The sequence below is a fragment of the Vagococcus allomyrinae genome, from assembly GCF_017829975.1.
Taxonomy (GTDB): domain Bacteria; phylum Bacillota; class Bacilli; order Lactobacillales; family Vagococcaceae; genus Vagococcus_D; species Vagococcus_D allomyrinae.
Window position 1 is genome coordinate 82,913 of record NZ_JAEEGA010000007.1, and the last position, 115,343, is coordinate 198,255.

Sequence of the window (115,343 nt, forward strand, 5' to 3'; positions counted from 1 at the left end):
TCCCATCAATTTTCCTCCTCTTAGCGCAATTAATTGCCAGCTGACTATCAAAGCAAGTCATTCTGTTATCATCTATTTTAACTTATTTTGATGGTTTAGCAAAGTAATTAAACAAGTTCATCTGGATAACGATTCTCTAATTTTTTTTGGTGAGCAATCAATAATTCTTCAAGTGATATGTCGTAGTTACTAGCTAAAATAAGAATATTTCCCAGTACATCACCTAGTTCTTCTTTTAATTCTTCTTTCAGACACTCAACAGACTTGGTAATCTCGTCTGAACGATCGCGACCGATTTCTAAAGCTCTGACGGCTCTCGCTACCTCCCCTGTTTCTTCAGCTAAAAAACCGATCCGAATAAAGGGATTAAGCTCTTTCCACCCCCTAGCTTTATAATAAGTGTCTAACCAAATTTGAAACTCACTCATACTCACCGTAACACTCCTTTCAATTCAAATAACAACTAGATAACTCCAATGGGCTTGAATAAAACCACTTTAATATGATACTATATATTGTGTCGGAGGTAAACAACCGACTACATATTGTGTTAAAAAGGAGTTATTACCTAATGATAAAAAATGTTGCGGTTTATTGTGGTTCAAGTACTGGAAAAAAGCCTGATTATACTAAAGCGGCCGTCGCTCTTGGAAAATGGTTAGTTGATCATGAGTATGGTTTAGTCTATGGCGGTGCTAGTTTGGGATTAATGGGCACTGTTGCCGATACTGTATTAGCTGGTAAAGGCTATGTTTGCGGTGTTATGCCAGAAATACTTGCCGATCGAGAAATAGCTAAACCAGCTATTAGCGAATTTATCACAGTACCTAACATGCATGCTCGTAAACAGTTGATGATGGATAAGGCTGACGGTTTTATCGCGCTTCCAGGAGGTTGTGGTACGATGGAAGAAATTTTTGAAGTCATCACTTGGTCTCAAATAGGGGCTCATCAAAAGCCTTTCGCTTTTTATAATGTGGCAGGCTATTATAATCATTTGATTGATTTTTTTAATGTGATGGAAGACGAGGGCTTTACTAATCCAAAACATCGCCAAGATATTTTGATAAGTCACTCATTAGCTGAGATACATGAGCATTTTAGCCACTATCAAAGCCCTGGACCAAAAGAGTATTAGAATTCACTTCAACTTATTGTTACTAACAATCTTTCGTGGTAAAATGATTGCTAGTCTTAGTATGAGGAGTTATTATTATATGAAAATTGCACTAATGGTGATCATTGGGTATTTATTGGGATCTATTCCCTCTGGCGTCTGGATTGGCAAAGTATTTTTCAAAAAAGATGTAAGAGATTTCGGAAGTGGTAATTCTGGAACAACTAACACATTTAGGGTTCTTGGCAAAAAAGCAGGTATTGCTGTCTTGCTAATGGATATCTTAAAAGGGACATTAGCAACATCCTTACCTCTTTTTTTTGACAGTTCCATTAACCCCCTTTGGATCGGGTTAAGTGCCGTCATGGGGCATACTTTCCCACTTTTCGCTAAATTTAAAGGTGGCAAAGCTGTGGCAACAAGCGCTGGTATGTTGTTAGGCTACAACCCTTTATTTTTCCTCTTTTCAGCAACTATTTTCGTTATAACATTGTTACTGACAAGCATGGTAAGTCTTGCTAGTATGATCAGTGCCGTATTAATCACTTTATCTACGATCATTCTGCCATTTGTTTGGCCCGCTATTTTGCCAGAGTTCAATTGGCTATTAACACTAATTGCTTGTGGCTTAACTGTTTTTATTTTTATTCGTCACAAAGAAAATATTGTACGCATTAAAAATGGAACGGAAAATCGGGTGCCTTTCGGCCTCAATAAAGCGAAGAAATAGACCATTATTCAGAAGAACACAAGCGACATCGTGAGCGATTTCACTTGTGTTTTTTTGCGTTGTATCAGCAATTCAATAAAAAAAAACAAGATTATGAGAACATTTTAATAATATTCATGTTATACTATTTAAGTAACTATTTTTCAAAAAGTGAAAGTGGGTTTAATAATATGATAATTGGAATACCAAAAGAAGTGAAAAATAATGAAAACCGAGTCGGTATGACTCCTGACGGTGTAGCGTCTTTTGTTGCCAATGGACACGAAGTCCGAGTGGAAACAAATGCTGGTGCTGGTTCAGGATTTTCCGATTACGACTACGAACAAGCAGGCGCTTCAATCTGCGCAGCAGCTACCGCTGTTTGGGCAGCTGAAATGGTCATCAAAGTCAAAGAACCTTTAGTTGAAGAATACCACCACCTTAGAGATGGTTTAATCTTATATACATACTTACATCTAGCCCCTGCTAAAGAGTTAACTCAGCAATTATTAGCCAGCGGTACGACAGGTGTCGCTTACGAAACCATTCAATTGCCAGATCGAAGTTTGCCATTGTTAGTCCCTATGAGTGAGATTGCGGGAAGGATGTCAGTTCAAGTCGGAGCGGAATTTTTAGAAAAGACAAAAGGGGGTAAAGGCATTCTATTATCTGGAATCCCTGGTGTGAATCGAGGCAATGTGGTCATTATCGGTGGTGGTAACGTTGGAGCAAATGCCGCTAAGATCGCATGTGGATTTGGTGCAAGTGTGACAATTCTCGATGTTAATCAACAACGTTTAGCTGAACTAGACATTCAGTTTGGTAATCAAATTCAAACCCTTGTATCAAATCCTCATACCATAGCAGAGGCAGTTAAAACCGCTGATCTAGTTATTGGAACCGTCTTAATCCCAGGAGCAAAAGCCCCTACTCTCGTGACTGAAGAAATGATCATGTCCATGGAAGAAGGCTCAGTGATCGTTGACGTCGCCATTGATCAAGGTGGTATATTCGAAACAATTGATAAAATTACGACTCATGATGACCCAGTTTACATTAAACATGGAGTTCTCCATTACGCTGTTGCAAACATGCCTGGTGCTGTCGCTAAAACAGCTACTATTGGTTTAACAAACGTCACCCTACCTTATGCCCTTACGATTGCGAATAAAGGTCTAGAAAAAGCTCTCAATCAAGATGAAGCTTTGCAAAAAGGGGTTAATACTTACCAAAAGCAGTTAACCAATAAAGCTGTGGCTCACTCTCAGGGCGTCGATTATACAGAATTACTTACGTTAATTTAATATTTGCACGCTAGCTAGTCTGACGACAAACACCCCCTGTCACTATTTTATTGACAGGGGGTGTTTGCTTTAAATAATTAAGAAATTTCTATTTGATACACCTGATGAAATTGTTCGCCAACATCTAATTGGTTAATGCCTAATTTTTCGACTAAATCCCCAGTTGATTGGACCGTATCAGCAATCCCACACCAAGGTTCAATACAAACAAACGGAGCTTCCTTTGGATAAGGACTCCAAATCCCAACAAATGGCATGTCATCATAAGAGACTGTAACGCTATGAGAAGTTTTTTCTGACTTAATGCTATAACTATTTGGTCCTACAGTTTCGTAAATTAGCGCATCATTCTTAAAAAGTTCTCTGGTAAGTAGAATATCTGTATTGGTTTGACCTAAGGTTTTATTTTCGTTATCCACATAAGCACCAGCTAAAGGCAAACTCAATCTGGATTTACGAGGCGAAAATTGTAAGAAATAGTCATCAAATCGCCCTTCTCCATCAATGGGAACATTAAATGCAGGATGACCACCAATCGAAAAGAACATCTCAGATTCGCCGATATTACGAACGCCATAGCCACACTTTAAACGGCTGTCCTTCAATTCATACGTTAAAATCAATTCGAATTCAAATGGATATATCTTCAGTGTTTCCGCATTACTTTTTAGGAAGAATGAGAGACATGTTTGACTTTCCTGCTTCGCCACAAAGCGTTGATCACGAGCAAATCCGTGTTGCCCCATGTGATAAGTCTTTCCCTGATAGCTGTACTGGTCGTCTTTTAATCGGCCAACAAAAGGAAATAGAACTGGCGAACGACGCCCCCAAAACTCTGCATTCCCTTGCCATAAATACTCAATGCCAGTTTCCTTTGCCACTAAACTTTGTAATTCACCACCCAGTTCACTAAAACTTGCTCTTAACACGTCGTTCTCAATTACCCATGCCATAGCTAATTATCTCCTTTTAAACAGTTTCTTTTTCTAATTCTTGCTTGAACTGTCTATTAATTATTTTAATATAAGTCCCTTTCATCCCTAATGAACGAGACTCGATAATCCCTGCAGACTCAAGTTTACGCAAGGCGTTAACAATAACCGAGCGCGTAATGCCAATACTATCTGCTATATTGGAAGCGGTCAAGCGACCTTCATCCCCTTCAAGTTCTTTAAAAATAGCTTTTACCGCTTTAAGCTCACTATAAGACAACGTACTAATCGCCATTTGCACGGCGGTTGAACTACGAATAGCATCTTCAATTCCGCGAGAGACTTGATACAACATCTGCATACCAACCACTGTACCTCCATATTCTGCTAAAACCAAGTCTTCTTCGGTAAAAATCTCTTCTAAGCGACCTAAAATAATAGTTCCTAATCGCTCACCAGCGCCATAAATAGGCACAATCGTTGACAATGCATTAGGAAAAAGCTCTTGCAACTCAACTGGGAAAGCCGTCATAGGGTTAGTAATCCCCACATTCGCTTCTGTCATTTGCAGTTGAAGGACATTACTAGTATAGTCTTTGGGGAATTTTAATATTTCCAACATGTTCTTAACTCGATCATTATTAATATCATGTAAGACATTATAACCCAAAACACTACCGTCTGTATTGATAATATACGTATTAGAATCCATGGTTGTCCCTAAAACTTTTGCCATTTCATTATAAGGAAACGACACACGATCGCTAAAGGTGTTTTTTTGTTGCAACAACTGATTAATGTCCCTTGTTTTCTCTAACAAACTTGCCATTTTTTAGCCTCCTAAGTTTTTTTACAAAATAAAACGACTTAAATCCTGATCTTTAATAATATGCCCGAGTTTTTCATCAACATAATTTTCTGTAATCATTATTTCACCCATCTGCATATCAGGGGATTCAAATAATAAGTCTTCTAGTAATTTCTCGAGAATAGTGTGCAAGCGACGGGCTCCAATATTATCCGTCTCACTATTGACACTATAGGCAATATCAGCGATCCGCTGAATCGCTTCAATTGTAAATGTCACATCAATATTTTCAGTTGCGAGTAGCGCGATGTACTGCTTGATAATCGCATTGGTTGGTTCTGTTAAAATTCTGACAAAGTCTTCCGCTGACAAATCGTCTAGCTCCACACGAATCGGGAAGCGCCCTTGCAACTCCGGAATTAAATCACTCGGCTTACTTAAATGAAAAGCACCTGAGGCGATAAATAAAATATGGTCGGTCTGGATTACCCCATATTTGGTTGTAACCGATGAGCCTTCAACGATAGGTAAAATATCTCGTTGAACCCCCTCACGTGAAACTTCTCCTGACTGTTGCGACTTAGAGGTGATCTTATCAAACTCATCAATAAAGATAATGCCGTTATTTTCAGCTAACTTAATTGCCTCACTGTATAAATCGCCCTTGTTGACTAATTTTTCAGATTCCTCACGAATTAGGATCTCACGAGCCTCTTCGACTGTGACTGTTCGTTTAATCTGTTTTTTTGGAGTTAAGGCGCCAAGGGTATCGCCTAGATCAATCCCCATTTGTTCCAATCCATTGTTCATGGCTGGCATCGCCTTTTTAGGTTCATCCATTTCAATGGTCACTTCACGATTTTCCAAATTCCCTTTAGCTAGCTCTTCAGCAATCGTTCGTCGATTGGCACGAATAGTATCGGTCACTTCTTCTTTTTCTTCTTGTGGGTTTTGCATGGCATTCATCATTTGCGTCATCATATCAAATTGATTAGCAGCTTTTTTCTGCTCCTTTTTGATACCGGGTACTAATAATTTAACTAAACGACTTTCCGCTTGCTTTTTGGCTTGCATATACACTTTACTATATTGCTCTTTCTCAACAATACTCAAGCTAGACTCAACTAAATCACGAACCATCGACTCCACATCGCGGCCGACATAACCAACTTCAGTGAACTTTGTCGCTTCAACTTTTACAAAAGGCGCTTGAATAATTTTAGCTAGACGACGAGCAATTTCCGTTTTACCAACACCCGTAGGGCCAATCATTAACATATTTTTAGGGGTAACTTCTTGTTGCATTTCTTCATCCAATAACATCCGACGATAACGATTTCGCAAAGCAACTGCAACTGCTTTTTTAGCCATTCCTTGGCCGATGATATATTCATCTAAATCTTTGACAATCTCTCTTGGTGTTTTATTCATTTGATTCATAATAGACTCCTCTACAATTCTTCCACAATAATATTGTGGTTAGTAAATACACAAATGTCACCGGCAACATGTAACGCTTCACGAGCAATGTCCCCTGCAGACAACTCTTCTCTACCATGTTTTTTCATGGCACGCGCTGCTGCCAAGGCGTAATTACCACCTGAACCAATTGCTAATATGCCATCATCGGGTGCAATAACTTCACCTGTCCCAGAAACGATTAACATCTCTTTATCATTCATGACAATTAACATGGCTTCCAATTTTTGCATCATTTTATCACTGCGCCACTCCATTGCTAATTCAACAGCTGCACGCATTAAATTCCCTTTATATTCACTTAATTTAGCTTCAAACTTACCTTCTAGATTAAAAGCATCTGCGACACTCCCAGCAAATCCAACCACAACTTGATCGTTGTATATCCGTCGAACTTTTTTGGCAGTTCCTTTCATTACCACTGATTCGCCCATTGTAACTTGACCATCGCCAGCCATTGCGAATTTTCCATCTTTTTCAACAGCACAAATTGTTGTTGAGTGAAATGTTGTATAACCCATTTGTGTACCTCCTAATAATTATCTATTTTTTAATTGCGACAAACATTATGCTCGCGGGTGAAAATTCCGATAGTTCTTCTGAAGACTTTCCTTTGTCACATGTGCGTAAATTTGCGTTGATGACAAACTAACATGACCTAACAACTCTTGCACCGTCCGCATATCTGCACCGTTATTTAATAAATGAGTAGCGAAGGTATGGCGCAACATGTGAGGATGAATATCAGCCGTTAAACTACTCTTTTTTATGATCTGCTTTAAAACATATTGGATACCAGTTGCCGTAATTTGTTCGCCATGATGATTAACAAACACATAGTGATGGCTCTTTTGATGTTTTTCCATCAAAACGCTACGCCCGCTTTCAAAATAATCCAGTAATGCTTCGCCAGCAAACGAACCGAAAGGAACATATCGTTCCTTATTCCCTTTGCCATGTATTAACAAAACATTAGTTTCAAAATCAACATCTGCCAATTGAATGTTTGCACATTCGCTCACGCGAATCCCCGTACCATAAAGAATTTCCAACAGCGCTTGATTCCGATAGTCCAAAGGAGAATAACCTTGAGCAGCTTGAAAAAGAACTTCAATCTCTTTTTCATAAAAAAAGCGAGGCAACCGTAATTTCTTTTTTCGCATCTGGACATAAGAAAAAGGATTTTCTTTTACCACTTGCTGCTTAAGTAAATATTGATAAAAAGAACGAAGACTTGAAATTTTGCGACTAACCGAATTTCGGCTATAATTTTTATCGTAAAGAAAAGCCAAATAAATACGAATATCTTGATGATTCACATTTAAATATCGATCATCCCCAGTTTTTTTCAAAAAATCAAAAAAATCATTAATATCATCACGGTAAGCTTCCTGAGTCTTTAGTGAATAATGTCGCTCCACTACCAGATAATCAATGAACTCTTTAAACCAATCTCTTTCCAACATAAAAACTCCCCCACTTTTCTTCACATGGTTAATGTATCACAATGAAAAAACGAATACAAATAAATTGTCAGAATTTAATCAATTTTTTCAAAATTGAACACACTTTAATCACATATTAGTCGAAATATTAGCAAAAAAATCAAAAATAGCGTATTCATTTGTTAACTCTGGCTTACAAAACTGTCACTGTCTATCTCACTATTATTTTGATAAACTATTGTTAATAATTAAATCGATGATAGTTGATTTTGACTGAATTACAATTAACAATAAGTATCCCATACCGAGTACCAAAAATGTCGCCAAGGCTCCCTGCCTCACATATGAATGATCCCGATATCATGCTAACTTCCCAAGAACTTCTCAGATATGCTAATTAGATTTCTTCTAAAGGAGTGAACCAACATGAACGCAATTTTATCTTTACCATTACTTTTTTTAGGAACCATTACAATTTTTTTACTAATAACCTACCTGTTTAAGTTATTAGAAGGCATAAAAAAAGAGACACCAATAAAATAGCTGTCTATACAAAGAAATAACACTAAATGCCTTATTATTAAAATTTATATAACTTAGCAACGTGAACAAAAAAGCTCAGCACAAAGGATGAGCGGCTGGCAAGCAATTTAACGAGTTGCCAGTATGCCTTAACGAGCACTCGGGTAGTCTGCAAACTACTTTTAATCTTTCAATTATCGATGATTAGCTAGTTTCGCAAGTCATGGATAACGTTAAACCATTCACAATGAAGTTTAGTCTCTGGCTGAAGCGACTCGCCTAACAGGGTCATTTGGTGGCCGTAATAAGCTTGATGAATTTCCAACCAACGCTCAAAAGTACCGTCCCCTTCTTCTTTAGCAAATTGCGGTGTAATAGACGCGAAGGAGCACGTTTCAGTTTTTGTTATCTGAAGAAATGCCAAACACTCTTTATTGCCTCCCATCAACAAGTAGCAATCACCCACTTCACTCACCTTGCGATTGCGATAATCATTAAATGGAACTAAGGATGAAGTTGCTGTCTTTTCACCTGTCATAACCAGATTCGCTAAATCATTCGCCATCTCTTTTGTATTACCAAATTGTAATAAGGTAAAATCCAGTGGTAGAGACTTGTCACTAGTTGCACGAAAATCTTCCCATAAGTCAATCACATCCGTCACCTTTTATTTCCTCCTAACAAAACAGAACTTGTCTGCCTAATTTGCCCTCAAATTAACATGATTTTGCTTTATTTTTTTTGTTTTTATTGTTAATTAGCATTTTCATAAATGCGATGATATCTGTTATTACAAAAGAAACAAACATATAACCTAATAACAGATAGAGGTGATAGGTGGCTTCTGTCTGAGTGACATTCTGATCCCAGATATTTTGAATAGCAAAAAAGATCAGACTCCCAACTATTAAAAAAATTCCAAACACTCTGTTAGTCAGCTTCCAAATTCTTCTGCCAAAATAGTAAAAGCTCAACCCTTTGTATCCAAAAGAACATGGCCTTGCAAATGCCCTAAAACAAAAATATATCCCACTCACTAGCATGACTAGCACAAACGCATTGACAATAACCGCCATGTTTTCCCTCCTAAATATCCTAAACTGAGTTTTCAGTAGTCTGTTTGATTACTCCTGATATCATCATTTTATTATAAATGAAAACTAATGATCATTTTCGTCATTTTTTTCATTTCTTTCTGCAAAATTTGAGATTCTGCTCGACTGACCGTTGAATAAACACTATTATTATCTAGTTTAGCTTTTTCTATGAAGATATGCAACAAAATTTTAACGAACTTAAAACGAACTGTTATTTAACTTCTTCTTTCACTTCCCTAAACGTATGTATATGCCTTCTTGAGACCTTTTCTCTGCTGATTCATTAAGTTTTTTAATTTCTAATGATACGGTACTACCTTTAACAATTGTGTTATTATCGAACAGAATTAAGGGATCGATAATTCGTCTTTTTAGCCGTTGAAAAAGAAGGTGGTTTGTCTCTCCTTCCATTAAAATTGGCGGCACTTCCAGCTGGCAAAATAACTGATTTAAATATGGGTCGAAGGTACTTTTTAACCGCTCCAAGAGTTGCTGATCATCAAGCAGAAGATCCGTACTATGAATGAAATCATTCCGTAAGCTATACTGAATAATTTTTGCCATTCGGTCGGCGCTAAAGATATTTAGTGGAGCATAGAAAAAATCAATGACCACTTGATAATACTTTCGAACAAACCACTCCCCTTGTTCCTGAGACTTGACAACAATTTTCCCCGTTTCAATTGTTAAACATTTAATAAATGCCCTAATTTCCTCAAGAGTATTATTAAAATAATGGAAAGAGTCTCGCAACGTATAATCGATTCGATCTGCACATAAATCTGGTAAGTCCTGTTCCAACAACGGCCATTGCTCATCATTTGTCAAAATGTCACGCCAGTTAAATCCGTAAGTCCCTAAAATATCTGGGATATCCGATTGTGTCAACAGTCCATGGCGAATTAGCTCATGATAGTTTTCTTCTTTATTCTCCAAAGCCACATCAACCACATGTGAAAAAGCGGTATGAGAAACATCGTGTAATAAACCGGCAATTTGTTCTGGCAAGCTACCACCCAATTGCCGAATGACCAACATTACACCGATCGAATGCTCATATCTTGTGACATTCCAGTGAGGATTCACTAAGTAACTAGCTCCTGCTTGATGGACTTTTTTTAAACGCTGCACAGCCTCAGACTCTATTAAACTCATCAAAACTGGCTCTAACTCAAATTCTCCATAGATTGGATCTACTATCATGTTATCTTCCCCTTTTCAGTAATGTCTTTTCAGTTTACCCGAACACACATTCTAATTCAAGTGGTTACACATCTTTTGACGTTAGTTTCACGAAATTAATTGGGACCATAAGAAAAGCTAAACGAGGCGTTGCCATTGACGTTATTACTTTACTTCGTCCTTCAAAGCTTAATGTTAAGCTGCCTCGTGAAGCTAAATCCAAACTACAATATAGAGAACGTTTTATACTTTCTTAAAGAACAAAAAAGTTGCTCAAAAAGAACAACTTACCCATCCTTTAAATTCAGTTGAAACCCACTAATCTGATAATCGGCTTCAGAGAAATCGCCTAAATAATGACAATTTTGCTGTTGATAAAAGGTTTTAAGTTTTTCATTACCAGACCAACAATCTAAATAAACTGACAATCCAGCAATCACACCAGCCTCTTCACAAAATCGTAAAATAGTTGTACCAAAACTCATCCCCTGATAATCAGGTAGCACAGCAATGCGTGACAAGTATAAGGCTTTGCGTGTAACACCTAAGCTTTCGATCTGCTGCTGAGTGCCAAGAAAAAAAGTGCCTACAACCTCTTCTCCAACTTTAACTAAGTAAACATTATGTAACCCGATTTCTTTTTTTACGCTTGCTGGCTGCCATGGGTATCGCCATTGGCGTATGCCCATTTCTAATAAATCCAAAGTAACCCGATTTAATATCGACGTAACTAAATCGATATCTGCAATTTTTGCCAAAATGATCTTTACCGCCATTCATCTCGTCCTCTCACTCATTCTCCGAGATCTATCTTACCTTAAACCACTTGGTCTGACAAGCTTTCTTTTCTGAGGTATAATAAAGCAAATAACTCTAAAGGATGTTACGATGGACTATTACCGATTTAAATCACTGAAAGCTTATTGCCCTAAATGTTCTCGCAAGCTTGAGCTCCTCTTCCCAGAAGAAGAAAACACTGGCGAAGGTTTTTATATCTGTTTCAAATGCCGAACAATCAGCCAATTTGGTGTCGGAGCTTTAACCAGCAAAAATAGCTTAGCTGCTTTTAAAACGCCAGAACGCAAAAAGCAAATTAATCAAGTTCTCGATTCATTACCAGCCAATTTTCAATATAAAGCAAAAGGCAGCCAACTGAGGTTGACTGGCGAATCATACACTCGCCAGTGGTTAAGTATTCGAGAATACCGAATTAATTTTGATAGCGAACCTCCATCTGCCAGTCTTGATTTAAGAGTCGACCTTAGCGGTTGCAAATGGTGTGGAGAGGCCGTGACAAAATCAAGACGCTCCTTTTGTTCAGATCGTTGCTCGCGCTCTTACACAAAAGCCACCTTTCGCAATCGCACCATAGCTGCGCTCCCTTATAGAATTGCTTGTCGAGATCGTTTCTTTTGCCGTGCGACAGGACAAGATTTGGCTATAACGAACAAACACGGTATCAGAATCCCAGCTAGCAACGGCCAACTAGACGTTCACCATTTAATACTCGTCTCCCAAGGAGGCAGTGATCATGAAAGCAATCTAATCACCTTAACTCGAGACGTTCATCATGATTATCATCGTAAGGTTTCCTATGCAACAGAAATCATTGATGAGATAAGAGACCAACAATTGGCTTTACACCAAAAAGAAATGACTACTTAGTGATTTCTTTTTACATAATAAAGAACCAAAATCGCCGGTAAAGCCCAAGCGACATTCAGCCCAAGTGTCGTTAAGGTTAGGAGAGGGCTAATCAGAGCTGAGCCAGTAAAAATACTCATGCAAATAGCTAAGACTAACTTAATAAGATGCCCATAATACGGCCAGAGCAAAATCGGTTGGCCTCGTAGCAAGGCTTGATGATTCTGAAAAAAGGTTATAATCAAAACCAATCCTACAACAAGCATCACCATCATATACAACTGATAAAAAGGGTTAGTTAAAATGGTCATAGATTTCTCCACGGTTTTGATAATCGCTGGATCTGTGACATTTACTAGCGATGGATTGCTCATATCGACCTTTGTCTCTGGCTTAAGAATCGCAGGAATTTCCACAATGCTCATGACACCATTAACACTCCCAAAAACTAATAAAACCATATTCCAAAATGTTGCTTTTTTAAAGGATTGCCTCACCATCTTTACTTTATCTCCTTTCCTTGATTAGCAAAGCCCCTCATCAGACAATAGACTAATGAGGGGCTTACCTTAAGCTGTTAGAGGGAACTCAAAACATCAACGGTTGCAGCTAAAGCTCGTTCGGATATAGCCGTATATCGTTCTTTTTTATCACGAATCCGCTCCGGCATCTCTGGAAAAATCCCAAAATTAGCGTTCATCGGTTGGAAATGTTTGCCCGCTGTATGGGTGATATAATAAGCCATACTACCTACCGCTGTTTCCCGCGGGAATATGATAGGAGCTTCGCCTTTGGCTAATTTAGCTGCATTAATACCAGCTACCATGCCGCTTGCGGCGCTTTCCACATACCCCTCAACCCCAGTCATTTGACCAGCAAAGAATAAATCATCTCGCTTACGAGATTGATAAGTTGGTTCTAAAAGCTCCGGTGAATTCATAAATGTGTTGCGATGCATAACACCATAACGAACAATTTCAGCATTTTCCAAACCTGGAATCATCTGAATAATCCGTTTTTGTTCGCCCCACTTCAAATGTGTTTGAAAGCCAACGATATTATAAAGCGAAGCGGCCGCATCATCTTGTCTCAGCTGAATGACGGCATGGGGACGCTTATCAGTTTTAGGATCCTCCAAACCAACCGGCTTTAACGGACCAAACAACATCGTTTTCTCACCACGATTTGCCATCACTTCGATTGGCATACAACCTTCGAAAAACTTTTCTTTTTCAAATTCTTTTAAAGGCGCAACTTCCGCATTGATTAATTCGTTACGAAAAGCGGTAAACTCTTCTTCATTCATCGGACAGTTTAAATAAGCGGGCTCACCTTTGTCATAACGAGATTTCAAGTAGACTTTGTCCATATCGATTGACGCTTTGTCAATAATAGGGGCAGCCGCATCATAAAAATACAACCCGTCTGAATTGGTGAATTCAGCAATCTCTCCTGCTAAAACTTCAGCTGTTAACGGACCTGTTGCGATAATTGTAATCCCTTCAGGAATGGCTGTCACTTCTTCGTCAATAACAGTAATATTAGGATGATGGCGAATTTTATCCGTAATCGTTTGAGAAAAGGTATCCCGATCGACCGCTAAAGCGCCACCAGCAGGCACAGCCGTTTCGTCAGCAGAATGGATGATGATCGAGTTAAAACGTCGCATTTCCTCTTTTAAGAGGCCTACAGCGTTAGTTATGTTATTTGCTCGCAACGAATTAGAACAAACGAGCTCAGCAAAGTTTGCTGTATGATGAGCTGGTGATTTTTTTAGTTTGCGCATCTCAAAAAGATTTACTTTTACACCAGCCTCAGCTGCTTGCCAAGCAGCTTCACTCCCAGCTAAACCAGCACCTATTACATTTACTTCTGTCATGTTGTCAGTCTCCTCTAATCAAGAATACGACAGCTCATAATCAGGGCTGTCGTATTCAGTCTATTGTCTGTTACGCTTGATACATTGATTGCCACTATTAACCAATCTTCTTTTTAAAATAACCTTATCAGCAAACAGAAGCTCTCACTATTTCTAGCGATCAATACCCATTATTGTCATCTAGCATGGATCTGTTCACTGGATGTTAATGGTCTTTTTATTTCTGGACATCTTCTTTATAATCACAATCACTACAGATGATTTGCTTACCACCCTTAACTTTTTTCTCCACTAAGTAATGGTCACATTTTGGACAATTGCGGGCGATCGGTTTATCCCACGAGGTAAACTCACAATCAGGATAACGACTACAGCCATAAAACAAGCGGTTTTTCTTCGATTTACGCTCAATGACTTCCCCTTCTTTACAAGTCGGGCATTTAACGCCAATCTCTTTGACAATCGCCATGGTATTACGGCAGTCTGGAAAGTTACTACAAGCATAAAATTTTCCATAACGACCTAGCTTAATAACCATCGGATTGCCACATAACTCACAGTCAAAGCCTGCAGGCTCATCCTTAATCTGAATTTTTTCCATGTTCTCTTCAGCTTTTTCCAATTCAACTGCAAATGGTTTATAGAACCGGTCAACCACTTTAACCCATTCTTCCTGTTCCTCAGCAATCTTATCTAAATCCTGTTCCATGGATGCCGTGAAATTAACATCGACAATTTGTGGGAAAAACTCGACGATTAAACCATTGACTATTTCTCCCAACTCTGTCGGTTCAAATCGCTTACTGACTAATTTAACATAATAACGTCGTTGAATCGTCTCTAAAGTTGGTGCGTATGTCGAAGGCCGGCCAACACCATTTTCTTCAAGTGTTTTGATTAAGGTCGCTTCACTAAAACGAGCAGGAGGCTGAGTGAAATGTTGTTTAGGTTCAAGGTCGACTGCTTTAACAACCTCTCCCTCTTCTAAATCAGGTAAAATATTTTCTTTCTCCTCTTTCCCCTCATCATTTCCTTCTACGTAAACTTTCATAAATCCATGAAATTTAATTTTAGAGCCATTGGCAACAAACATTACGCCATTTTGAACTAGGTTTACACGCATCGTATCCAAGACCGCAGGTGTCATCAAACTCGCAACAACCCGTGACCAAATCAAGCTATACAACTTCATCTGATCCTTGTCTAAGCGATCCTTCAAAGATTCTGGTGTTCGCATAATACTTGAAGGTCTAATTGCCTCATGGGCATCCTGAGCCCCTTTTTCACTACTGGCCGTCTTTTTAACTCCCACTGAGTACTCTTTGCCATAGGTGTTTTCAATATACTCTGCTGCCTCAGTTTTACAGACATCTGACAAGCGAGTGGAATCAGTACGCATATAAGTGATTAAGCCGACAGTCCCTTCTTTGCCCAGATTAATCCCCTCATACAATTGTTGAGCAACCATCATGGTTTTCCGTGTCCGGAAATTTAATTTACGAGCAGCTTCCTGTTGCAAACTACTTGTCGTAAAAGGTTTCGCTGGATTACGTTTTCGTTCCTTTTTGGTAATTTTCTCAATTGTATAATCCTTTGTTTTTAAACGTTTCGTAACCTCTTTAACATCAGCAGCGTTGCTAAGTTTGGTTTTTTTACCGTCGATTCCATAAAAGCCAGCTTTAAACTTTTTACGTTTCTTTAAAAAGTTACCATTAATGCTCCAGTATTCTTCAGGTTCAAAAGCATTGATTTCAGCTTCTCGTTCCATAATAATTTTTAGTGCAACTGACTGAACTCGCCCAGCACTCAAGCCTTTTTTAACTTTTTTCCAGAGAATGGGACTAATCGAGTAGCCGACCAAACGATCCAAAATTCGACGAGCTTGTTGAGCGTCAACCAAGTCCACATTGATTGAACGAGGTTCTTTAAATGCCGCCTTCACTGCGTCCTTTGTAATTTCATTAAAGACCACTCGATTCTTGTCCGCTAAATCCAAATCAAGTAAGTGAGCTAAATGCCAAGCAATAGCTTCCCCTTCTCTATCCGGGTCACTTGCGAGGTAAACTTTTTCAGCTTTTTTTGCGTATTTCTTTAACTCTTTGATAACTGGTCCTTTACCGCGAATGGAAATATAATGAGGCTCGTAGTTATTTTCAACATCCACGCCCATCTTACTTTTAGGCAGATCCCTAATATGCCCAACACTGGCCACTACTTTATAGTTCCTTCCCAGATACTTTTCAATTGTTTTCGCTTTGGCTGGTGACTCTACGATCACTAGATATTTATATGCCATGTAGTTCATTACCACCTTTTTCAATAAACTCTTCTTATTTAACTATGGAAACAAATTATTCATTAACCGAATCGTTTCAATCTTATGTCATATCACACAGGTTTGTCAACATTTGTTCCTTAATTAACAAAAAATTCATGATTAAAGAGATAATTCTTCTAAAATATCTCGGCTGTTGATCACACATTTAGCCCCTTGTTGAATTAGCTCCAAACAGCCAATGGAGTGGCCATCAAGAACACTTCCAGGTACCGCAAAAACATCTCTACCAGATTCAAGAGCCAATTGAGCCGTGATTAAGCTACCACTTTTTTGTTTTGCTTCTATTATAATGGTCCCTCGTGTTAACCCGGCAATAATTCGGTTACGAGCTGGAAAATGATAAGGGAGTGGTGCGACGCCTGCTGGATACTCGCTTAAGACAAGTTGCCGTTCCGCCATATACTGTTGTAAACGACTGTTTTCTTGCGGATAAACCACATCCAGCCCAGTGCCAATGACGCCAATAGTGTTACCCTGGTGGCGAATGGCAGCTTGGTGAGCACTGGTGTCAATCCCCTTAGCCAACCCACTAACAATCACATACTTCTCAACTAACTCTGGCATAAAATTACTGACAACTTGCTTACCGTAAGCACTAGCCGTACGGGAACCCACCATGGCTAAGGCTGGTTTTTTTAACAAATTCAAATCACCATGATAAAAAAGCGCCACCGGCGGGTTGTAAATTTCTTTTAAGTAGACAGGGTAATTCTCCGACAAGATCGTTAAAAATCCACCCCGTTGATAGTCTTGCCACAATTGACTATGTCTGCTTTGAGACAACTCAAAGGAAGCTAAAAAATCACTGCGGAAATTAGCTTTAACTTGAGCGATTGTTAACCACTCTCTACCAGTCCTTTTTTGCCAATCTGAGTCCAATGCGTAAGAAATTACTTTTAAAAGCCCTTTGTTGCCAATTCCCTGAACATGTTTCATACAATAAATAAAAAAATCAAGCTCATCCATAAAAAACCTCCTTTTAGTATCTATCATATAGATACGCTAAAAGGAAGTTTTTCATTTTAGGCAAAAAAATACTTCACTGGTGCAAAGGTTTTCCGATGGATTGGGCACGGACCTAATTCATCTAAACCAGCCAGATGCTCCTTAGTACCATAACCAGCGTTGTTTTCAAAACCATACCCAGGATATTGCTCGCCATATTCCTTCATCAGTCGATCACGAGTAACTTTGGCAACAATACTGGCTGCGGCGATTGATACGCTTTTAGCATCTCCTTTGATGATACTTTCCTGGGCGATCGGGACAGCTTCCAGTTTCATGGCATCTAATAACAAGTAATCCGGTGTGAATGACAATTTCTCAATCGCTTCTTTCATCGCCAATTTCGTCGCTTGATAGATATTAATCTGATCAATAGTTTGCTCATCGACGATCCCAATTCCAACTGCCACGGCTGTTTCACATATTTGAGTAAATAAAAAATCTCTTTTTTTCTCAGATAGTTTTTTTGAATCATTCACTTCTAACATTTCACAATTATTAGGTAAAATAACAGCTGCGGCAATTACCGGGCCTGCTAAAGGACCTCGTCCCACCTCATCTATGCCGGCAATTACTTGATAACCTTGTTGCAAGGCACGCCGTTCAAATTCTCTGAGCATCTCCGCCTCTTGCCGCATAGCTTCAACTCTTGCCAATCGTTTATGAAATGTGGCCAAAAGCGAAACAACGCCTTTACGCGAATCTTGCTCTAAAGCCAAAATATAAGGATCGTCGACTTGATGAATCTGCGCCAACTTCCCTTTAATCTCAGTAATTGATGCTGGTTTAGTCATCGTTAGCCACTCCCATCTCATCGTAACGATCAAGGGTAAAGCGGCCGAGCATACCGTCTCTCAGCTCGCGAATAATCATCTGGCTGGCGCGTTCATAATCATCTTGAAAGCCACGTTTTTTAGCTATTAAAAGGAGTTGGTCAACATCCGATAAAGCCGCTTCTGTCTCATTAAATTGATACCGACTAGCTAGCTCGATTGGATAATATTGATTAAAAAAACGCAAGCCATACAAAGCCAAATCGTCCATATGAAGTAAGTCGTCTTTAATCGCACCAGTCAAAGCCAATTTGCGACCTATTTCTTGATCTTCAAATTTAGGCCACAATATTCCAGGAGTATCTAACAGTTCTAAATCCTTGCCAGCCTTTAGCCATTGTTGTCCTTTAGTTACACCAGGCCGATTGCCTGTTTTCGCGACGTTTTTTTTGATTAAGCGATTCATCAAAGTAGACTTGCCAACATTGGGAATACCAATAACCATCGCACGCACGGCTTGTGGTTTCATGCCTTTTGATAATTGTCGGGCAATCTTCTCCTGTAGCACATCCTTACAAGCAGGCACAATGTTATTAATCCCACGGCCTTCATTTGAATTAAGAATCAAACAACGATGTCCTTTTTTTTCAAAATAATGTTGCCACTTTTGAGTTTCTCGACCATCTGCCAAATCAGCCTTATTCAACAAAACCAAACGAGGTTTCTGTTGAATAATTTCATCCATCATTGGATTACGACTTGAAATCGGCAAACGGGCATCCACTAACTCTAAAACGATGTCAACATACCTTAGTTTTTCTGTTACCTCTCGACGGGCTTTCGCCATATGCCCTGGGAACCATTGAATTGTCATTTCATACACTCCATATCTTCTATCTAATCAACCCAAAATCATGCAATGGGTAGTATACCATACGTGCTTTCCCAATAATTTGAGAACTTGGAATTTCGCCAAAAGATCGACTATCCTTACTTAAACGACGATTATCACCTAAAACAAAATAAGAATCTTTTGGTATTTCTTTTTGAGACAGTATTTCAGCTGTATCAAAATTAGTTGTATATTGATTACTGCTTCGTTTTATTTTAGCTTGGCCAAGAAAATCTTCTTCAACACGCTTCCCATTCACTAATAATTCATCGTCAACATACTGGATGTGTTCACCTGGCATACCAATGACACGTTTGATATAGGTATTGCCATCAGACAACTTAAAGATGATCACATCAAAGCGTTTAATCTGTGAAAACTTCTCATAGACAATTTGATCGTTTTGCCTTAGGGTTTTAGCCATTGAATTACCTTCAACCTTCATGGGAATGAAGACAAAACCTCGAATTAAGAAAACTAGAACACCAGCAAGGACGATCATTTTCAGCCAATACAATGTGACTTCGATTATTCGTTCTCTCATCTGCCACTCCCATCCTTTAACAGTTTCATTGTTACTACTTTCCTTTTTTCACTTCTTCTAGCGCTTTTTCATACGGTAAATCTTTTGCTGTTATCTTAGCAATCAATTTCAATTCAATTGCAGAAGCAGTCGCTTCATCAACAATCCCTGTTACTGATAGTTTTTCAGATTCCTGAACTTTCTTTACCGCAGCAATGGTGTCAACCGTATACGTGTCAGAATCAGCCGTGACAGAATCATCAATCCCACTTAACACCAAATTCAAATTTTGAATAGCAGTTCCTTTAGCGCCTTCTTCGTAAGTTTCATTACGATCAATGGATTTAGATTCATAGAAAGCTGGCAATTCAACTTTAACGCTTGGTTCGAATCCTTTTTCATGGATCCATTCACCTTTTGGCGTCAGCCACTTACTAGTTGTCAATTTCAAATCCGTGTTATTTTCAAGAGAGTTTACCGTTTGAACAGTTCCTTTGCCAAACGTTTTACTACCAACAACCGGAATCTTAGCTGATTCATTTAAAGCAGCTGCAAAGATTTCTGACGCACTAGCACTGCTTCCATTAACCAACACAACTGTCGGTTCTTTAATTTTAAAACCACCGTCTAATTCCTTACCAGCCACCAGTTCTTGCTTGTTTTCATCCTTGTCTTCGAAACTGACAATGGTTTTACCATTTTTTAAAAACATGCTGGCCATTGTCGCTACCTGATCCAATAAACCGCCAGGATTATTACGTACATCGACTATAAAAGAAGTTGCGCCTTCTTTTCGCAAGGACTCTATTGCTTCTTTAAATTCATCCGCTGTATGCTTAGTAAAGCTTTTTACAATAATATTACCAACAGTTTTATCCGTTTCGTCTAAAGTTCCTTTAACAGTTTCCAACGCAATTTCATCTCTGGTTAGAGTGACATCAAAACTTTCGTCTCCCCTTAAAATCGTCAATGTCACATCAGTTCCTTTTTTACCTTTAATCGTCTCCACTACTTCGTCTAAAGAACGGCCTTTGGTCTCTTTGCCATCCACTTTTGTTACAATGTCCCCTATTTTCAAGTCAGCATTTTCAGCAGGAGAATTTTTCATTGGCTTTTCAGCAATAACAGGTTGCTCATTTTCCAAACTCATCGTTGCACCAATGCCTTCAAAACTACCATCTATTGTCGCATTTAAGCTGTCAGCGTCATCGCCGCTAAAATAGTCAGAATACGGGTCATCCAAAGCCGTTGTCATTCCTTTAATGGCACCATCAATCAACGCTTTTTTATCAATATCCCCAACGTAATCGGAGACAATCGTTTCATAGGTACTGTTGATCTTTTCTAGGTCAGAGGAATGAGGATAACGATTGACTTCCCTTAACTCGGCCCGCTCATGTTTGATTTCATTTAATTGATAGGCACCTCCGCCAGCAATAATAGCTACGCAAATCAGAGAAATAATATGTCGACTATAAGGAATCCCGTTGTTATGTTTGTTATTCACCAGTTCACACTCTTTCCATCATATATTAAGCTCATATACAGATATCTAATAAATAATTGATATCCACTCAAAACTACTTTCTTCATTCTACCATAAAATCACTAAATTTCCCGTTAAAAACCCGATATCTTCCCAATAAAATCACAATTTAGCTCTAAATAAACCAGCCTTTCCCCATATTTGGAATAACGCCCAAAAAAGCCAGGAAGAAAATCTTCCTGACTGAATTGATTTTTTAGGTTAGGCTAAAACACTAGCTGCGCCACTAAAAATCATTCCGTGACGTGGATCAATTGTCACAAGTGTATTATTCGCGATAACGGTAGTCGCGTCTTTAGCTCCAACAATAACCGGAATCCCTTTGGCAATTCCTACAACAGCCGCATGAGAAGTTAACCCACCATCTTCAACAACTAAAGCGCCGGCTAAATCAATCGCTGGCATATAGTCTTTATCCGTAGTCTTAACCACTAAGACACAGCCTTCAACAGCAAATTTATTGGCTTCTTCAGCTGAATTAGCAACAACTGATGTTCCGATAAATGAATCGCGACCAATCCCTTGACCAGACAATAACTTAGAACCAATTAATTGAATTTTCATCAAATTAGTTGTGCCACGTTCGCCAACTGGAACACCAGCAGTGATTAAGATTAACTCGCCTTCTTTAGCAAAGCCTGAATCTTTGGCAATTTCAGTTGCCACATTAAACATATCATCTGTGGACTCAGGTTTGCCTGTAACTGTTGGGAAAACTCCCCATGTTAGGGCTAGTCCACGTGCTTTACGTTCACTGAATGTCAAAGCTACGATATGAGATTTTGGACGATATTTAGAGATCATTTTAGCTGTATGACCAGATTCAGTCGCAGCAACGATTGTTTTAATCCCTAAGTTACGGGCTGTATGACCGACAGATTGCCCAATTGCTTCTGTCATATCAGTTTTGCTGTATTTTTTAAGAGCAAAAGCATCTTGGTCTACAAGGGCTTCTTCCGTACGTTCAGCAATACTTGTCATCGTTTTTACGGCTTCTACTGGGTAATCGCCAGCAGCTGTTTCACCTGATAACATAATAGCATCTGTACCATCATAGATAGCGTTTGCCACGTCGCTAGCTTCAGCACGAGTTGGACGAGGATTTTTTTGCATAGAATCAAGCATTTGTGTCGCAGTAATAACTGGTTTACCAAGTTCATTACATTTTTTAATCATTAATTTTTGAGCGATTGGCACTTCCTCAGTTGGAATTTCTACACCTAAATCACCACGAGCAACCATCAAACCATCTGATACACGTAGAATTTCATCTAGTTTATCAACACCTTCTTGGTTTTCAATTTTAGAAATAATTTGAATATGAGTCGCATCATTTTTTTCCAAAATATCAGTAATTTCTAGAACATCGCTTGCGCGACGGACGAAACTAGCTGCGATAAAGTCAACATCTTGGGCAATTCCAAACTCGATATCAGCCGCATCTTTCTCAGTAATACCAGGCAAGTTAATAGAAGCGCCAGGAACGTTAACCCCTTTTTTACTGCCTAATAAGCCTTCATTTTGTGCAACCGTGACTAATTCATTGGCACCTTTATCAATTTCCACTACTTCTAAATCAATTAACCCGTCATCTAGTAAAATATGAGTGCCCACTTCAACATCGTTGATTAAGTCTTCATAAGAAACAGAGAACTTTTCAGGAGTTCCTTCTACTTGGCTCATGGCAATACGAACTGTAGAACCTTTAGCAATTGTAATTTTTTGACCGCCAGCCATGTCGTGGGTCCGGATCTCAGGACCTTTAGTATCAAGCAGAATCGCTACACGGTGACCGGAAATTTTTGACGCTTCGCGAATATTTTTGATGCGGTTGCCATGTTCTTCAAAATCTCCATGAGAGAAGTTCAAACGACAGACGTTCATTCCCGCATTCATCAAATCTACTAGCATTTCGACAGTCTCACTAGCTGGTCCAATTGTACATACAATTTTCGTTTTTTTCATTAATAAAACGCTCCTATATTCAAATTATTTAATAACAAAGTAAGGTATTACTAGAAAGAAATTTCTTGATTCAACGTATATAAGGATAGATCAGGATGGTGTTTGCCGTTTTCTAACGTGTCAACAATATCGGTTGCAACAATTTCATTATCGCGAATGCCGATACATAAGCCACCTTTGTTTTCTTTTAACAATTCAACAGCCTTCCAACCAAACTTACTAGCTAAAACACGATCGCGTGCAGATGGTGAACCACCACGAACCACATGGCCTAACACAGACACCCGTGCATGAAAATCACCATATTCAGCTAACTTATCAGCAAAATCATTACCGCCCATAACGCCCTCAGCTAACACAATTAAACAATGTTTTTTGCCACGGTCACGGCCTTCTTTGATTTTCTTAGCTACTGACGCCATGTCAAACTCATGTTCAGGAATAATGATGTCATCAGCACCACCAGCCACACCAGCCCAAAGCGCGATGTCACCAGCATTACGACCCATGACTTCAATAATAAATGTCCGAACATGTGATGTTGCAGTGTCGCGAATTCTATCAATTGATTCTAACACCGTATTAATAGCCGTATCAAAACCGATTGTAAAATCAGTTCCCGGGATATCATTGTCGATCGTTCCTGGAATCCCAACAGCCGGGAAACCGTGTTTAGTTAATGCCATGGCACCATGATAAGAACCATCACCACCGATGACAACTAAGCCTTCAATACCGAATTTCTTTAACTGTTCAATTCCTTTTAATTGCCCTTCAACTGTAGCAAACTCGGGATAACGTGCAGAATACAAGAAGGTTCCTCCACGTTGTACTTTGTCACCAACATCGGCAATTTCTAATTTGCGGATATCTCCAGCTACTAGGCCGGCAAATCCGTAGTTAATGCCATAGACTTCTAATCCATCGTAAATTGCTTTACGAGTAACTGCTCTGATGGCCGCGTTCATTCCTGGGGCGTCCCCACCGCTGGTTAAAATAGCGATACGTTTCATTCAACTTTCACCTCAATAATTATTTTGAAACTGCTTTAGAAAAGACGGTTAAATGTATATAATACTTAAACCTCGAATTCATTCTACCATTTTTTAAATGAAAAGTCTTTGTAAAACAGAAAAAATCATGAAAAAACATGAAAACACGCAGATAAAACCTCTATCACCTAAAAATAATATTTTTTTCATCCACTAAACAGGATAACTCATTTTTTAGTTCAGCAGTCTCTTTTACCCAAAATTCGTCAGATAAGGCAATTTTTTGGGCACTTTGTTCGTCAAAAACAATCACAGGATTATTACCAGCGTATTTTTTTAAAATCTCTTTGATCTGTTTCAAAACCTCGCGTGTTTCTTGTCCATTACTTATTTTTAAATAACAAATCTTTGAACCAATTGACTCTTTAAATGATTCTGCTAAAACAACTGTCTCGCCAATAATTTGCAACGCCTGATTATAACTACTCCTCTCCACCTTCCCTTCAACCAAATAAACTTTATTTTCATATAAGTCATTCCCAATTTTGCGATACGCTTGCGGGAATATCGTCACCGAAATCTCTGCGGTGGAATCATTTCCCTCAATAAAGGCCATTTGTTCCCCTTTTTTCGTGCGAATCACGCGAATTTGGCGACTGTAGACTAAAATGCTACTACGCTTGCCGATCTCCACTTGATCGATTGAGCGCGCATTTTTTACAATTCGCAAGGCCTGGTATTCATCCACAGGATGGCCCGACAAATAAGTGCCTAAGTATTTCTCTTCCTGATCCAACTTTTCTTCGATCGAATAATCTGCTACAGTCTCCTTCTTCAAACTTAAAATAGACAATAAATCAAGACTACCGCCACTGAAAAGAATATTTTTGATCATCCCTTCTAGATCAACCACTAATTGTTTGCGATTGCCATGAAGCGAGTCAAAGGCTCCGATGTAAATTAATGGTAAGATATTGTCTTCCTTTAACCATTTTCGGTCAATTCGCAATAAAAAATTATCCAGTGATTTATACGGACCATCAGCTCTTCTAACATCTAACACATTTCGAATAAAATCTTTGCGAATCCCTTTTAGCGAGCTAAAACCAAATAAAATTGCTTTTTTTTCCAGAAAGAAACTATAGCGACTTTGATTAATATCTGGCCCTTTAACTGTTAAGCCAAAACGCTTGGCTTCAGTGATATATTCCTTAATTTTTCCTAGATTATGTCTGACTGAGTGAAGCAAAGAGGCAAAAAATGGTGCAGGATAATGAGCCTTTAGATAGGCCATTTGATAAGCTATAAAAGAATAGGCCATGGCGTGGGATCGATTAAATCCATAATTAGCAAAACGCTCAATGTAATCATAGACTTGATTTGCGACCTCTTCTGAGTATCCCTGAGCGAGAGACCCCTCGACGAAATGTCGGCGTTGCTCATCAAGAACCGCTTTCTCTTTTTTACTAATTGCACGACGTAAAATATCCGCTTCTCCGTAACTAAAGCCAGCCATCTTGGAAACAACTTGCATAATCTGCTCCTGGTAAACAATCACCCCATAGGTAACATCGAGAATTTCTTTCAGATTAGGGTGAGGGTAATCAACTGGTACTTCTCCTTTTTTCCGCGAGATAAACAAATCGATATTATCCATCGGACCAGGCCGATACAACGCATTGACCGCAGCCACGTCTTCAATAGAAGTTGGCCCTAATTTTCGTAAAACATTTTTAATACCCGTCGACTCAAACTGAAAAATTCCCACCGTTTGGGCCTTACGAAAAATATCCAAGGTCTTCTTATCATTCATTGGCAAGTCTTTCAATATAATATCTTCTTGATAAACGCGTTTAATCTGTTGAATGGTATCATCTAAAATTGACAAATTTCGCAAGCCCAAAAAGTCCATCTTCAACAAACCAATAGCTTCCACATCACCCATTGTAAATTGGGTTAATGGGATTTGATTAGAGCCCAATTGTAGAGCGACCAAACCTGTTAAATCCTGATCACTAATCACCACGCCAGCCGCATGAGTTGATACATGCCGTGGCAATCCCTCAATTTTAACTGCAACTTCAAAGATCAATTTATTACGCTCACTATCTTCTACCAATTGTTGCAACTTGTGGGATTGCTTAAAGGCCTCAACTAACGTAATTTTCAAAACACTAGGAACAGCGTTGGACCACTGATTGGCTTCATTTTGAGATAAACCAAATACGCGGCAGACGTCTCGAAGAGCCATTTTAGCTGCCATGGTCCCAAAAGTAGCAATCTGAGCCACTTGATGATGGCCATATTTTTGACTAACATAATGCAATACTTCATCACGACGATTATCTGGAATATCCAAATCGATATCAGGCATTGTGTAGCGTTCTTTATTGAGAAATCGCTCAAACAATAAATCATATTCGATTGGATCTACTTCTGTAATACCTGTTACGAAAGAAACAAGTGAACCTGCGGCAGAACCGCGCCCCGGTCCCATGACTATTTTTTGTTCTGCCGCAAATTTCATAACATCCCATATAATTAAAAAATAATCGTCAAATCCCATATCGCTTATGGTAGACAGTTCAAGTTCCAAGCGATCCGTATAACGACCATCGGGATTCTTAACACGTTGAGGCAAATTTTCTTGGCAAATCTTGCGTAAATAGCTTGCGGCCGTTTCACCCTTAGGTACATCAAAATGCGGCAATAACGTCTGATGAAAACGCATCTCGAACTGACAAAGGGCCGCAACTTTTTGGGTGTTTTCTAATGCGCTAATTAACTGATTTTCCTGATATTTCTCTTTTAAATCCATCGCAGTTGACAAAAAATAATGACCAGCTTGCTGAATGTGCTCTGGTCCAATACGGGTTCCTTCGTCAATATGCTTCAAAACCTTTAAAGAAAAATCGTCACTTGGATTTAAATAACGGACATCTTGAAGAGCAACTGCCTTAAGGTGATGACTTGTTAAAACTTCTAGCCAATGTTGTTTACGCGGTTCTTCATAGAGAGACACCCCACCAAACAAACTCCCTTGATCAACTTGTTGTTTCAATCTGACAATCGCCTCATTAAGTTGCTCTGTTCGCTGTTCGCGATATAATGTGGCAATGGTCGATAGTTCATCAGGAATTATCACGACTAAGTCATGTAAATACGCTTCAAATTGACTGTAATAAAACGGTTCCGTTGCTTCTAACTCCATTTTAGCAGTGGAAATTTTTAATAAATTTTGATACCCCTGCTGATTCTTGGCCAAGAAGATCAAGCGAACGTCTTGATCTTCTTGAACAGATTCACGGTATTCTATCGTTAAACCAATTAACGGTTTTATTTCATATTTTTGACAAGCCCGATAAAACTCAGCAACACCTGACATCACATTTAAATCGGTAATTGCAAGAGAGGTAAACCCACGTTCTTTGGCAGCTTTCACAAGCTCATCAATGCGAATGGTACTCGCCAACAACGAATAGGCCGTTGTTACTTGTAATTGGGCAATCTCCATGTCACTTCCCCCTCAATCTGTTCTCTAGAGTATATTATAACACGAAAAGCAGCTTTCGTAATTTTTTAAGGATAACAATTTCCAGTAAACTTCTTATTTGATTTACTTAGCAAATATCATCTTCAACATTGGCACTCCTTCAAGAAACTTCCTCGAAAAACTTTACTTTCACTCAATTCTAAATTGTGTTAGAATATGTTAGTGAAGAGAGGTGTTACATTATGCGTTATGTCATAATTTTGGCATGGTCATTGATCTTAGGTCAAATTGTTGCTTATCTTGGTGCGGCTTTAAACCACGGTTTATATAATTTCCCTCAAGCTGTCATAGGCTCTGTCGTCATTGCACTTTTTGTGATTATCATTGGGGAAGTTTCTCAACCGAGTAAAGATACCTCAAATAATTAACTAAAACGTAAGTCTTCTTACGCTAAACTGCCCTTTTTTGAGAAGGGGCAGTTTTTTTTGAAAAAAAATCAGAGTCTGCGACATAAGCCAGACTCTGATTTTTCACAGATACTATTTAATAAATATGCTCCAAAAATCCGCTAGAGAGCGGAACAAACCAATTTTTAGTTAAAATCAATTTTTTTGCCGATAGTTCCCTTAAAATTAAGCAATGAAATTCCGATGTTCACAAGGATAAAACAAGAGGTACCAATAAAAACACCACCATATCCAAAGCCAGCTGCAACAGTCGAACCAATCATCGGTCCAAGTACTTGACCAAAATTTTGTGCCATTTGATTGAAGCTGAAAATCCGACTAACTCCCTCACGCGGCGTAATCCGACTAATTAAAGAATTAATCGATGGCATCAACGCCCCCGTTGAAAATCCCATCATAAAACGCAAAACGCCTAATTGAAAAGGCGTTTTAACAAAGGCCATAGGGAATATACACAATAAGAAAAAGACCAGTCCGCCAATCAACACATTCTGATTGCCAATTTTATCGCCGAGCTTCCCTAACAGTGGTGAGGAGATAAATGCCGAAACCCCTGCAACTGAAACAATCAAGCCGCTAACAAACAAGATATTCCCGCTAGCTCCACCTAATTGACGGATATACAATGTCAAGATTGGGCTGATACTGGTTATCCCAATTTGTAAAATAAGCGTTGTGATAAACAAACCAAAGAGCATAGTCGGATTTTTTATCTTACTAAAAATTTCTTTTGTTGAAATAACATTTTTCTTCTCAACAGGAATAAATTCTTCCTTTACAAAAAAGATGGTTAATACGGTATTGATTAGCAGAACGGTCCCCGTTATGAGAAAAACATTTTTAATCCCAAAAGCCCCTGCTAAAGCACCACCCATTAAAGGTCCAATTAAATTCCCTGCCACTGTCCCAGTAGCCAAAGTGCCCAAAGCCCAGCCGTTTCGCTCTTGAGGAACTTGTGACGCAATCATTGCCGTAGCATTTGGAATGTAGCCTGATAAAACCCCTGTTAAAAACCTCATCACCAAAAGCCATTCAACATTTGGCACAAAAGCCAGTGCTCCCATGGAAATAGTCATTCCTGCAGCAGCTCGAACCATCATCAACTTCCGCCCTTTTCTGTCAGCTAAATTCCCCCAAATAGGGGCTACGATAGCTGCTGCAAAAGCTGTCACACTGATGGACAGACCTGCATAAAACTCGATCTTATTTGCTGGGGCTCCCAAAGTCTCTATGTAGACAGGGATAAACGGCATAACTAAACTAAAACTCGCACCTGTAAAAAAACAACCTATCCAAGCAATGTATAAATTTCGTTTCCAATCGACTCGCATTTAATCTCTCCAGTATTTTTCTTTCATCACAATCACGTGATCAAAATTAGTTACTTATTCAAGTATACACCTTATCTGGTAACATAATGAAAGAGATAATGGAAAATAAGCAATTTCACTAAATTTATTAATGTTACCCAAAAAAATTGTCACTATGACAAGTCTTACGAAAATGGTGACGGTTCACGCGGATAAACTCAGCCCGAAAAAACATTTTCTTCCTGACTTTTGCAGCAAGCAATAATCAAAAACTTGTTAGTAATCACTTTTCGATTACTAACAAGTTTAACAATCCTTATACAATTATCTTCCAAAACGATCAAAATTCACCTTAAACTCATTAAAATGTTTTAGCGACTGCTCAGCTTCACTGTTAAACCCGCTGTTTACTAGGACAGCCACATATCTATCGATTTTGTCTTTCGAAGACGAGTAGTCGCGCTTAACATAATAATAGTAAGCTGAACACAAGTCAATACTTAACCCATAATATAAAAATTCTTTCCTCCTAGGCAAGGACTGAACCTTGACAAACCATTTGTTCGCTTCTTGATATTCACCAATATCATAACAATGGATAATATAATTGCTCAGCAAATTAGTCATTCTTTCAATGTAATTAGGATATTCCTGATACTTCCTCAAAGAATTGTAACAACTCTTCATCAATAATTGCTTTATCTTTTGATCGAAAATAAAATAACATGACGTAAAAATATTCATTTCATCTAAGGTCCATGACTCTTTTTTGAGTAAATAATCTTGTAAATAAAGAACTTCTTGATGGTTCAAATGGTTTTGATAGTCATCAGCAGAATAAGCTTGATACACCAGTAGGATATTAGCTAAGTATGCTACCACACGTTCAAACACTACTTTGCTTGCCCTATACTGCTGGTATATCTCTTCCAATTGCCGCTTATTATTTGCATTGGCCGCTTTTGCAAACTCGATCCAGATCGTTTTCTCTTTTTTCCCTTGATACCCACGATGAATAAAATGAAATTCTTCTTGTGACACATTTAACGCTTCCAGAACTGTTAAAAATGTATCATACTGAAGCATTACCTCGCCTTTTTCAAAACGTATGGCAAAGCTTTTTGCAACAACTCCCTCGTAAATCTCTTTTTGCAAAAAACCTTTATCTTGTCTTAATTTTCTAACGGTAACGCCATAACTTTCCATAACCCCACCTCTTTTTCTACTATAACTTAATAATACCAAATAAAATGTCGTTTGTATAATAGAAGTCTTCCAAAAAGGACTTTATTTATCCATTATTTATTTATTCCTCTGTACCACTCAAAATCAAAGTCAATCGCGACTACATCAAGAATTCGAGAGTCCTATATCCAGTACTTTTATGTAGACTAACTTTTTTTGAAGCAAGTTACCACATGATCATTGACGAGACCGGCCGCTTGTAAAAAAGAATAAATAGTGGTCGGTCCCAAAAATTTAAATCCTCTCTTTTTTAAGTCCTTGCTTATTGTTGTTGACAAATCTGATGTGGATGGCACTTGAGAAATATCAGCCCACTGATTATCTATTTGTTGATGAGCGACATACGACCATATAAAATTATCAAAACTACCATACTCTTTTTGAATCGCCAAATACCGTTGCGCATTTGAAATGGTGGCAGCAATTTTAAGTTTGTGTCGGATAACGCCTGGATTATTTAAAAGTTCCTCAATTTTTTTCTGATCATATGAAGCGACTATGGTCGGATTAAATTGATCATAAGCATCATTTAAAGTTTGTCTTTTAGCAAGAATCGTTGACCAACTTAAGCCTGCTTGCATGCTCTCTAGTACTAACAGCTCAAATAGGACCAAATCATCATGTTTGGGCACCCCCCATTCTTCATCGTGATAAACCTGTTCCAAAGGACTACTATTAGCCCAACTACACCTCTTTTTGCACATTGCTATTCCCTCATTTCTTCTCAATTTCGTTACTGCTTAATTTAAATAATATCACAAGTCATTATGAAAGAAAATAAAAAAGCGAACATTCATTCGCTTTCCGTTTTACAGCAGACTGCTAGTCTCTTCAATAAGAAAACAGTCGTTTTAAGTGATCATCCGAATTATGGCTTTCAGTATAATATTTGGCTTGGGCAGTAAATAACTCGTAATATTTCCCTGATTTAAGCCCCATTAAACTGTCATGGTTCCCATCTTGAACCACTCTTCCTTCATCAAAAACAATAATTCTTTGACTAAAACGGGCGCTACTCATACGATGAGAAATATAGATAGCCGTTTTATCCTCTATTAATTCATCAAAGCGTTTATAGATGTCATATTCGGCCACGGGATCCAATGCACTAGTCGGTTCATCCAATATGACAAAAGGTGCATCTTTATACCAAGCCCTGGCAATGGCAATTTTTTGTGCTTCTCCACCTGAAACTTCGATCCCACGTTCATCCAAATGCTTGGTTAAAACTGTATCAGTCCCCTGTGGCATTAAGCCAACTTGTTCTCTAATACCGGCTATTTCCAATGCTTTTTCAACCCGTTGATCATCCGGCGACAAATTAGTTGAGACGTTTTCGGCTACACTAAAAGAAAATAGTTTGAAGTCTTGAAAAACGACGGCCAATAGTCGCTGATACTCGCTACGGTCATATTTTGCTAAATCAATCCCATTAAGCGTGATATATCCTTTTGTTGGTTCATACAATCTGCATAATAACTTAATAAAGGTTGTTTTGCCTGAGCCATTCCGACCAACAACTGATACTCTCTCCCCGACCTTCAACCTGAGTGAAAAATCTTTAAGCACCCAAAGAGATGTTCTCGGATATTTGAAACTAACATCATGAAATTCAAGTTCATATTCATTGTCGTCCCGTTTTTCAACAGGTAGCGTTCCTCTTTTTAGAGGAGCATCATCATACAAAAAGTCATAGTAATATTGAATATAGGTAACAATGGTATTACCTACACTAATAGCTTTAAAAAAGTCCAGTAACACCGCCAATAACTGTTGCAAGTACCCTGCATATAAAATAACCGAGCCAATAGCAATCGCACCAACAAATGCTTTTAATCCCACGATAACATATAGTAACGCCGTCACAGTACTCGCTAAAAATAAGACCGTTCCTGTATAGCTAAAATCCTTTCCCTCCATTTTATAAAATAAGGCCATTGATTTAATATTAGATTGGTTTACCTTCTTGAGAAACATCTTTGTCCCTTGATACAATCTAAAGGTCATCCCGTTTTGATAATGACCTACAGTATGATGAAAATAAGTAAACTCTCGGTTAATCTCAACTATTTCATTAAATTGCTCAAACTTTGCCAAATTAGCTTGTTTAAATAAGCAGACACTGATGATCACCGGTAACATGATTACGCCTAAAATTAGCACTAAGAACCACCAAGAATTCACCCAGGTCATGCTCGTCATAATTCTTCCCTTTGCTGTCGATAAGCTGACTAAAGCCACTCCCGACACCACTAGAGCCACTAATAATTGAAATGAACTTGTCAACGTCTGGTTGATGAAAGACGCAATCCCCCCATTATAGTTTGTCCCCTCCGCAGCTTTTTGATAATTTTCCCGCATTTTCGGATCTTCTAAATTTGCATAATCAATCGTTAATAATCGTTTGGTAACCTGTTCATCCAACAACATGCCTAATTGACTTTGGGCATCATCACGCTTTTTTTGTAAATAATGAGACGAGACATTCAAGAGATATGTCAATATGACGAATAAGATCACTTTTAAGAGCAATTGATTGCTTTGACTTCCTTCCGTCAAGTCATTGACGATCGACCCTAAAAACCAAAAATCCAAATAAGGAATAAAGGTAATCGATAGGGCGTATAAAAAAGAATACAGTAACGTAATAGGATGGATTTCCCAGACTAAGTGGATTACTTTCAGATACTTCTCAGCTAACCCATTGGACTGTTCTTGACTCATCTTAGACCACCTCCTTTTGATAATAATGACTTTGAACGTTATAAATTTCAGCATATTTTCCCGATAAAGCCATTAATTGATCATGACTGCCTTCCTCAATAATTTTACCATCAGACAGAAACAGAATTTTTTGACAAAATCGAGTAGAAGCTAATCGATGAGAAATAAAAATTGATGTTTTGTGATTTGCCAACTCATTGTACTTCTCATATAACTCACTTTCAGCGATCGCATCTAAGGCGGCTGTTGGTTCATCTAAGATAAGGATCGGCGCATCTTTATAGAGAGCTCGAGCTATCATTAACTTTTGAGTTTCCCCACCAGATAGTTCCAAGCCATCCTCCCTAAGATATTGCTTCATTTGAGTGAGAATCCCTTCCGGTAGAGACTTAATTTTTGCTGCAATCCCCGCCTCTTCTAGACAATGATTAAGTTTGCTAGTATCATAGTCATCCGTCATCGTTACATTAGCGGCAACATCAAAAGCAAAGATCAACGATTCTTGAAAAACTGGGGCAACAAGTTGGTAAAATAGTTCGATGGGAATCGTTTTGATGTCGATCCCATTAACAAATATGTTTCCTGAAGTTGGTTGTAATAAACCACTTATCAATTTTACAATGGTTGATTTTCCAGCGCCATTGACGCCGACTAGCGCCACATTCTCTCCATTATTTATCGTAAAAGAAAGGTTTTTAATTGTATAATCACTTGCCCCACTGTAAATAAAGCTGACATTTTCAAAACGGATTGAAAGAGAACTCGCCCCATCTAAACCTTGACTATCAGGCTTACTTCCTGGTTCTAATCTTAACAACTGGCTCTTAAGTTCAGTAAAATGCCTAATATCATTCAACCCTTGATTAGCTTTCAAAACTAAATGACTGTGTTCAGCAATTTTACTAACATAATCTGTAACACTATTTAAAACAGTAAAAAACAACGTGAACTGAGGCAGTGTCAAACTGCCTTTGATTATGGACGAAACTAGTAACATATAGGCCACCAAGTTACGGAAAAAGACGCCGGTATCTTGAATAAATTGACTAATAAAGACTGTTTTTGATTCCTTTTTAGTCCACCCTAAACGCTCATCATTCGCCTTTTCAATATGTTTGTCGTACCAAGTATTCATTTCATATAACCTAATATCTTTACCATTTTCAATAGCATAGGCATTCTTCTTTAAATAATGCCGTTTTGCATCAATTTTTCCCCAATCATCTTTATGTTCTTCACGAAATGTTCTGACCCGTTTTAATGACATGAAACTGATGATGGTTGTGCCAATTATTAGAACAAATAATAGTGGGTGAAAAAAAGACAAGGTCATCCCAAATAATATGAAACTTACTGTGACTTCTACTAAGTAGTAAGACTGTGTGGCAAAAGCCTCGCCAGCAGAACTGTTTTGATCAATTCCTTCTACCTCTGCAATGTGCTTTATTTCTCTAACTTTGGCATTTTCCATCAGTTGATAATCCATCGTTAAAGATTTTTCAAACAACACGAGTTGAAGATTGGTTCGCACGCCTAAAGCGAATAACAAAATTTTAGTTTCAATGTATTGCCGCAATGTGTTGATCAGTGCCAGACCAAGTCCCATTGACGCGACGATGACGATCGTTCGGTTAAGTGACACTTGGTTAATCAAGAGATCAACCAAGGTCGCAGGCAACAAAACCGTTAATAATGATTGCCCCGCTTTCAAGATAATCCCCAAAAGACTAACGAAATAGTACTGGGGGTATTCATGCCAGACGCGTTTAAAATACCATTTGATATTATCCCTTAATCGATAATGTCTTTTTTCCATATTACTCACCTCACTTCAAAGTATAGCTTATTGACAAAAAAATAACCGCGTTAGACATCAACGGTTATTTATCGTTCACTAATGGTCATCAGGGGTAAAATAATCTCTGTCACAAATACTTCTTCTTCAAATTGTCGGTTGATCAAGCCGTCATACTTGGACACGAGTTGATCAATCCGCCTAATTCCCAACCCTCGCTTATCACTTTTAGTGCTTGTGTAAGAGTTGTCAATTGTTTGATTCAATGGTCGGCTATTGGTCACCGAAATATATAGTTGTTGCTTTAAAATTGAAATATACACCCTTAACATCCGTTTGTCAGGATTCTCAATTTCCTCGTTAGCTTCAATTGCATTATCTAATATATTTCCTAAAATCACACATAAATCAATATCGTTGATCAGTGGTTGTTTGCCCACAAATACTTTAACAGTCGTTCTGATATCCCGATCTGTTGCAATGGATAGTTTACTGTTAACAATGGCATCTAACATACTATTTCCAGATTTAACAATTTGGTCAACCTCTAAAAGCTTATCTTCTAGCTTCGCCAAATAGTTGGCAATATCGACTAACTTCCCCTCTTCAAGATATACCTTCATAGCCTGTAAATGATTATGATAATCATGTCGCCAGCCACGTATGTTTTGATACAAACTATCCACTTCTCCAATATAATTCGCCATAATCTGATCCAAAGAACGTGCAAAAATCATATCAGTTTCTTGAAAGAGATAGCGCAACAATTGATCAATAATCAGAATTAAAAGAAATGTCATTAACAAACTGATATCGGCTAACCAAATTGAGTTTGCAGTCATAAATAAAAATAGCAGCACTCCTTCAAACAGGCAAATACCAACCAAAATTAATGGGGTAATTTGTTGTCTAATCTTGTAGCTGTGACAAACCACACCTCCGCCTAATAATGTCGCCTCCAGATATTGACTATTTGTTATACTGAAAACCGTTGCTAAAATTAACGATATCAGTAAAATCAAATAGAAGACCGATCTTTTTTTGCGGATAATCCCCACACCTAAAACAACTGCAAAGATAACTAAGGCGACCTTAATATCTACAAATATGCTAACTAGGCTGATAAGGAAGAAAAACAACAAGCCCGCTACAATTTTTGGCTTAGTAATCACAGATTCAAAAGACACGTATATCATTAATCCTAAGCAACAAATTGCTGGTGAATTCACAATTATCTCATTCATTCGCTAACCCTCGGTAATGAGCTAAAAAAAGCTCTTTTACATGACGTTTTTGATTGCGGCTAACTGGTAAAACAGTGCCATTGGAAAGTAAAATATCCTTTTGATGAACAGCAGAAATAAAATTTAAATTAACTAAATAGCTCCGATGAACTTGTACAAAAATGTCTGTCAAACTCTCAGAAAATTTAACTAAACTTCCTTTACATTCATAACTACCACTCTGAGTAACAATTTTTAAGTAATGCCCTAAAGACTCCACATATAAAATGTCATATAAATACAATTTCGTCGGTCGTTGATTAAATTCGATAATTAGATGAGCCTCTTCAACTACTTTTTTCTTCATCACCCTTGACAAAATGTGTGTCATTTTATCTTCCTTTAACGGTTTCATGACATAGCCCATGGCATTAACTTCATAACCATCAAAAACATAGTCATCATAATTACTAACAAAAACCAGCGAGACGTCTTGATCCTTTTCACGAATCTTCTTTGCGAGGTCCATTCCACTAAGCTTTCCCATTTGGATATCCAGAACTAATAAATCAATTGGAATGATATCTGGCAACTCAAACAATAACTGTTCAGCACTTTCAAACATTAAAACAGTTACAGCAATCTTTAAAAACTGAGCTGCCTTTTTTATGATTGTACTGTTTTCTTCTCTTACATGATGGTCGTCTTCACATATTGCGATCTTCACTGACTGCTCTCCTTCCAGCTATCCTACTAAAGGTCATCTAACCTCTTTATAACCAGTATAACAAAAACAGCAACAAAGAATAAGTTCAGAATGAACGAAATTCTCTGTTGCTCAAAAAAATTAAAATAATGGCGAAATTACTTGGCACACCAGGCAAATGCGATGGCTTTTTCTCCTAAATGAGTGCCGATAACTGGTCCAAAATGACCTATTTCAATATTAATACCCGGACATCGCTCTTCCATTTCCAACTTTTCAAGTTCAGCCACTGCTAAATTATTCGCATGAATAATGAAGAATTGCATGTCAACTTTTGATTTTTTGTGTTTCTTTGCCATCAGGTCTTCCACTCTTCCCAAAGCTTTTTTGGTGGAACGGATTTTTTCAGATAAGACGATATTTCCTTCATCAAACTTTAAGACTGGTTTAATTTTTAATAACCCAGCAATCAGTGCTGCCCCATTTTTTAAGCGACCTCCGCGAACTAAAATGTTTAAATCTTGAACAACGAGAAAGGCTTCAGTATGATCTCTGATTAGCATTAATTTGGCGAAAATTTCGTCTAAAGAACTGCCTGAGCCAGCCATTTCCAGTGCCGATTGAACCATATATCCCATAGGCATGCTGGTAATCAGTGAATCAAATGCTCTGACCTCAATCCCTTCAATTCCTGGCGACATCGAGATCAAATTATTAACAAAACCAGATATTCCAGAAGATAAATGAATACTCACAACTTGAGTATATCCTTGCTTTGCAATAGATTGAAACAGTTCTAAGACCTCACCCACTGAAGGCTGAGAGGTAGTTGGAAATTCTTTGCTATTATTGAGTAAATCGTAGTAATCATTTGCTTCAATATCAACACCCTCGTTATATATCTTTCCATCCAAAATCACTGGAATCGGAATAATAAATAAATCTGGATGATTTTTTAATTCCTCTGTTAAATAAGCTGTACTATCTGTCACAACAGCAGTTTTCATAAACATTTCCCTCACTTTTATTACACATTACAAATCGTTGTGTCTTTACTATACCATAATTATTTGCTACTGAAAACCGCTAACTGACGGCCTTTCGATTACTTTAAAAAAGCAGCGATGGCTTGACTGTTGACAGCTTCGTCTATTTCTAAGACGCTCCCTGCGTCAGCGTAATATCCATCAGACCAAGAGCCATCTACCGGGATTGTTAATTTTTCTAAAGGTTTGGACAGACCGAACAGAAAATCTTTGCCAATACTAGGATAAAGCTTACTTGGCAAATTGGTGTGCGTGTATCCTTGAATTTTTCCTACCGCTTCTGGGAAATTCAAAATATTTTTTGCCGACAACCCTTGTGCAAAAATAGCATTCATGACCTGTTGCTGACGTCTTACTCGTCCGAAATCACCTTCTTCGTCCATTCTAAAACGCGCGTATTGCAGCGCCGTATGACCATCCATCTTTTGGACACCTTGACTGATGTTGACACCATCTAATTCAATATCCTTTTCAGCATCAATCTTTAATCCACTCGGCGTCAATGTGTCGATTATTTTGGGAAAAGAACCAAAATTAACGATAGCATAATATTCCACATCTACATTAAATGTCGCTTTAATCGTTTGTCTAACTAATTCGGGACCCCCGTAAGAATAAGAGGCATTAATTTTATTATACCCATAACCTGGGATGTTCGCATAAGTATCACGCATAAAAGAAATTAATTTTGGCGTCTTATCTTTCTTATTGTAATGAGCTATCATGATAGTATCTGAGCGACCTTGGTCAACTCCTCGTGAATCACTCCCTAAGAAAAGAACATTGACAGAACCATCTGAACTTTTTTGTCCAGAAAATTCCTGATACTCTTGTGGTGCAAAATCCTTATCGTTTTTAGCAGCTCTAAGTCCCTTGTTATACTCATAAAAGCTGTATGCCGCAACTAAAATAATCAATAATAATAGCAATTTACCAATAGATTGAACCAGACTTCCCCGCTGCTTTTTAGCCTTCTTAGGTTTTTTTGGTCCTTTTGGTTGTTTAGTTTTCGGCGTTTCTTGGACGGGAAGCTCCTCTTTTTTTCCTTGATTATGGAACCGTTCCATTCTTGACATAACTGTCACCTCGATAATTTATTAACTTCATTAACCTATCTAAGCATATAGGAATATCCATCATTTGAACAGTCCAAAGTGCAAATTTAATTAATTCTACAGATTTCCTTAAAAAAACTATTGCAATCTTACTCACTTGATCGCAATAGTTCTCTAATAGTTCTTATAACCCTTTTATTCTATGAACATGATAACAACCAAATTGTTTGACTTGTCCGCCTAAATACTGGATCTCTTCCATCGCATTTGCCAATAAAGGTAGTTGATTCGCTTCTAGCACAATGTCAATCAAAAAGAAATATTCCCCTAAGGTCGTTTTTAGCGGCCTGGATTCAATCTTATTAAGGTTAAGTTCACGCCAACTAAAAGCTGTTAAAGCTTTTTGCAAGGCTCCCGGAAGGTTGTTAGGCATAATAAAGCACAGGGAGGCTTTCTCAATGCTTTCACTGTCATTCCGCAAGTTTGCTTGGTTACTAATAATCCAAAAACGGGTTTTATTATGGCTAATGTCTTGAATGTCCGCTTTAACAATTTCTAAATCATACTCCTGACCACAGGCCACAGGACCAATTGCGGCAACCGAATCATCGTGACTATTAGCGACCATTTCGGCAGCTAACGAGGTTGAATCAGTCGCAATAACTCGCGCTTCTGGTAAATACTCCGCAATAAATTCTTGGCTTTGCGCTAACGCTTGAGGGTGAGAATACACTTTAGTTAGTTTAGCTAATTCAACAGATCGATCTTTTTTCATTAGCAACTGTTGGGAAATAGGCATGACCAATTCCCCTAAAATTGCCAAGTCAGCTTTATGATAAAGATAGTCCAAGGTTAAATTAACCGTTCCTTCAATGGTATTTTCAATCGGAACAACCCCAATAGGAATCTCACCTTGAGCCACGGCCTTAATGCAAGCCGGGATTGACCCATAAGAAACTAGCTCGGCATTCGAAAAATACTCTTGCGTCGCACTGTGGGTGAAGGAACCTTTTGGCCCTAAATAGGCAACTTTCATGTAATCATCCTTTAACTGTTTTTTATCACGATCTGATTCAAAATACTGTCACATACTTCTTGAGGGGATAACACACTCGTATCAACAACCCAATCTGCGCATTCTTCATACAATTTTAAACGACCGGTAAATAATTCAACGATCTCATCACTGGATTTTTCCAAAACCAACGGTCGAATGACATGTTCATCATTCATGATCCGATCCAACGAGACTAAAGGGTCAGCTTTCAAGAAAACAACATTATGCACTTGTTTCAGAGCCTCTCGGTTCCCTTCGCCTGTCACGATACCGCCTCCAGTAGCAATAATCCCTGGTTTACTGGCCAATTCTTTCAAGGTGTCAGTTTCCAACTGACGAAAAGCCGCTTCGCCATTTTTTTCAAAAAACTCAGCAATTGTCATCCCTGCTTTCTCCACAATGACCTCATCACTGTCAACAAAATCAACTTGTAATTGCTTCGCCAACATCTTACCAACAGTTGATTTGCCTGCGCCCATAAAACCAATTAGCAACACTTGTTTCATATACACCCCTACCTTTCAATTAGTTGTGATAAGTCATCAAAAAAGTTTGGATACGACACTGAAACGGCTTCTGGTTTCGCCAAGTCAACATCGCCATCTTCCACTAATAACGCTGCGACTGCTAACATCATTCCGATTCGATGATCGCCGTAGCTCGTCACCTCAGCTCCGTGTAAAGGTGTTGGACCATCAATGATCAAACCATCAGCCGTCGCCTCAATCTTGGCGCCCATTTTCGCTAATTCTCTGGCTGTAGCATCAATTCGATTGGTTTCCTTAACCTTCAGCTCTTCCGCATCTCTGATGATCGTCCGCCCCTCTGCCTGCGTTGCCAGTAAAGCAATGACTGGCAATTCATCAATTAAACGAGGAATAATATCACCACCAATTTCAACTGCCTTTAAACGACTGGTTTCAATCGTAATTGAACCTGATTTATTTTGCTGGTCGTCTTCCGAAACCGTCATTGAGGCACCCATATCGGTTAAAACATCAATAATGCCTGTTCTCGTTTGATTTAAGCCAACATTGATTAGTTTAAGCTGACTATCCTTTAAGATACTAGCGGCAACTAAGAAGAAGGCTGCTGAGGAGATATCGCCAGGTACAATAACGTCCTGCCCGGTTAATTCCTGACCACCTTGTAAACGGATGAACTTCCCGTCAACTGTGATTTGACCGCCAAATTGGCGAATCATATCTTCTGTATGATCGCGGGTAATCTCCTTTTCCTCAATAACGGTCTCCCCTTCAGCCTGTAAAGCAGCTAATAAAATAGCCGATTTCACTTGCGCACTGGCAACCGGCATTTTGTAAGAAATTCCTTTTAAATTCGGTGTGCCAGTAATAGTAATTGGCGGGAATTCCGTCCCTGACTCTCCACGACAGATAGCCCCCATCTCTTGTAACGGTAACATCACGCGATTCATAGGTCGTTTCGCGATCGATTCATCGCCATAAAGGACCGTTGTAAATGAACTACCTGCTAAAATACCAGTGGTCAACCGAATAGTAGTGCCGGAATTGCCAATATCAATGGCCTTATTTGCTGGTTTTAAGCCATTGACACCTGTTCCGTGAACCGTGATAATATCGCCATCATCGTCAATCTTAACGCCTAATTCTTCAAACATCGCTTTTGTTGATAAACAATCATCTGCTCGTAAGAATTTTCGAATAGTTGTAGTTCCTTTCGCCATGGCACCAAACATGATGCTTCGATGAGAAATTGATTTATCTCCTGGTACTTCTAAAATGCCTTTAATCCCGATTTGATTCGTTAATAATTTCATCCTTAACTCCCTACTTTTCATAACAAGTATAACCGCCATCTTTTGTTAACAAATTAAAGGCAATTTTAACATCTTGTTGATTTTTAAACGTTAATTGTAGTGTACCAAATATATCTTCTCGATTCTCAATAATTTTCAAATTAGTTAAGGAGACATTTGCTCCTGCTAAAATGCCAGTAACTTTAGCAATCTCCCCTGGGTGATCGGGAACTTGAACAAACAGGTCATTAAATGCCGGAATAGCGCCTGATTTACGCTGTGGCAAGGCATCGCGAGCGTTTTTCGCCGAAGCAAAAAAATCAAAAATCGTCTGTTTATCTGCCCTTTCAAGCCAGTTTAAAATATCCGCCATCTGCTTTTGCCAATCCTTCATCTCGGCCACGAGCACTTCTTGGTTACTGAGTAGAATATCTGTCCACATAGCGGGATCTGACGAAGCAATTCGTGTAATATCACGAAAACCACCTGCCGCCAATTTTTTTGTCATCGGCAACTGTTTAACTAATACTTGATTATGTTTGACTAAGGCTGACGCAATAATATGAGGTAAATGGCTGACCACACCAGTTATCTGATCGTGTTCTGCTGCCGTCATTTCAACAAACTTACCACGAGTGCCTTTAAGCAATGCCTGTAATCGATCGACGGTTTCAGCAGAAACCGTTGAACTCGGCGTCAGGACATAATAAGCATTTTCAAATAGATCCACATCTGCTGCAATAAAGCCCGATTTATGAGAACCAGCCATGGGATGTCCCCCGATAAAACTAAGCTGGTCATTTGTCAACGTTTCAGCTAAACCCATGATCTCGCCTTTCGTACTCCCTACATCACTAATAACTAAGGGCCTCATCAAACTTAATTTGTCCACCTCTTTCAGAAAAGACAACGTCTGCTTGACTGGTGTACACAACAACAAAAGATCTGCTTTGAGAACTTCCGCAACAAAATCTGTTCCAATCTCATCAATTGCCCGAACTTTTAGTGCCTCCTCTAAAGAGCTTTCGTTGGCATCCATCCCGACTAAGATAGCCTGTGGGCACTCCTTCTTAATACTTAAACAGAGAGAACCGCCAATTAAGCCAGTTCCTACTATTAACACACGTCTAAACGTTTCACTCATTTGACAGCTTCCCTTCACTTGTTAGTCTGTTAAAATGTCCGTGTATACTCACGGTAATCCTTAACAAGTTCGACCAACCGGGCAAAAGAATCACTTTCAAACTTATTAAGCACGGCTTTCGCCACTTCAGTTGCCACAACCGCTTCTGCCACAACGCTAGCTGCTGGTACCGCACAACTATCTGAGCGTTCCACACTTGCTTTGTAAACTTCTTTAGAATCAATATCGACACTCATCAACGGTTTATATAATGTAGGGATAGGTTTCATCACACCCCGAACCACAATTGGCATCCCATTTGTCATACCGCCTTCAAAACCGCCCAGATTGTTATTAGAACGAGTATAGCCCGCTTCTTCTGACCAGATAATTTCGTCCATCACCTCACTGCCTGGTAAACGGGCTGCTTCAAACCCTACTCCAAACTCAGCGCCTTTAAACGCGTTGATACTAACGACAGCTTGAGCAATTTTAGCATCTAATTTTTGATCCCATTGGGTATAACTACCCAAACCAACTGGTACATTACCAACGATTACTTCAACAACCCCACCGACTGTATTCCCGTTTTTCTTTGCATCATCAATGACTTGCTTCATTTCCAAATCCACTTGAGGATCTAAACACCGAACTTCTGATGCTTCAGACCGTTCAGCAATCTCCTTGACCGTTAAATTCTCAGGAACTGTTCCACGAACACCACCGATTTCTAAAACATGTCCAGCCACATCGATTCCCAACTCTTTCAATAACTTCTTAGCGACAGCCCCAATCGCCACTCGCATAGTCGTTTCACGAGCTGATGACCGTTCTAAGACATTCCGTAAGTCATTAAACCCATATTTAATGCCACCAACCAAATCAGCATGTCCCGGTCGCGGTTTGGCAACACGACGTTTTTTCTTTTCTTTTTCAGAAACAGCTTCTACAGACATGACAGACTGCCAATTTTTCCAGTCTTTGTTCTCGACTACTAACGTAATAGGTGAGCCTAAAGTTTCACCATGTCGAACACCAGAAGTAATTCTAACCTGATCCTTTTCAATTAACATACGGCCACCACGGCCATAGCCTACTTGACGTCTTGCTAACTCTTGATTAATGTCTTCCATGCTTAAGGGAATTCCCGCTGGCAACCCTTCAATTATCGCTGTCAACTCCGGACCATGTGATTCTCCCGCTGTAAAATATCTCATCTTAGTTCCTCCTATTTACTAACCCTCATTATTTTGTAATCATTCGGTATCAATGCTTTCGAATTTAGGCCACTCTACTAGCTCAGCTATTCCGTGTCTTTTAATAAAGAAAAAATAATTGACTCTCCTTTTGACAGACACTAAGCTGCTGCAAGTCAATCGATTGAATGTTTCGACAATTCTCGTTAATACCATTTTAGTAACTATATACATCATGTTAAATAATCAGACAAATAGTTCCATTGGATAATTCGCATAATCGTTCGTCAAGAGTGGCACTTTCAGCTTTTTTTAGCTGAAAGTTTAACGGTAAAGAAGGATTATTTAAATAGGAACTATATAGTTTATAACTGACGTATCAGAAATTCTTTCATTTCATCCGTCGCAATTGTCACAATTTTAGCTTGCCCAATTTTTTCTAACAGAATAATGCGTATATCAGAACCTGCTGTCTTTTTATCATGAGTTAATGCCTTAAAAATGGCTTCCTCTGACCAGTATTCCGTGGTAATTGGTAGATTAAACTTCAGTAACATCTCGCTTAACTGAGCAGTGGTACCAAGAGGCATCAACCCTTTGCTTTCAGCAACTCGACTAATTTGAACCATTCCGATAGCGACAGCTTCCCCATGAGTTACCACACCATATCCTGCCGTATTTTCAATGCCATGGCCAATAGTATGACCAAAGTTAAGGATCAACCGTTGCCCAGTGTCAAACTCATCCTCTTCCACTACACGACGCTTTACTTTACAACAAGCAGCGATTATCTCTTCTGCATTTTCCAACAACTCATGTTCATCTTTTAAACCTGATAATTTAGTCCATAACGCTATATCAGCAATTGCTGCTGATTTTACGATTTCAGCAATTCCCTCTCGAACACGGCGAGGCTCAAGAGTTTTTAAGGTCTCCGTGTCAATTAACACACCATCAGGCTGAGCAAAAGTACCGACTAAATTTTTAGCGGATGCGGTGTTAACAGCTGTTTTACCACCAATGCTACTATCAACTTGCGCTAGTAAAGTAGTTGGGATCTGTAAAAAATGTAACCCTCGCATAAAAGTGGAAGCCACAAAACCTGTTAAATCGCCAACAACACCGCCACCTAAGGCGATGATTCCATCTTTCCGTGTCATCCCCTGACTCGCAAGCCAATCGTATAATTCTTCTGCTTGTGTCAAACTCTTACTCGTTTCACCCGCTGGCACAGCAAAGGCATCCGCGGTAAAACCAGCTTGACGCAACGCCTTAAGAACTTGCTCAGCATATAATTGTTGGACTGTTTCATCTGTAATTACCATCACTCGTTGTGGCTGCCACAAGCTGCTGACCCACTGGCCAACATTGGCCAGTACGCCTGCACCTATCGTTAAGTCATAACGGTGACGAGGTAACGTAACGGTTAATTTCATCTACTCACCCCTAAATCAATTTTATGGCATTAACTTTCTTCATCGCTTCTTCAATAATATGAACTTGCTCCATCATATTTAAGTACGTCTTTTCATTTAGTGATTGTTGACCATCAGACCAAGCTTTGGCAGGATCTGGATGAATTTCAACAATTAGCCCATCTGCTCCAGCAGCAACGCCGGCGATTGCCATTTGCGGCACGTAATCCCAAACACCTACACCATGACTTGGATCCACAATAATCGGGAAGTGGCTTAATTTTTTAATGACAGGAACGGCACTTAAATCCAATGTATTGCGCGTAGCTGTTTCATAGGTTCTAATACCACGCTCAACAAACATAATATTGAAGTTTCCGCGATTGGCAATGTATTCTGCCGCATTTAACCACTCATCAATTGTACCAGAAATACCACGTTTAAGAGCAACTGGCTTACCCGTTTTGCCAATAGCTTCCAATAATTTGAAGTTTTGCATATTACGAGCGCCGACTTGAATGATATCAGTGTATCGGCAAACCAACTCTAAGTTAGCTTCATCCATCACTTCGGTAATAACTTTCATATCGTATTTATCAGCTGCTTCACGAATGTATTTCAATCCTTCTTCTTCCAATCCTTGGAAAGCATAAGGAGAGGTTCTTGGTTTAAAAGCACCACCACGTAGAACTGTCGCACCGCCTTCTTTGGCGATTCGCGCACACTCCATAATTTGGTCCAAACCTTCAATTGAACAAGGACCAGCCATCATGACCATGCTTCCATCGCCAATTTTTAAGCCGTCTACGTCAACTACCGTATCCGCTGGATGAAACTCACGACTCGTTAATTTGTACGAACAAGTAATTTTGACCGTCTGTTCCACCCCATCATAACTCTTAAATCCGATATCTTGAGCACCTCGAGTATCCCCTACTAAACCAATAATCGTTTGCTCAGTACCTTCACTTAAATGGACATCAAGTCCTTCTTTCTTAATTCTTTCGATTACCACGTTAACTTGTTCTTTTGTTGCATTGGGTTTCATAATTACGATCATTTGTTCCATCCTCCATTTATTATACTATATTTTTTTTATTGCTGAACGAACGACTTCAATAGGCATCGGTTGACCTGTCCACAATTGGAAAGCTTGTGCCCCTTGATGTAGCAACATGCCTAAGCCATTTACCGTTCGGCAGCCTTGTTTTTTAGCCATCGTTAATAATTTTGTTTCTCTTGGTTCGTAAACAATATCGGTTACTGCCAAGTCAGGTCGTAACCACCGACCGTCCGGTATTAAGCAACCATCTACATCAGGACTCATGCCAACACTTGTTGCATTGACCAATACATTAGCAGTTGCTATTTCTGACTTAAGAAGCTCTTGTCGCTCTAAGGGGAAGAGTTTAATTATACAAGAAGTCTGCTTAGCAATTAAAGTCAATCTTTCTTCAACTTGCTGATAACTGTTACCCGAACGATTGAAGACCACTATCTCCTTGGCGCCATCGACAGCCGCTTGCGCAATAATTGAGATTGCAGCACCACCACCTCCAAGAAAAACAAACTTCTGATCAATAATGTCGATGTTTTCATCACGCAAACTTTCCATAAATCCATAACCATCGGTATTGTAGCCGATTAACTTGCCATTTTGATGAACAACAGTATTAATCGACTGAACTAAATGAGCGACTTCAGAGGCTTCATCAACCAATTGGTAGCCTAACTGTTTATTTGGCATTGATAAGTTGACCCCCATTAGATTAAATGTCTTGATCGTCTCTAGCGAAGCTGCCAACTCCTCAGTCCCCACTTCAAACGCCAGGTAAACTGCATCAATTCCCAACGCTTTAAAAGCCGTATTGTGTATCAATGGTGAAATACTGTGTTTTATCGGGGTAGCCAAGACAGCCGCCAACTTTGTTTCACCTGTTATCATCACTAAAAACCTCCTCTCCCTAACAATGTTTGGTCTTTCTGATTAACTGCCTCTTCACGTTGCTGAGAAGGCTTTGTCTATTACCTCATCGAGTTTAAGTCTCGTGACTCAATAGAAAAAGACGTTTACCGTTGAATGTAGTCTACGGTAAACGTCTCTGTTGGTTAGGTAAATAACTTTAGCCTAGTTAACAAAAATATAAAAGCCACCGTAGATTTTCATCCATGTGGCTTGGTCGTCTCAAAAATCCCTTAGCCATCATAGATACAAACTTGGAATGTTTGCACCCATAATGTTTATGGCTACAAACTTATCTAAAATAGCTAAAGTAATAATTATTTAGTTTTGTGTTAGTTATTAGCAAAATCATAATTATCACTCCATCTTTTTTCTCTCAAATAAGAATTGTTCTTAGTATAGCCTTAAAAAAAAACATTGTCAAACCTTTTTTCATGAAAATGTAAATCTTTTGAAAATTTTTGTTCTCTAAGAAAAATAAAAATGGTTACTTTTCTCCTTCTGGTTTTAATTCCGGCACTTGATAAAACATGATACCACCAACAAGAAACAAAACAATTAAACTAGCGATACCGTACTGAGATTTACCCGTGATTTGTGTCATCACCCCAAAAATAATGGGACCTAGAACAGCTGAAAATTTACCGAAGATATTATAAAATCCAAAAAATTCATTAGATCGATCCTTTGGAATAATTCGTGCAAAGTAAGAACGGCTAAGAGCTTGTATCCCACCTTGAGATGTCCCAACCAAGATACCTAATAACCAAAAGTGAGCAGGTTTAGACATAAACATCGCCAAGATACAAATCACGATATAAACACCAATGGCCACTAAAATCATTGGTTTTGTTCCAAACTTCTTAGCAAAATAACTGTATAAAATAGTAAAAGGAAATGCCACAATGTTGACGACTAACAAAATAATAATCAAAGTAGTCGACGTAATCCCCATATCAATCCCAAAAGCCGTCGCCATCGTAAAAATCGTGTCAACTCCGTCAATATAGAAGAAATAGGCGATTAAAAAAAACATGATATGGCGATATTTCCTAATATCTCGCAAGGTTTCTCCAATTCGTTTTAAACTTGTTCTGACTGGAGTGCTATCTCGCTCGATTCCGTGCACTTGATGAACTTTTTTAAAAAACGGGATTGAAAACAAACACCACCATAAGGCGGTCAACACGAAACTTAATTTGGTTACAAATTCAGCTCCTAAGGGTTCTGCACCAAACACCTGTAAAAGCATCACCACAATAAATAATAACGCACTACCAATATAACCAAAACCGTATCCATAAGAAGAAACCTTATCATTTCGTTCATCAGTCGTCACATCAACAAGAAAGCCATCATAAAAAACATTGGCTCCTGAAAAACCGACATGGGAGACGATATAGACCAATAATAAGGCTACCCAACTATGATTGGGCACGAAAGCCAACCCTAAGGTCATGATCATGCCGCAAATAGCAAATACATTAAATAATTTCTTCTTTAACCCTTTATAATCTGCAATTGTTCCTAAAATCGGTGCGGATAGAGAGACAATCAATGTCCCTATTGAGGAAGCATATCCCCAAAAAGCGGTAGAATTGGCTTCTGAAATACCGCTGTTACTAGCCACTACTTTAAAATAAATTGGCAATAATGCCGTTACAATGACCAATGAATACGCCGAATTAGCCCAATCGTATAAAATCCAACTCTTTTCTTCCTTCGTAAACTTCATTTCTATCTCCTTCAATAATCAGCTGATTGTTCGATCAGCTAAATAAATTTAAGTATCGCTTGCTTTATGTGTCAAAAATATCAGTTATAACTTGACCCTCTACCTGTTTAGGGAACTGCGTCAATTCTAAAATTTTGGCAAACGTCGGTCCCTCATCTACTAACTTCGCAAACGGCACAACATGTCCATTTCTTATGCCAGGCCCTTTAAACATGATCGTTGTTTGGTAGTTCTCTTTCCTAGGTGAAAAGCCGTGAACAGCCTTATAACGATTCGGCAGGCCAATCTGGTCATCTTTAACCTCTTCGATCGTCGAGCCATTAGATTCATCGTTAAAATAATAGCCCCTCTTGGCCTCACCATAAAGGTGCAATTATTTGCCCCACCTTGAGCAACAACTTCAGCTGTTGAGTAAACCGCTTCAATCCCTTCTATCGAAATAATAACAGCACGTATTTCCTCTGGCGATATAGAAGAGTCTTTGTCACAATAAATATAAGTTGACCCATCACAACTTTTAGCGAAAACCTCCCATCCACGTTTCGTCGTTCCTGCTGCCCCCATTTCCTGCCAGCCACGATTGGCAAACTCATGATTCAAACGAATCATCTTTGAAACATCAATTTGATAATGATCCCCTAGTATCGCGAAAACTGTCTGTTCGTAAGTTCCTGCTGCTTTGGTTGCATCAATAATTTTCTTAACGCGTTGATCTTGCCTTAAGAAAGCTTGGTTCGCTTCGCTGGAATTTACACCATGAGCATGACGTTGACTGTCCATGTCAACTAAGTGAATCAACGTTAAATCCGGTTGTTTTCTTTTTAGCGTATCCACTGCGCAAGCTGTGACAAAATCATCTAAGTAAGGTTGTTGGATCCCCTGACGCAATTTGCCAAATTTACGATTCATTTCAAATAGAAATAACGGTGAACTGGCTTGTAGTGAGACTAACACTTGATTAGTCCAGATACGATTAGGAAAAATTTCAGCGATGTTAAAATCAATTTTGCTTTTGGCCGTAACAGGCCATAAAAAGGCGGCTGTCTTCAGACCTTGTTCGTGGGCTACATCATACAAAGTTGGCACCTGAACGTCTTTTCTGTACCAAAACCAATCAGGTGATGCGACGTGTGACTGAAGTTTAGTGTTATTGACGATGCCGTGAGTCTTAGGATAGACCCCTGTGACGATACTCGTATGAGAGGGATACGTTAAAGACGGATAGATTGGTTCAATTTCTTTGACATGTGTTCCCTTTTCTTTAAACTCTTTCAACGTTGGTGTTGCTGATAAATCACCTGCCAAATCCGCAGAACCCATCGCATCAATTGAAATCACAACCAGTTTTTTTTGCATTTTTCCACCTACTTTCTATCTCACATTATAACAAATTATTGTTTTATTGGTTCAAAATTGACTCAGAACCCATGATTAATTCAAAAATTGTGATAAACTAGCAATAAGTTCCTTATAAAAAAATCATTAACGAAAGGTGAGGATTATAGTGTCTTTAACGAACTCATTTGATGACATCATTCATGGCCGAAGAACTATTCGCAAATACGATAACCGAAAACGAATTCCCCGGGAAGAACTTGCAAAAATTTTAACAGAGGCAACTAGTGCCCCATCATCCTTAAATATGCAACCATGGCGCTTTATTGTGGTTGAATCGACCAAAACGAAAGAAAAAATTAAGCCACTTTTAACAGCTAATCACATTCAGTGCGACACTTCTGCCGCTCTCATTTGTCTTTTTGGCGACTTACAACCTCATTCAAATTTAACTAAAATTATGCAAGGTTCTGTTGATTATGGAACCATGACTCCTGACATCCGCGATCAACAAATTGAAAAACTGACTAACTACTATCAACGTGTTTCACAAGAACAGATAAAAAACACCATTTTGTTGGACGGCGGATTAGTCAGCATGAATCTGATGCTAGTCGCTCGTAAATACGGGTACGATACTTGTCCGATTGGTGGTTTCGAGAAAGAACAATTAGCGGCTGCTTTGGGCTTAGACTCGGGACGTTACTTGCCGTTGCTGATTATTTCGATTGGCAAGGCAGCTGAAAAGGGCTATCAATCCTATCGACTACCAGTAGCTGATATAACTGAATGGCTCTAAAAAAGCAACCGGCATGGTTCACCATGCCGGTCGCTTCTTACTTACAAGTAAATTGCCAAGTAACACCAAACTTATCCGTTACCCATGTCGCTAACTTAAAATCGCCTATTGGCATAGGTCCCATGACCACAGTTCCTTCTTTTGCAATTGGATTAAAAACCTCATAAAATTCGGCTTCCGAATCCATTTCAATATACAGGGATATGCCCCATTCTATGGGAACTTCATTGCCAGACCCCATATCTAAAAAATATACATCAAGTCCATTTAACTTCAAATGGCCATTCATTAACAATTCAGGTTGATCAGGGTAGTTGGTACTTGAAATAACGGTTGTATCAGGAAAAATATCAACATAATATGCCATGACATCTTTTGCTTCAGTCGGAAATGTTAAGAAAGGAATAACAGCTTTCATCTTTTTTACCTCCTTTTTAAATAAGTTACTTAAGGCCTACCGTTCATAAACTTCACCAAAAAACACTAAATATACATCACTGTCCCTTAATACCACAGCTTCTTGACTGTTCAGTAACAGGTTTACCATCATTATACGACTTAGAAAGGGAATAACCTACTAACTTGTTTAATAAGCAACAACTCATTCTGATGACCCCTTATATTTGCAAATCTTTTCGTTTGTATATCACTATTGTCACAAATAATGACAAGATGCTCACAGTGGTAAGCAGTATCATCAACTTAAAATCAAAATTTTGTGCTAATAAATTTGCAGGTCCACCTTGAGCCATCGGCGATAATGTCTTAAACATGCTCAGTTTCTCTTGTAAGTCACCCAGAATACCAAGTAGATAAAAACCAAAAACTAGCCCTAGGGAAACACTCGTGCTTTGGTTAACAGTCCGTAAGACACTCGATATTAAGCACCCTACAGCTAAAAAAAATAACAACACAAAAAATTCCGGAATAAAAATCTTGAATAAGTCACTAATAATCGAGCTCACCTTTGTGTCTGTATGATTAAAAAAACTAATGGCACATAGACTAGCCAAAAAACAAATCAACCAAAATACCGCCAACATACTTTTCGCTGCGATAAATTTCTCCATAACTATCCGCGTACGACTAACTGGTTGAGCATACAAAAATTCGATTGTCCCGTTTGATTCTTCTTTAACCAGAGATTTACTCCCTAGCATGGCTGCATAGATACTTGCAGCTATAAAAATATACTGAAAAATATATCCGAAATAACCAACAGGTTCTAATAGACTAGGACCATCATTTAAATGGAAAATTTTCAACATGTTTTCTGGCAAGCCACCTAATTTTGTGTCTAACATATCTTTCATGACGCTTGTTTGCATCGTTGGAAAGACACTCATAAATAAAACCAGTATTAAGACAACAATTGAACTCCAAAGAATTAGTCCCTTTCGGTTTGTTTGCCACTCCATTTTAAAAATCGTCATTTTCAACACCTCACTCATACATTGATAAAAATTTATCTTCTAATTCCAATTGATGGATCGTGATATCACTAACATCTTGTTGTACCAAGTACGCGAATAAACGACTTAAATTTCCAGTAAAAAGAAACACAAAGGTCGTCTCCTCATGACTGATCAATGTCCCTCCAAGCGCTGTTATGGCTTCGACTTGAACGGTTTGACTAGTGATCGTCACTCTCTTTCCATCCGAAGACCCTTTATTGATCATTTCCACCGCGATGATTTCACCATTTTTAATAAAGGCTGCCCGATCACAATGTGCTTGTATTTCATGTAAATCATGACTGGATAAAAAAATTGTCATCCCTTGTTTTCTTTTTTCTTCCAATACGTCAAATAAGCGATGCTGCATCATGGGATCAAGCCCATTGGTCGGTTCATCCAAAATCATCAATTTAGGTTGCTGAATTAGTGCGGAAACGATGGCAATTTTTTTCTTATTGCCCAAAGATAATTCTGATATTTTTTTATGTGGTTCTATCTCAAACCGCTCAAGATAATCTGCAATCATTTGTGAACTATTAGAAATTTGATGAAACTCAGCAACATAATTAAAAATGTCTTGTGAAGTCATGCCTTCATAATAACGAACATCGCTAGAAACATAGGCCGTCATTTCCTTAATCGCCACACTATCACGAACACAATCCATTCCGAATATCAGAGCTTCTCCATTTGTTGGAAAAATCATATTCAATAACATTTTAATCGTTGTTGATTTACCTGCTCCATTAGGCCCAATAAAGCCAAAAATTTCTCCAGCGGCTATTTCTAAAGAAATGTCGTGAACCGCTCGTTTTTTCGGATAATGTTTGCTCAAATGATTTATTTCAATCGCGTTAACCACAATAACTCCTCCTTATCGACAACTAACCGGCTTCATTAATTGCTTGGTCAAGATGAATTCTACACCTGATTGACTAGAGGGTCAACCAATGTTACCTTACTGTCAATTACTTTCGACCAATAAGCTTTTAATATAGTAAAAAGCTCAAATCCGCCTAGGTCTAAGGGAGATTCAAGCTTCACTATAAACATTCCAAATAAAATGATTCCGGCAACATGACCTAATTGATTACAACCTCAACTTCAACCTTGCCAACTAGCTGTTTCCAACAGCTCAACAAGCCTTCCAACTGGTAACTGCCCTGGAGCTGAACTCTGTTCTGCAGCGCCAAAAGTAATGGCTGAACCAAATATTTCCCCGAAAATACGACTGACTAACCCCAACTGCCCCATAGACATTGTCACAATAGGGCGATCTGTCTTTTGTCTCACCTCGTTTGTCGCCGCTAACAAAGTTAGAACATCAGCAGGTGATTGGGGCATTACTGCAATTTTACAAATATCCGCTTGTTTCTCAGCCATCAGCAGCAAGCGATGGCAGATGTCCGTTTGGCTAGGCGTTTGCTCAAAATCGTGATTACTCATGATGATACAGATGCCTTTAGCTTTCGCCTCTTTGATAATTTGAGCTCCCTGACCATCGGCCATAAATAATTCTAAATCCAACATATCAGCTTTTCCGTTCTCAATTATCTGACGGTACAGCTCGTAATAGGCAGCGGCTTCAAAGGCTCTCCCACCGCCCTCCTGAAGGGTTCTAAAAGTTAGTAAAAGTGGTTTGCCAGGCAAAAGAGCGTGCAACCGATGAGAAACATCCGCCACTAACTGGTAATTCTCTACCTCATCAAATAAGTCCAAACGCCATTCAACAAGATCACAGGGTAAGCTCTGCAATGTTTCAGCCTCTTGAATAATATCTGCTATTGTTTTCCCAACTATCGGCACGGCAATTTTAGGTTTTCCTTCGCCAATCATCAATTCGTTTATTTTAACCAGATTCATCTATCTCACTCCTCATTAAATTCATCTCTACACTAATCAAACAATAAATCTCGAATATAGTCAACAGGCATTTCTTCACCGGTGAATAATTTAAACGCCTCTGCTCCCTGATAAAGCATCATACCCAAACCGTTAATTGTTTTTTCTGCCCCATTTTCACGAGCAAATTTCAATAATTTAGTTTCTTTGGGAATATAGACTACATCAAAAACAACCAAATCTGGCCGTATCACATCTGGATCTGTAATCAGACATTCTGATTCAAGAGGTTTCATACCCACGCCCGTTGCGTCGATATAAATGTGACTGTCAGCAATGGCTTGTTTAAATGCCTTTTGATCTGCTAAATCCATCACACTAGCCAAACAATTAGTATGCTGGTTAATTTTATTAACTGTTTCTTCAGCATTATGATAATGACTGTCTTTAGCATTAAAGATACGTAATTCTTTGGCACCATCCAATGCGGCTTGAATAGCCACAGCGGTTCCAGCACCACCAGCACCAGTCAACGTGATAACTTCTCCAATAACAGAGACACCTTCTTCTTTCAGAGCGCGCATCGCCCCAGTTCCGTCAGTAATATGACCAACAAGGTAGCCCTTTCCCTCTTTATTCGTTACTGTATTTACAGCGCCTACTAAGGCAGCGGCTGGTGATACCTCATCTAGATAAGGTAAGATAGCTTGTTTATTGGGCATTGAAATATTCGATCCTCTTAACCCCAGAGCTCGGATACTTTGAACTGCATCAGCTAATTGCTCATTTCCTACCTCAAAAGCTAGATAGGCATAGTTTAAGCCGAGCTTAGCCATGGCTTCATTGTGCATTGTTGGTGATAAGCTATGGCGAATCGGTGTCGCCATTAACCCTATTAATAAGGTTTCTCCATTTAATCGTTCAGTCATTATCCTCATCCTCACTGTTTATTATTAGTTTCTCACAAGGCGTTTTGCTTGTTCGTAATGCCCTTTTTGTAATCGGCTTGTCTCCAACACGTCGATTACCTGTAAAATATCCCGAGCTTCTCTAGTTCCTTCCATGATTCGACGAGCCACTTTGCTGTCACCTATATTATGAATCATCACGCCATTTTCACGAGCATAATGAGCCAATTCTGCCATCAAGGGCGCTTCAGCACGCATTCCTAAACAAACGAATCCTAAATCAAATGGCAGCTCAGTTATTGTTCCTTCATGTTCCACCATAAAAGACTGATCCTTCACACTCATTAAGCGACTTTCAACATGAACGGATACATCGTATTTGGTCACAATCTCCATCATGGCTTGCTTAGTAATTAAATCAAGGTCTTTACCGAGTTCTTTTTGCATTTCAACAATCGTGACCTTTTTAGCACCACGCTCCGCGTAATACTCCACCACATCAAGACCGACAGCACCACCGCCAATCACCACAATTTCTTGCCCTTCAAACACTTGAAAATTAGCCATATCATTGAGTAAATCAGCAATTGAAAAAACCCGACGATTGTCTCTTTGTAATTGTTCTTGTAACCCTTCAATGGGTGGTAACAATGGTTTGGCACCTGTTGCGTTGACGATTATATCTGGATTTCGCAATGCGATATCTGCCATGGTCGCTGAGTGATTCGTATGAATCACTAAGTTATCCAGTTCTTTTGCCCGATTAATTTGATAAGTAACGAAATCATCAATGCGTTTCTTATCTGGTAATCGAGCGATCTCATGGGCTAATCCACCTAAATAAGCTTTTGATTCAAACAGCTCCACATTAACACCTACTTCAGCAGCAGTGGTTGCTGCTTCTAAACCAGCTGTCCCCCCACCTATCACCACCATCTTAGTTGAATGGCTAACTGGCTTCGACTTATAAGCGTCTTCCTCATAAAGATCTGGGTTAACAGTACAGCGAATTGGCCGTGATTTAGCAATGCGATGATCTGCACATCCAATATTACATGATAAGCATTGTCGCAACAAGAATTCTTGACCATTTTCCACTTTATTAACCCAATGAGGTTCAGCAATTAACCCTCGGCCGATAGCGATCAAATCCGCTTGACCGCTTTCGATTAATTCCGTCGCTTTTTGAGGATGACGGATATTTCCAGATGTGACAGTCAGTTTATCAGGGTAACGATCTTTAACCGCCTTAGACATATATGACCGCCAGCCATCAGGTAAATTCATTTTATCAATCTGGTACTGCAAACTGTCATTTAATGCCGCTGAAACATTTAAAATATCAACTTCATCAACAAAATATCTTAAAATATCCAAGGTATCTTCTAGTGTATTCCCACCTTCTAATAATTCATCCGCACTAAATCTTAACGAAATCGGGAAAAATGGGCCAACCGCTTCTCGGACCGCTTCAACCACTTGCTTTGTTAAACGAGCACGATTTTCAGGACATCCGCCAAACTGATCCGTTCGTTTATTATATAACGGTGACAGAAACTGACTTAATAAATAAGAATGACCGGCGTGGATTTCTACACAATCAAAGCCTGCACGTTGGGCTCTTAAAGCACCTTCGGCATAATTGGCAACAACTTGCTGAAGCTCTTCGATTTCTAAAGGTCTAGGAATCGGATTTCCCTTCTTTGAGGGCACAGCTGAAGCTGAAACAGCTTGGCGGCCTTCCAGGCGCAAACCATAAGCTGAAGCGCCGGCGTGATTGATTTGAACCGATGTACAGGCCCCATAAGCATGCATTTTCTCATTAAATTCCCAGAGACCGGAAATATATTGATCATTGTCCATTCTCAATTGCCTTGCCCCATTTGTTCCCATTGGATAGGCGATGCAGACATTCTCCAATGTTATTAGTCCAGTTCCTCCTTTAGCGCGTTGTTCGTAATAACTTAGTTGCTCACGGCTGAACGTGCCGTCAACATTGGCGAAATTAGTTCCCATTGGCGGCATAACAATTCGATTTTTTAGGGTCATTCGTTTGATGGTTAATGGCTCGAAGATTGCTTGATATTTACTCATGATTGCCTCCTATTGTACTTATTATGTTTTTCACAATCAATTCATCTTTATTCTAGGGGATATAACCTATAAATACAAATGCATTTTAACTTGATTTTATATAAATAAAATTTATGTATAGAACGATAAAAGAAGAGAAGAAAATCCTTCTCTTTCTATGACTAGGTTGTTTCCATCACAAAGCTTGGTGCCATGATCTTTTTATAACGATAATTGACCACTAATGCGGCTAAGACCGCCACGGCTGTTAAGATGATGTTGTACCAGAAAATATTGGCCGTATTCGTTGCTCCCAAAAGGCCGGTCACATATGGCGTAATCATGACTGAGACTGATGTGGCCAAAGAATAATAACTGGTTGTTTTTCCTTTTCGCTGAGGAAACAGATCTAATAAAATTGCCAAGCCAATCTGCCAAATTCCCCCAGCGGCAAAGACCCCAACACCAGCAGACGCGACTAAAAACATCGGAACACTTGGAAAAACAGTCATACCAATCAACAGGATCAAAGACACTAAACTGCCTGTAATTAAGATTAACGTTGAACTAACTCCTCGTTTTACTAGCAGCGAGGTGACAAAAACGGAGACAAAGGAGCCTAGACTATAGACACTAACAAAAATTAAACTATCAGCCTGACTGACAAGCTTCAAACTTTCCGCAAATTTTGGTATCCAAAGGATGAAAATGTTAAAAGTTGAAACTGACGTAAAACTAAAAACAAGTAATGCTATCCCTTCAATCTTAAAATTTGGCTTATGCTGACCTTGAATAGTTTCCCGTTCCACTAGCACTTCTTTTGTATTGATCAATGGCGGAAACTCTTTTCGTGAGAGATAAACTAAATTGATAGCTAAACAAAGAGCGCACCCAATAAATACCCAGCCAAAATACAACTGATTAGTTAGTAACCAACGGGTGAAAAAAGGCAAAATAAATTGACCGATTGAAATAAAGGCTTTATTTAAAACGCTCAATGAACAATTGTCTTTTTCGCTAGGAAAAGCCTCCACTAGAGTGGGATAAGTACTAGTATCCAAAAAAGCATTACTAAAACCACCAAAAAGTGAAAAGAATAAACCGTGAAGATAGTTTTGACTAATAAGCATGCCTAAAAAGAAAACAAAATAGCTGATAATGCCAATTTGTACAGTCTTCTTGCGGCCAAATTTATCGGAAAAATACCCCGCAAAATACAAAATAACAATCCGTCCCAAGCCGATCCCACTCATCACAAGAGTGACCTCTTGTAAACTTGCGTTCCAAGACGACATTAGTGCTGGTAAGTTTTGCGCTAAAATAATGGCGGCCATTCCCTGAAAAATAAAATTAGTGTACATCGACCCGATTAAGGATGTGTACTTATTTTTAGCTATTCTCATAATATGTTCTCCTTATTTTCACATGCTCATCAATTCACGATTGTGTGTAATCTAAATGTACCTGATAAACTGATAAATCTCTAATGCTTTATTTCCCGATAACTGATAAAATGTATTTATCAATTAATCGTTGGAGGTATCACCATGAATTTAAGACAATTAGAATATTTTAAAACCCTAGCCGATCTTCAACATATGACACAAACGGCGGAACTACTTAATACCACACAGCCAAATCTTAGTCACTCCATGTCCGAATTGGAAAAAGAACTAGAAGCAAAATTATTTGAGAAAGTTGGACGCAATATTCGCTTGACTCGTTATGGTAAATTTTTTTACAAATATGTCGACAACGCACTAAAAGAACTTGCGAATGGGGAACAAGCGCTCAAAGAGCTCATCAGCCCAGAAACAGGAACGGTTGATCTAGGGTTTATCTACACCGCTGGGTCATATCTAGCCCCTAGTTTAATTAAACATTTTAGAGCGCTACCAAATAATCAAAACATCCGTTTTAATTTATCCCAAGGCAACTCTTTCGAAATGATTGATTTACTATTGTCCAACGAGATTGATTTAGCTATTACCTCTAAAATAAAAAACAGTGAACAGCTTGACTATACCATTTTGGCAGAACAAGAAATAGTATTAGTCACACCTTTAGATCATCCATTAGCAAGCAAGGACCAACTTTGGTTAAAAGAAACAAAAAACTGTGATTTTGTTCATTTTAACCAAGACAGTGGTTTACGCCCTCATGTTGATCAATTGTTAGACGAAGTCCACGTGGTCCCCAATATTACCGTTGAAGTTGAAGAAGACCACACCATGCTGGGATTTGTCTCTCAGGGCTTTGGCGTTGCCCTAATGCCACGAATTCAGACCATTAACTCCTACGAGGTTAAGGTAATCAAACTCAAAGATGACTTGATTCCCCGCTACATCTACTTAGCAAGTCTGAAAGGACAAGAATTGACAGCCGCTACGCTAAAGTTTAAACATTTTATTCTTGCCAATACCTTCTCTTCGTGAGCATTAACTTGGAGGAGAATCCTCTCCTCCTTTTCCATAATGACCACATGAAACAACTTAAACTGGTTCAGCTTCTTTTTTCATCTTAAAATTGACATAAATCGCTAATAGAATACCAACAAACGTAATCGCCGCGTTAAATAACAGCACATACTTTGGTCCATCGATCCCACCTGCCTTAGTAATCATGCCTGCAATTGTCAAAATAATAAAGTTAGCCAAACTTGAAGCGATCATCACAATTGAGGTCATTTTCCCTTTGTGATCAGGAAACATGCTGACAGCTGTCGACACAGCGACTTGTAGAACACCACCGGCCGCCGCATACCCTAAAACAAAACCAGCAACTAGCGTAATCGTCGGAGTCTGTATGAAATACGTGATTAACAACATTCCAAACGAAATAGTTGGATAAATAATTAATACTTTCGTCGCATTCAGTCCTTTGTTAATTAAAAACGCAGTTAACAGAATTGCCACAAAGGTCCCTGCAGAATAAAAAGATTGAATTTTTGATGGATCTACTAAGCCATACATTTTCCCCAATTCTTGATTACAGTTTAACCATAATTGAAAAGTAGACGTACAAGTAAAACCGATCATGACAACGGCAGCTGTTAACAAATTAAACTTAATTTTACCACTTTTTGCCACATTTGTACCGCCTTTTTCTAAATCTTCAGACACTTTTTCAGGAAATGGCAAGATAGCAATTAAAATACCATCTAAGGCGATTAAAACGGTGGCTACTATAAATAGCGTTCTAAAAGACATTCCTAAGGCCGCAACCATCCCGATTAAAAATGGCAGAACAAATTGACCAATCGAAATAGAAAATTTGGTAAAAAGATTCGCTACTGAGCCGTTTTCAGGAAAAATTTCCAGCACAGAAGGGGTCACACATGTATCTAAAAAAGAATTCGCTGCACCGCCAATTAAGGCAAAAGCGTAGGCAATTTGCATCGATGGTGAAAAAGCGACACCTACAAAATAAATGGTATATAAGCCAACTCCAATTAAGCCAGATACCCGTCGACCAAAACGGTCAGATAAAGGTCCGGAAAACGGTAAACTGATTAAGCGACCTAGTCCCAATGCTGCAATAACACCTAGGACGGCACTAACATCTAGTGTCCCATCTGCTATCTGATTGGCCCCCCATGCTCCTGCAAAATCCTGCTTATACTGACCAATAATCGAGACACCAATTCCATGAATAAAATAAGTAAAATATAATGAAAATGCTGTCAAATAGTATTTACTTTTAGTCATTTCTTCTCTCCTTCTCTTACATTCCTAATCAAACTATTATCCAGAGCCTTAACTTATCGACTTAAGAAAAGACAGATCCACTTACGAAAAGTACCTTTTCTCTACATCGGCCACCGGCATCTCCAAACCTGTATACAATTTAAACGCTTCGGCTCCTTGTCGTAAAAGCATCCCTTTGCCACCGATAACTTGACACCCCTTTGCCGCTCCATCGCTTAATAACTGCGTGACAGCTGGGTTATAAATCGCGTCAGCTACTACTAAACCTGAATGAAAAACACTGATATCATTAACAGGTGTTTCAGAAGTATTTCCCATACCGACTGTTGTCGCGTTAATCAAAATATCCGCCTCCGAAATCGCTTGTTTCAATTTGAGTTCATCTGCTAAATCCAATAACGCCACTTGGCAATCAGGGACTCCTTGAGAAATTTTTTCAACTGTCCGCTGACCATTTTCAAAAAACTGATCTTTTTGATTAAAAATAGTGACAGCTTGAGCCCCTTCAAGGGCTAATTGAACTTGGATAGCCGTAGCCGCACCACCTGCACCTAGAACAACGGTCTTTTTATCTGCTACTTCAACACCGTGAACACGCAGATTAGCAACAAACCCTTGACCATCAGTAATATGACCAATCAATTTTTGACCATCATTCACAATCGTATTTACTGCTCCGACCATTTCTGCTGCCGGTGATAACTGATCCAAATACTTAACAACAGCTGTTTTACATGGCATTGTCACATTACAACCACGCATTTTTAAGGTTTTAATTGACTCAATTGCACACTTGACTTCTTCTACCTTAATATCAAAAGCCAGATAGACATAATCCAGATTTAACTGTTCAAAACTATAATTATACATAGCCGGTGAACCAGAATGACCGACAGGACTGCCGATTAATCCCAATAAACCAGTTGTTCCCGATATTCGTTTTTCCATTTTATTTCCTCCTTTTAGCTTAATGAGATTGAGCTTTAGCTCCTCATCTCATTGTTAAGCCAATAACTCTGGCCACGCTTCTTGAATCACTTTAATGCTGGTGGCATAATTTTGTGCTGCCGACTCTTCATAACCACTTGCTAAAATAGGGTCTGATATCACTTCAGTTCCGATGACAACCGGTTGAATCCCATGTTCTTTAATCGCTTTTAAGAAACCTACAGTGTCACCCCAACCAGTTCCAGGACTTAACCGATCATGCATGGATTCTTCCCGTAAAATAGTATCTGGATACCGGCGTTCCAACACATCGCATATCTGAACTGAAATAAATTTTTCTTTTGGAATGCCAGCTAAATCAGCCGCTGTCTGATTCGCTCTGGCCCAGTGCCAAGTGTCTAAAATCAACATGCCGTTTTCGCAATCGGCTAACGCCACAATTTCCCACGCCGCTGCCAAATCAGGAACACCACTATATGGCATAAATTCCAAACCAATAATAAGTTCCTTAGCGCGATGACACAATTCTTTAAACGCCTGAGCCAAAACTTCTTGAGAATATTTCTCCATCAATCCACAGTTAATATGACCAACCTTAAACAATCGAGCCATGTGAAAAACTGTTTGCTCCTTAAATTGCTGCAACAAGGTGTCAGGTGTCTCTTTTGTTTTGTTTGGGTCTGCCCATAATGTAATGTACTCCACTTCCGAAACTTCCATTTGATTTTCTTCAAGAATTCGCAACATATCGGCATCTGAGTAGCCCTGCTTTATTGCCAGCATATAGGTTTCCGCTCTTAACCCTATGCCTTCAAAACCAGCCTTTTTTGCAGTTTTAACACGTTGTTCAAAATCGATTTCCATTCCTAATGTATACGAACTAATCGTCAACGGTACACGTTTTCCTTCTAAATTCATGATAAGCGCTCCTCTTTTTCTATTGTTAGACTTAATGATCTTTCTTACTAAATATCCCACATTCTAGCGTGCACAACCGTCATGTGAAAAAATTATCTATCTATATCTCACATACTATACCCAGTTGTCCTCACCGTCTAATTGTTTTTTTTGGTGAAACTATAGCTAAATCGAATAGATTGACTTGTATAATGCCCTTACATTTTGTTATTATGGCTGTATTAGGTATTTTAAGGAGCTAGCCATATGAACTTACATCATTTGCGTTATTTTGAAACTTTAGCAACTGTCCAACACTATACAAAGGCAAGTAAATTATTAAACATTACACAGCCTAGTTTAAGCAATGCCATCTCATTACTTGAAGCAGAATTAGGTGTTCGTCTATTTGAAAAAGATGGCCGAAACATTATTTTGACTAAACAAGGAAAGGTATTTCAAGGCTATGTTGAAAAATCGCTGAACACCTTAGATACTGGCATTGACACTCTCGAAAAAATTAGCAGTGGCTTTGGTCGAATTGAATTGAGTTTTTTACAAATTCTTGGCACCTCATTTGTTCCTGAGATCGTTCGTGGTTATTTGGCAGCGAACAGTGACAAAGAAATCGACTTTGGGTTTCATTCTGGTGTGACATCTGAAATTATTACGGGTATTAAAGAACGCGAATACGATATCGGCTTTTGCTCCTATATGCAAGAAGAAGATGACCTTGATTTTTTCCCGATTGCTTCACAGGAGTTAGTTTTAATCGTTCCTTTAGATCACCCTCTAGCCCAACAAAAAACCGTTGATTTAAGAGACACCATTGATTATCCTTATATTGCCTTTTCTCAATCGAGTGGCTTAAGAGCCATCGTAGATGACTTGTTTAAAAAAATTAATCAGAACTATCAAATTCAATTTGAAGTCGAAGAAGACCAGGTGATAGCAGGCTTTGTCAGCCAAGGTTTTGGAATATCCATCGTCCCAAACATGCCATTGCTGGATTCTTTGCCACTAAAAAAAATTGAATTAGTTAACCTCAGTTGGGAAAGAATCTTTTATCTAGCTATTCCCAAAAATATCTATCTACCACCTGTTGTTTACCATTTTAAACAGTATGTCCTGCAAAATACCGATTATAAACACTTAATCTAAAAAAGAGGCTGGGACAATAGTCCCAGCCTCCGATACTTTTACGAACATTGTGCGATAGACGCGCTCCAAAAGTCTGCTCACTACGCTACGCTTCGATCTCAACAAATTCTAAATGCTAAAGCATTAAGATTTGAAGGCTCGGCGATTTCTCAAACCCCGAGCATTCGAAAAAGCCGATTGTTCGGGGTCTTCGAGATTGCTCGGAGCAAAACGACTTTATGTCCCAGCTTATTTTTTAATTTTCTCGTGATTTTTTATGCTGCTCAATAGCAAAATTACGACGTCCACCTGGCCTCGGAACTAAGTCACCAAGCATTACATTGTAGCCACCTTCTACAGTCAACTCGGCGCCATTTGAATAATCAGATCGATTACTTGCCATATACAAAACAGCATTAGCAATATCGATAGTTTCACCAATTCGTCGATTAGCAGTCATCCGTTCGCGACCTGACTCCACTTCTTGATCCTCATAGAATTTTTTAGAAAGTGGCGTCTTAACAAAACATGGTAAGATAGCATTACTGCGAACGCCAAACTGGCCCCATTCAGCTGCGATTTGCTTTGATAACATGCTAACGGCTGCTTTCGTCGAACTGTAAGCCCCACTGTATGTTTCTGGACTTTTAGAAGCGATGGTTGATATATGAACCATTCTCCCTGATTTTTGCTCAATCATCAGTCGGCCAATTCGTTGTGAAATAAGGAAGTAACCTGTCAAATTAACATCAATTGTTAGTTTCCACTCATCTAAAGGAAGATCTTCTAAAGGACAGAACTTCAAAATGGCTGCTGTATTAACTAACACATCACAACGACCAAAGGTTTCTTTTACTCTCACAACAAGGGCATCCACTTCTGATTCACTGGTAGTATTACACGAAACCCCAATCGCTTGAATCCCAAATTCTGTTGCTAATTCTGCCGCATACTCTTGGCACTTATCACCATTTAAATCCACTAACACTAAATTAGCACCTTGTTTTGCAAACTCCTGACAGATCTTTGTTCCCATACCACCAACTGCCCCTGTTATGACACAAACATCCCCTACTAAATCTAACCATTGTTTTTCCATTCTACTTTATAGCCTCCCGTTCTTGTTTATACCTTCACTATATCTTAACAACTTCTATTTGACTAATTGCTTTTTTTTTAGTATCTATAGTCATTGTCTATATGTGAAGAAGAGCCGTTGCTAAATTACAATGATTTACTGCTACTGCGATAATAAAGTGTTAAGATAATCGGGACGACCACGCATAAGATTAAAGGAACAACTAGTAACCAGCGACTGTGAAAATATAGATTAATAAACAGTGTGACGCCTGAGACAACCATGCCTATTCCCAGCATTCTCCAGACACGATTGTCAGCGGCCTGATTGCCTATAAATGGGAAATAGAACATTTTTTTATGTTTAAATTTCGGTAAAAAATTGCCAATAATAAGGAAGGCTGACGCAACAATTGCCGTAACAATCTCACTAATATTGACCGTAACCCCCTTGATGTTACTTAACCAAATAAAGACTAAGATTAAACTCGTTACCAATGGAAAAAAAGCTAAACGAACACAGAAAAAAAAGTGATTTGAGATGGTAAGCTCAGGGTTTTTTTTAGTTCGATAAAAATATAACCAATTTAGATAGGGACCTATAACATTCAGTAAAACTAATGCGCCCCATTTGGGAAAAGTATAGTTCACATCTCCTTGGCTATTAAACTGCATCGGGAGATCATCAGGTAACCCTCGATAAAGTAAGACGCTCACCAAAGGTAGCAGGCACCCCACATAGTAAGCCAATCGTTTTTCTTTAGTCATCTCTTTCCTCCTGTCTAAACTGCATTAACCACAACAAAACTTCTTCAAAGACACTGGCATTTAGCTCATAATAAATAAAATTTTTATGTTTTTCCTCCACTATCAAACCTGCTTTAAGCAATTGAGATAGATGATAAGAAATAGTTGCGCCCGTTAAATCAAACTGGTCAACGATTTCTCCAACCGTCAATCTACCTTTTTTTAATAACTCCAGTATTTCTCGTCTAACTGGATCGGCTAAGGCCTTAAAAACTTTTGGGGTATTTTCACTCAAAGGGAATTCCATTTCATCACACTTTCTATTTAGAATTATATCTAAATAGAATCGTACGCTTAATTTGTAAAAATTGCAAACAGTCATTAATCATTAACAGACAAAAAGAGTGGAATGATTATCCCACCCTTTCGCCAGTCAGTTGTTCCCTGAAGTTGCCCCGCTATGCTCATACAACTCTATCCACTGGTCCACACTGATCTTACTGACTAACTCCCCGATTAATTCAAAGGGAATATAGTTAACATTACTCATGCGAAGACAACTTTTTCCCATGTTTAACTTTGTTGGAACTTGTTTAGCATACGCCTCTTCAAACCAAGCTAAAAGAGTTTTATCTGCATAGAGTCCCATATGATATAAAGAAAGATAATTCTTCTGAGCTGCCAAACTGATAAAAGGCAAAGGCTCAGTTTCCCGATTCAAATAACCGGCAGGATACTTACTTAAGGGAACCACATAACTTGGCATCCCATACTGGATCGTCAATTCAAAGCCTTTTGGCAGATTCTCATCGATGGTTTTAAGTAGTTTGATATAACCATCTTGCCACTTTTCTGGAATAGTGTGGATGTACTCAGAAACTTCGGTCATTCGCCTCACTCCTGTTAGTATAAGATAGTAACAGTATAACAAACATGCTTAACACTTAGCTAGAAAAGCGTTTGACCTCTAACTAAGTGAAAGGGTCCTTAACACACGCATACGGACTAAATTTCTTTTAGTTCCTTTAAGACCCGTTCAAAGTCTTGACTTGCCTCTAAATAATCACGACTACCACTAGGCAAAATAGATAATTTCGACAACAACTCATCTCTCTGAAATTCTAACAAAAGCTTGTCAGGCTTTTTAGTTAGCACTTGTTCCGACACTGCCACAATTTGTTGATTTTGAATATCCAAGCGACGGGTCGCCACCTTCTCTCTAAAGTAACGATCATGAGAGACAAAAATCAAGGTACCATGATAACTTTCCAAGACGCGTTCTAACTCTTCTCTCGCTGGAATATCAAGATGATTCGTCGGTTCGTCTAATATCAAGACATTTTTTTGAGTAATGATATGAGACATCAACTTAATTTTGACCCGTTCTCCCATACTTAAGTCAGCGATTTTGTTCTCCCACTGTTCGATTTGAAAGCCCAAATGGACAAATAATGTCATAACATCGCCTAATTGATCGCGATCCAAGTCGAAAAACTGGGAGATTCGTAATGAATTAGGTAAATCATAGACTTCTTGGCTTAAATAACCAATATTGGCGAAATCCGAGCGCCAGACCTTCCCCTGATAGCTTTCTTCTTCACGTAATATTTTTAGTAAGGTGGTCTTTCCAGAACCATTAGCTCCAGTGATTGACACTCGATCGCCAAACATTATTGAGAATTCGCCATTTTGAAAAAGTAGTCGTTCGTGAAATTCTTTTTTCAGCTGCTCAACTAAGTAAACTGGTCCTTTTTTGGTGCTGGAACTACTCATTTGAAATTGCACACGATAATCATCCTTTACACGCGCAACTGTCTGTTTGTCCAATTCTCCTTCCAAACGCTTTTGAATGGACTTTCGTTGAGAATCCATTCTCTTAGCGGCTAAGCGATAATACTCTTTAAAGCCCTCTTTTTTTGTGGATTGGCTATGGGCAGCATCGGACCAATTTGACAGTTGTGCCATTTCTTTTTTTACTCGTTTTATTTCCTTCTGTTGTTTAGCAAATTCACGTCGTTGTCGCTCTCTAACTGCCTCACGCTGAGACACATAAGCAGAATAATTCCCCTTATAAACAATTACTTCCTGCTCCTCTATCGCCCAGATAGTTGTCGCAATCTGATCTAAAAAATAACGATCATGAGACACTAAAACAATCGTTCCTCGATAACGCTTCAACTCAGCAATCAGTTGAGACACACTTTCTTGATCTAAGTGGTTAGTAGGTTCATCTAATAATAGTAGACGACTTTTCTGACTTAGCCCTTCCCGAATTCGTTTCTTTAATTTTTCCCCGCCACTTAGATGGTCGAAACCAGCTTGGGCCTGCCACTGTTTATTAAGAGTTCGGTGTTGATAATCCTTCGCAATATGACTTTGATACTGCTCGACTTCTTGTTCAACATATACCGTTTCCAAAGGAGATAGGTCCGTTACTAAGTGTCCTGTATGCTCGCCTTTCCCATAAAGAAGATTTAATAGGGTTGTCTTTCCTGCCCCATTTTTGCCAATTATGCCAATAATTTCCCCTGCTCTAATTCCCAATTGATCTGCTTTAAACAATCTATTGCCTTCCAAAGTTACTTCAATCTGTGTCAATGTCATTATTTCTGTCATACAATCATCCCTTTCATTTAAAAGGAGATTTTTTGTCTATCAAAATAGCAAAAAATCCTCCCACTATCATGGAAGGATTAGTAAATGCAAAGCAAACAAAGAGACTTTCCCTTTGCTTCATCTATCGTTAAAAGTGCACACTAATCCTATTGTTTATTCGTTAAAATAAATTTGCAATAAGATTAATTTAACATGCACTTTACCTCGTTCTTTCATTTAATAGTTACATTATAGCAGACAACAAACCATTTATGCAACTAACTTAGAAATTGAATACCCACACTTTAGCAAGATTACCCGATTATTATCTTCCCTGCTGTACTTGGCGATAGGACAACTGATCAAAAACTAACTCAATGTTGCCATTTCCCTTATTGAAAATAAACGAAAATCCGTTAGTCGTAAAGTAAAACCGACTCTTCGAAATGGCCAACGAGGAGTTGTTAAAAGGTGTCTCACTCAGTCTAGTCCCTAATGAACTCTGCCACTTAAGGGTGGATTGGTCATGGTCAAGCGCCGAGATAATTCCCTCACTATCGCTCTCTCTGGTTTTCGAGTGGACGATAAAATACGATACCTGATCCTCAATAGGCAATACCTTGCCATTAAAAAAGTCCTCACCAGTCTTTTCTGCTAGCTCATCAATTCCCATGGCTTTTGCCTCTGAAAATAAATTATCTCGCTCTAAAAATAGCTCTGCGAAAGACGATTCACTCACTAGTTGATTATTGCTCAAATCCAGTTGATAATAACGACCATCTAGTCCATAAACATATAAATATGAGTCACCAGTTACCAAATAATCCCGCTCTGTTTTGCTCCACTTGCCTTTCATAAGGGGAAATCTCTCTTCAAATTCTCGGAATCCCCATCTATCCTTACCAGTTTGACTCTCTATTACCTTAAGCTCTCCCTTTTTAGCTTGCAACAATAGCAGTCCTTCAGACGTTTCCCCAATTAGCTTTTCATGCCAATCGGACCGTCGATTCCAGCGGAGAGTCCCTGTTTTTACATCTAATGCGTTTAGTTGAAAATGAGCTGTGCTCGTTGTAATACCGTTAGAAGTTCCGTCATTTACACTCCGTCGCCACTTGGCTATCACAAGCCCTTCGTCACTGATAATTCCCTCAGAATCGAGTGTCAGCTCGTTTCTTGACATGCCGCCGCCAAAAACAAACAGTCCAAAATGGCTGACAAGCAAAAAGAAAAAGAACACACTTAAGCAAAAACTAATTAAGGAAGGAAAGGTGAAAACTGTCTCTTTTTCTTGCTTTTGATAGGAATATGCAATCTTTTTAGGTTTTTTACGTTTAAACAACATCATAAATAATACCATGCCAAAAAGGAAGGTTATGCCATACACAATTCCCAGTGTTACATCATGGAAAAACCATCCCTGAAACCGAAACATCCCCAGATATCGTTCCATAAATGTTGGTGTCATCTTTTTCCACCTCTATCCTCTCTTACTCTTGATTAATCGCCATCATACTAGTCCCCTCAAATAAAAGCTAATTCCCTCATCTTTTCCATTGGTGACTATTTTGTCAGGTTACATGAATCCCTTTAATTGTAGTACATAACCGTGGTATACTAATACTATCAATTTTGTTAAAAGGGGTCACAATATGTTAGTGTCACTTATACTCTTTATCGTCATTCCCACTCTGCTCTTTTGTTATTGGATCTATCAAAAACCAACGAGCTTATTGACTGGCTTTTTCTTTTTGTATTTTATTGGCAGTTTGAGCACGCTCATAGTGCTTGCCTTAGAACAAATTAATCAAACCCTTGCGCTGCTCGCGGGAATTGTGATCGCTATTCCGATCATGCTTTTTGCTCTTTTTGGTATTTATGCCATGATTATCGCCCTCTTTTGGAATGAGCGGGTTCTACTAAAACATGAACGGAAATCACTGGCTAACATGTTACCATTGATAATTGCAACGGGACTTATGCTATTTGAACTGATTTTACTGTTTGTTACTTCAAAAGTCAACAATACCTTGATTCTTAAATTATTTGGTTTTCTGAATGCCTCTTTTATTTATTTTGCTATGACTTTTATCCTTTTTGGTTTAACGGCTATCCTGTACAATCTTTACCCGATAACCTATAAAGTAGATTACATCATTATTTTAGGTGCTGGTTTAAATAAAGATAAAGTGACGCCGCTGTTAGCAGCTCGAATCAATCGAGGGATTCAACTTTATGCTAAACAAGTAGCAAAATATCACCATCATCCAACCATCATTTTATCAGGTGGTCAAGGTCTTGATGAGGAAATATCAGAAGCCCAAGCCATGAAAAACTACATTGATCAACAAAACTATCAAGTTAACACCATCTATCTCGAAGATAAATCAACTAACACTCGTGAAAATCTACTGTTCTCCGAACGAATTGCCAGTTCAAATGATCAAATCACGGGTCTCACAAATAAAAATGTTGTCATCGCCACAAATAACTATCATCTACTGAGAGCTGGGAAACTCGCTAAACAATTAGATATTAAAGCGCGAGGAGTTGGCGCAAAAACACGACTCTATTATCTTCCGACCGGCTTCATTCGCGAATACATTGGTTATTTAGTGATGACTAAAAAGAAACATCTTACCGTGATTGCAATCTTATTTGGTTTATCACTTTTACCTTTGCTGTTCGATCTAATACTTAATTTATAACAAAGGAGAGCTACTGATGGAAATTAAAACACTTCCCCTTGCTGATAATGAACAATTATTGGCAACCCTATTAGAGCACCACAGTAAAACTCATGATGAAGACGTGCCACCTTATGTACCAGAAACACTCTCACTGGCTGCCTTTGAGCATGAACAATTTCTTGGAGGACTTACTGGCTCGATTGTCTGGAACCATCTTCACATTAGTTTGTTGGGTGTTGATCCAACTATTCGTCAAGGAGGCATTGGCAGTGCCTTGATTAAAGCCGCCGAATCTTCGGCTAGAGAAAAAGGCTGTCATTTAATGATTGTTGAAACGATGAGTTGGCAGGCCCCACGATTTTATGAGAAAAATGGCTTCACCTTATTTGGTAAAGTAACTGGATTGCCAAATGACAATCAGAGTAAACTTTATTTAGTCAAATACTTATCTTAAAAAGCGATAATTTATGAACATAATATTACCTTAAAATCCTTAAATATCTTATAAATCCTTCAAGTAACATGCGTTCTGATTCCTTTTATGTTTATTATTTGTTAAGATTACAAATAAATAAATTAGTTTTTCGAACAACATTCGATTACTTAGGAGGATATGGCATGAATACAAAAGCGATATTAACTTTAGTAACCTTAATTTCCGGTATCATCTGTTTCTTACTTTCAGCATTCATCGGAACAGACATGAAACCAAACGGGATCATCATTGAACCCTATTCATTTTTAGTTCCTATTAGCTTGTTCTTTCTACTTATCAGCCTGATAAGCGGTTCTCTTCTTGGTTACCTAACGTTGAAAGATAAAACCAGAAAATAAGCGGAACAAAGCCAGCTAACCTTTGAGCCCATAGTAATGAAACTAAAGCAAGGAGGCACTCCATTCCCTCCTTGCTTTTTTAAGCTGTGATTGTACAAATTTCCCTCCCGTGTTATCATTTAATAAACGTTTTATACAACACGAGAGAAGGAGACATACACCATGAGTATTTTTGATGGTTTAATGGGCAATGCTTCACGAGCTAACAATGAAAAAGTGCAACAAAAACTTGAAGACGTATTAATGCCTCACGAAAAAGTTGACTTGGCATTTAAATTAGTGCGTGATCTGATCGTTTTTACAGACTACCGTCTAGTAATTATTGACAAACAAGGGCTAACTGGCAAAAAAGTTGAATACAAATCCATTCCTTACAAATCAATCTCCCGTTTTAGCGTGGAGACAACGGGACATTTTGATTTGGATGCTGAATTGAGTTTATGGATTTCCAGCGCCATCGAGCCTTGTGAAGTTTTACAGTTTAGAAAAGATAAAAACATTGTTCAAATTCAACAAGCCTTAGCCATGGCAGTATTAAAATAAAAACGATCAGACTGTGACAAATCAAACAGTCTGATCGTTTTTTTACGAAATAGCTCCGCGACGGTGGAGTATCCACTTTTCTCGGTTTAAGGGATCAACCCCTCGCCGTTCCAAATACTGGTAGCGCGATATCGGACACTCCTGATAACCATAAAATTCCTGCTCCAAAATTCCTGCTCCTTCTGTCTGTTTGAAAAAGAGCTGCCCATAGTTTAAAGATGTCGCTAAAGGGACAACTGCCTCTAAGTACCCCTGATTCCCCTGATACTCTTCCCGACAGATGACTCCTTCCATTTGCATGATGTTTGCAACAACCTTGCTTAAATGTTCCCCAGTTGTGGTAATTTTCAACAGCACTGTTGGCTCTAATAATTGCATCTCAGCCTTAGCTAGGCCATCCTGTAGCGCAATTGGCGTTGCTAAAGCAAAATCCAAGGGATGAGTGTGCTCTCGATGAGATTCTCCCTCTAGCAACGTAATTTTCAAATCTGTCACCTGCCAACCAAGTCTTCCTATTTTTAAGCTTTCAACCAAACTAGCTTCGATTTGTCCATGGTAGCGTGGCAACAAGGTATCGTTATTCGCCTTGTTAACAAATTCATAACCGGACCCTCTAGGGGCAGCTTCAACCAATAGTTTTACTTTGGCCCAAGATGGTTTAGGCATAGTATAAGCTTCATATCCAACAGCCTCTTGAGAAGGCGTTTCTCGATAAATTATTTTCGGTTCTCCAACATTAACGGACAAGTCAAAGCGCTCAGTTAATTCATGGTAAATAATCTCTGCTTGCATTTCTCCCATCACCGCTAGCTGCACTTCTGCTGAGTCCCCAAACCACTCAAAGGACAGGGCTGGGTATTCCTCACTTAAAATCACAACAGCTTGCTGTAGTTCTTTCAATTGCCCAGATTTCCCCTCAATAGTTATCAAGAATAAGGCAGGTGTTTTTGGGAGTCCTAGAGGCTCATAATTCCCCAGAACATCGCCAACCTGGCCATCGAGCAAGCCATAGGCAATCACCAGCTCTCCCGCAACCGCTCGGCCAACGTCTACTATTTTACCGTCTACTAACTGCTTAAGCTGACTAATTTTATGTTCGTTTGTTCCCATTTTAAACTTAATGATATCTCGTACTGCTATTTGACCACCAAACAAACGAATGTAACACCCCTTTCCTAACTTATTATCATAGGCAACTTTATAAACAAACCCTGCTAACTCATTCATTGCTTTTTTGGGGCTTACTAATTGGATGGTCTTTAATAACTGATCGATATTGTGGCCTTCTTTGGCCGATCCATAAATGACAGGATATTTGCGCCCCTGATTGAACTGAGACGAAAAATGGGACCTAAGATCCGCTGTCGATAACCCCGTCTCCAAAAATCTCTCTTCTAGCTCATCATTTCCTTCAATCAACGAATAACAATCATCTTCTTGAAAGAATAGCTGATCGTTTTTATAGACAAGTTGAATTAAATCAGCTGATAATAGTTTAGTAAGATCATGGTAAGTTGCAACTTGATCATAATGACGAAAATCTGTCTTATTAACCCAAATAATGACTGGTAGTCCATAAGCTTGCAGTTTTCGCCAAAACTTTTTAGTCTGACTTTGAACACCATCTATTGCTGACACTACCAAAATAACCGCATCCAGTACGTCCAAGACATACTCCACTTCATCGACAAAATCATAATGTCCAGGTGTGTCAATTAAATTAATTTGGTGCCCTTCAAAAGAAAATGTCGTGTAACTATTTTTTATGGAAATGCCTCGATGTTTCTCTAAGGACAACGAATCCATGACGGTGTTTCCTGATTCAATTTTTCCCATTTGACGAATAACATTCGTCTCAAACAAAATCCGTTCTACCAAAGTGGTTTTCCCAGCATCAACATGAGCCAAAATACCAATATTTAATCGTTTCATACAATCGTCTCCCTTCTATTAATCATGAGAACGTCTCCCATTACTGATAAGAGATTAGCTGCTAAAGGCTTTTGCAAAAAACGCCTTATAAGTATTGTCATACTGGCTCTATTATAGTATCACTAGAGCGTTCTATTGTATAGCCACTTTGAGTAATTCCAGATACTTTCAGTCAAAAGCAAGATTGGAGTGATCTTTATCACTCATCAAAAAAAGCAGCCTCTGGTTAAGAGACTGCTGTAGCACTTATTACAATTTCTCCCCATTTGACTTAATGACTTGCTGATACCAATCAAATGATTTCTTTTTACTTCTTGCTAATGTGCCTTGGCCTGCATTGTTCTTGTCGACATAGATAAAGCCATATCGTTTTTTCATTTCACCAGTTCCAGCCGATACTAAATCGATAAAGCCCCAAGGTGTATAGCCCATTAAATCAACGCCATCATATTCAACGGCTTCTTTCATAGACTCAATATGCGCTTTAAGGAAATCAATGCGATACTGATCATCAACTGTTCCATCTGGTAATTTTTCATCAATGGCGCCAAAACCATTTTCAACAATAAACAAAGGCAATTCGTAGCGTTCAGCAAACCAATTCATAGCATAACGCAAGCCTAAAGGATCAATTTGCCAGCCCCAATCCGAGGCTTTAACATACGGATTACTCACTAAATCGCGAGATTCATCATAATCAAAAGCAGGGCCTTTACCACCCCCTTTTACCGCAAAGGACATGTAATAACTAAATCCAATATAATCAACTGTCCCTTGAGTTAATGCCCTTATATCAGCTTCTGTCATATCCATTTTGAAGTTCTTGCGTTTCAGATACTTCATCAGATAAGGAGGATATTTCCCCCTAACATGCACATCAGTAAACCAATAGCGCTTTTGCATCGCACTAACTGCCGCCATCATATCTTCCGGGTCGCACGAATAGGGATAAATCGGCACCATGGCAATCATACACCCGATTTTTAGTTTAGGGTTGACTTGATGCCCGGCTTTTACAGCCAAAGCACTGGCAACCAACTCATAGTGAGCAGCTTGATACATAAGTTCTTCACGATTTTCCCCCGCTTTATAACGAACCCCTGAATTAGTAAAGGGAGCAAAATCTTCCTGGTAGTTAGCTTGATTGTTGATCTCATTAAAGGTCATCCAGTAAGTCACCTTATCTTGGTATCGATTGAAGCAAACCTCAGCAAAATGTAAGAAAAAGTCGATCATTTTGCGATTTCGCCAGCCACCGTAGGCTGTTACTAAATGATAAGGCATCTCAAAATGAGATAAAGTGACAACTGGCTGAATCCCATGCTTCAGGCACTCATCAAATAAATCATCGTAAAACTGAAGCCCCTCTTCATTCGGCTCTGATTCGTCTCCTTTAGGAAAAATTCTCGTCCAAGCAATCGACGTTCTAAAACAATTGATTCCCAGCTCCGCAAACAATTGAATATCCGCTTGATACCGATGATAAAAGTCAATGGCTTCATGATTGGGATAATTTTCGCCCATTAACACACCATCTGTGATCTTACGAGGTTGTCCATGAGCCCCGACTGTCATCACATCTGCAACGCTGATTCCTTTTCCTCCTTGATCCCAACCACCTTCAAGTTGATGAGCTGCAACTGCGCCTCCCCATAAAAAATTTTCATTTAAAATCGACATACTCTCACCCTTTCTATAACTCGCTTTTCAACCTTACTTTTCTTGCGCATTTCCCATTTCAGTTTCGTAATTAATGGCATCCATTTTTCTTGCAAATGGCAAGTAAATAAAGAACCCAACCGTTAATACTACTACTTGCAGTAAAGCAGCACGCCATCCTCCAACGATCAAGCCAGAGATGATTGGCGGAGTTGTCCAAGGAACTTGAATAGCTGTAAAGAGTGGGACCAGTCCTGTATATAAAGCAAAATATGTGATAACTGAAGAAACAACTGGTGTTAAAATGAAAGGAATTGCCATAATCGGATTCATTACAATCGGTGTTGCAAACGTAATCGGTTCATTGATATTGAAAATGGCAGGTCCAATAGATAGACGTCCTAATTGTTTAAATTGAACTGATTTAGCAAAGAATACCATGTAAACAACTAAACCGATGGTCATCCCTGCACCAGTAACTGTTAAAAATTGATCCAAAAATTGCTGGGTAACGATGTGCCCTCCATTAGCCAAGGTTAACTCTTTACCAGAATTGATAATATCTGTATTTTCTAATGAGTTAGCTAATAAGATAGGTCCCATGATGCCACCAACAATTGTCGAACCATGAACCCCAAAAAACCAGAAAAGCGGTACTAGGAATCCTAAGAACAAAGCACCACCTAATGAATCCGTCACTCCTTGCAAAGGTGATTGTAAGACATCGTAAATAAAATCGAACAAGGTTGTCGTAAAGACTTTGTCAAAGAAAATATAGATCATCATGGCACCGGTAATAATTGCTGCCGCAGGAATTAAGGCTGTGAATGAATTAGCGACGTTTTCCGGCACAGCATCAGGCATTTTAATCCGTATATCATGGCGCAAGAACCAACTATAAATAATTCCGACAATTAATCCAACTAAGATAGCGGTGATCATCCCTTTTCCGCCTGTCCAGTCTTTATTAATAATGTTACCAATTGTGACCTTACTTTCAGGGTCGGTAATTTCAGCAGACATAAACAAAATAAACGTTACAAGTGCCACCATTCCTGCTGGTAAACCTTCAAAGCCTTCTGTTTTCACATAAGAGTATGCAATCCCAATTACCGCGAAAATAGCCATAATGGCAAATGAAGCCCCATATGCTTGATTAAAATAAACATCCATCCCAATACTCTTGACCCAATCTGCGGCAGGGGTATACGGGATATTTGCCAATAAGAGGAAAATCGACCCTACAATGGTAAATGGCATGGTGTACAACATACCGTTACGTAACGCCGTAATCGGTTTGGTGTTAACAAACTTTAAAACTGGTGGTAGTAATTTCTCATTAATAAAATTATTCATCAGTCAAATCTCCTTTTTATCAAATAAGTTTCTAAACAAAAATCAATAAATGCCCTTCCAACTTAAGGAGTAGCGCTCCTCTTCAAGTTGAAGGCGATTACACTTATAATATAACGTGAGATCAATCAAATTAACAGTCCTTTCCAGTAGACAGACACATGTCTCAACAAAAAAAACAAGCTTATTAGCGCTTGTTTTAATCCGTTATGCTTAATTTACGATTCACGCGATGAGCCAATATCTCTAATAGAACAATAACAGGAACTTGAGTGGTCAAATTAATAGCTGCATCAAAAAAAGCGGAATGCTCTTCTGGCATGTAATAGGATAAATTATGATCAGCCAAGCGCGCCACTGTCGAAAATTCATTGTTGGTAATGCTCAGTACTTTAGCACCATACTTTTTAAAATCAGTCACTTGTTTCACCATTTCTTTGGTTTCACCTGAAACAGACAAAATAATTGCCAAGGTATTCTCCAGTCCTCTGACTGGCACTGGTGAAAATGGGTCCAGCATACTATAAGCGTTAATCCCTAAATTAGCAAAATAGCGACTACCGTAATCCCCGAGGGTGCCACTTGTCCCAATACCAGAAAAGACCACATGTCGAGCTTCAGCAATCAATTCTACTGCAGGGTCAATGGCTTGTACAGATGATTTATCAGACATTTTTTTCATAAAAGAATCCACATGAATAATCGCCTCATAATAATTCTCCAATGTATCGACTATTTTGTGCTCTTTTTTTAAAGCGTATTTAAATTCTGAAAAGCCCTCAAACCCCAATTTTCCGCAAAATCTTAAAATTGTTGAAGTTGAGACATGACAATCCGAGGATAATTGTCTGATCGTTGAGTTAGCAACTTGATCACTATTTTCTAAGATGAATTGATACACAATCATTTCTAAATCATTGAGTTTTTTTACTTTTTCCAAATCGAACATCTTTTGGTCTTCCTCCTACTGCCAAGCCTGAAAGATAAGCCCCCTATCACTAAATTAATTAATAACAAAACTAGGTGACTGTCGTAAGTTTAGCACAGATGCAGTGCTAAAAAAAGAAATCAGCTACCCTTTATAAAGGGTACTGATTTCTTTTTATGTCTTTTATAACGATTAACAATCCGTTAAACAACCAAAATCAACCCTATCAAAAATTTTCTGGCAATCACTTTTTCTGTATGGCAAAGTCGCCTTTTTTTCCAATCCTTCACAAATCACCAAAAAAGCCAAGCTTAATTCAGCCATTACATCGGTTAGTTGACTTAAATCTTGATCAAGAAAAAAATCAATCAATTGCTCTTGCTGCTGATTATTAAGGCGGCTTCGAGCCCCTTGATACTTGGCCCAATCGCCTAAGCTATTAGGTAATAACTCAGCTTGATAATGCCAGCCGATTACAATTAATTGCCTCATCTTATCAATACAATCTAATGCATAATAATGCTCATGTCTTTTAATTCTGCGGTAAACTTCATGGTAGTATGCAAAAAATTTAGTTTGCCAATTAGTTAGCTCACTCAATGACAATGAATACGATACTTCCCTAGAATTCACCATCAAATTAGTTAACAAGTGACTTGGAACATCCTTGATGATCTCTATTTGTCTTGTCCATAATGACGGAACTAAACTCTCAATTGAATAGCAAAATAGATCTACTTTAATAAACGTATCGTAATGAGCTATCAGTAAATTAGTAGATTGTTCATTTTCTAAAAAAAGAATGGTTCCCCATTGATTAACTAACCCCACCTTAAACTGGTTAAATTGATGGAATGTCTCCAAATCAACGACTAGACGTAAATCGATATCTGAGTAAGGATCCTCTTGATTTTCAGCGATAGAACCGCCGTAAAAGGCGCCTAAAATGCAATTGTCCGCTTTTAGGGATTTCTCAATTTTTTGACATAATTCGATTCTAGCCAGAGTCATGTCTTTTTCAAAAGGTTGCATCTCATGAGTCACCTCCAAGTGAAAAATAGTCATAAATGTGTTGAGCCGTTTGCTGTGGTGATAAGCTCGTATTATCAATAACCAAATGATTTTCTGATGCTAGTTCACCAGGTAACGATTTAAACCGATAGTTATCAACGGTATCCATTAATTCCTTCTCAGAAAATGCCAGGTCTCTCTTTGATGGTTTGGCTTTTAAACGATTTTCAGTAATATTTCGTTTTAATCGTGTCTCAAGATTCGTCTCCAATTCAACAAAATAAACAGGCTGATCCTTCTTTTCGAAAATAGTGTGAACCTCCCTTAAAAATGTTAAGTCTTCTTGAGAGTCAAAGTTAATCAGCACCGTAAAAATAATGCCGTCTACTGGATTATCAGCGTTGCTAACAAATCGTTTAAATAACTCTAAACGCAGATCACTTGATAACTCCCACATTGTCGGAGTGTAACCTAAAAAAGGCGCCAATAAATCAATCGTCATATGGTTAAATAGCAACCGAAAGTTTAATAGTTTTTCCAATTCTTGGCCAACAGTCATTTTCCCTACGGCCTGTGGTCCCATAATAATGATTATGCCCATCTGCTTCCTCCATTTCTATCTAAAATAAACCTCGAGCCGCTTTACAAGCTTCGAGGTTCATCATCCTTAAGGTTGATTCTTAATTTCAAAGGCTTTACGGGCCAAGGTTTCAATGATATGAATAACGGGCACTTGAGTTGTAATATTGTGAATAGGCCCTTTTTTTTCAATTGGCATGTAATAGCCGACAGCTCCATCTGAAATTTTGGACAACGTCGAAGAATCACTATTCGTAATGCTGATAATTTTAAAATTATTTTGTTTATATTCGCTGACACGGTGTAAAACCATGGAAGTCTCGCCAGATACTGATAAAACGATTAAAATGGTATTATCTTTAACCTCTTGTGGAATTGGATAAAACGGATCATTGATGTGAGTCGCGTAAATGCCCATATTAGATAAATAACGAGCCCCATATTGGCCCAAGATACCACTACTGCCAATGCCATAAAAAAACACACTGGAGGCATTCGCTATAATTTCAGCACTGTGATTTATTTGATCTTTAAAATCATCGGTATTTATTTTTTTAAAGAAATCCATCATTGCCACAGTATCATCGGTTAATTCCGCTAGTTCCTCTTTTTCATGCATCAATTGAAGCTTAATCTTAAACTCAGAATAACCTTTACAGCCCATTTTATTACAAAAGTTAAGCACCGTTGTCGTAGAAACATGGGCATTGTCTGCCAACTCTCGAATTTTCATTGTGCGAACCTCAACGATATGTTGAATCACATAATTATAAACACCAAATTCTAAATCGTTTAAGCTTTGGATCTGTTCGTAAGTAAACATCTTTTCCCTCCTAGGGAGTCAAATAAAAGACTGATTAAGAAGCACTGCTGCTACTTGCGGCAGCAGCGGCTGCACTAGAAGCGGCAGCGGCTGCCATCACTTGTTCCTGAATAATGAGTTGATTTAGAGTGATTGCCACTGTGTTTGTCACTTCGTCACCGAGTTCTTTAGATTGATTTTCAATAAACAAGTTTAAAGCCATCGTTCGTTGATAATTTTTATCCAAAAAGACCTTTACATGCTCCTCAGCCTCTTGTAAAAACTCGCTAAGATCATCTAATGTTAAATCACTGACTTCTTGCCTTAAAAAAGTTAGGATAACAATTGATGTATACAATAATGGCTTAGGTTTGATATCAAACTTCGCCAGCTCACTCACTGTATTTTCCATTTCTAAAACAAAACGACTGCTCTGTTCTCCTAAAAGTAACACACATGTCGCCGCAGCCGCTTGTGCGTTATCCCGACTTTTTAGCCCTGCCTGACGTAATCCATCGTAGTAAAAGTCCACCATATCAGTAATTTCCTGAGGCCTAAATAAAGCCAGACCTTCATTTTGAGCGAGAGAGATCGCAATTGAGTAATCTTCTTTTCCAGTAATAAACGGATGAGAGCTCTTCATTGCATCGTATATCTCCGCTCCTCTTTTCATTGTTTCAAACTTATTGCTTTGCTTTGAAAATTGAAGTAAATAGGCACCAAAATACGTATAGGAAGAGCCTTTAAAACCGACTTCCTTCATTTCATTATAACTATCCAATAAGAGAAGCACATCTTTATCTGAGCTTTTTTCATTGGCCACCATTAAGGCAATAATTATGTCCCGGACCGTTGCGTTTAAATTGGTAAAAAACCCCGTTTCCGATTTCAAACGTTTGCGAACCCGTTCAATTTCGACTGTATCCAATAATTCTTCCCTACCTATAAATGCTTTCGCCATTAAATATAGAATTCGTTTATCTGTCCACTTCATCGTCGATTTTAATGTATGATAATTCAGTGTTAAAGACCTCATCATTCTTCTTGCCTCCATCGAAACACACCTACCTTTAACATTAGTCTCTTAATTTTAACATAAAATGATCGCCTGTGATCATAAAAATTAACCAGTGAACACCAAAAAAACGGTGGATAGTCTAAAAAAAGACCTCCAGCGTCGAGAGTTCTCTCTTATCTGAAAGCCGTTAATCTGTTTACTTATTTTCGATTAATTTGAAGTTAGACCAAGGTCGTAAAAAATCTAACAGAAATAATTCATCAGCCGAAATCTTACCGACTACGTTCACACGACCATCATTTTTCATGCTTTTTAATGCGATTTGCGTTTCCCCTTTGTATTGACCATATCCAACATTATCGATCAAGACATCACCTTTTTCCATATCAACGGTGTTATGAGCAGCAAATGGCAACTCCTTATATTTAATGCGAGTCATCGTTGAACGTAGAATATACTCAGAACGATCTCCACGATAACTATGTAGATTGTTAAATAGGACTTCTTTTTCATCGTCAGTAATGTCTTCAGCAACATCAACTTTAACAGAAGGATAGTCAGCAAAGAAAGCGTCAGACATGGCTTTTAACTCGGCTTCCGACGCATAGGCATTACCGACCAAAACGTCATCGATTGTGCCCATTAAAACCAAGTGCTTGACTTGTGTCCCTATTTCCAAATCCCGATGATCTTCCAATGAACATAGGCCATCTTGAGTTGGCCATGGACCAAAGTCTGCCTCATGTGAATTCACAAATGCCATCGTGTTAATACCGTACTTGGTGAATTTCTCGGTACACATAACAAAGTGCTCAAAGCCTAATCCTGAGTAACGATGAGGATAAAAATTATGTGATCCTAGTAAATTATTAACATTCGGCGAATAGCTCATAATATTATCGACATAACTTGTCCCTGTGCTCATGTTAATTTCAATTTTTATGCCAAATGGGTTGCGAGTCATTCGCGCTTCTTCTTGGCCCGTAAACCCAATATCAAGACGAACTCCATAGGCTCCCATTTCATGGAAAAATGTTAGATCATCGTAGGAAATTTCAAGCTGATCAAACAGTCCCGGGTTAATATCAACCATGACTTCCATCTCTAAACTATTTGCATAGTCAACAACTTGTTTAAACTCGGCTAATACTTTGTCTTTATCTTCAGTAATTTGCAATAAGCTGGTGAACACACGTTTAAACCCATACTGATGCGCTAAATCTAAATACGCCTTATCTTTTTCAAATGTTGATCGTTCAGGATAAATAGAAATACCTAATTTTCCCACTGTAATGCCCCCTATAAATAGTTTTTCGTTCTTAAACATTATAACAATTAACCCCAAAATAGTCTAGACCATTTCAAAAATAAAACGAAAAAAGCGCGTTTCTAGATTTCACTAGGTAAATTAACAAAAATTTGTTATGATTAAAAGTGGAATAAATAAAATAAATGAGGTATTCGAATGAAAGCAAAAAAATTACTTATTAGTTTAAGTGCACTAACTCTTACCCTCCTTTTAGTTGCCGGTTGTGGCAATGGAGAAAAAGCAACAGGTGGAACAAGTTCTAGCGAAAGCAAAACAGCTGAATCAAGTACAACTGATTCAAAGGAAACTGTGGATTTAAATAGTTTAGATCTACCACAATTAAGTAAAGAAGTGGCAGACAATGAGGCATTAGTCGAACTAGTCACCTCTGAAGGAAATATTCAAATTAAATTATTCCCTGAACAAGCACCTAAAGCGGTTGAAAATTTCATTCAACATGCTAAAGACGGCTATTATGATGGGGTAAAATTCCATCGAATTATTGAAGGCTTTATGATTCAAAGTGGTGACCCTGAAGGTACTGGTGCAGGTGGTGAAAGTATCTGGGGTGAGGAATTCGTACCTGAAATTTCTAATCAACTTTATCACATTAATGGCGCCTTAGCGATGGCACGTACTGGACTCCCTGTTGATCAACCTTCTCAAGGAAGTCAGTTTTATATTGTTCAAAATCATGATAATATGGCAGATGGCCTTTTAAAAGAAGATTATCCTGACAAGATTATCGAAGCCTATCAAGCTGGTGGTGCACCTAATCTTGATTTCCAATATTCAGTTTTTGGTCAAGTAATTGAAGGATTAGACGTTGTTGATAAAATTGCCGCCACTGAAGTTAAAGCGGGCGACTCGGGCGAAAAATCTACGCCAACAAAAGACATTACAATCAAAGAAGTTAAGGTATTACAAGAAGCTAAATAATCATCAAAAAAGTGATCCCGATAATCATATCGAGATCACTTTTTTTAGATTTTTTCGATCCAGCCTTCCGGAGCTTCCACATCACCAAATTGAATCCCAACAAGTTCATTGTATAATCTCGTGGTAACTGGCCCTACTTCAGTCTCACTGTAGAAAACGTGAAACCCATTGCCAGTTTCCAAGCCGCCAATAGGCGAAATAACTGCCGCTGTACCGCAGGCTCCAGCCTCAGTAAACTGATCCAATTGATCCAAATAAACATCCCCTTCAACAGCCGTCATTCCCAGTCGTTTTTCAGCTAAATAAAGCAATGAATATTTCGTGATACTTGGTAAAATAGACGGTGACACCGGCGTGACAAACTGATTATCTGCCGTAATCCCAAAAAAGTTCGCCGAGCCAACTTCTTCAATTTTAGTGTGAGTCGCAGGATCTAGATAGACACAATCTGAATAATTGCGTTCCTGAGCCTCTTTTCCAGGCTGCAAGCTAGCAGCATAATTGCCACCAACCTTAACTGCTCCAGTTCCCATTGGAGCCGCTCGGTCAAACTCTGAAACAATAAAGTTTGTGGCAGTCAAACCACCTTTAAAATAAGGGCCAACAGGCATACAAAAAACAGTAAAAACATATTCTGGAGCTGGTGACACACCAATATTTGGCCCAACACCAATCAGTAGTGGTCGAATATAAAGCGTCGCGCCCGAATCATGAGGAGGCACAAATCCTTCATTTGCCTTGACAACTTCTTTAACAGCCTCGACAAACATCTCTTCAGGTACAAGGGGCATTCGCAGACGTTCAGCACTTCGATTTAATCGTTTGGCATTTTCATATGGCCTAAATAAATTAATACTATCATCTTCACAGCGGTAGGCTTTTAATCCTTCAAAACATTGCTGTCCATAGTGCAACGCTGTTGAGCCTTCGTGAATGTGTAAGACGTTGTCTTCCGTAAGTGTTCCCTTGCTCCATTCGCCATCTTTGTATTCCGCTAAATAACGATAAGGCGTTTTGATGTAATTAAAGCCTAGGTTTTTCCAATCAATCTTTTCCATTTAAACAACCCCTTCACATATTTCAATCTAGTTTATCATACTTTTCATTAAAATTTAATCACTTTTTAATTATTTTCGATTATCTTGATGATTAGTCAGAGCACTCAGAAATCTTCGTTATAAAAAACAGGCCTATTACAGCAAAAAACTCTGATGACTCAGGCTTTTCTGAGTGAAAAGTCATAAGAATTCATTAAAGAGTTCAGAACTTTGTTACTTTTTTTTCTCTCTAAGTTACAATCATAGTGGATAATACGGACATAATGAACTAATATGGCCTACATACAACACATTTATTGATATGATAGGCAATTCTAATAAATGGGAGGAAAAAATGAAAAAGAACGAGTTGATTTACGTTTGGAATGATTTAGTTGGCATCAGAGATTTAACCATCGCCATCATCACCTCAGTCATAGGAGTCATGACTGGTTTTTTTCTTGCGCCAGCGGATCATCCAACCAAACAATTATTTTTTGGCCTTACTGGTGCAATTCTTGCCTTGTTAATTAACACTTGGTTAATAAAACCAAAGCGAAACATTAGGGACCAAAATAATTAATTTCACAAAAACGTGTAAAGGAGTTTTGTTGGTATGGAACTATCTTTATTGATTCAGATGGTAATGGCTGCTTGTGGTGCTATCGTACTTTACATATTTCTTGGTTTTATCCCTGGAACAGATGAAACCTCCATATTAATGCCCATCGCTCTAGCTTTGATTTTAGGAGGCATTCACCCAATTGTCGCCTTAACTTTTTTTGTCGCTTCTTTTGTTACGTTAGGTTTAATGAATCTTATGCCCGTCTTAATCGTTGGATTACCTGGTGGTGTGATGTCAACGCCTCTGATCGAATACGCCCTCTTACTGAAAGAACAAGGGAGAACAACAACTGCCATCAAAAAAGCCGCAGTTGGCAGTTTGATCGGTGTTTTAATCGCATTGCCTACCAGTTTAGCCATTGCTCACGTCATCGCTCCCTATGCCAATGGTTTAAAAGAATACGCCTCATGGTTATTTATTGGTGGCGCCATCTTCTTGTCACTCATTGGCAAATCAAAAATCATTTCATTGATTAGTATCATTCCTATGGCCCTGCTTTTCCAAGGGTTGCGGACAATCTATTGGAGCATGGGAGTGGTACCAGAAACGAAAAATATTACCACCTCTTTTTTTCTAGGCATTACGATAGCGCCACTCCTCCTTTCTCTGGTGTCGCTGTTCAATCAAAACGAACGAGATAAGTTGATTCAAAAAGAAGAAAAAATTACTTTGTTACCGCTCATCCGCAAAGAAAGCCTTAATCCGTTTAACATATTATCAAAAAAGGAAGCTGTTGGAAGCATTGTCTCAACATTTCTTGCTTGTTTTTTGTTTGTGTTAAGTCCCGTTGGTCTGACGATTCTTTTTGGTGAAATGGCAGCCAAACGAGAAACAACGGCTGTCAAGAAAGCCGAAGCAGCTGTCGTCACGATGAGCGCCTTAGTACAAGGAACCTATATGTCTGGTCTGGTCATCTGCCTAGTCGCTTTAGGAATTCCTTTAGCACCATCAGCAATTGGACCAGGAGCAGCTTTTTTTGAGGCGCCCCCTATTTTTGAAATAGGTAACACGATTACTTCACAATTTCCCCAAAAACAATTAGTTTTAGCTTTTGTTATTGGGACGGCGTTGGCAATTGGGGTGGTTTACTTAGTTGCCATGCGTTTCGCTTCTAAAATCACCTCTTTTGTCTTAAGAAAAATCCCACATGAAGGGATTCTAGGACTGTTTATTGCCTTAGTGGTTTTATTGGGATATATGGACGCAGGTCTCATCAATGTGTTTGGAATCTTACTTATCGGATTTACCTGTGGTACCTTAAATCGGTTGGGAGTCAACTATGGAATTCAGTTTATGACTCTCTACGCTGCACCTGCAATTATTGAAATATTTAGTAACTTAGTATAAACTGTACTTTCTGACTTTTATTTACAACAACTCTTTACATCATTACTTTTAGAAGTTTCTTACAGATAGAAAGGTTGAATGCTTATGTCAACACAAGGAATCGGTTATGCCAACGGTAAAATCATCTTAATGGGAGAACACTCTGTCGTGTATGGTGAACCATCTGTTGCTATTCCCTTCCCAGCAACACAGATCAAGACAACCGTCCAAGCTGCTGAGGGAGAAACCACAATAGAATGCCTTTTTTATAAAGGACTACTAAACGATATGCCTGAATTATTGGAAAGCTTAAAAGCTGTCATTCAAGTTTCCTTAGACCGACTGGGGCAAAACGAAAGCCTATCGATCAACATCGATAGCACGATCCCAGCAGAACGTGGAATGGGTTCGAGTGCAGCCGTTGCAGTGGCAACAACACGAGGGATTTACGATTTCTACAAACAAGCTCTGTCACATGAGGAACTATTAGAAATAGTCGATATTTCAGAAAAAATTGCTCATGGTAACCCTAGTGGATTAGATGCGTTAATGACTAGCAGTTCTACGCCTTACTACTATATAAAAGGACAGCCGGTAACGCCAATTGAGTTACGTCTAGCTGCTGTTTTAGTCGTCGCTGATACTGGCAAAACGGGCCAAACAAAAGAAGCTGTCGCAAGCATTGGCGAAAAAATCCGTGGTAAAAATAAAGCGTTGTACCAGCGAAAAATTACTGAGCTAGGTCGTTTAGCTAAAGACAGTAAAGATTACTTAAGCCACAACCAACCAGAACAGTTGGGGCTAGCCATGAATCAAGCCCAGAACTTATTATCTGAGCTTGGTGTTTCCAGCTTGGAACTTGATGCTTTAGTGGTTTCCGCCCTTAGTCATAATGCATTGGGTGCAAAATTAACAGGTGGCGGCCGCGGCGGATGTATGATAGCATTAGCAAGGAATTTAAATGAAGCCCAAGAAATTGCCACGGCTCTTGAAGAAGCTGGCGCAAAAGCAACTTGGTTATACGAAATGAGTGGAGACTAAATGAAACAACAAAGTAAAGCAAGAGCCCATACAAACATTGCCCTGATCAAATATTGGGGAAAACGAGATAACAAGCTTTTTTTGCCCATGAACAGCAGCTTGTCTTTAACACTAGATGCTTTTTATTCAGAAACAAGCGTCGAATTATCTGACTCATTTGAAGCTGACTCTTTTATTCTGAATGATCAACCACAAAATTCTCAAGAAACAGCCAAAATAAGTCACTTTCTTGATTTATTTCGCCAAACAGCCGGGATCAAAACAGCGGCAAAAGTAGTGAGCCAAAATTTTGTGCCGACTGCTGCCGGATTAGCCTCATCAGCCTCAGCTTTCGCGGCACTTGGCGCTGCCATGAATCATGCCACTGGCTTAAATTTGGATTTAGCTGAGCTTTCTACTTACGTTCGGCGCGGCAGTGGCAGTGCTACTCGCAGTGTTTACGGCGGTTTTGTCGAATGGCAGATGGGAACAACCTCAGCTGACAGTCTAGCTGTCGAAATTGACGATGCCAGTTGGGATATCGGCATGATTACTGTTGCAGTAAATACTAATAAGAAGACCCTTTCCAGTCGAGATGGTATGAAGCTGACCGTTGAAACATCAGCTTTTTACCCTGCTTGGTTAGAAAGCGCCGCGAAAGATCTCGTTTCCATTAAAGAAGCTATCCACAAACAAGACTTTCAACAACTAGGAGAAATCACTGAGTCAAATGGCATGAAAATGCACGGTACCATGCTCGGTGCTACGCCTCCTTTCTCATATTGGGAAGCTTTAACTGTTGAAGTTTTAACTAAAATTCGTGAAATACGTAGACAAGGATGGCAGTGTTACTTTACAATGGATGCTGGACCTAATGTTAAGATCCTCTGTCGCTACTCAGATGCAGAGGCCATCCAAAAATTGTTGACCACCGCTTTTCCAGACAATCCAGTAATTATTTCGAAAGTCGGAAGCGGCGTCAAACTGATCTAAACAGTTTGACATTAAGAGAGGAAGAAATACATGATAGAAGCTAGTGCACCTGGAAAACTTTATATAGCAGGTGAATATGCTGTACTAGAACCAGGACATCCTGCGATTTTAGTCGCCTTAGATCAATACATAACCGTTAGATTGAGAGAAGCCAAATTTCAAGGAAGCATTCGCTCCAGCTATTCCAATGGGTTTATGATTCCTTGGACACGCAAAAATGGTCAGTTATATATTGACGAACGGGAAAATCCTTTTACATATGTCATTCAAGCTGTGACGATGACAGAGAAATATTTAGCTGAAATTGGCAAAAAACTGACCTTCTTTGATTTAGAAATTGAAAGTGACCTTGACAATAAAGATGGTCGTAAATACGGACTAGGTTCCAGCGGTGCTGTGACCGTTGCAACAATTAAAGCTTTATTGACCTTTCACAAAGTCAATTATGATGCAACTTTAGTCTACAAATTAGCGGCATTGACTCATCTATCAATCAATAGTAACGGTTCTTTTGGTGACCTAGCGGCCAGCTCATTTGGAGGTTGGATAGCTTATTCTTGTTTTGATCGCACATGGGTTCAGGCTAGAGAAAAAGAACACTCATTGTTGGCTCTGCTTAACATGAATTGGCCAAAAATGATGATAGAACCATTAACGCCTCCCGAAAACTTAAACTTATTGATCGGTTGGACTGGTAAACCAGCTTCAACCACTCATCTCGTTGATTTATTAAACGAGGAAATCAGCGAAATTGATCATTATTATTCAGTGTTCTTAAATAACAGCTTAAACTGTGTATCGACCATTATCAACGCCTTCAAACATAATGACTTTAATACGATTCAAGCGGGAATTCGTCAAAATCGTCAGTTATTACAGCACCTTGGCGCTAATAGTGGCGTTCATATTGAAACTGCTACCCTCTTTGATTTATGCGAAATTGCAGAAGACTTTGGTGGTGCAGCGAAATCGTCTGGTGCAGGTGGTGGCGATTGTGGTATTGTGTTAATTGATAAAACAATCAACCCAAACCCATTAATTAGAGAATGGGAAAAAGCGGACATTAGCCAGTTACCTGTTAATGTTCATTATGAAGACGCCTATTTATTAGCATAGAATTGGAGGTTTACTTATGTCAATTCATCAAAATCGTAAAGATGAACACGTTGAACTAGCAGAAAAACTTTACGGAAGCCATCCCTTAACGGATTTCGAAGCCATGACATTTGTCCATCACTCCTTCCCCAATATGAATGTGTCAGATGTAGATTTGCGGACACATTTTGCTACTTTTGATTTAGAACTGCCTTTTTACATTAACGGAATGACTGGGGGCAGTGATAAAACAGCCACTATTAACCGTTATTTGGCTCTAGTGGCAAAAGAAACAGGCTTAGCTATGGCATCAGGTTCAGTCAGCGCCGCAATTAAGCACCCCGAAGTGGCGGAAAGTTTTGCTGTTATTCGTCGAACCAATCCTAAAGGAGTAATTTTTGCTAACTTAGGGGCTGAACATTCTGTAGAGAATGGGAAACGCGCTGTCGATCTACTACAAGCTGATGCCCTTCAACTACATGTCAATGCCCCTCAAGAATTGGTGATGCCCGACGGTGAAGGCGAACGCTCCTTTACTAATTGGCTCAGCCAAATTCAAAAAATGGTTGAACAAGTAGGCGTTCCCGTGATTGTCAAAGAAGTCGGTTTCGGCATGAGTCGTGAAACCATCCAACAACTGATGCGTATTGGTGTAAAAACAATTGATGTAAGCGGCCGTGGCGGAACTAATTTCGTTGCAATCGAAAACTCTCGGCGAACGAAACAGGAATTCTCTTTCGCTGAAAACTGGGGTCAATCAACAGCTGTTTCACTTATTGAGTCAGCCCCTTTCCAAAATCAAGTGGAAATACTTGCCTCTGGTGGGATTAAAACCCCTATTGATATGGTCAAAGCTTTATCACTTGGAGCCCGCGCTTGTGGCTTGTCAGGTCATTTCTTACATCTTGTTCAAACCCTTGGTGTTGAGAAAACCATCGCAGAAGTCGAACAATGGCGCCAGACTTTACAAACGTTGATGACTCTCTTAGGCGCAAAAAAGATTGCTGATTTACAAAAAAACGATATCATTTTAAGAGAACCCATTAAAGGTTGGTGCGAAGCACGTCGCATTGACTGGCAATCTTATGCTAATCGCTCGTAAATAAACTAACCTGACAAGAAAAACCTTGTCAGGTTAGTTTATTTATATTTAATCCTCTAGTAAGTATTGAACTCTATTTAAGAATGTCCGAGTTTCCTCCTGACTGTCCCGCAACTTAATTGCTAAGTCTGGATGATTCGTAATGATCCCATCCACATCCAAACGTAAGTATTTACGTAGTAAGTCTTCCTTATTAACCGTCCAAACAAAGACCTCTTTATTCATTGCTGCCGCTTGCGTTAAAAGACTTTCCGTGACAGAAAATTCCTCTAAAACATAAAAATCGTGCATCGTTTCTGGCAAACTGCCTAAATTTAAAGGGATGACATAAGCTGTTTGAATAGCAGGTTCAATTTCCTTAATTTCATTCAAAATCTTAATGTCCAGTGATTGAACATAAAAATCTGTTATCACATTCTTTTCTTTTAACAAATTAACTAAATTTTGAGCCATTTCATTCGATTCATGTCCATGGGGTTTCACTTCGATTAACAGCTTAATTCGTTCCTTTTTAGCAACATCAATATAGTCACTTAGGCTAGGAATCCGATCTTGAAACCCACTTTGCTTAACTGTCAACTGTTCCAACTCCGCTAAGTTCAAATTGCGAACTTCTTCGTTAACACCTGCTAATCGCTTCAAATTATAATCATGCATCACTACAAATTTTCCGTCTCTCGTTTCCTGGATATCCATTTCAACCACATCCGCATGAACCTCAGCAGCAGCCTTAAGAGAACCGATCGTGTTTTCAACCCCTTTTTCTGTAAATCCACGATGGGCTACAATCTCTGTCTGAGGGGCATAGACCACGCTGATAGCTGACCAAATATTAAAACCGATAAACACAACAAGCCCAATAATTAAAACATTTCGCCATTTTGGATAGGTCTGAGCCCATAATTTGGGTTGAAATTTAAATTTAGGAATGTCTTTCAGAAAGGGTTGACCTTCCCTAGTAGTCCCGACAATTCCATTAGCGACTAAGGGTTGGATCACTCCACCAAAAAGAAATAGAAAAATTTCAACAACAGTTATGGTTATGCCCGCAACCACTGGGGCAATTAAAGGCAAATAAGCATCAGCAAAAACTAGCGGTAGGAATAATACAAACGTAATGCCTCCCAAAAGCAAGCCATAACCACCTACCAACAGTCCCAAAATAACTAGATTGCTAATAGAGCGCCCTTTTGAAAAATACCAGCTCTTGCGAATAGCTTGCCAAATGGTCGCCTCTTTGTCGGTGACAAAAAAATATACCACATATAACAAGTGTAAAGCTATATAAGATAGAACGATAATCACGCCTATATACATAATTAAGCCTGACGTGGTCATGGACAATTCATCCACAATAAAATCCGGAATTTTAATCATCGAAGTCAACTCGGCATTGAGTCCGATAGACACGATTGGCATTATTAAAATGAAATACCCCACAAGTAAGAGAGAATTAAGACTTAAGAAAAATCTGACTTTCCGATTCAACCCCTTAGCAATATCCCAAAAAGCAATCGACTGGCCCGTTGCTTGATTATGAGCCAACAGAATATAAAACCCTAGCTCATAGAAAATAAAAAATACGAACAAAAGCAAGAGAGCTAAACCGATCAGTAAAGCTAAGGGATGGCTAAAGATAGCAGAAAAATTTTCATTCGTAACGCCAGCAATTTTAGCACGACTAAGCATTTTATAAAACAAAAAAGATAACAACGGTAGGACAATGGCAACCCGAATAAACTGCAAGATCAACAGGCTTTTAAAATAATCGGGCCAAGTTTCTAAAACCCTTTGAAAACTATATTGCACATTCTTTAATATTGTCATTGATCCTCACCATTTCCATTATTATTCAGATTACTATCATTTAATTATACTCTATAACACAAGGAAACGAAATCAATCACACTCTATTCCATGACTAGTTTTTGGTTTTTAAAAAGCCAATTTTGAGTGCCCACACGTTCTACAAAATAACGATCATGAGAGGTTAACAAAATAGTACCTGGGTAACCGTTAATAAAGTTTTCCAATGCCAAACGCGATGCCAGATCAATAAAATTAGTTGGCTCATCCAACAATAACACATTGCTTTCTTTGAGAAATAGTTCTCCTAATATCAAACGAGTCCTTTCGCCACCACTTAGATCGCAGACTCGCTTAGTCAAGTCATTTTGCGAAAATCCTAGTTGATGAACGACCGATCTCACAATAGCCTCAGGATAATCAGTTCCCTTCGCCAAATAACTTCCTAACGTTTCTTGGGTCACCACTTGATACGCATGTTGATCAAAGTTCCCAAACATCACCTTAGGCGAGACAACAATCCCTTGACCTTTCGACATAATATGAGCCAATAAACTTGACTTTCCGCAACCGTTAGGGCCATTTAGAACAATCACTTCTCCTAAAGAAAATTGAAAATCAGCGTTATCTAACAACAATCTTTTCCCCTTTTTAAGCGTGACCCCCTCTCCCATAATTGGATAATTATTGTGCAACGTTAGTTCTGCCGATTGTTTAAAGATAATCTTTTTTTCTACTTGGCTACTGGGCCCAACTGCTAGTTGACTTAAACGCTTTTCCATTGCCTTAGCTGATTTTTGAATTCCTTTTACAACACTATCTTTTTGTTTAGTTCCACCTAAACGACTGGGTTTAATCTGTCGTTTCTTTTGTTTCTCAGTGACCGCAGCCAATTTATCAGCTTTCGCTTTTTTGTCCGCAATAGCTAGTTCCAACCGTCTTTTTTCTTTTAGATTGTTCTTTTGTTCAGTCAAATTTGCCTGCTCTTCGGCTTCTTTTTGGAGTTGATACGCTGTATAATTTCCCTGATACTCAGTTACTCGACCGTTGGCCAACTCCCAAATTTTTGTGACGGTTTTATCAAGAAAATAACGATCATGGCTGACCACTACTAACGTACCATAATAATAGACTAACTCGTCTACCAAAAATGTGATGCCCTCCTGATCTAAATGCGTGGTTGGTTCATCTAGCAACAGCCCTTCATGGTAATCAGAAAATAGTTGGGCGAGTTTCATTCGAGTCTGCTCTCCGCCACTAAAGCTAGATGACGCTTGCTTAGGCACCTTGAATTTACTTAGCCATTCATAATCAGCTAATCTCTCTTCGGGTAACGTCACTTGCTCAAATAAAGCAAACTCAGTCTTAATCACTACCGTTCCTTTATCTGGTTGGAGAATTCTCCTTAAGACATTTAACAACGTTGTTTTCCCTTGACCATTGTTACCGACGATCCCAATTTTATCCCCCTGATAAATTGATAATTGTTGAAGCTCTAATACCTGTTGGCCACCTAATGTTAGTGCCACATCTTTTAAATCTACTGATAATAGTTGCATGCTTATTCCTCTTTTCTATGAGGCCATGCCATTTAACAAAAGAGGTTACCATCGTGATTTTCCAAGCTAAAATTTCTCCTTGAGACGCAAAAATAGAGATAGCAAGGCTACCTCTTAAAAGACAAATTATGATAAATTGCGAACGACCTGCAACTTAAGTGTAATGTAAATAAACCTTAGACATTACTGTAAAAAGTTTCACCCACATAGTCAACATACTATGTCACCGTATTCCTTAAGAAAAAATACAGGTTTAGATTAGAAAAATGGCTAGACTCCTCGTTTTGTCAAATAAAACAAGACCTTTGAATGTATTCAGTTACTTATTCAAAGGGTTAAGTCTTAATCTCATCGATGCCATTGTTTACTAATCCTCCTTCTTTAATAGTCATTTAGATAACCTGACTACATTTAATAACATAAGTTTACCAAGTCTTTTAGCCAAAAGCAAGGCTCAATGCATCGGCAAACAAATTTCAACGACGATCCAATTGTCTTTACTGGTCAACTGAATGCCTCCCTGATGTGCTAGAACGATTTCCTTCGCAATGGATAGACCTAATCCAGATCCCCCGGTTTGACTAGAACGGGAGTGATCCATTCGATAGAACTTATCAAAGACAGCAACTTGCATCTCTTGAGGAATATCTGGTCCTTGGTTTTTAAAACGGATGATCCCATCAGACCCAGTTTGAGCAATCGTCAATTCTATAGGCGTTTGTTCAAAACTATAAGCTAAAGCATTTTTCATCAAATTGGTAAAAACTCGCCCCAGTTTATCAGGATCTGCCAGTACCGTCAAACTAGTTAATCCAGTAATCACAATCTCTTGACCACGAGTTTGGCCATTGATATAAAATTCATCGGCCACTTGCTCTGCTAACATTCTCACGTCAATTGGTTGCTTACTCAACGTAATCTCCTGCAAATTAAATCGGGTGATGTCAAAAAATTCATTGACTAATCCTTCTAATCGATATGATTTATCTAGCGTTAGATCAATATATCTTGCTTGTTGCTCCTGAGATAAAGTTCCCGATGTCTCTTGCAAAAGATTTAAATAGCCGACAATCGATGTTAAGGGCGTTCGAATATCATGAGCGAGATACATTACCAAATCATTTTTGCGCTGCTCGGCTTCTTTGGCACCCCGCTCCCGCTTTTTTATAATTTGATTGACTTGATTCATTTTGGATTCAATACTCTTCATTTCTAACGATAATTCAATCGAATCCTCGGTTTCTTCAATCAACTTGTCCATACCATTGGCAATTTCATCAAAATAACTGGTCACAAAATCAGTGTACACCCGGAAAATAATGAACAAGGCGACAATTGCGACAATCATCATGATAATCAATAAGTTATTTCGAACTAAATTTTGGTGAACATAAAAAGCCGTTTCTTGGGTAAAACCAAAATTATTAACCAGACTGTTGACGATCCAATCACCGGCGACACCACGAGCCATGGATTGCAACACAAATAAAATAATCCCAGTGCCGACAATAATTAAGGAAATTCTTCTTAAAATTTTTCGTTTAAATAAACTATAATCATTTTTTTTAGTCAAGTTTATACCCCACTCCCCAGACTGTCTTGATGTACTTCTGATTGCCATTTGGCCCTTCAATTTTTGAACGAAGATGTCGGATATGAACCATGACAGTATTGTTTGAACTCTCAAAATATTTTTCTCCCCAAACAAGGTGAAATAGCTCCTCTGATCTAAGCACCTTGCCAACATGTTCCAACAACACCCACAAAATCTTAAATTCTGTCGGCGTCAATTCAACAGGTTTTTGATTGACCGTCACTTCATAAGTTGTTTTATTAACAACTAAACTCTTGTGGTAAATCACTTGATCTGCAAGCTGATCGACTTCTTTACTTTGTCCCTCATTGTACATGGTGTACCGGCGTAATTGAGCTTTAACCCTTGCCACTAATTCCAAAGGTTGGAAGGGTTTCGTCACATAATCATCTGCGCCTAAAGTTAAACCTGTGATCTTATCTAACTCCTGATCTTTGGCCGTTAGCATAATAATCGGAAAATGAGCCTGTTCGCGAATTTTTTGACTAATAACAAACCCGTCAATATCAGGCAACATGATATCCAAAATAGCCAAATCAACTTGATGTTGGCTTAAAAAATCCAAGGTAGCTTGCCCGGAATAAAATTTTACTACCTCATAGCCCTCATTTTTCAAATAAAGCTCGACCAGATCGGCGATTGCTTGTTCATCATCTACGACTAATATCCTCTTCATAGTAAGCTCCTTTTCTCGACTAAGTAAGTACTTGAATAAAAGACCATTCCCCGAATCATTGCTGTCTAACACCTAGGCTTTTCCCATATACCTGCAGCTAAAAAGAACTACACGCAACACTCTGGATAATGAAATGGGCTCCCAATAACTTTAGCTGTTTACCTATTTCACCTGAGAACACTCCCTCCTTCTATCTTACCTGATCCCCCTCAGTAAAAACACTATTGAAGCAGAATTTTGACAAGGAATTGATAATTTTAAACGTTTCATGATAAAATATGCTAAAATAGCAATAACGTGTTTAAACGTTAAGAGGATATCAGAAAGGTAGATGATATAATGACAACTTGTTTAAGATGTCAAGTGAAGGTCAGCGCGGATCACAACCAATGCCCTCTTTGTCATGCTGTTATCAATGAAAACACCGTGCCGTCGCTGACAAGTTACCCACACTACCCAGAAACAACAAATAATAAAAAATTGCGAGTCAAAATTTGGCTCTTTATAACCATCATCATCATTAGCTTATCTTTTGCAATCAATGCCTTTACTTGGGAGATTAAGCCTATTACTTGGGCCCCTATCGTTTCAATGGCCAGTTTCTATATCTGGTTTGTCGGAAAAGATTTGTATCAAAAGTTCAATATTAACTTAATTGGCAAAACGTTGTGGAAAAATTATTTTTTTCTCTCATTAGTGTTAGTCATCATCGATTTAAGTACAGATTTTGGTCGTTGGTCATTAAATTATGCCATTCCCTTTTTAGGCATCTTAACTGGACTAATTATGACCCTTTGGTCTGTCAGGAACAAATCCATGTGGCGAGATGACATCGGGTATATCTTACTAATCGTTAGTATCAACATCATTCCTTTGTTGCTCTTTTTCGTAAAAGGCGGAAATGTCCTATGGCCAAGTATCATCTCTCTGATATATGGCGGGCTGACTATTCTGGGGTTGTTTATCTTTTCTGGCAAACGGCTACTATACGAACTGCAAAAGAGATTTCATTTTTAATCCGGAACCATAAACCGACGCATCATTGCGTTCCAGCAACTGTCACATCCGATACACACACCGATAACAGCTTTTATCGATTAAGTAGGAGGTCACCATGTACAAATGGTATCGTTTAGATAATGCAGCAAAAGTATTCCCTTCTGTAACTGGCAATAAAAATTCTTCAGTTTTTAGATTTGCAGCCATCCTCTTCGAAGAGGTCAACCCCATTGCATTGCAACAAGCCGTTGATATTGTGATGCCTCGTTATCCGATGTTTTCTGTTCGTTTACGAAAAGGCATCTTTTGGAACTACCTAGATGCCAACAAACATAGTTTAGTCATTCAACAGGAAACTAACCCTCCTTGTGGTCAAATCGACTCTGCGAGAGATGGGGGCTATATGTTACGCGTGTTATACAGCGGTCACCGCTTATCCTTAGAAATGTTTCATGCCCTGACAGACGGCAGTGGTGCGATTGAATTTTTTAAAAGTCTATTGTTTTATTATTTTAAATGTTCAGGCCACGACTTCCCCCATGAAGGTAAAGTTAAATTAGGTGAAGAAGCTTCCCCTCAAGAAGAAGTTGAGGATAGTTTCAGCAAGCACTACACCCCCATTTATTCAGAAAGCACGCGCAACCCCCGTTCGTTTCACATTCGCGGGGTTTCTTATAACGATGGGGATAACAGTTTAATCCACGGCGTCGTTAACAGCCAAGCGATCAATCAAGTGGCCAAAAAATACGGGGGCTCAATCACCTCTTACCTGGCTTCTTTATTAATTTATTCAATCTATCAAACTCGTAGTCATCAACGAGATGCCACAAAACCCATCGTCATTGCTGTGCCAGTTAACCTACGCAACTCATTCCATTCAAACACATTAAGAAATTTCTTTAATGTTATTAATGTTGGTGCGTATATGGATGGTGAAATGACCATGGAAAAATTAGTTCCCTTAATTCAAGAAATGCTGATACAAAAAACCAATAAAACCTATCTTCAATCTTCGATTAACAATAATGTCAACTTCGAGCGAAACGTGGCGTCAAAGTTCGTGCCACTTTTTGTAAAAAATTATTTTGTTCGACTAGGCTTTGATCACTTAAGTGAAAGTAAAAAAACAATTACCTTGACCAATTTGGGCCGTGTAGACCTGCCTAGTGGCATGTATCAGTATATTAAACATATGGAAATTGCTGCCTACCCCACTCAGAAAAGTCCAATTGCTTGTGGCCTCATCTCCTGTAATGACCGTCTGACGATAACGTTTATCAAGAATATTGTCGAAACAGATATATTGCAGTACTTCTATTCACATTTAGCAACTATCGAAGGATTAGATGTTGAAGTCTATAGTAATCAATTAGCACACACTTACGAAACATAACGAGTGAGCATCAGATTAGCTAGCTAATCTGATGTTTTTTTTACAACCTTCCATAAACTGTCAAAGCATCTTCAATGTGCCGTGCCTCAGTCAATGGTGTGCCACTAGCTCCTGCTGTAACTAACAAATAACGATGCCCATTAATCGTTGCCAGACTTGCTAAACACTGACCCGCTTCTTCCGTATAGCCTGTTTTTCCACCATTTATCTCACCTGAGATAGCAGGCGTTGCGGGTAAATGACTGAATAATGTACTGGCAAGATAGAGACCTTCAGGGTGATATCCGCCACTATAGAAACGCTCCTTTGACGTAAACACTTCATAAAAAGTCTCATTCTTTAGAGCAAGCTTCAACAAATGCGCCATATCATTAACAGTACTGTAGTGATTGCGCTGATGAAGTCCCGTTGCATTTTTAAACTTTGTCTTCGTCATTCCCAGTTTTTCGGCTTCTAGATTCATCAATTTAACAAATTTTTTCTCACTCCCTGCTACTTCAATCGCTAATGCCTGTGTTGCCTCAGCCCCCGAGGACAATAATGTGCCATAAAGTAATTCTCGAACTGGCACATCCTCATCGCGCAAAAAACCAGCCATAGAAGCCCCTTCTGAAACACTTTGATCAACAATTTCACCTGGAACTCGAATAAGTTGATCTAAATCTGTTAATCGCTGGATTACGACATAAGCTGACATGATTTTTGTCATTGATGCTGGATAAATCCTTTCATTGGCTTTTTTACTTCCAATCACCTCGTCGGTATCTAAGTTAAGTAGGACAGCGTTTTTACTGTCAATATCAGCTAATAGACTCGCATCCAGTTTATTATCCTGCTTTTCGGCAAATATAAACCCGAATGGATGACGCCCTTGATTAGCTAACTCGTCACCATTCATACCTTTTAAAACTATCAGACTCATTACAACAACCATTAACACTAGACACATTAGTGTTGCTTTGATTCGGGATTTCTTTCTTCGTCTCATCGTAAAGCCTCCTCACTTCTCAAGTTCAAACACGTTAATTCCTTTGTTATCATAATTAAACCATGCCAATCCTGATTGTTTCTATAAATCCACTTAGCAATTTCTTAACTTTTTCTTAACTGGCATTACCACTGGATCGCTGGCAAGCAAAAACGTCGCCTAACAGTTTAGCTAACTGCTAGGCGACGTTTAATTTATCTTTTGGCTAATTCTTCGACAATTTTAGTTGCAGCAAATCTAACGTTCTTAGGTAAGGTTCCCAGGTTAATTCGAATAAACCCTTCATACCCTTCACCAAACCATTCACCATAATCCACTGCGATACCACAGTTAACTTGCATAAAGTCAATCACTTCGTCTGGCTTTAAATAAGCTCGCAAATCTACCCAAGCCAAATAGGTACCTTCTTTTTCGGTCAAAACGATCTCAGGAGCTTTTTCGGCAAATATTTCTTTCAAACTATTAAAGTTATGCTCAATAACATCGTTTATCCCCTCTAACCATTGGCTACCTTCACGATAAGCCGCCTCTGTTGCCACCATTCCAAAGAGGCTGTTGACGGATTTCACCGTGGTATTGGCGTAGGCATCGTAACGTTTTCTTAACTCTGAGTCAGCGATCACAATATGGGAATTTAAGAGACTAGCTAGATTAAATGTTTTAGATGGTGCATTTAAGACGATCAAATGGCTGCGATATTTTTCATCCAACGCCAATGCCGCCACATGAGGATGATCCTGACGGGTCAAGTCCTGATGAATTTCATCAGAAACAATCATAACATCATGCTTTAAACAAATGTCAAACAACCGATTCTGCTCCTCAGCTGTCCAGACACGACCAACCGGATTATGGGGAGAACAATGAATAAATAACTTTACATTATTTTCGACAATTTTAGCTTCAAAATCCGCATAATCAATGCTAAAATAGCCTTTTTCATTAATTAATCCCGACGTCACGAGCAGACGATTAGTGTCATTAATTGAATGATAAAATGGATAATAAACTGGCGCGAGAACAATAACCCCCTCTTGCTCTGCAGTAAACGCATTAACCATCCAAAAGAATGAGCTGACAACTCCTGGTGAAAAGCGAATCCATTCTCTTTCTAAATTTACCTGATATCGCTCAGCTTGCCAGTTAAAAAAAGCTTCATAATAAGAATCAGGGACGATTGAATAACCAAAGGCGCCATGCTCCACCCGTTTGATCATCGCCTGTTGCATAGCCTCTGGTCCTTTGAATTCCATATCGGCAACCCACATAGGTAATAATTCATTTGTGCCAAAATTTTCAGTCATCCCGTCCCACTTAACGGAGTCAGTGTCTTTCCGTTCAACTCCATATTTTTCAACAAACTCATCAATTTTACTCATCTTTTTCCTCCTCTAGCTTAGGAAGTGGTCTCGATTGCTGCCAAATATCAACAGACCAAAATAGAGACCTCCTCTCACTTAGATACTGACTCTATACTATCATATTAGAGCCGACTTGTGACAATTGACCCCTTAACTTAAGTCCGCCAACTGACATTCATATAAATTAAAATCAGCAATAATTGGTCCCGCTTCTAAATCAGGAATTTCTTTAACTAATGTAAAGCCACTTCGATTATATAGCTGATTCAAAACTGGTTGCGTTTTAATACAATCCAAACGAAGTGCTCGCCCACCTGTCACACTAAGTTCAGATTGTAGTTGACGTAGCAATTGCTCCGCTATTCCTTTTCCTGTATAGCCATCTGCCAATGACAAACGATGCAAATAAAAAACACCGGCTTGTTCTTCCTCTTGCCAAATACCATAATCCCAATCATTAGGTCGTTCATAGAGATAAAAAACGGCAACTATTTTTGTCTTACCTGCTTGTTCTTCTTCATAAATATAGGCTTCTTCCTGAAGGAGACGAGCAGCCACGATTGGACCTTCTTCACCTTTAAGAATATGTCCCCATTGACTAGATCCCGTCTCTTTGATTCGAGTTGCCGCCTCTATTAAGATAGCTTCAAATTGTTTTTTCTCACTGCTTAAGCCTTTGCGAATTTTCATTACTAAGTCTCCTAACCACTCACTCTCTTAAATGAGTATTTTTTAATCTTATAACCTATTATAGAACAATCTACACGTAATTACTTGACATTTTCATGAAAATTACGGAGAATAGTTATTGTTAGGTAGCTAACAATTCTTCCCGCCTTTTAAAGATCCAAGACTGCTTTCAGCAACCTTCTGGTTCAATTAGCAAATAAGGGTCACCTTCACAAAGAAAGGAGTATCACTGTCATGACTCAAATCAAAATTGGCAAAGCGATTAAGGCTCTGTCAAATGAAATTACTCGCTATGTCAGCTCTCATATCAATTCAGATAACAAGGAACAATACACGATGATTCAATTTTTGTTTATGGATTATATCGGCCGTTATTCCAGCACTACCTCAGTCTTTCAGAAGGACTTAGAAAGTGAGTTTAATATTAGACGCTCAACAGCAACTGGTATTTTGCAAGTTTTGGAGAAAAATAACCTGATTGATCGTCAAACCAGTAAACAAGATGCTCGCTTAAAAAAAATCATTTTAACGGCTGAAGGTCAAGTCGTTTTTAAAGATCGCAGAAGAGAGCTCGATGCTATTGATCAGCACTTAATCAAAGGTGTTAGTTCACAAGATTTAAAGACATTTTACAGTGTGGTGGACCAAATTTACCTAAACATCGGGTGTGGGGAAGAAAAAACAACTAATAAAGGAGTGTTAATTAGTGATTAAAACCCTAGCTAAAAATATTGGGGAGTATAAAAAAGACGCTTTACTAACGCCTTTTTTTGTCACTCTTGAAGTTATTTTAGACATCATTATTCCCGTCCTTATGGCAATGATTATTGACCAAGGAATTTCCGCAAAGAACCAAAGCAGCATCGTCTCCATCGGCATAGCATTGATTGTTTGTGCCCTTTTCGCCTTACTTTTTGGGATGCTATCAGGTCGTTACGGCGCTATCGCCTCGGCAGGTTTTGCTAAAAATTTACGAAAGAAAATGTTTGGAAATATCCAAGAATTCTCATTTTCTAATATTGACCGCTTCTCTACTTCAAGTTTAGTGACCCGTCTGACAACTGATGTCAGCAATGTCCAAAATTCATTTCAAATGATTATTCGTATTTTAGTAAGAAGCCCGCTAATGTTTATATTTTCCTTGTTTATGGCCTTTCAATTAAATCGTGAATTAGCGATGATTTTTCTATATGCCATCCCCTTTCTTGCAATTGGTTTAGGTTTAATCGTCAAATTTGCTCACCCAACCTTTGAAAAAGTATTTAAAATTTATGACCGCTTAAACCAAGTCGTTCAAGAAAATCTCCAAGGGATACGTGTGGTCAAATCATACGTACGTGAGGAACATGAAGTCACCAAGTTTAAAACTGTGTCACAATTAATCTACAAAACCTTTTCAAAAGCTGAACGAATTGTGGCCTTTAACGGACCGCTGATGCAATTCACCATGTATACTTGTATGCTATTGATCTCATGGATTGGCGCTCAACTGATAGTTGGTAGTACAATGACAACTGGAGAATTGATGAGTATGTTTATGTATGTGATGCAAATTCTTAATTCACTGAACATGATGTCAATGGTTTTTGTTATGTTGATCATCTCACGTCCTTCTGCAGAACGGATTGTCGCAGTTATCAACGAAGAAAGTGATTTGACCAACCCTAGCAAACCCATGACAGAAATTCGTGACGGTTCCGTTGAGTTTAAAGATGTGAACTTTAGCTATTCTGACAATGAGGATAAATTGGTTCTAACGAAAAGCAGTTTCCGAATTGAATCAGGACAAACTGTCGGTGTAATCGGTGGGACTGGTAGTGGTAAAACAACCCTAGTTCAGCTGATTCCTAGACTATACGATGTGACGAGTGGCAGCGTCCAAGTTGGCGGCTTAGATGTCCGTAACTATGATATTGCCGCTTTACGAGATGCTGTTGCCATGGTTTTACAAAATAATGTTCTTTTCTCTGGTACTATTAAGGAAAACCTTCGTTGGGGTAATCCAGAGGCAACTGATCAAGAACTTTATGAAGCTTGCCGATTGGCTCAAGCAGATGAGTTTATCACTAAACTGCCCAATGGTTACGACACATACATTGAACAGGGGGGGACAAACGTTTCAGGTGGTCAAAAACAACGATTGACAATTGCTAGAGCTCTCCTGAAACACCCTAAAATACTTATTTTAGACGATTCAACCAGTGCTGTTGACACCAAAACAGACGCCTTAATTCAACAAGCTTTCTTGGAGACTATTCCAAATACAACCAAATTTATTATTGCCCAACGAGTTTCTTCGATTGAAAAGGCCGATCAAATCATTGTTATGGAAAATGGTGAAATCAACGGCATCGGTACTCATGAAGAGCTATTGTCTAGCAACAAGATCTATCAAGAAGTCAATCAATCTCAAGTGAAAGGATTTGGTGAAGCCAATGAGTAAAGTTCAAATAAAAGGAACCAACCGTCAAGCCAATCCCTTTAAAACATTGAAACGGCTTTTAACCTATTTAGTCAAAGGCTACCCCATTCAATTGGGAATTGTCATTGTCTGTATCATCATCAGCGCTTTTGCTTCAGTTAAAGGTTCACTCTTTTTACAAGTGGTCATTGATGACCATGTCACCCCTATGTTAGCCAATGGCAACAAAGACTTTTCTGGATTGCTAACCGCTGTAATTACCATGGCTATCATCTATGGGATTGGGGTTATTGCGACGATCGTTTTTAATCAATTAATGGTCAATGTCTCTCAAGGCGTCCAAAAAACTATTAGAGATGATTTGTTTACCCATATGGAAACACTGCCTATCGGTTATTTCGATACTCATCCTCATGGAGATGTCATGAGTCACTACACCAATGATATTGATACATTGAGGCAAATGCTCTCTCAAAGCGCCCCTCAACTGCTACAAGCGATCGTCACATTTATCAGTGTCTTTGTGGCCATGTTCTCCGTCAGCGTCCCACTGACATTATTCGTGATGATATCTGTTGGCATCATGGTATTAACTATTCGTAAAATCAGCAGTTTAAGCGGTAAATACTTTGGTCGCCAACAAAAATCCTTAGGAAAACTAAACGGCTTTATCGAAGAAATGATGCATGGCCAAAAGGTCATTAAAATCTTTAATCACGAAGCTGAAACGATTGTACAATTTGATCAATTAAACGAAGAACTAGCCGAAAGTGCAACTGAAGCCAATAAATACGCTAATATCTTAATGCCAGTGATGATGAATCTATTAAATATTCAGTATGTTCTCATTGCGATTGTTGGTGGCTTACTTAGTGTCAACGGCATTGCCACTTTAACAATTGGCGCCATCGCCTCTTTCTTACAGTTAAGTCGCTCGCTCAACATGCCTGTCAGTCAAATTTCACAACAAATTAATTTTGTGATCATGGCGCTGGCTGGAGCTGAACGGATTTTCATCTTAATGGACGAACAACCTGAAGTCGATGAAGGTTACGTTACCTTGGTAAATGTTCGCTACGAGAATGGTCAGCCTGTTGAATGTCCAGAAAAAACTGGGCACTGGGCTTGGAAACACCCTCACGAAGATGGAACCACAACCTATACACCACTGACTGGTGACGTGCGTTTTGAAAATGTTGACTTTGGTTACAATTCCGAAAAAGTTGTGTTACATGATATCTCACTATTTGCTAAACCAGGTGAAAAATTAGCCTTTGTCGGAGCTACTGGTGCTGGCAAAACGACCATCACTAATTTGATCAATCGTTTTTACGACATTACCGATGGAAAAATTCGTTATGATGGGATTAATATTCAAAAAATCAAGAAAGAGTCTCTGAGACGCTCTCTAGGGATCGTGTTACAAGATACCCATCTCTTTACCGGAACAATTAGTGAAAACATCCGTTACGGACAATTAGACGCCACTGAGGAGGATATCAAAGCAGCCGCTAAGCTAGCTAACGCAGACTATTTTATCTCTCGCTTGCCTCAGGGCTATGACACAATTATTACCGGCGACGGCGAAGGGTTGTCACAAGGACAACGGCAACTTCTGGCAATTGCTAGAGCTGCCATTGCCAATCCACCAGTGATGATTTTAGATGAAGCTACTTCGAGTATCGACACGCGGACGGAACGAATTGTCCAAAACGGGATGGATGCTTTAATGAAAGGTCGAACGGTCTTTGTCATTGCCCACCGCTTATCTACCATTCAAAACTCCGATGCGATTATGGTGCTCGATCAAGGCGAAATCATCGAACGTGGCGACCACGAAGATTTGATGGCTAATAAAGGCGTTTATTACCAATTAGCGACTGGTGGTTTAGAGTTGGAGTAATAGTTAAAAGTCAGGAGACAGATGAAAATTGTCTCCTGACTTTTTTTACAACGCTTTTTTATTGAAACGAAGAATACCGACACTCAGCATGATCACACCGATAACCACTGTTACTCCGATAGCCGGATAAAAATCTGTCACATTGACTGTGCCTGCCAAAAGTGCTGAGTTATTTATCAGTCTAATAGGATTATATTTCTGAGCGTCGGGCAATAAGTTGATTGCCAATAATCCCCCAAAAAGACTACTCGTAAACAACAAAACGCCGTAGTTTTGCCGAAATAGAATCCCTCCCAAGAGACTGACCATCAAGAAAAACAAACCAAAAAGCCACAACATAAAAAGAGCAAACCAGATGTTCAACACACTTCCCTGCTCAAAATAAAGCCAGGCATAAAGATAGGTTACGCCTACGCTCAGCCAATAACCTAAAGTAAAAAGTAAGCAACTGGCAATTAGCTTGCCGATAATGACTTTCCAGCGACTTAATCCTTTTGTTAATAAAATCGTCAAGGTTTCTTTCTGATACTCTTGGGTTAAGATACCACTAAATAGAATGATCGTCACTACCAAACCCATTTGGGTTGTATTTTTGAAAAATTGTAACCAAACATCCATGACCGTTGGTTCAGGAAAACCTTTTGCAACTTCTTCAGAAACTAACTGACTGATTAATTGAGGGGTGAATTTAGCAATAAACACATTCATTATTCCCAGTGCAAAGAATAACCCCAGAACAATCAATAACCGATAATGAGCAATTGACTCCAACCATTCCTTCTTCGTAAAGGCCATCAACGCTCTCATTGCACCACCTCCGTAAAAATATCTTCTAAACTAGGTTGATAAACTTCTATTTTTTTCGGAAAAATCCCTTGATTGATAAAGCGGGTATACAATTTAGTTTGGATTTCGGTCAACTCGTCGTGTTGAACCAAATACGTCTCCCCTTTGTTTGTTACTCTTAGACCTTCAAATATAGACTCATAATCTGCTGTGGAAAGTGACTGATTAAATTCAACCAATAGCTGGTTGAAAGAAAAGCGTGCCTCCATCTCAGCCAAAGTCATCGATAGTTTGATCGTACCCTCATGTAATAACACGATGTGATCACAAATTTTTTCCACATCTGATAATATGTGAGTTGAAAAAATAACCGTTGTTTGCTTTTTTACACGGTGGAGTATCTCCAATATTTCTTTACGGCCCAGTGGGTCTAAAGCAGAGGTCGGTTCGTCACATATGAGAAGTTTTGGCTCATTTAGCAGCGCTTGGGCAATCCCTAAACGCTGTTTCATTCCCCTAGAATACGTTTTGATCTTTTTCTTATTGTTTTCCAATCCCACTAGCTTTAAGAGTTCAGTTGCTTTTTCTTTAATCTCAATACCTGTCAGTCCGGTGACTTCCCCACAAAGAGTTAAATAGCCATATGCCGTCATGTACCCATAAAATTCTGGCACATCTGGCAAATAACCAATTAAGCGATTGGTTTTAGTATTACCATATTGAACCTTTTCACCACAGACACTGATCGTCCCCTCGTCACTTGCTAACAATCCGACAATCAGCTTCATGAACGTCGTTTTACCTGCCCCATTTTGGCCGATAAAACCCAATACCGACTGCTCAGGTAAACTAAAATCAAGGCCTTTTAATACTTCTTGTGTACCAAAAGTTTTTTTTATCCCTTTTACTTCTAAGACTGACACTATTCTTCACCTCTGCCGAATACAAAATAACAAGCTGGCCCAATAAATTGTAGTAATAAGACTATCACTAACCAGCTGGCTTTGTTTAAGTAACGAAATTCTGTTTGTTTCACTATCTTTACAACGGCCACTATAGCTAAACTGAGCTGAATGAGCAACAGCGGCACTAACAGTGGTAACAGTTGCCTTAACTCAATGATCGATGGCATATTGATTCCGATATTCATTTAGACACTCTCTTTTCTATATAAATCAGATTAATCAAATGATTTTTTTTTAAACACCTAATACTTGCCCCAATTTGGCTAATAAATTCTTAAACTCCGAGCTAGTTTGATAGACTTCTTGAATTAATGGATTCTCTTTAAAATAACCACTTAGGGATTCTTTCACCAGTTGTTCGTTCCTGGGCATCATACTGCTTAACTCTAATTGATCCTCGATCCAATCGTCGAGAGAATCAAAATACCGATCTCCATGAAGGGTCGCAGGATAACTAATAGTCTCTAACACCTGAATCATCTCTGACAGTGATTCCAACGCCAACGTTAATCGTTTTTGCTGAGTATAGCCGGTAAAGCACTCCAATAAAAACGTCACATAAAGAAAGGGATGTAAGTTTGAAAGATCATATAGTTTACTTATTCCAATAACTCTCCTCACCGTTTGATCAAATTGGAAGTGGTCTACTACCTGGGACTCTAAAAGCTTCCCACTGGCGGATACCAGCCCCATCAATTGCTGGTACAAACTCACCTGCAAGATCTCATGACTTTTTCCCACTTGCCCCAACATCTTATAAGCATTGGCCATCAATTGCTCATTGCCTAAGTAAGGTTTTACCTCTTCACCCAGCAACATCAAAACTTCTTGAGGATTTCCCAAGAACATTTGACACGCAGCCTCAAAAGAATTCGCTTGATGAATCATCGGTGAATCAGTGGCTTCAGCTTTCACCCTCCTCGTCAGTTCAATTGCTTCCTGTAATATTCCTATTTGTTCATCTTTTTTTGCCAAATTCGTATGATTCGCTAGTAAGACAGCCATTTGCAATAAAAAAGGCAGGCAGGCATAATATTTTTTAATCAATGAGCGACACTCAGCCATCACGACAGGAAACGGTTCATCTACAAACGCTTTTGACAATCTCTGATAATGGTTGCGAATAGCCTCACGGGATAACTGGGGCGTGTAACCAAGTAATTCATCAATTGTCAAACTAAAATAGGTCGCCAATTCTGGTAGTAAATAAATATCGGGATAAGTCTGGCCAGTTTCCCATTTTGAGACAGAAGATTTTGAGATTCCCATCTCGGATGCCAATTGACTTTGTGTCATCCCTCTTAATTTTCGTTGCGCTTGAATCACTTCACCAAGTTTAAATGGTTTCATTGTATCACCTCTTTCTAATCATACCTTTGCCTTCAATAGAATACAATCGAATCGCTATCAACAGCAAGGGATAAAGTTTCTCAACACGATACTTTTATTAAAAAAAGCTGAACGAGGCGTTGCCGTTGCTCTTATTGCTTTACTTCGTTGTCCCTTAACTCTAACGAATAAATTCGTAAGAATAACGGCAGCAATTAGAAACAAGGGACATCGAAGTCAGCCCTGAAAGAAAAATAGCAAAATAGTTAAGCGAAGCGTAGCGGTGCCTCGTGAAACTGGATCCAAACTACGATATTGAGAAAGTTTTATACTTTCCTATAAAGTAAAAAAAAAGATGACTAGCTGTCATCTTATCAGCTAGTCATCATTATTTTTCCAGTGAAATTTTCGTTTATGCAATTTTTCAATTAACTCCAAAGATTCTAAAAAAGGTTGACGCTCATCGTCTGACAACCCTTCATAATCTTTCGATAAAACCTTTTCGTATTTATGATAGAGTTCAGTTGCCTGTTTTTTTCCAGTTTTTGTAAATGAGACGTAGTATAGACGCTTATCATCATTAGATTGTTGGCGCTCAATTAGATCTTCATCTAGGAGGCGTTTTAAGATACGACTTGTGTACCCTTTATCAAGGTCTAACTCGTTTTCAATATCCTTCGCATACATTTGGCCATTCTCCAGTAATTCAAAAATAACTCGGATTTCATTAAAATTATAAGAATCGTCCGCCATTTCTTTTTCTAAATAGTTAATGTAATTCAAAAAATATTTAATAAACGAATTCATTCTTTGAATATCTTCTGGCATCATGGGTATCGTACCTCCTAAAAATTAACTTATATACCTATCATACGTGTAATGGTTGACAATCACAACTGATAAGCGCTTTTTTATTAAATTAGTACATAAATGATAGAAAAAAATAATATATTTGTAACCATTTTGACATAAAGATACTTCTCAAGGCCTATGAAATATTCATTTGTTTTTGATAAACTTAATCCATAAGGGAAGGTGATAACAATGAATTTTTTGGGAAACTTAATCTGGTTTGTTTTAGGTGGTTTAGTTCAAGGAATCGGCTGGTTTCTGGCAGGTCTACTTTGGTGTATCACCATCATCGGTATCCCTGTAGGCTTACAATGCTTTAAATTTGCCTCCATTTCTTTTACACCTTTTGGTAAAGACGTGCGTTACGGTGGGGGAGCAGGATCTTTTTTGTTAAATATCATTTGGCTAATTGTAACCGGCATTCCAATGGCTTTAGTCTCAGTCATTTCTGGCCTATTAATGTGTATCACCATCATCGGCATTCCATTTGGCCTACAATCTTTCAAAATGGCCAAATTAGCACTGATGCCTTTTGGTGCTGAAATTGTGCGAAGATAAACAACTCTAAGAGCTGTTTATTCTGAGGAGGGCGGACCACAAGTCTGCCCTTTTTGATTTTCATCCTTATTATGTTCCTTTAGTGTCTTTGAACAACCTCAAAAAGGCTCAGTTATTAGAGTCACTCCTTCAGATACAACCTAATATTTCACTAAAAAAAGCCTCACGTTTGCAGCAACACAAACATGGGGCACTTAACTTGAATCGGTGTAGCGAAATACCCCTTGATCTTTCCGCTCACTTCTTATCATAGATTAAGTTCGCTTTTTCACAATAATTATTAAGCGTTTCCAATTACAAACCACCTAAACTAGCTAAATGAAAGTCAATGGTGTAGTAACGGTAATCACTTTTAGAATGCATCGATTTTTTATCTTTAAACTGACGAATCAATTCCAAGCGTTCTTCTTCTGTCACTTCTTCCCAATTTTCATCTGCCATTTTACAATACAGCCGAAAAGGCAATTGACTGTCCATATGAATCTCTAAAAACCCTTCTGGTTCACCCATCCCATGATATTCCACGTCATTAATAATGTCCCCTACGTAATTCATGTACTTACTACTCATAACATTTTGACCTCCTATTTAATGTATTTACTGGTTAGTATACCTAAATTGTACTAAAAAATCGAATTATGTACAACTAAAAATCTACCTGTATCCATTTAATAACAAACAATTTACGCAAACAATAGATATAACAACTTTTTAAAACAATTAAATAACCTAACTTTTTTTAAGGTCCTCTTCTTTTTTATTAGGTTATCTAATTGTTTAGCGATTTTCTTGTTTAATACATTCTTTTTTTTAGAGACAAACTCCACGCCACGTAGCCATAGATGCTGTTGATTAACAGAGCGATATTCATACCAATCATCGGAATATTTCCCAGTTGGCTCCACAAGATAATGCTAAAAATATTTACCAAAATCCAAATCAGCCATTGTTCTCTAAATCGCCTAGCCATCAAAACTGTTCCAACAATATTTAAGCTATTAGTAATCGCATCTGTGATTGGTGCATTACTCGATAACAGCATCAAAATATATGCTGACCCACTATAGATAATCACAAAACAACCGATAGTTATCCCCCACTGTATTAAACTTAATTTTTCAGAAATGACTGCTACTCCATCTTCTTCATCGTTTTGACTGTTGTTAACCCACGAATACAAGCCAGCAAATTGTGCACCAAAGAAAAAAGCGGCTAATGCTACTTCACCTAAAGCAAACGCATCTAGTGACACAAAAAAGTAAAGGCCTGAGAATATTAAGCCAAAAATATAATTACTAATTTTTTGCTTAGCTCCCAAAAAAACACAACATATATTTGCCACTCCTGTAATGACCGATAACCAAGCAGAGTCGTTGGTTAAGACGAATGTTGACATTTGGATAATTAGTAGCCCAACAAAATAAATAGCTTCATTTTTGGTGATACCCGCTAATTCATTTGCTAAAAATTTCCCTGGTGAATAATGTCCTTCTTCCATGAATAGCACTTTAACGTTTTTCCAAAACACACCTTGCCATCCTTGCTTAGTTTTTTCTTTCATTTAATATTCCTCCCAAAGTGACTTAAGTTTAAATGTCTCTATAATGACTTTTTTTGCTTGCTCATACCGTTCTAAAAAGACCAGAGCTCTATCTGCTGAATCACTAGACTCTAAACAGACCAATTTATCTCCATAACCGTATGCCTGATATGTCTCTATCAATTTATGATGAAAATCCCAACGGTACTGGTCTTTTGCACCACGCATATCACGAAAATGATCATCAATATAGTCCGTTGTAGGCGGAACAACTAAAATTAAGTCCCATTTAGTTCTAGCAATTGTCTCATCATATAATGACAATAATTGCTGATGATCGACTCGTTCTTGATCGACTTCCAAAGATGAATAGACATAAGTTGTGATGGCGTCCGTATCAGCAAAGACAAGCCCGTTGTTACTTGTACCATTAATTTCTTTACTTGCCCGCATCCATTGACCTCTGATTAATTCAATATAATCATGAGTTGTAAGTTCTAAGTCATTAACATTGTAGATTTCCTGATAATCTCGAGCATACTCCAAGGCAAAGGGACTTCCAAAATATCGTGCTAAATCTTTAACTAATGTCGTTTTACCTCCACTAGCAGCCCCAGTTATTAAGATATTATGACTAAAATGACGACGAAATGGACGAGTAATCATAGGCCAATAAATCAAAGGGAACTCCCTTATTTTAGATGCAGATACCCCTGAATCTTCTCTTTTTCGATAGCTAATTTTGGCATGATTTGTCATGACTGGATACTTCTCAAGTTCCTCTTGATAGACTTTTTCGCCTACATAAAAAGTCAAACCTGCTTGGCGATCTAAAACAGCCTGATCTACTAGCTCCATTACTCTTTGTAGCCATGGCTTCCAGCCTACTGGCATCGCAGGTAAATCTGTTTCATCTAATTTCGCCACATAGACGAGCGGATCATCTGCATACATTTCCCTTAAATACCTGAAGCGTTTCTGTAGATTTAAGCCGATTTTATCACCTCGATCGCCATCACTCCCACTAACGACGACTACTACACCATCCTGTGAGCGTTTGGCTTGTGTCACAAGGTCAAGATGTTTAACATGGAACGGTGCAAATGACCCAAAAATAAGACCGATTTTTTCTCCCGCTAGCTTTTCTTTAAATAAATTACTCATATTTTTTCTCCTTAAAATTAAAGTTATTTTGACTTATATACAAATAAAAGTTAAAATAACTTTTATTTGTATATAAAGAATGACAGATACCACTCTTTATTTTATTTTATATACCTTAGCTGGTCGACCAGCTGTGGCACCACTAACTTCTCCCGCCTCTTCCAATAAGTGACCAATTTTACGTCTGATATTGCTATTATCCGTCTCATTAAGCTTATCAGCATTAAATGTATTGTAGACTTCTCGAAATTCTTTAAGACTAAATGTTGAGCCAAGGACATTCATTACACGAAGATCATAGTTCAATTTATTCGCTACCCGAGTGAGAGCAGTGTGAACGATATATTGATGATCAAAAGCAAAGCTAAGTTCACCGGATAAACGATCGCCGGATTCACGGTCTAAGACAAGTTCTTTCTGTGAGCTTTTTAACACAAAAGAGCCATCAGCTAAGGTGTCGATCGTCACCCATTCAAAATCTTTAGCATCATCCCCTACCATAACTTCAGGCACCTCTGGTAAAAATACCATGTAGGCGATTGTTATCACTCGCTGACGTGGGTCTCTTTCAGGAGCTGTGAACGTCTGTAATTGCTCAATATGATTAACAGTTAACTTGATACCAGTTTCTTCTTGTGTTTCCCGAATGCAGGCTTGATCAGAGGATTCTGCCCCATCGATAAAACCACCAACCAAAGCTAAACTGTCTTTGAATGGGTGCGCTTTTCTTCGAATGAACAAGAGCTTTAATTGATTGATTTCTCTATCAAAACAAAAAATCATGTTGTCAACTGTTACCGCTGGATTCTGATAATTTTTTGAATCAGTTTCCTGATACCACTTAAGAAATGTCTCTTCTGAACTTTCTTGTTCCATGTACTTTTTAGATTTCCCTATCAAAACAACTCACCCCCATTAAAAGTTAAATAAACTTTTATTAATATTTAGTTTACTCTTTT

The 115,343-nt window shown here is 38.7% G+C and carries 107 protein-coding genes and 1 pseudogene (1 of these 108 cut by a window edge); 25 read left to right on the plus strand and 83 right to left on the minus strand.

Annotated features, from left to right (window positions below):
• Both I6N95_RS11810 and I6N95_RS11815 read right to left on the minus strand, forming a co-directional pair.
• Nucleotides 1–6, minus strand: the beginning of a protein-coding gene (locus I6N95_RS11810; RefSeq protein WP_209528018.1) for a CoA-binding protein. 423 nt of this gene lie to the left of the window's left edge; only the first 6 of its 429 coding nucleotides appear in the window; its start codon is at nt 4–6; the stop codon falls past the left edge of the window.
• Nucleotides 7–107: 101 nt separating this feature from the next.
• Complete coding sequence (locus I6N95_RS11815) at nt 108–428, minus strand: MazG nucleotide pyrophosphohydrolase domain-containing protein (RefSeq protein ID WP_245249473.1); 321 nt, start codon at nt 426–428, stop codon at nt 108–110.
• Nucleotides 429–571: 143 nt separating this feature from the next.
• On the opposite strand from I6N95_RS11815, the gene I6N95_RS11820 reads away from it, so the two are divergent.
• From I6N95_RS11820 to ald, 3 genes are all read left to right on the plus strand, one after another.
• Nucleotides 572–1,138 carry an LOG family protein gene (locus tag I6N95_RS11820; RefSeq protein WP_245249451.1) on the plus strand — a complete coding sequence of 189 codons (567 nt, stop codon included), beginning with the start codon at nt 572–574 and terminating at the stop codon, nt 1,136–1,138.
• A gap of 79 nt (nt 1,139–1,217) precedes the next feature.
• On the plus strand, nt 1,218–1,847 hold the full coding sequence (gene plsY / locus I6N95_RS11825) for a glycerol-3-phosphate 1-O-acyltransferase PlsY (RefSeq protein WP_209528026.1): 630 nt from the start codon (nt 1,218–1,220) through the stop codon (nt 1,845–1,847).
• Nucleotides 1,848–2,017: 170 nt separating this feature from the next.
• Nucleotides 2,018–3,130, plus strand: a complete 1,113-nt coding sequence (ald, locus tag I6N95_RS11830; RefSeq protein WP_209528030.1) for an alanine dehydrogenase — start codon at nt 2,018–2,020, stop codon at nt 3,128–3,130.
• 77 nt (nt 3,131–3,207) lie between these two features.
• Here the strand turns inward: ald and I6N95_RS11835 are convergent, their stop codons facing one another.
• From I6N95_RS11835 to I6N95_RS11875, 9 genes are all read right to left on the minus strand, one after another.
• Nucleotides 3,208–4,083: an aldose 1-epimerase family protein gene (locus I6N95_RS11835; RefSeq protein WP_209528034.1), complete on the minus strand. Its 876-nt coding sequence runs from the start codon at nt 4,081–4,083 to the stop codon at nt 3,208–3,210.
• Nucleotides 4,084–4,099: 16 nt separating this feature from the next.
• Entirely contained in the window at nt 4,100–4,891 is a 792-nt protein-coding gene (codY, locus tag I6N95_RS11840) for a GTP-sensing pleiotropic transcriptional regulator CodY (RefSeq protein WP_209528037.1), read from the minus strand.
• Between the two features lie 21 nt (nt 4,892–4,912).
• Nucleotides 4,913–6,310 carry an ATP-dependent protease ATPase subunit HslU gene (gene hslU, locus I6N95_RS11845; RefSeq protein WP_209528041.1) on the minus strand — a complete coding sequence of 466 codons (1,398 nt, stop codon included), beginning with the start codon at nt 6,308–6,310 and terminating at the stop codon, nt 4,913–4,915.
• 11 nt (nt 6,311–6,321) lie between these two features.
• The gene (hslV, locus tag I6N95_RS11850; RefSeq protein ID WP_209528044.1) at nt 6,322–6,870 is read right to left on the minus strand and encodes an ATP-dependent protease subunit HslV; all 549 of its coding nucleotides are present in this window, start codon (nt 6,868–6,870) and stop codon (nt 6,322–6,324) included.
• Nucleotides 6,871–6,915: 45 nt separating this feature from the next.
• Nucleotides 6,916–7,815, minus strand: coding sequence for a tyrosine recombinase XerC (xerC, locus tag I6N95_RS11855; protein ID WP_209528048.1), 900 nt, complete (start codon nt 7,813–7,815; stop codon nt 6,916–6,918).
• Between the two features lie 709 nt (nt 7,816–8,524).
• Complete coding sequence (locus tag I6N95_RS11860) at nt 8,525–8,980, minus strand: ASCH domain-containing protein (RefSeq protein ID WP_209528051.1); 456 nt, start codon at nt 8,978–8,980, stop codon at nt 8,525–8,527.
• A 52-nt stretch (nt 8,981–9,032) separates the two neighbouring features.
• Nucleotides 9,033–9,392, minus strand: a complete 360-nt coding sequence (locus tag I6N95_RS11865) for a hypothetical protein (protein WP_209528054.1) — start codon at nt 9,390–9,392, stop codon at nt 9,033–9,035.
• 249 nt (nt 9,393–9,641) lie between these two features.
• Nucleotides 9,642–10,616, minus strand: coding sequence for an HD domain-containing protein (locus tag I6N95_RS11870; RefSeq protein ID WP_209528058.1), 975 nt, complete (start codon nt 10,614–10,616; stop codon nt 9,642–9,644).
• A gap of 266 nt (nt 10,617–10,882) precedes the next feature.
• Entirely contained in the window at nt 10,883–11,371 is a 489-nt protein-coding gene (locus I6N95_RS11875) for a GNAT family N-acetyltransferase (protein WP_209528061.1), read from the minus strand.
• 112 nt (nt 11,372–11,483) lie between these two features.
• On the opposite strand from I6N95_RS11875, the gene I6N95_RS11880 reads away from it, so the two are divergent.
• Nucleotides 11,484–12,260 carry an HNH endonuclease gene (locus I6N95_RS11880; RefSeq protein ID WP_209528064.1) on the plus strand — a complete coding sequence of 259 codons (777 nt, stop codon included), beginning with the start codon at nt 11,484–11,486 and terminating at the stop codon, nt 12,258–12,260.
• On the opposite strand, the gene I6N95_RS11885 is transcribed toward I6N95_RS11880, so the two are convergent.
• From I6N95_RS11885 to dnaE, 11 genes are all read right to left on the minus strand, one after another.
• Nucleotides 12,257–12,739, minus strand: a complete 483-nt coding sequence (locus I6N95_RS11885; protein ID WP_209528067.1) for a hypothetical protein — start codon at nt 12,737–12,739, stop codon at nt 12,257–12,259. The genes I6N95_RS11880 and I6N95_RS11885 overlap by 4 nt on opposite strands.
• Nucleotides 12,740–12,816: 77 nt before the next feature.
• Nucleotides 12,817–14,118: a methylenetetrahydrofolate--tRNA-(uracil(54)-C(5))-methyltransferase (FADH(2)-oxidizing) TrmFO gene (gene trmFO / locus I6N95_RS11890; protein WP_209528071.1), complete on the minus strand. Its 1,302-nt coding sequence runs from the start codon at nt 14,116–14,118 to the stop codon at nt 12,817–12,819.
• 217 nt (nt 14,119–14,335) lie between these two features.
• Complete coding sequence (topA, locus tag I6N95_RS11895; RefSeq protein ID WP_209528074.1) at nt 14,336–16,414, minus strand: type I DNA topoisomerase; 2,079 nt, start codon at nt 16,412–16,414, stop codon at nt 14,336–14,338.
• Between the two features lie 141 nt (nt 16,415–16,555).
• On the minus strand, nt 16,556–17,422 hold the full coding sequence (dprA, locus tag I6N95_RS11900) for a DNA-processing protein DprA (protein WP_245249452.1): 867 nt from the start codon (nt 17,420–17,422) through the stop codon (nt 16,556–16,558).
• A gap of 56 nt (nt 17,423–17,478) precedes the next feature.
• Complete coding sequence (rnhB, locus tag I6N95_RS11905) at nt 17,479–18,255, minus strand: ribonuclease HII (protein WP_209528077.1); 777 nt, start codon at nt 18,253–18,255, stop codon at nt 17,479–17,481.
• Nucleotides 18,248–19,108, minus strand: coding sequence for a ribosome biogenesis GTPase YlqF (ylqF, locus tag I6N95_RS11910; protein WP_209528080.1), 861 nt, complete (start codon nt 19,106–19,108; stop codon nt 18,248–18,250). The genes rnhB and ylqF overlap by 8 nt, the downstream gene beginning before the upstream one ends.
• Nucleotides 19,109–19,127: 19 nt before the next feature.
• The gene (gene lepB / locus I6N95_RS11915; protein WP_209528084.1) at nt 19,128–19,670 is read right to left on the minus strand and encodes a signal peptidase I; all 543 of its coding nucleotides are present in this window, start codon (nt 19,668–19,670) and stop codon (nt 19,128–19,130) included.
• A gap of 34 nt (nt 19,671–19,704) precedes the next feature.
• The gene (locus tag I6N95_RS11920; RefSeq protein ID WP_209528086.1) at nt 19,705–21,156 is read right to left on the minus strand and encodes a S41 family peptidase; all 1,452 of its coding nucleotides are present in this window, start codon (nt 21,154–21,156) and stop codon (nt 19,705–19,707) included.
• A 240-nt stretch (nt 21,157–21,396) separates the two neighbouring features.
• Nucleotides 21,397–23,160 carry a pyruvate kinase gene (gene pyk, locus I6N95_RS11925; protein ID WP_209528089.1) on the minus strand — a complete coding sequence of 588 codons (1,764 nt, stop codon included), beginning with the start codon at nt 23,158–23,160 and terminating at the stop codon, nt 21,397–21,399.
• 50 nt (nt 23,161–23,210) lie between these two features.
• Nucleotides 23,211–24,173 carry a 6-phosphofructokinase gene (pfkA, locus tag I6N95_RS11930; protein ID WP_209528092.1) on the minus strand — a complete coding sequence of 321 codons (963 nt, stop codon included), beginning with the start codon at nt 24,171–24,173 and terminating at the stop codon, nt 23,211–23,213.
• A gap of 163 nt (nt 24,174–24,336) precedes the next feature.
• Entirely contained in the window at nt 24,337–27,666 is a 3,330-nt protein-coding gene (gene dnaE, locus I6N95_RS11935) for a DNA polymerase III subunit alpha (RefSeq protein WP_209528095.1), read from the minus strand.
• 221 nt (nt 27,667–27,887) lie between these two features.
• On the opposite strand from dnaE, the gene I6N95_RS11940 reads away from it, so the two are divergent.
• On the plus strand, nt 27,888–28,073 hold the full coding sequence (locus I6N95_RS11940) for a YjzD family protein (protein ID WP_209528098.1): 186 nt from the start codon (nt 27,888–27,890) through the stop codon (nt 28,071–28,073).
• Between the two features lie 164 nt (nt 28,074–28,237).
• Here the strand turns inward: I6N95_RS11940 and I6N95_RS11945 are convergent, their stop codons facing one another.
• The 19 genes and pseudogenes from I6N95_RS11945 to I6N95_RS12035 form a co-directional block, all read right to left on the minus strand.
• Nucleotides 28,238–29,443 carry a multidrug efflux MFS transporter gene (locus tag I6N95_RS11945; RefSeq protein ID WP_209528103.1) on the minus strand — a complete coding sequence of 402 codons (1,206 nt, stop codon included), beginning with the start codon at nt 29,441–29,443 and terminating at the stop codon, nt 28,238–28,240.
• A 303-nt stretch (nt 29,444–29,746) separates the two neighbouring features.
• Complete coding sequence (locus I6N95_RS11950) at nt 29,747–30,628, minus strand: Rgg/GadR/MutR family transcriptional regulator (RefSeq protein WP_209528106.1); 882 nt, start codon at nt 30,626–30,628, stop codon at nt 29,747–29,749.
• A gap of 185 nt (nt 30,629–30,813) precedes the next feature.
• Complete coding sequence (locus tag I6N95_RS11955; protein WP_209528108.1) at nt 30,814–31,371, minus strand: DNA-3-methyladenine glycosylase I; 558 nt, start codon at nt 31,369–31,371, stop codon at nt 30,814–30,816.
• Nucleotides 31,372–31,498: 127 nt separating this feature from the next.
• The gene (locus I6N95_RS11960; RefSeq protein WP_209528111.1) at nt 31,499–33,391 is read right to left on the minus strand and encodes an ABC transporter ATP-binding protein; all 1,893 of its coding nucleotides are present in this window, start codon (nt 33,389–33,391) and stop codon (nt 31,499–31,501) included.
• Nucleotide 33,392: 1 nt separating this feature from the next.
• The gene (locus I6N95_RS11965) at nt 33,393–35,207 is read right to left on the minus strand and encodes an ABC transporter ATP-binding protein (RefSeq protein WP_209528113.1); all 1,815 of its coding nucleotides are present in this window, start codon (nt 35,205–35,207) and stop codon (nt 33,393–33,395) included.
• Between the two features lie 68 nt (nt 35,208–35,275).
• Nucleotides 35,276–36,430, minus strand: a complete 1,155-nt coding sequence (locus tag I6N95_RS11970; RefSeq protein ID WP_245249454.1) for a sensor histidine kinase — start codon at nt 36,428–36,430, stop codon at nt 35,276–35,278.
• Entirely contained in the window at nt 36,423–37,136 is a 714-nt protein-coding gene (locus I6N95_RS11975; protein WP_209528116.1) for a LytR/AlgR family response regulator transcription factor, read from the minus strand. Before I6N95_RS11975 ends, I6N95_RS11970 begins: the two co-directional genes overlap by 8 nt.
• Nucleotides 37,137–37,273: 137 nt before the next feature.
• Complete coding sequence (locus tag I6N95_RS11980; protein ID WP_209528119.1) at nt 37,274–38,122, minus strand: DegV family protein; 849 nt, start codon at nt 38,120–38,122, stop codon at nt 37,274–37,276.
• Between the two features lie 98 nt (nt 38,123–38,220).
• Nucleotides 38,221–39,237, minus strand: coding sequence for an LCP family protein (locus I6N95_RS11985; RefSeq protein ID WP_209528123.1), 1,017 nt, complete (start codon nt 39,235–39,237; stop codon nt 38,221–38,223).
• A gap of 163 nt (nt 39,238–39,400) precedes the next feature.
• Nucleotides 39,401–40,252 carry a prephenate dehydratase gene (gene pheA, locus I6N95_RS11990; RefSeq protein ID WP_209528127.1) on the minus strand — a complete coding sequence of 284 codons (852 nt, stop codon included), beginning with the start codon at nt 40,250–40,252 and terminating at the stop codon, nt 39,401–39,403.
• An 11-nt stretch (nt 40,253–40,263) separates the two neighbouring features.
• The gene (locus I6N95_RS11995; RefSeq protein WP_209528130.1) at nt 40,264–40,779 is read right to left on the minus strand and encodes a shikimate kinase; all 516 of its coding nucleotides are present in this window, start codon (nt 40,777–40,779) and stop codon (nt 40,264–40,266) included.
• Between the two features lie 8 nt (nt 40,780–40,787).
• A complete protein-coding gene (gene aroA / locus I6N95_RS12000) occupies nt 40,788–42,071 on the minus strand; it encodes a 3-phosphoshikimate 1-carboxyvinyltransferase (RefSeq protein ID WP_209528133.1) in 1,284 nt (427 codons plus the stop codon).
• A gap of 10 nt (nt 42,072–42,081) precedes the next feature.
• Complete coding sequence (locus I6N95_RS12005) at nt 42,082–43,194, minus strand: prephenate dehydrogenase (RefSeq protein WP_209528138.1); 1,113 nt, start codon at nt 43,192–43,194, stop codon at nt 42,082–42,084.
• A gap of 29 nt (nt 43,195–43,223) precedes the next feature.
• Nucleotides 43,224–44,390: a chorismate synthase gene (aroC, locus tag I6N95_RS12010; RefSeq protein WP_209528141.1), complete on the minus strand. Its 1,167-nt coding sequence runs from the start codon at nt 44,388–44,390 to the stop codon at nt 43,224–43,226.
• 344 nt (nt 44,391–44,734) lie between these two features.
• A complete protein-coding gene (aroB, locus tag I6N95_RS12015) occupies nt 44,735–45,805 on the minus strand; it encodes a 3-dehydroquinate synthase (protein ID WP_209528144.1) in 1,071 nt (356 codons plus the stop codon).
• A 10-nt stretch (nt 45,806–45,815) separates the two neighbouring features.
• Entirely contained in the window at nt 45,816–46,844 is a 1,029-nt protein-coding gene (gene aroF, locus I6N95_RS12020) for a 3-deoxy-7-phosphoheptulonate synthase (protein WP_209528148.1), read from the minus strand.
• Nucleotides 46,845–46,868: 24 nt separating this feature from the next.
• Nucleotides 46,869–47,729 carry a shikimate dehydrogenase gene (aroE, locus tag I6N95_RS12025; RefSeq protein ID WP_209528151.1) on the minus strand — a complete coding sequence of 287 codons (861 nt, stop codon included), beginning with the start codon at nt 47,727–47,729 and terminating at the stop codon, nt 46,869–46,871.
• Nucleotides 47,730–48,234: 505 nt separating this feature from the next.
• The gene (locus I6N95_RS12030) at nt 48,235–49,482 is read right to left on the minus strand and encodes an MFS transporter (protein ID WP_209528154.1); all 1,248 of its coding nucleotides are present in this window, start codon (nt 49,480–49,482) and stop codon (nt 48,235–48,237) included.
• A 64-nt stretch (nt 49,483–49,546) separates the two neighbouring features.
• A pseudogene (locus I6N95_RS12035) lies at nt 49,547–50,838 on the minus strand (alkaline phosphatase family protein).
• 148 nt (nt 50,839–50,986) lie between these two features.
• Here I6N95_RS12035 and I6N95_RS12040 point away from each other — a divergent pair.
• Nucleotides 50,987–51,616: a nitroreductase family protein gene (locus tag I6N95_RS12040; protein ID WP_347340556.1), complete on the plus strand. Its 630-nt coding sequence runs from the start codon at nt 50,987–50,989 to the stop codon at nt 51,614–51,616.
• A 37-nt stretch (nt 51,617–51,653) separates the two neighbouring features.
• Here I6N95_RS12040 and I6N95_RS12045 read toward each other — a convergent pair whose 3' ends face one another.
• The 7 genes from I6N95_RS12045 to I6N95_RS12075 form a co-directional block, all read right to left on the minus strand.
• Complete coding sequence (locus tag I6N95_RS12045) at nt 51,654–52,034, minus strand: VOC family protein (RefSeq protein ID WP_209528158.1); 381 nt, start codon at nt 52,032–52,034, stop codon at nt 51,654–51,656.
• Between the two features lie 199 nt (nt 52,035–52,233).
• The gene (locus I6N95_RS12050) at nt 52,234–53,049 is read right to left on the minus strand and encodes an ABC transporter permease subunit (RefSeq protein ID WP_209528161.1); all 816 of its coding nucleotides are present in this window, start codon (nt 53,047–53,049) and stop codon (nt 52,234–52,236) included.
• Between the two features lie 10 nt (nt 53,050–53,059).
• Nucleotides 53,060–53,935 carry an ABC transporter ATP-binding protein gene (locus I6N95_RS12055; protein ID WP_209528165.1) on the minus strand — a complete coding sequence of 292 codons (876 nt, stop codon included), beginning with the start codon at nt 53,933–53,935 and terminating at the stop codon, nt 53,060–53,062.
• Nucleotides 53,936–54,177: 242 nt separating this feature from the next.
• Nucleotides 54,178–54,936, minus strand: a complete 759-nt coding sequence (aroD, locus tag I6N95_RS12060; RefSeq protein ID WP_209528168.1) for a type I 3-dehydroquinate dehydratase — start codon at nt 54,934–54,936, stop codon at nt 54,178–54,180.
• 32 nt (nt 54,937–54,968) lie between these two features.
• The gene (locus I6N95_RS12065; protein ID WP_209528170.1) at nt 54,969–55,844 is read right to left on the minus strand and encodes a shikimate dehydrogenase; all 876 of its coding nucleotides are present in this window, start codon (nt 55,842–55,844) and stop codon (nt 54,969–54,971) included.
• Nucleotides 55,845–55,868: 24 nt separating this feature from the next.
• Nucleotides 55,869–57,917, minus strand: coding sequence for an oxidoreductase (locus tag I6N95_RS12070; RefSeq protein ID WP_209528172.1), 2,049 nt, complete (start codon nt 57,915–57,917; stop codon nt 55,869–55,871).
• 161 nt (nt 57,918–58,078) lie between these two features.
• The gene (locus I6N95_RS12075) at nt 58,079–59,299 is read right to left on the minus strand and encodes an MFS transporter (RefSeq protein ID WP_209528175.1); all 1,221 of its coding nucleotides are present in this window, start codon (nt 59,297–59,299) and stop codon (nt 58,079–58,081) included.
• Between the two features lie 144 nt (nt 59,300–59,443).
• Between I6N95_RS12075 and I6N95_RS12080 the strand changes: the two genes are divergently transcribed.
• Nucleotides 59,444–60,331: a LysR family transcriptional regulator gene (locus I6N95_RS12080; protein ID WP_209528177.1), complete on the plus strand. Its 888-nt coding sequence runs from the start codon at nt 59,444–59,446 to the stop codon at nt 60,329–60,331.
• 57 nt (nt 60,332–60,388) lie between these two features.
• Here I6N95_RS12080 and I6N95_RS12085 read toward each other — a convergent pair whose 3' ends face one another.
• The 3 genes from I6N95_RS12085 to I6N95_RS12095 all read right to left on the minus strand — a co-directional run bounded on the left by I6N95_RS12085 (nt 60,389) and on the right by I6N95_RS12095 (nt 63,469).
• Nucleotides 60,389–61,603: an MFS transporter gene (locus I6N95_RS12085; protein ID WP_209528180.1), complete on the minus strand. Its 1,215-nt coding sequence runs from the start codon at nt 61,601–61,603 to the stop codon at nt 60,389–60,391.
• Nucleotides 61,604–61,684: 81 nt separating this feature from the next.
• Complete coding sequence (gene aroE / locus I6N95_RS12090) at nt 61,685–62,551, minus strand: shikimate dehydrogenase (protein ID WP_209528183.1); 867 nt, start codon at nt 62,549–62,551, stop codon at nt 61,685–61,687.
• A gap of 54 nt (nt 62,552–62,605) precedes the next feature.
• A complete protein-coding gene (locus I6N95_RS12095) occupies nt 62,606–63,469 on the minus strand; it encodes a sugar phosphate isomerase/epimerase family protein (protein ID WP_209528186.1) in 864 nt (287 codons plus the stop codon).
• Between the two features lie 246 nt (nt 63,470–63,715).
• On the opposite strand from I6N95_RS12095, the gene I6N95_RS12100 reads away from it, so the two are divergent.
• Nucleotides 63,716–64,609 (plus strand): LysR family transcriptional regulator, encoded by an 894-nt coding sequence (locus I6N95_RS12100; RefSeq protein WP_209528190.1) that lies wholly within the window; start codon nt 63,716–63,718, stop codon nt 64,607–64,609.
• Between the two features lie 235 nt (nt 64,610–64,844).
• On the opposite strand, the gene I6N95_RS12105 is transcribed toward I6N95_RS12100, so the two are convergent.
• From I6N95_RS12105 to I6N95_RS12130, 6 genes are all read right to left on the minus strand, one after another.
• A complete protein-coding gene (locus I6N95_RS12105) occupies nt 64,845–65,687 on the minus strand; it encodes an SDR family NAD(P)-dependent oxidoreductase (RefSeq protein WP_209528193.1) in 843 nt (280 codons plus the stop codon).
• 125 nt (nt 65,688–65,812) lie between these two features.
• Nucleotides 65,813–66,433 (minus strand): SdpI family protein, encoded by a 621-nt coding sequence (locus tag I6N95_RS12110; RefSeq protein ID WP_209528196.1) that lies wholly within the window; start codon nt 66,431–66,433, stop codon nt 65,813–65,815.
• On the minus strand, nt 66,426–66,719 hold the full coding sequence (locus tag I6N95_RS12115) for an autorepressor SdpR family transcription factor (RefSeq protein WP_209528199.1): 294 nt from the start codon (nt 66,717–66,719) through the stop codon (nt 66,426–66,428). Before I6N95_RS12115 ends, I6N95_RS12110 begins: the two co-directional genes overlap by 8 nt.
• A gap of 126 nt (nt 66,720–66,845) precedes the next feature.
• The gene (locus I6N95_RS12120) at nt 66,846–67,301 is read right to left on the minus strand and encodes a DUF1801 domain-containing protein (protein ID WP_209528202.1); all 456 of its coding nucleotides are present in this window, start codon (nt 67,299–67,301) and stop codon (nt 66,846–66,848) included.
• 116 nt (nt 67,302–67,417) lie between these two features.
• A complete protein-coding gene (gene abc-f, locus I6N95_RS12125; RefSeq protein ID WP_209528206.1) occupies nt 67,418–69,028 on the minus strand; it encodes a ribosomal protection-like ABC-F family protein in 1,611 nt (536 codons plus the stop codon).
• A gap of 304 nt (nt 69,029–69,332) precedes the next feature.
• Nucleotides 69,333–70,472, minus strand: a complete 1,140-nt coding sequence (locus tag I6N95_RS12130; protein WP_209528209.1) for a PA2928 family protein — start codon at nt 70,470–70,472, stop codon at nt 69,333–69,335.
• A gap of 184 nt (nt 70,473–70,656) precedes the next feature.
• On the opposite strand from I6N95_RS12130, the gene I6N95_RS12135 reads away from it, so the two are divergent.
• The 4 genes from I6N95_RS12135 to I6N95_RS12150 all read left to right on the plus strand — a co-directional run bounded on the left by I6N95_RS12135 (nt 70,657) and on the right by I6N95_RS12150 (nt 73,071).
• Entirely contained in the window at nt 70,657–71,712 is a 1,056-nt protein-coding gene (locus I6N95_RS12135; RefSeq protein ID WP_209528212.1) for a YdcF family protein, read from the plus strand.
• Nucleotides 71,713–71,728: 16 nt separating this feature from the next.
• Complete coding sequence (locus I6N95_RS12140) at nt 71,729–72,148, plus strand: GNAT family N-acetyltransferase (protein ID WP_209528216.1); 420 nt, start codon at nt 71,729–71,731, stop codon at nt 72,146–72,148.
• Between the two features lie 164 nt (nt 72,149–72,312).
• Nucleotides 72,313–72,528, plus strand: coding sequence for a DUF3955 domain-containing protein (locus I6N95_RS12145; protein WP_209528220.1), 216 nt, complete (start codon nt 72,313–72,315; stop codon nt 72,526–72,528).
• A 162-nt stretch (nt 72,529–72,690) separates the two neighbouring features.
• Nucleotides 72,691–73,071, plus strand: a complete 381-nt coding sequence (locus I6N95_RS12150) for a PH domain-containing protein (RefSeq protein WP_209528223.1) — start codon at nt 72,691–72,693, stop codon at nt 73,069–73,071.
• A gap of 42 nt (nt 73,072–73,113) precedes the next feature.
• On the opposite strand, the gene I6N95_RS12155 is transcribed toward I6N95_RS12150, so the two are convergent.
• From I6N95_RS12155 to I6N95_RS12195, 9 genes are all read right to left on the minus strand, one after another.
• Entirely contained in the window at nt 73,114–75,003 is a 1,890-nt protein-coding gene (locus I6N95_RS12155) for a GTP-binding protein (RefSeq protein WP_209528227.1), read from the minus strand.
• Between the two features lie 249 nt (nt 75,004–75,252).
• The gene (locus I6N95_RS12160; protein WP_209528230.1) at nt 75,253–76,683 is read right to left on the minus strand and encodes a 6-phospho-beta-glucosidase; all 1,431 of its coding nucleotides are present in this window, start codon (nt 76,681–76,683) and stop codon (nt 75,253–75,255) included.
• Nucleotides 76,684–76,716: 33 nt separating this feature from the next.
• On the minus strand, nt 76,717–78,018 hold the full coding sequence (locus I6N95_RS12165; RefSeq protein ID WP_209528232.1) for a PTS sugar transporter subunit IIC: 1,302 nt from the start codon (nt 78,016–78,018) through the stop codon (nt 76,717–76,719).
• Between the two features lie 196 nt (nt 78,019–78,214).
• The gene (locus I6N95_RS12170) at nt 78,215–78,964 is read right to left on the minus strand and encodes a MurR/RpiR family transcriptional regulator (protein WP_209528235.1); all 750 of its coding nucleotides are present in this window, start codon (nt 78,962–78,964) and stop codon (nt 78,215–78,217) included.
• 171 nt (nt 78,965–79,135) lie between these two features.
• Nucleotides 79,136–79,975 carry a nucleotidyltransferase domain-containing protein gene (locus tag I6N95_RS12175; protein WP_209528238.1) on the minus strand — a complete coding sequence of 280 codons (840 nt, stop codon included), beginning with the start codon at nt 79,973–79,975 and terminating at the stop codon, nt 79,136–79,138.
• 1 nt (nt 79,976) lies between these two features.
• Nucleotides 79,977–80,555 carry an AAA family ATPase gene (locus I6N95_RS12180; protein WP_209528241.1) on the minus strand — a complete coding sequence of 193 codons (579 nt, stop codon included), beginning with the start codon at nt 80,553–80,555 and terminating at the stop codon, nt 79,977–79,979.
• Nucleotides 80,556–80,621: 66 nt separating this feature from the next.
• Nucleotides 80,622–81,356, minus strand: a complete 735-nt coding sequence (locus I6N95_RS12185; RefSeq protein WP_209528245.1) for a MurR/RpiR family transcriptional regulator — start codon at nt 81,354–81,356, stop codon at nt 80,622–80,624.
• 34 nt (nt 81,357–81,390) lie between these two features.
• The gene (locus I6N95_RS12190) at nt 81,391–82,374 is read right to left on the minus strand and encodes a DUF4003 family protein (RefSeq protein ID WP_209528246.1); all 984 of its coding nucleotides are present in this window, start codon (nt 82,372–82,374) and stop codon (nt 81,391–81,393) included.
• 175 nt (nt 82,375–82,549) lie between these two features.
• Entirely contained in the window at nt 82,550–83,641 is a 1,092-nt protein-coding gene (locus tag I6N95_RS12195; RefSeq protein WP_209528248.1) for a DUF871 domain-containing protein, read from the minus strand.
• 177 nt (nt 83,642–83,818) lie between these two features.
• Here I6N95_RS12195 and I6N95_RS12200 point away from each other — a divergent pair, with 177 nt between their 5' ends.
• The gene (locus I6N95_RS12200; protein ID WP_209528250.1) at nt 83,819–84,601 is read left to right on the plus strand and encodes a peptidylprolyl isomerase; all 783 of its coding nucleotides are present in this window, start codon (nt 83,819–83,821) and stop codon (nt 84,599–84,601) included.
• A gap of 44 nt (nt 84,602–84,645) precedes the next feature.
• Here the strand turns inward: I6N95_RS12200 and I6N95_RS12205 are convergent, their stop codons facing one another.
• Nucleotides 84,646–85,659 (minus strand): branched-chain amino acid aminotransferase, encoded by a 1,014-nt coding sequence (locus I6N95_RS12205; protein WP_209528252.1) that lies wholly within the window; start codon nt 85,657–85,659, stop codon nt 84,646–84,648.
• Between the two features lie 334 nt (nt 85,660–85,993).
• Between I6N95_RS12205 and I6N95_RS12210 the strand changes: the two genes are divergently transcribed.
• The 6 genes from I6N95_RS12210 (at nt 85,994) to fni (ending at nt 91,799) form a co-directional block, all read left to right on the plus strand.
• On the plus strand, nt 85,994–86,221 hold the full coding sequence (locus I6N95_RS12210; RefSeq protein ID WP_209528253.1) for a hypothetical protein: 228 nt from the start codon (nt 85,994–85,996) through the stop codon (nt 86,219–86,221).
• A gap of 33 nt (nt 86,222–86,254) precedes the next feature.
• A complete protein-coding gene (locus I6N95_RS12215) occupies nt 86,255–87,610 on the plus strand; it encodes a tripartite tricarboxylate transporter permease (protein ID WP_209528256.1) in 1,356 nt (451 codons plus the stop codon).
• 84 nt (nt 87,611–87,694) lie between these two features.
• A complete protein-coding gene (gene mvk / locus I6N95_RS12220) occupies nt 87,695–88,630 on the plus strand; it encodes a mevalonate kinase (protein ID WP_209528258.1) in 936 nt (311 codons plus the stop codon).
• Entirely contained in the window at nt 88,631–89,602 is a 972-nt protein-coding gene (gene mvaD, locus I6N95_RS12225; protein WP_209528261.1) for a diphosphomevalonate decarboxylase, read from the plus strand. It begins immediately after the preceding gene.
• A gap of 30 nt (nt 89,603–89,632) precedes the next feature.
• Complete coding sequence (locus I6N95_RS12230; RefSeq protein ID WP_209528264.1) at nt 89,633–90,718, plus strand: phosphomevalonate kinase; 1,086 nt, start codon at nt 89,633–89,635, stop codon at nt 90,716–90,718.
• Nucleotides 90,719–90,734: 16 nt separating this feature from the next.
• On the plus strand, nt 90,735–91,799 hold the full coding sequence (gene fni, locus I6N95_RS12235; RefSeq protein WP_209528267.1) for a type 2 isopentenyl-diphosphate Delta-isomerase: 1,065 nt from the start codon (nt 90,735–90,737) through the stop codon (nt 91,797–91,799).
• Between the two features lie 48 nt (nt 91,800–91,847).
• Here fni and I6N95_RS12240 read toward each other — a convergent pair whose 3' ends face one another.
• The 4 genes from I6N95_RS12240 to vanR form a co-directional block, all read right to left on the minus strand.
• Entirely contained in the window at nt 91,848–93,626 is a 1,779-nt protein-coding gene (locus tag I6N95_RS12240; protein ID WP_209528270.1) for a glycerophosphoryl diester phosphodiesterase membrane domain-containing protein, read from the minus strand.
• Between the two features lie 83 nt (nt 93,627–93,709).
• Nucleotides 93,710–95,164, minus strand: coding sequence for a ribosomal protection-like ABC-F family protein (gene abc-f, locus I6N95_RS12245; protein ID WP_209528274.1), 1,455 nt, complete (start codon nt 95,162–95,164; stop codon nt 93,710–93,712).
• A gap of 454 nt (nt 95,165–95,618) precedes the next feature.
• Nucleotides 95,619–96,737 carry a sensor histidine kinase gene (locus tag I6N95_RS12250; RefSeq protein WP_209528277.1) on the minus strand — a complete coding sequence of 373 codons (1,119 nt, stop codon included), beginning with the start codon at nt 96,735–96,737 and terminating at the stop codon, nt 95,619–95,621.
• A complete protein-coding gene (vanR, locus tag I6N95_RS12255; RefSeq protein ID WP_209528280.1) occupies nt 96,730–97,434 on the minus strand; it encodes a VanR-ABDEGLN family response regulator transcription factor in 705 nt (234 codons plus the stop codon). The genes I6N95_RS12250 and vanR overlap by 8 nt, the downstream gene beginning before the upstream one ends.
• A 339-nt stretch (nt 97,435–97,773) precedes the next feature.
• Between vanR and I6N95_RS12260 the strand changes: the two genes are divergently transcribed.
• Nucleotides 97,774–98,451: a DUF6320 domain-containing protein gene (locus tag I6N95_RS12260; RefSeq protein ID WP_209528284.1), complete on the plus strand. Its 678-nt coding sequence runs from the start codon at nt 97,774–97,776 to the stop codon at nt 98,449–98,451.
• A 97-nt stretch (nt 98,452–98,548) separates the two neighbouring features.
• Nucleotides 98,549–99,826: a hypothetical protein gene (locus I6N95_RS12265; protein WP_209528287.1), complete on the plus strand. Its 1,278-nt coding sequence runs from the start codon at nt 98,549–98,551 to the stop codon at nt 99,824–99,826.
• A 40-nt stretch (nt 99,827–99,866) separates the two neighbouring features.
• Here the strand turns inward: I6N95_RS12265 and I6N95_RS12270 are convergent, their stop codons facing one another.
• From I6N95_RS12270 to I6N95_RS12280, 3 genes are all read right to left on the minus strand, one after another.
• Entirely contained in the window at nt 99,867–100,814 is a 948-nt protein-coding gene (locus I6N95_RS12270) for a D-alanyl-D-alanine carboxypeptidase family protein (RefSeq protein WP_209528290.1), read from the minus strand.
• A 194-nt stretch (nt 100,815–101,008) separates the two neighbouring features.
• Complete coding sequence (locus tag I6N95_RS12275; protein WP_209528293.1) at nt 101,009–102,193, minus strand: MalY/PatB family protein; 1,185 nt, start codon at nt 102,191–102,193, stop codon at nt 101,009–101,011.
• 132 nt (nt 102,194–102,325) lie between these two features.
• On the minus strand, nt 102,326–102,865 hold the full coding sequence (locus I6N95_RS12280; RefSeq protein ID WP_209528296.1) for a GNAT family N-acetyltransferase: 540 nt from the start codon (nt 102,863–102,865) through the stop codon (nt 102,326–102,328).
• A gap of 234 nt (nt 102,866–103,099) precedes the next feature.
• Between I6N95_RS12280 and I6N95_RS12285 the strand changes: the two genes are divergently transcribed.
• The 3 genes from I6N95_RS12285 to I6N95_RS12295 are packed head-to-tail and all read left to right on the plus strand — an operon-like array spanning nt 103,100 to nt 107,190.
• Complete coding sequence (locus I6N95_RS12285; protein WP_245249459.1) at nt 103,100–103,579, plus strand: MarR family winged helix-turn-helix transcriptional regulator; 480 nt, start codon at nt 103,100–103,102, stop codon at nt 103,577–103,579.
• The gene (locus I6N95_RS12290) at nt 103,572–105,308 is read left to right on the plus strand and encodes an ABC transporter ATP-binding protein (protein WP_209528299.1); all 1,737 of its coding nucleotides are present in this window, start codon (nt 103,572–103,574) and stop codon (nt 105,306–105,308) included. The genes I6N95_RS12285 and I6N95_RS12290 overlap by 8 nt, the downstream gene beginning before the upstream one ends.
• Complete coding sequence (locus I6N95_RS12295; protein WP_209528301.1) at nt 105,301–107,190, plus strand: ABC transporter ATP-binding protein; 1,890 nt, start codon at nt 105,301–105,303, stop codon at nt 107,188–107,190. Before I6N95_RS12290 ends, I6N95_RS12295 begins: the two co-directional genes overlap by 8 nt.
• Before the next feature lie 45 nt (nt 107,191–107,235).
• Here I6N95_RS12295 and I6N95_RS12300 read toward each other — a convergent pair whose 3' ends face one another.
• The 5 genes from I6N95_RS12300 to I6N95_RS12320 all read right to left on the minus strand — a co-directional run bounded on the left by I6N95_RS12300 (nt 107,236) and on the right by I6N95_RS12320 (nt 111,101).
• Entirely contained in the window at nt 107,236–107,997 is a 762-nt protein-coding gene (locus tag I6N95_RS12300; RefSeq protein ID WP_209528304.1) for an ABC transporter permease, read from the minus strand.
• Nucleotides 107,994–108,899, minus strand: coding sequence for an ABC transporter ATP-binding protein (locus tag I6N95_RS12305; protein WP_209528307.1), 906 nt, complete (start codon nt 108,897–108,899; stop codon nt 107,994–107,996). The genes I6N95_RS12300 and I6N95_RS12305 overlap by 4 nt, the downstream gene beginning before the upstream one ends.
• Nucleotides 108,899–109,126, minus strand: a complete 228-nt coding sequence (locus I6N95_RS12310) for a PLD nuclease N-terminal domain-containing protein (RefSeq protein ID WP_245249461.1) — start codon at nt 109,124–109,126, stop codon at nt 108,899–108,901. The genes I6N95_RS12305 and I6N95_RS12310 overlap by 1 nt, the downstream gene beginning before the upstream one ends.
• 49 nt (nt 109,127–109,175) lie before the next feature.
• Nucleotides 109,176–110,291: a helix-turn-helix domain-containing protein gene (locus tag I6N95_RS12315; RefSeq protein ID WP_209528310.1), complete on the minus strand. Its 1,116-nt coding sequence runs from the start codon at nt 110,289–110,291 to the stop codon at nt 109,176–109,178.
• Nucleotides 110,292–110,648: 357 nt separating this feature from the next.
• Nucleotides 110,649–111,101, minus strand: a complete 453-nt coding sequence (locus I6N95_RS12320; RefSeq protein WP_209528313.1) for a MarR family winged helix-turn-helix transcriptional regulator — start codon at nt 111,099–111,101, stop codon at nt 110,649–110,651.
• Nucleotides 111,102–111,314: 213 nt separating this feature from the next.
• On the opposite strand from I6N95_RS12320, the gene I6N95_RS12325 reads away from it, so the two are divergent.
• Nucleotides 111,315–111,680: a YccF domain-containing protein gene (locus tag I6N95_RS12325; protein ID WP_209528316.1), complete on the plus strand. Its 366-nt coding sequence runs from the start codon at nt 111,315–111,317 to the stop codon at nt 111,678–111,680.
• A 294-nt stretch (nt 111,681–111,974) separates the two neighbouring features.
• On the opposite strand, the gene I6N95_RS12330 is transcribed toward I6N95_RS12325, so the two are convergent.
• The 4 genes from I6N95_RS12330 to I6N95_RS12345 form a co-directional block, all read right to left on the minus strand.
• On the minus strand, nt 111,975–112,250 hold the full coding sequence (locus tag I6N95_RS12330) for a hypothetical protein (RefSeq protein ID WP_209528319.1): 276 nt from the start codon (nt 112,248–112,250) through the stop codon (nt 111,975–111,977).
• A gap of 223 nt (nt 112,251–112,473) precedes the next feature.
• Complete coding sequence (gene pnuC / locus I6N95_RS12335) at nt 112,474–113,241, minus strand: nicotinamide riboside transporter PnuC (RefSeq protein ID WP_209528322.1); 768 nt, start codon at nt 113,239–113,241, stop codon at nt 112,474–112,476.
• Nucleotides 113,242–114,384 (minus strand): AAA family ATPase, encoded by a 1,143-nt coding sequence (locus tag I6N95_RS12340; protein ID WP_209528325.1) that lies wholly within the window; start codon nt 114,382–114,384, stop codon nt 113,242–113,244.
• A 96-nt stretch (nt 114,385–114,480) separates the two neighbouring features.
• Nucleotides 114,481–115,284 carry an NUDIX domain-containing protein gene (locus tag I6N95_RS12345; RefSeq protein WP_209528328.1) on the minus strand — a complete coding sequence of 268 codons (804 nt, stop codon included), beginning with the start codon at nt 115,282–115,284 and terminating at the stop codon, nt 114,481–114,483.
• Between the last annotated feature and the right edge of the window lie 59 nt (nt 115,285–115,343).

Bases quoted from the DNA above. Each gene is read 5' to 3' on its own strand.
- I6N95_RS11815 (WP_245249473.1), bottom strand. From the start codon at position 428: ATGAGTGAGTTTCAAATTTGGTTAGACACTTATTATAAAGCTAGGGGG.
- I6N95_RS11820 (WP_245249451.1), top strand. From the start codon at position 572: ATGATAAAAAATGTTGCGGTTTATTGTGGTTCAAGTACTGGAAAAAAG.
- plsY (WP_209528026.1), top strand. From the start codon at position 1,218: ATGAAAATTGCACTAATGGTGATCATTGGGTATTTATTGGGATCTATT.
- ald (WP_209528030.1), top strand. From the start codon at position 2,018: ATGATAATTGGAATACCAAAAGAAGTGAAAAATAATGAAAACCGAGTC.
- I6N95_RS11835 (WP_209528034.1), bottom strand. From the start codon at position 4,083: ATGGCATGGGTAATTGAGAACGACGTGTTAAGAGCAAGTTTTAGTGAA.
- codY (WP_209528037.1), bottom strand. From the start codon at position 4,891: ATGGCAAGTTTGTTAGAGAAAACAAGGGACATTAATCAGTTGTTGCAA.
- hslU (WP_209528041.1), bottom strand. From the start codon at position 6,310: ATGAATCAAATGAATAAAACACCAAGAGAGATTGTCAAAGATTTAGAT.
- hslV (WP_209528044.1), bottom strand. From the start codon at position 6,870: ATGGGTTATACAACATTTCACTCAACAACAATTTGTGCTGTTGAAAAA.
- xerC (WP_209528048.1), bottom strand. From the start codon at position 7,815: ATGTTGGAAAGAGATTGGTTTAAAGAGTTCATTGATTATCTGGTAGTG.
- I6N95_RS11865 (WP_209528054.1), bottom strand. From the start codon at position 9,392: ATGGCGGTTATTGTCAATGCGTTTGTGCTAGTCATGCTAGTGAGTGGG.
- I6N95_RS11870 (WP_209528058.1), bottom strand. From the start codon at position 10,616: ATGATAGTAGATCCAATCTATGGAGAATTTGAGTTAGAGCCAGTTTTG.
- I6N95_RS11875 (WP_209528061.1), bottom strand. From the start codon at position 11,371: ATGGCGGTAAAGATCATTTTGGCAAAAATTGCAGATATCGATTTAGTT.
- I6N95_RS11880 (WP_209528064.1), top strand. From the start codon at position 11,484: ATGGACTATTACCGATTTAAATCACTGAAAGCTTATTGCCCTAAATGT.
- I6N95_RS11885 (WP_209528067.1), bottom strand. From the start codon at position 12,739: ATGGTGAGGCAATCCTTTAAAAAAGCAACATTTTGGAATATGGTTTTA.
- trmFO (WP_209528071.1), bottom strand. From the start codon at position 14,118: ATGACAGAAGTAAATGTAATAGGTGCTGGTTTAGCTGGGAGTGAAGCT.
- topA (WP_209528074.1), bottom strand. From the start codon at position 16,414: ATGGCATATAAATATCTAGTGATCGTAGAGTCACCAGCCAAAGCGAAA.
- dprA (WP_245249452.1), bottom strand. From the start codon at position 17,422: ATGGATGAGCTTGATTTTTTTATTTATTGTATGAAACATGTTCAGGGA.
- rnhB (WP_209528077.1), bottom strand. From the start codon at position 18,255: ATGACTAAACCAGCATCAATTACTGAGATTAAAGGGAAGTTGGCGCAG.
- ylqF (WP_209528080.1), bottom strand. From the start codon at position 19,108: ATGACAATTCAATGGTTCCCAGGGCATATGGCGAAAGCCCGTCGAGAG.
- lepB (WP_209528084.1), bottom strand. From the start codon at position 19,670: ATGAGAGAACGAATAATCGAAGTCACATTGTATTGGCTGAAAATGATC.
- pyk (WP_209528089.1), bottom strand. From the start codon at position 23,160: ATGAAAAAAACGAAAATTGTATGTACAATTGGACCAGCTAGTGAGACT.
- pfkA (WP_209528092.1), bottom strand. From the start codon at position 24,173: ATGAAACGTATCGCTATTTTAACCAGCGGTGGGGACGCCCCAGGAATG.
- dnaE (WP_209528095.1), bottom strand. From the start codon at position 27,666: ATGGAGATTGCCCAATTACAAGTAACAACGGCCTATTCGTTGTTGGCG.
- I6N95_RS11940 (WP_209528098.1), top strand. From the start codon at position 27,888: ATGCGTTATGTCATAATTTTGGCATGGTCATTGATCTTAGGTCAAATT.
- I6N95_RS11945 (WP_209528103.1), bottom strand. From the start codon at position 29,443: ATGCGAGTCGATTGGAAACGAAATTTATACATTGCTTGGATAGGTTGT.
- I6N95_RS11950 (WP_209528106.1), bottom strand. From the start codon at position 30,628: ATGGAAAGTTATGGCGTTACCGTTAGAAAATTAAGACAAGATAAAGGT.
- I6N95_RS11955 (WP_209528108.1), bottom strand. From the start codon at position 31,371: ATGTGCAAAAAGAGGTGTAGTTGGGCTAATAGTAGTCCTTTGGAACAG.
- I6N95_RS11960 (WP_209528111.1), bottom strand. From the start codon at position 33,391: ATGAGTCAAGAACAGTCCAATGGGTTAGCTGAGAAGTATCTGAAAGTA.
- I6N95_RS11965 (WP_209528113.1), bottom strand. From the start codon at position 35,207: ATGGAAAAAAGACATTATCGATTAAGGGATAATATCAAATGGTATTTT.
- I6N95_RS11970 (WP_245249454.1), bottom strand. From the start codon at position 36,430: ATGAATGAGATAATTGTGAATTCACCAGCAATTTGTTGCTTAGGATTA.
- I6N95_RS11980 (WP_209528119.1), bottom strand. From the start codon at position 38,122: ATGAAAACTGCTGTTGTGACAGATAGTACAGCTTATTTAACAGAGGAA.
- I6N95_RS11985 (WP_209528123.1), bottom strand. From the start codon at position 39,237: ATGTCAAGAATGGAACGGTTCCATAATCAAGGAAAAAAAGAGGAGCTT.
- pheA (WP_209528127.1), bottom strand. From the start codon at position 40,252: ATGAAAGTTGCCTATTTAGGGCCAAAAGGTTCCTTCACCCACAGTGCG.
- I6N95_RS11995 (WP_209528130.1), bottom strand. From the start codon at position 40,779: ATGAAACAAGTGTTGCTAATTGGTTTTATGGGCGCAGGCAAATCAACT.
- aroA (WP_209528133.1), bottom strand. From the start codon at position 42,071: ATGAAATTATTAACGAATCAAATCGGGATTAAAGGCATTTTAGAAGTA.
- I6N95_RS12005 (WP_209528138.1), bottom strand. From the start codon at position 43,194: ATGAGTGAAACGTTTAGACGTGTGTTAATAGTAGGAACTGGCTTAATT.
- aroC (WP_209528141.1), bottom strand. From the start codon at position 44,390: ATGAGATATTTTACAGCGGGAGAATCACATGGTCCGGAGTTGACAGCG.
- aroB (WP_209528144.1), bottom strand. From the start codon at position 45,805: ATGAAATTAACCGTTACGTTACCTCGTCACCGTTATGACTTAACGATA.
- aroF (WP_209528148.1), bottom strand. From the start codon at position 46,844: ATGATCGTAATTATGAAACCCAATGCAACAAAAGAACAAGTTAACGTG.
- aroE (WP_209528151.1), bottom strand. From the start codon at position 47,729: ATGATAACAGGTGAAACAAAGTTGGCGGCTGTCTTGGCTACCCCGATA.
- I6N95_RS12030 (WP_209528154.1), bottom strand. From the start codon at position 49,482: ATGAAGTTTACGAAGGAAGAAAAGAGTTGGATTTTATACGATTGGGCT.
- I6N95_RS12045 (WP_209528158.1), bottom strand. From the start codon at position 52,034: ATGAAAGCTGTTATTCCTTTCTTAACATTTCCGACTGAAGCAAAAGAT.
- I6N95_RS12050 (WP_209528161.1), bottom strand. From the start codon at position 53,049: ATGACGATTTTTAAAATGGAGTGGCAAACAAACCGAAAGGGACTAATT.
- aroD (WP_209528168.1), bottom strand. From the start codon at position 54,936: ATGAATCTGGTTAAAATAAACGAATTGATGATTGGCGAAGGAAAACCT.
- I6N95_RS12065 (WP_209528170.1), bottom strand. From the start codon at position 55,844: ATGACTGAACGATTAAATGGAGAAACCTTATTAATAGGGTTAATGGCG.
- I6N95_RS12070 (WP_209528172.1), bottom strand. From the start codon at position 57,917: ATGAGTAAATATCAAGCAATCTTCGAGCCATTAACCATCAAACGAATG.
- I6N95_RS12075 (WP_209528175.1), bottom strand. From the start codon at position 59,299: ATGAGAATAGCTAAAAATAAGTACACATCCTTAATCGGGTCGATGTAC.
- I6N95_RS12080 (WP_209528177.1), top strand. From the start codon at position 59,444: ATGAATTTAAGACAATTAGAATATTTTAAAACCCTAGCCGATCTTCAA.
- I6N95_RS12085 (WP_209528180.1), bottom strand. From the start codon at position 61,603: ATGACTAAAAGTAAATACTATTTGACAGCATTTTCATTATATTTTACT.
- aroE (WP_209528183.1), bottom strand. From the start codon at position 62,551: ATGGAAAAACGAATATCGGGAACAACTGGTTTATTGGGATTAATCGGC.
- I6N95_RS12095 (WP_209528186.1), bottom strand. From the start codon at position 63,469: ATGAATTTAGAAGGAAAACGTGTACCGTTGACGATTAGTTCGTATACA.
- I6N95_RS12100 (WP_209528190.1), top strand. From the start codon at position 63,716: ATGAACTTACATCATTTGCGTTATTTTGAAACTTTAGCAACTGTCCAA.
- I6N95_RS12105 (WP_209528193.1), bottom strand. From the start codon at position 65,687: ATGGAAAAACAATGGTTAGATTTAGTAGGGGATGTTTGTGTCATAACA.
- I6N95_RS12110 (WP_209528196.1), bottom strand. From the start codon at position 66,433: ATGACTAAAGAAAAACGATTGGCTTACTATGTGGGGTGCCTGCTACCT.
- I6N95_RS12115 (WP_209528199.1), bottom strand. From the start codon at position 66,719: ATGGAATTCCCTTTGAGTGAAAATACCCCAAAAGTTTTTAAGGCCTTA.
- I6N95_RS12120 (WP_209528202.1), bottom strand. From the start codon at position 67,301: ATGACCGAAGTTTCTGAGTACATCCACACTATTCCAGAAAAGTGGCAA.
- abc-f (WP_209528206.1), bottom strand. From the start codon at position 69,028: ATGACAGAAATAATGACATTGACACAGATTGAAGTAACTTTGGAAGGC.
- I6N95_RS12130 (WP_209528209.1), bottom strand. From the start codon at position 70,472: ATGACACCAACATTTATGGAACGATATCTGGGGATGTTTCGGTTTCAG.
- I6N95_RS12135 (WP_209528212.1), top strand. From the start codon at position 70,657: ATGTTAGTGTCACTTATACTCTTTATCGTCATTCCCACTCTGCTCTTT.
- I6N95_RS12140 (WP_209528216.1), top strand. From the start codon at position 71,729: ATGGAAATTAAAACACTTCCCCTTGCTGATAATGAACAATTATTGGCA.
- I6N95_RS12145 (WP_209528220.1), top strand. From the start codon at position 72,313: ATGAATACAAAAGCGATATTAACTTTAGTAACCTTAATTTCCGGTATC.
- I6N95_RS12150 (WP_209528223.1), top strand. From the start codon at position 72,691: ATGAGTATTTTTGATGGTTTAATGGGCAATGCTTCACGAGCTAACAAT.
- I6N95_RS12155 (WP_209528227.1), bottom strand. From the start codon at position 75,003: ATGAAACGATTAAATATTGGTATTTTGGCTCATGTTGATGCTGGGAAA.
- I6N95_RS12160 (WP_209528230.1), bottom strand. From the start codon at position 76,683: ATGTCGATTTTAAATGAAAATTTTTTATGGGGAGGCGCAGTTGCAGCT.
- I6N95_RS12165 (WP_209528232.1), bottom strand. From the start codon at position 78,018: ATGAATAATTTTATTAATGAGAAATTACTACCACCAGTTTTAAAGTTT.
- I6N95_RS12170 (WP_209528235.1), bottom strand. From the start codon at position 78,964: ATGTTCGATTTGGAAAAAGTAAAAAAACTCAATGATTTAGAAATGATT.
- I6N95_RS12175 (WP_209528238.1), bottom strand. From the start codon at position 79,975: ATGCAACCTTTTGAAAAAGACATGACTCTGGCTAGAATCGAATTATGT.
- I6N95_RS12180 (WP_209528241.1), bottom strand. From the start codon at position 80,555: ATGGGCATAATCATTATTATGGGACCACAGGCCGTAGGGAAAATGACT.
- I6N95_RS12185 (WP_209528245.1), bottom strand. From the start codon at position 81,356: ATGTTTACTTACGAACAGATCCAAAGCTTAAACGATTTAGAATTTGGT.
- I6N95_RS12190 (WP_209528246.1), bottom strand. From the start codon at position 82,374: ATGATGAGGTCTTTAACACTGAATTATCATACATTAAAATCGACGATG.
- I6N95_RS12200 (WP_209528250.1), top strand. From the start codon at position 83,819: ATGAAAGCAAAAAAATTACTTATTAGTTTAAGTGCACTAACTCTTACC.
- I6N95_RS12205 (WP_209528252.1), bottom strand. From the start codon at position 85,659: ATGGAAAAGATTGATTGGAAAAACCTAGGCTTTAATTACATCAAAACG.
- I6N95_RS12210 (WP_209528253.1), top strand. From the start codon at position 85,994: ATGAAAAAGAACGAGTTGATTTACGTTTGGAATGATTTAGTTGGCATC.
- I6N95_RS12215 (WP_209528256.1), top strand. From the start codon at position 86,255: ATGGAACTATCTTTATTGATTCAGATGGTAATGGCTGCTTGTGGTGCT.
- mvk (WP_209528258.1), top strand. From the start codon at position 87,695: ATGTCAACACAAGGAATCGGTTATGCCAACGGTAAAATCATCTTAATG.
- mvaD (WP_209528261.1), top strand. From the start codon at position 88,631: ATGAAACAACAAAGTAAAGCAAGAGCCCATACAAACATTGCCCTGATC.
- I6N95_RS12230 (WP_209528264.1), top strand. From the start codon at position 89,633: ATGATAGAAGCTAGTGCACCTGGAAAACTTTATATAGCAGGTGAATAT.
- fni (WP_209528267.1), top strand. From the start codon at position 90,735: ATGTCAATTCATCAAAATCGTAAAGATGAACACGTTGAACTAGCAGAA.
- I6N95_RS12240 (WP_209528270.1), bottom strand. From the start codon at position 93,626: ATGACAATATTAAAGAATGTGCAATATAGTTTTCAAAGGGTTTTAGAA.
- abc-f (WP_209528274.1), bottom strand. From the start codon at position 95,164: ATGCAACTATTATCAGTAGATTTAAAAGATGTGGCACTAACATTAGGT.
- vanR (WP_209528280.1), bottom strand. From the start codon at position 97,434: ATGAAGAGGATATTAGTCGTAGATGATGAACAAGCAATCGCCGATCTG.
- I6N95_RS12260 (WP_209528284.1), top strand. From the start codon at position 97,774: ATGACAACTTGTTTAAGATGTCAAGTGAAGGTCAGCGCGGATCACAAC.
- I6N95_RS12265 (WP_209528287.1), top strand. From the start codon at position 98,549: ATGTACAAATGGTATCGTTTAGATAATGCAGCAAAAGTATTCCCTTCT.
- I6N95_RS12270 (WP_209528290.1), bottom strand. From the start codon at position 100,814: ATGAGACGAAGAAAGAAATCCCGAATCAAAGCAACACTAATGTGTCTA.
- I6N95_RS12275 (WP_209528293.1), bottom strand. From the start codon at position 102,193: ATGAGTAAAATTGATGAGTTTGTTGAAAAATATGGAGTTGAACGGAAA.
- I6N95_RS12280 (WP_209528296.1), bottom strand. From the start codon at position 102,865: ATGAAAATTCGCAAAGGCTTAAGCAGTGAGAAAAAACAATTTGAAGCT.
- I6N95_RS12285 (WP_245249459.1), top strand. From the start codon at position 103,100: ATGACTCAAATCAAAATTGGCAAAGCGATTAAGGCTCTGTCAAATGAA.
- I6N95_RS12295 (WP_209528301.1), top strand. From the start codon at position 105,301: ATGAGTAAAGTTCAAATAAAAGGAACCAACCGTCAAGCCAATCCCTTT.
- I6N95_RS12300 (WP_209528304.1), bottom strand. From the start codon at position 107,997: ATGAGAGCGTTGATGGCCTTTACGAAGAAGGAATGGTTGGAGTCAATT.
- I6N95_RS12310 (WP_245249461.1), bottom strand. From the start codon at position 109,126: ATGAATATCGGAATCAATATGCCATCGATCATTGAGTTAAGGCAACTG.
- I6N95_RS12315 (WP_209528310.1), bottom strand. From the start codon at position 110,291: ATGAAACCATTTAAACTTGGTGAAGTGATTCAAGCGCAACGAAAATTA.
- I6N95_RS12320 (WP_209528313.1), bottom strand. From the start codon at position 111,101: ATGATGCCAGAAGATATTCAAAGAATGAATTCGTTTATTAAATATTTT.
- I6N95_RS12325 (WP_209528316.1), top strand. From the start codon at position 111,315: ATGAATTTTTTGGGAAACTTAATCTGGTTTGTTTTAGGTGGTTTAGTT.
- I6N95_RS12330 (WP_209528319.1), bottom strand. From the start codon at position 112,250: ATGAGTAGTAAGTACATGAATTACGTAGGGGACATTATTAATGACGTG.
- pnuC (WP_209528322.1), bottom strand. From the start codon at position 113,241: ATGAAAGAAAAAACTAAGCAAGGATGGCAAGGTGTGTTTTGGAAAAAC.
- I6N95_RS12340 (WP_209528325.1), bottom strand. From the start codon at position 114,384: ATGAGTAATTTATTTAAAGAAAAGCTAGCGGGAGAAAAAATCGGTCTT.